The organism is Ktedonobacter racemifer DSM 44963 (genome assembly GCF_000178855.1).
Taxonomy (GTDB): domain Bacteria; phylum Chloroflexota; class Ktedonobacteria; order Ktedonobacterales; family Ktedonobacteraceae; genus Ktedonobacter; species Ktedonobacter racemifer.
Genome location: NZ_ADVG01000002.1, coordinates 1,787,638 through 1,902,980, shown reverse-complemented (window position 1 = coordinate 1,902,980; position 115,343 = coordinate 1,787,638). Strand labels below are relative to the sequence as shown.

Here is a 115,343-nt window from a genome sequence, read left to right as displayed (position 1 = left end):
GCGCTATTCTCTGCTCCCTGGCCTGGTAGGCAGGCCTGGGGGTCACGGGTTGGACCGCTATAACATGCAACTTCTTTGGTGCAACGGAGACTGGTGTGGGAGTTATAGTCGTTGAAGGCATGGGCGCACGTTCGACCTGCTTTACACCTCTACGAAGAGCCAGGCAGGCAAAAACGATCATCCAGGCTAAGAGTAGCCCAACAAGCGTCCAGGTCATCAACATATGCGTCGTGTCGTTCATCGATGCGATGGCGGTTGTTGCGTCCACTAATCCGTCCCCTTCTCCAGGCTGTTTTGTGGGAAAAACAGCAGCGAATCTTGTTATTGTGATAGCCGATATATATGAGCGAGCTGAACATGGCTGAAACTTTGTGCTTTAGGTCTTCGCATCCCCTTGTGGCTTTGGGATGGTTCTCCTGGACTGCTTCAAGGGTATGACGAAACGGAAGCGCCAAAAGTTTCAAGCTGTGCTGTTATGGTTCCTATTTTTATTTTACACAACACTCCTGTATTCTAAGCCATACATGCCACTTCGTCTAACCATATAGAACTCTTTCCCTAGCCTTTATCGGTAAAGAATGGCTATTTGTTCATTCTGGAGACAAAAAAAGCCTCTCTTCTCCCTTTTCTGCGTCTCCAGAACATGGTAATCTGAAAACAGAAGTTACTTTTGCTTGTTTCTGCATTTAATAGGCAAACTCTTGTTGTCTGTTAGGAAACATGTCACAATACACCTGCGTGCCTGCGTACTAATAGAGAATGTATATGCAATAAAGGGGACAAAAGGCTATGGGTCAAATTAACTGGCAACGCACACGTGATATTCTCATCTGTATTATCTGCGTTGGCCTTATCTTTAGCACGACCTGGGCACTCTTAGGCCAGTTTGTCGATGCGATTATTATTCTTTTACTTTCAATGGCAGTGGCCTTCTTATTAACGCCGCTGGTAAATTTCCTGGTGAAGTATCATGTCCCGAGGGTCGTCGCGACCTTGCTGGTTTATGTCGTTGTGCTTGGGGCTCTGGGCTACCTGAGCTACCTGCTTGCCGCGAGCCTGATTGCGCAATCTCTGGCATTTTCAGATACTATTCAGAGTTATGCGAAGGCGATACCCGATAATTACGCGAATTTCATTAAATATCTCAACGATATCAAAATCCCGCAGAAAAACATTGATGATACCATCGCAAGTGTACAAAGCAAGGCGAACGAGTTTGCGTTTACGCTGACGAATAACGCTCTTAGTTTTGTGACTGTGCTTGTCAATGCATTTATCAATATCTTTCTGATCGTAGTCTTGAGCTTCTACCTGACGGTTGACGGGAAACGCATTCGTGATAGCCTGGTGAGTCTCTCGCCTAAGCGTTTTCTGCCTAATGTGTTGCTCTTTGAAGATGCACTCTCGCGGGTCGTGGGCAACTATATTCGTGGACAGTTAACGCTGGCCCTTATCGTTGGTATCCTGGTTGGCGTCATTTGTGCCGTCAATCCTCCGCTGGGGAAGTATGCTCTGATCTGTGGTGTGCTGGCCTTTCTCTTTGAAACCATTCCCATGGTGGGGCCTGCCCTGGCGTCGATTACGCCACTGCTGCTCTCGTTGCTTCTGCCAGATCCTTTCCCGCGTACATTAATTGTTGCCGGGTGCTTTGTCGCGCTCCAGGTCATTGAGAGTAATATTCTGGGACCCCGTATTGTGGGTCACGCGGTGGGCCTGCATCCAGTGGCGGCTATTCTCTCGCTACTGATTGGTGCTCAGCTCTTTGGGGTCTTTGGAGCCTTGTTGGCAACACCTGTCGTTGCGGCGCTCTGGGTGGTAGTGGCGAGCATCTACCGCTCGGCCAGGGGTGAGAGCGCGGACCAGATTCTGGCTCGCAAACGCGCCCCCTGGACGATACGTCGCCCACATGGGCAGTTGTTACACAAACAGTCTGCCAAGCAGACACGTTCGCCTGGTAGTACTGAAAGACCTGAAGCCACCTCGGAGTCGCCTTCAGGTGAGATCTCCTACTCGGAATTGCTCTACGAGGTTGAGCAGGAGGAGGAGGAGAAGAAGAAGAAGAAGACAGCCGAGAGAGGGCCAGAGACGACGCCGCCCTCTTCTCGTTAACCCCATTTGCACTTTCTAGGTTTAACCCTTCGCGCCTGTGGCGCTCGCCTGGATAGAAGCGTGATGGACCCTGGCTGCCGCAGGCAACCAGGGTCCATCACGCTTCTATCCAGAAAGGCCCTTTTTAGAGGACCAGAGTCGGGCGATTACGAATTGCCAAAGACCTTGCGTAGCTCTTCTTCGCCCTCGCTGCTGAGCAGGGCATAGACTTCATCATTTTCTTGCAACTCAGTGTCTGCGGTGGGGAAGAGGGGCTCATTCCCGCGCATGATCATGGCTAGCGTGCTTTTGCGCGGCAGATGTACCTGGCTGAGCTTTTTTCCGGAAACTGGCGAGAGCGGAGGAACGTTGAGTGCCACGATCTCCAGTCCTGCTTTCTTCAGTGTCATCAGCGGAATGAAGTGTGGTCCCGGAAGCTCGCTCTCGATAAGTGAGAGAATGGCCTTGGTCGGGCTGATAGTGACATCGATGCCCAACTTCTGGAATAGCTCCTCGTGCTTGGGGTTGTTGAGGCGAGCGATGGTGCGGGTGACATTGAAGCGTTTCTTCGCCATCTGACAGATGACCAGGTTGTCTTCATCCTCACCAGTGACGGCGATGACGACATCCGCGCGTTGGGCCCCGGCCTCCTCCATTATGCGTGCCTCGCAGGCGTCACCTTTTATGACGGATTGCCCTAACTCCTCGCCAAGGGTTTGCACACGGTTCGATGATTTCTCAAGGAGTAGCACCTCGTGCCCTCTGCTAAGTAGGTTTCGGGTCAGGTAGTAGCCAACGTCGCCACCACCTCCAACGATGATATACATAGTCCTTCTGCCTCTATCTTTTTCTTCTGTTTATGCCACAGGCATTTCGCCCTATGACGGTTGGTATACCTGGAGAAACGAGCTTACTTGGTATTCATGAGCGCCTGGAACATCAGATCTGCGCCAACAATGGTTGGGCAGATTGCCTCGATGCCCAGTTCGTTGTATGTGCTCTGGCGGATGGGATCATAAATACGGCATACCACTTTACGTACGTGGAAAATCTCTTTGGCTATCTGGCTAGCCATGATGTTGCGATTGTCGCCGTTGGTAACAGCCGCAAAAGCATCAACCTCTGCCAGGCCAGCTCGGCGCAATACATCTTCATCTACACCACTTCCGATGATAGTCTCGCCATGAAAGTCGCTGTTGAGACGATGAAATGAGTCGCTATTGTTGTCGATAACTACGACATGGTGTCCTGCTTTGTCAAGCTGCGTGGCTAATGTCGCGCCAACGCGTCCACAGCCAAGGATGACAATTTTCACGGAATGCCTCCTGTCGGTCAGAGACCGCTTTTGGGATGTAGGTGATAACCAGTTTGTATTATAGCATGTGTAACTTTAGCTTTGGGCGCCCTGCTATAACAAGCCTACTCCCTCGTTCAACATGGTATGATAGGTAATACAGTTGGAGTTTTTGTGTTGGGAAAGTTGGTATGCTTACCATGTCATCTCTTGTTCAAAGGTATACCTTGCGCCCCCTTGCGTCCGCTGAAGGTTGGCAATGGGAACGCTTTGTGGCCGAACATACCTATGGTCATCTCCTGCAAAGTTGGAACTGGGGAGAGTTGAAAACGTCGCCGAACTGGCACCCTCTGCGCCTGGCGCTCTTTGATGAGCAGCAGCGGATCGTCGCGGCCGCGCAGGTCCTGCAACGCACGGTTTCACGTGTGCCTGCACGCCTGGGACACCTGGCATATATCCCTCGCGGTCCAGTGCTCGATTGGTCGCAGCCAGAACTATGCGAGACCTTTTTTACCCATTTGCATGCTTTCCTGCGCCAACAGGGGGCCATGGCGCTACGTGTAGAGTGTAACCTGGAGGCTGATTCGCCAGCAGGTGCCTGGGCTCAGAGCTATTTTGCGCGTACGGGAATGGAGCCTGTTCCCGCGGTGCAGCCTTTGCGCACGATTACCCTGGACGTGACGCCCTCAGAAGAGACGCTGTTGGCGCAAATGAAGGAGAAGTGGCGGTATAATGTGCGCCTGGCTCATAAGCGTGGTGTGACGGTGCGCGTCGCGCAAACACTGGAAGATGTCGATGCCTGGTATGCCTTAATGCAGATGACCAGTGAGCGTGACAGCTTTGGGATCCATACGTTGCGGTACTACCAGCGAGCCTGGCAATGCTTTCATCCAGATGAGCACCTGCGCCTCTTCCTGGCCGAGCATGAGGGGCAACTCCTGGCTGGCATCTTTGTCTCGCTATATGCGCGCGAAGGGATTTACATGTATGGCGCTTCAAGCAATGAAAAGCGTCAGCTCATGCCCAATTATCTCTTGCAGTGGGAGGCGATTCGCTGGGCCAGGGCCCACGGAGCCGTAAGCTATGATTTCTGGGGTATTCCTGACACAGACAATGAAGAAGAGGCAATGGCGGGTGTATACCGTTTCAAGCGCGGTTGGGGTGGACGTGTTGTGCAATTTGTGGGAGGCTACCAATATAATTATCATCCTCTGGCCATGAAGCTTGCCAGCCAATTTATCTCATAGTGCCGATCGCAAACCTGAGCGCGGAGCGCTAGCCACGACAGTGGCGTTGGTTTGCGTATAAGGAGCTAAGTGCAGATGTATTTTGTACCCATCAATGAGTCTGGGAGGGCCATGATTTCACTACCTTTTGCCCTGGAAACTGCCCTGGAGCGCCAAATTGCTGAAGATCCCGAGTGGCAGACCGGTGTGGAATGGGGGATACCGCGAACCGGTCATCTTGAGGGACCCGTTAAATTTCATATCACCGATGTACTTGCGAATATCGAGCGGCAACAACCTCCACCAGCCTCGCAGGAGCGTTGCGCTCTTCGTCTGATTGCATTGACCCATGATGCCTTTAAATATCGCGTGGATGAATCACGTCCTAAAATCGGTACCAATCACCATGCCTATATCGCGCGCAAGTTCTCTGAGCGTTATATCCATGATCCTGCCTTGCTAGATATTATCGAACTGCACGATGAGGCGTATAATAGCTGGCGCCTGGGCGTCCATAAAGGCCGGTGGCAGCACGCTGAGGAGCGGATCGATCTCCTATTGGGGCGAATTGGCTCCTCATTGCCCCTGTATGCTCGCTTCTTTCTCGCCGATAGCCATACCGAGTCCAAGAACCAGGATCCCGTGACCTGGTTTCGCGATGTGCTCCAGAGGCGTGGCTATACCTTCCCTTTCTGGCGGTAGTGGTGACCTACACACCACTGTCGCCTCTCTCCCCGCTAATGAAAAATTCGCTCTCCCTTCATACTTGTCATTGTTCTCCCTTATTTGTGTTGGGCTTACACTAGAAGTATAGATACTACTCAATAGGATGAGTCTATGCCTGGGCAGGCAGGCAGAAAGGGAGACAGATGGCACAAAGCAGAAAATGGGAGCGTGGAACCCACAGCCAGAAGAAAAGCGCTATCGCGCCTTCTTTGACTACCGCTGTAGAGCATCCTACATTTACAGATGAGGCCTCTCGCTTCCTCGTTGAGACCATGGATCAAGGGGCGCTCTGCTCCGATGAGCAGGGACGTATCTTGATGGTAAATGAGGCAGCCCTCACCATGTTAGGCATGACGCGCGAGCAATTGTTAGGGCAGACAACGATTGACCCATTGGGTAAGGCGCTTCGTGAGGATGGAACCCCCTGTCCTGCGGAGGCACAACCAGCGGCGCTGGCACTTCAACAGGGCAAGCCTGTGCGCGATATGATGCTTGGCTGCTTCAATGAGTATGAGCAGAGCTATCGCTGGCTCTTGATGAGTGCTATCCCACAAATTCGTCCCGGTGCGCAGAAACCCTCTCGTATTTTTACCCTGTTTAGTGATTTCACTCCCTATGCTTACGTGTTCGATACTCTGTTGCGGCAGGTTGGTTTGACCGAAGGCGATAGCAAAGAGCGTCTGCAAGAGTTTGAGGTTATTTTTGAAACCGTTTTCCGCTGCATCTCCATTTACGATCCGCAGGGACATATTAAGCGCTTGAGTTTTCCGCTCCAACGTGCCTTCCAACTCTCGGCTGAGGAAGCGGGCCAGCAGACGCTGCAATCCCTGAGTGAGCAGTTTCAGTTTGAGGATGAGGAGGGGCATGTTCTTGCGCTGGAGCAGTGGCCCATGATGTGTATGTTGCGAGGCGAGATACAAAAGAATCGCGTGGTCAGCATCCGCCCCAAGGATCAACCCGAGCCGCATCCTGTGCATATCACCATGTCTGGTCTGCCCATCCACGACATCCAGGGAGTTATCGTGGGCGGAGTCATGATTTGTATTGACGTCACGGATCAGCGGGGGGCTGAACGCTGCTCACAACGTGCCTTACATGCCTTGCTCACCATGGCCGAGGCGATGGTGACGGAGCCTCAAGACACGGGGACGCTCATCGCACAGACCACAAACGTGGTGCAGCCTCTGGAACGTTTCACCGAGGTTGAGCGTGGCCTGGCGCAACTCCCGCTTGGCTTGCTAGATTGTTCCTGCGTTGCTATCTTGCTCTTAAACGAGGAGACGCAACTGTTATCCCCCGCCATCGTCTTGAGTCCTGCCTCTGACCTGGAACTGCTCTGGCGTAATCGGCTTGAGGGAGCTTCGCTGCATGCCCTCCTGGGAGGTGACGAGCAAATACGGCGTTTTTACCAGGGCATACCTCTTGAACCAGCTACAACGCTCTTTTATGATCAGCCATCCTATAAACTGGTCGCGCCCATCTCCCGCTATCAGAAGCTGAAGGGCGTGCTACTTATTGATTATGGCGCTCAAGAGCCGCTCCTTTCTGGTGAAGATGACGCGCTGATTCTGGGTGTCGCGCGGCTGGCGGCGCTCCTTGTCGAACGTGAGCAGGCGCAGTATGAGCGCGATCACGCGGTCGCCGAATTACAAAAGAGCAACGTCAGGTTAGAGTTGACCAATCGCATGAAGAGCAATCTTGTCTCTATTGTGAGCCACGAATTTCGTACCTCTTTAACAGACATCCAAGGCTTTAGTGAGATCTTGCAGCGTAATGAGCTAAATCTCTCCGAGGTCAGAGAATACGCGACCGATATTCGCGAGGACGCGCAACGCCTGGTAAGCCTCATCAATGATATGCTCGACCTGGATCGCCTCGAGATGGATCATATACAGCTCCACCTTAACTGGCTTGATCTTAACGCGCTTATTAATGAGGCGGTTGCGCGAATGCGTCGCCGTACGCAGAAGCATACCTTCCGGCTCCAGCTCGCCAGGGCGCTCCCGATTCTCTGGGGAGATCGCGAGAAGCTCATGATCGTCCTGATCAACTTATTGGATAACGCGATCAAATACTCGCCTGATGGAGGCGCCATTACGGTCGTGAGCGAGCTAGAGGATCTCTGTGTGCATATCAGCGTGAGTGATCAAGGAGTTGGTATTCCTCCCGAGGAACTTGAGCATGTCTTTGAGCGCTACAAGCGTCTTCCCTTTGGTCCGGAAACGGTTGAGGGGCGTGGCCTGGGGCTTTCTATTGTGCGCGAGATTATCCTGCTCCATGGCGGAAAGGTCTGGGTGGAGAGCGCGCAAGGCAGAGGGTCGATCTTCCATTACACATTGCGAACCGCTTCAACGTAAGGGGAAGGCTTTGGGAGGATGCAGGGGCTAATCCAGAACGAAAGGAAGAGAGAAGGATGTCCAGGAGAGTGTTTTTGCGATGATGAACTCCGGGTGCTTATCGCCTCCCTCTGTAACGAAGGCGTTAAGTAGTCCGTATAGTAAGTAGCCAGGCGCAAGCGGCGCAGATGTATGTTTGTGATAAAAAAAGTAAGGTATGTATACGCTATAAAAACCTGTGTATCACAAAAAAAGAGATTTCAGTAATGATGAGTGGACATAGAGGTTGTTTCTTTAATACGCTGTTGTTTCTTGTCTGTGTCTTCGTACCATCCATTGCACTTTCCTGACACCAGAGATTAAACCCATTTCCTCCTCAAATTGCTTGTCTTCTACGGTTACATTTTCCTGGTCGCTGAGAAGTATAGAGTTCGGCGTTTTGCCGTGTTTCCTGGCTATTTTGAGCTTGTGGGCTTGCACCCGAACGCTTTTCCAGGTTCTATGAGGCAGCAAATTTTTTAAAATCTCCTCCGGTTCGGCTTCGGGATACATCTGACGCAAGACAGCATTCTCTTCTTCGGTCCAGCTTAATCGGACCCTTACACGCCCGGCGTTGGTTACCTCTTGAGGTAACTTTGCTTGCCCTCTTCTTGCTATCCCGATTCTGTCGGCTCGGTGGTTAATTCCTACCCATGTACGACCGGGGAGCGCCTTCAAGACCTCGATTGGATCAGTCGTATTAAACATTTCGCGCAAGGTAGCGTCGTCCTCTTCTGACCAGACTAGCCCTGCCTTATTAGAAATGCCTGTAGTCTGCGTTTCTGTTTCCATACGTACACGGCTTTGAACCCCTCTCACCTCTCTCAACACGCCTAGTTTAGAGGCGTGTTTTGTTACGCCGTTCCATGTTCTACCGGGTAGTAATTCTAGAATCTCCAACGGATCAGCAAGGGGATACTTTTCGCGTATAACGGCATTTTCCTGCTCTGTCCAGTCGATTCGGCCTTTTGTATGTCCCTCGCCGATAACCACAGGGTTTGTTACATTCTTTAACTCTCTGGTTACTCTCAGTTTGCTTGCTCGGATGAGGATGCTACGCCATGTCCGACCGGGGAGCCTCTTCAAAATTTCTGCCGCGTCTGTGGTCGGGTACAACTTCCGTATAAGAGCGTCTTCTTCCTCTGTCCACTTTGACCCATTGGCCTGAAATTTTCGTATATATCCTACATCTACAAAATTGCCTATGGCGCTTTTCCAATAAATCTCTAGCTTCATCCATGACGGGGCGACCGGAGTGAGCACGGCTTTTCGCACCAAAGCGCCAACAAAGCGCAATCGAACCTCGAAAGAGAGTTTATGCCAGTCTTGTTTGATATCTGGAAGAAGAGAATGTATTTGATACAGCGTTATTTCGTCGTCGTCTCCTTCTGTTAACGGGGCTGCTAGCTCAATCTCCCATTGGTGTATTTTCTGCTCTAACCCTGCGGCTTGATTGGCATAGTCGATTTTCATTTGTTTGGATTTTGGAATATCAGGATCACTCAGGGTAGCCATGATTTCTGCTCTCTGCCTCGTGGCGCGGTCGATCTGTTTGCGTAGTAGATTTTTCTTTTCTTCCTGTTGCTTCTCCCTGCTCTCTAGCCGCTCTTGCAATTTGTCAGCCCAATTGCCCAGGTTCTCTAAAACTTTGATACGCTCAAAGAGTTTATCAAGAAAAATCTGATCGTACTCCGGTCTTCTACTGAATACCTGTATGTGGGGGAAGTAATACCATCTGCCGCAAGGCTTCTATAACGAGATCTCGCTTTATCATCTTCCCCAACGTGGACATACATCAGATTGGAGCGATGGAAGCAACCAATTCTGATCGTTCCCCCCAAACACGAAAGTTGGGGAGATTTGATACTCACCCATCCAGGTTACGAGGAAAAATCCATTGCGGTGAGTGCGACATTCGCACTTCCTGCGGCATTGAGTGGGCCAGAGGAACAGGACCTTCGTGGCCAGATCATCGGCGATGTGCTCTATCCCTCTCCAAATCCAACTAATGATACATTTGCGAATAAAGACATCCCTATTGTCATACCCGTTCACTTGCATATCACACCAGAATCCATGCATCAAAAGGAAAGTGAGAAAGACGTCATTTGGGAAATGGGCATTCTGGCGGGAGTGCTGTTTGCCACCCCGCTTCTGGCTTTTCTTCTCGACCCTCTTCTGACATTCTGGTTCGTCACGCGCCGACGAAATTATTCAGCTATTCTCGTCGACACAGAAGGCAAAACGAACGGTTACAGTCCCGCAACCAGGAGTATGCTTAGCGGTGTGGGCTTGGTAGGCTTGGCAGGAGGGTTCGTGTACCTGATGCATAAGATAGGTAGCCCACCTTCAGTCACTGCAATAATGATTTGCCTGCTCTTACTCGGAGGGACTGGTGTTGTCCTCTTGCTCAAGCACGTTTTTACCGTAAAACGTCGTGTATAAATTGCTGATACGTATACTATCGTTTGAAATAGACCTTCTACCCGTGCCAGAAACAGTGTTTGCCGGGGCGGGCGCTGGTCAGGACTGGATACCTTTGGTATTTTCCCGACTTTCAGACGGTACCTTGCCAGCCGCTATTCCACCACTCCACCCCTGGTTGCAGGAACATTTTTCGCTTTGACTGGTACTCAGAAAGAACGAAAAATCGCTGTCTGTCCCACTACTCATTTACAAGAGATGTGTGTGACAGCCCTTCTGGTGCGGGTCGATCTCTTGAGAGAAGATCAATTCCTACAATTCGCGCTGATTCTCTCACATTCACCTCAAAATCGTTGCGGATTTCGCCTTATTTACTATTTCAGTTCACAGTTTTGGATTCTCATGTCTCCGATTGAGCATGATATTTGGGCAGCGTAGCCAATCGTACTCAGATAAATTTGTGTGCCGAAACATATTTTAGTTCACAGTTTGAGCTTGTTGCTGGCTTCCTGCACATTTTCGCCAAGATCCTGGCTCTACCTCTTGTTGATCCGTAAGCCACATCAGGGAAAACGAGCGTCCTGAAACTCTCCAGAAGTTAGCGCTTGCCTACGTACGGGCAACGCGTTTGCTTCTCCTCCTCACCTGAGCGCAAGGTGCAAGAAGGGGACTGCTGCTCGTAGTACGCGATTTTCGCGGTGATCGCCTCAAGGTGATGTTCTACCTCCTTCAGATGCTCCTCGACCCGGCTTTGGTGGTGTTTGAGCAGTTGCAGGCGTTCGGGCATGGTCTGCTCACCCTGGCGCAGAAGTTCGGTATAGTGTTGGATGTCGCGAATAGGCATCCCTGTCGCGCGTAGGCGCTTGATGAACTTAAACCAGAGCACATGTTCCTGGCCATACGAACGGTATCCATTTGCCTCATCACGCTCTACATGCTGGCTCATTAATCCAGCGCGCTCGTAATAGCGCAAGGTATGAGCGCTCAGCCCCGTTACCTGTGCCATTTGCTGAATGGTGAACTCTTTCTCCATGCTCTGCTGTTTTTCCATTGTATTGCCTTTCCTGCTATCTCTCCTGAGACTCCAAGAGGGAGGGATCTTCAGCATTTCCTGAACAAATCATACATCTTAGAGTGCGCTCTCAGTCAAGAGCTCATTCCTGGGATTCTACAATCGGTGAGTTTTGAGATACCTCATCATCCCCCTTGACTGAGAGCGCACTCTAAGGTGTAGACTGCGATCCATGGACAAAGACGAGGCAGAGGAAAAGATCTGTCAGGTTCTATCATCTCCCCCTGATTGGGAGCGTCATGTCGTTCCGCAAAGAACCGTCGCGGCTTGTCTCTCTTGCCGCGCTTACATGAAAGAAAGGAAGCCAACTCATGGCACGCATTACAACACCATTCGGGTTCCATTCCACGACCGCCGAGGTCTCCGAAGGCATCGACTTGTCCGGTAAACGGGTGATCATTACCGGGGCGGCTTCGGGTATCGGCACCGAAACGGCGCGGGCACTGGCCCATCTCGGTGCCGAAGTCACGCTTGCGGTCCGCAACGTGGAAGCTGGCGAACGAGCCGCAGCCGAGATCACGGCAAAGACCGGCAACCGCAATGTCTTCGTCGCTCCGCTCGAATTGACCGACCGTGCATCCATCGCTGTGTTCGTCGCCGCATGGGATAAACCGTTGCACATCCTGATCAACAATGCTGGTATTATGGCGTTGCCGGAGCTGCACCGCACCCCCGAAGGGTGGGAACTGCAATTCGCCACCAACCACCTCGGTCACTTCGCACTGGCACTTGGCCTGCACGATGCTCTGGCAGCCGCTGGCAACGCGCGCATCGTCTCGGTGAGTTCCGCGGCGCACCGGAGATCCCCCATTGTGTTCGACGACATCCACTTCGTGCACCGCGAGTACGAGGCGTGGTCGGCCTACGGGCAATCCAAGACGGCCAATGTGCTCTTCGCTGTCGAAGCGACCAGGCGGTGGGCTGCGGACGGAATCACGGCGAACGCCCTTATGCCGGGCGGTATTCGCACGAACTTGCTACGCTACCAGACAGGTCCAGCATATCAGAAACTCGTCGAAAGCTATCCGTGGAAAACCGTGGAGCAGGGAGCCTCAACCTCGGTCCTGCTTGCCACTTCGCCACTTTGGGAAGGCATTGGAGGTCGCTACTTTGAAGACAACAACGAAGCCGGCCCAAACGTGCCCCCGGCGGAAAACGGAGTCGCCGCGCATGCCCTCGATCCCGACGCCGCTGCTCGGCTCTGGGACGTGTCGCTCGACCTCTTGAACAAGTAACGGTAAAGGAGCCCTCCTTGTCCATGGGCAAGGAGGGCTGACCAGCCAAAACGAATCTGAGTCTTATTAAAATACAGCGAGGGAATTTATGCAATACGTCAAACTCGGGACGACCGGTCTCGATGTATCGCCCATCGCCATCGGTGCGATGACGTTCGGTGAACCGACGCGCGGCCATCCTGCCTGGTCGCTTGGCGAAGAGGAAAGCCGGAAGCTGATCAAACATGCACTCGACGTTGGGATCAATTTCTTTGATACGGCCAACATCTACTCCCAGGGCAGCAGCGAAGAAATCCTTGGACGGGCTTTGAAAGATTACGCGAATCGTGACGACGTGGTGATTGCAACGAAGCTGCGAAATCCTATGCGGTCAGGCCCCAATGGCAAAGGGTTGAGTCGCAAAGCCATCATGACCGAGGTTGAGCATAGCCTGAGCCGACTGGGGACCGATTATATTGACCTCTATCAAATCCATCGCAATGATCATACGACGCCTCTGGAAGAGACCCTTGAGGCGCTCCACGATCTGGTCAAAGCTGGCAAGGTCCGCTACCTCGGTGCCTCATCCATGCCCACGTGGGAATTCGCCAAGGCGCTCCACCTGCAACGTGAGCGTGGATGGGCTCGTTTTGTCAGCATGCAGGATCACTACAATCTCCTGGCTCGTGAAGAGGAGCGGGAGATGATTCCACTCTGTCTTGACGAGGGTGTCGGGACGATTGTGTGGAGTCCGCTGGCTCGTGGCCGGCTTGCCCGTGCCTGGGGTGAGGCAAAGTCAACCAGCCGTTCAAGCAATGACGGCTTCGCTGATATGTTGTACACGCCGTTCACCGAAGCAAGCGATAAGGCCATTATCGAGGCGGTCGGCAAGATTGCCGGGGATCGCGGAAGAAAACGCGCCCAGATCGCACTTGCATGGCTGAGAAGCAAACCGGTGGTGACGGCGCCGCTCGTCGGTGCAAGCTCCATTGAACAGATCGATGACGCAGTGGCGTCACTCGATATTGCGTTGACGCAGGAGGAAGTCCAACAACTGGAAGCACCATACACCCCACGGTATGACTTCCAAGGGATCTCCGACGATGCCGAGATCCAAGCTATCATGGCGAAATTACCCCAATTTACAACAGCAAGGTAAGGAGGAGGTGTAAATCCCACCATTTTATGGGTCTGGCACCATTCTGGTGCAAGATGGGGTGATCTTTTTGGTCTCACCACTGTTTCAAGCTCAGAGACCGGACGCGGGTTCGATCATTGAAAACCTTCTCACCAGAATTGATACTTCTGGCGAACCCCTCTGAGCAGCCCACTCAAGGGATGGGTTGCGAGCAGAGTGAGCCCCTCCTTAAGGAGACAAGACAACAAGGAGACAAGACAACGTTTCTTTTTCACTCTGCAAATCACGCTCCACAGCGCGCCTGCATCAGAACGTTTGAGCAAGAAAATTGATCTTTCTTGCGATTCCATTGGTGATACATCTTGTGCCTGGCTTTGTCGCCTGGCTTTTGAGAGTTTGCCAGCAGTATCAGAATTGCGCCAGACTCAATTGCTATCAGAGAAAGGGAAAAATAGATGAGTTCAATACATGCGATAGTTGTTGATCCTGGGGTTCAAGGGCGGCTTGCCATCAAAGAGGTCGAAGCGCCCCAGGCTGGCCCTTCGGAAGCGCTTGTTCAGGTTGAGGCCATTTCTTTGAATCGAGGAGAGGTGTTGCGTGCCATGGGGGCCGAAGCGGGCTGGCGACCCGGTTGGGATCTGGCCGGAACCATCATAAAGCAAGCTGCTAATGGGACAGGGCCGAAGGTCGGGAGCCGGGTTGTGGGAAGCGTTGGTGTGGGCGCATGGGCTGAGCAGGTGGCGGTTCAGACGTCCAGGCTGGCCGACATTCCCGCCAGTTTGACGTTTGCTCGGGCGGCAACCTTACCTACTGCTGGACTCACCGCGCTCCGTGCACTTGAGAAAGGAGGGTTTCTCCTGAACAAGCGCGTGTTGATTACTGGTTCCACCGGTGGGGTGGGACTCTTCGCGCATCAGCTCGCAAGGCTCAGCGGTGCTTATGTCGTCGGCACTGCGCGACATGCTCGTAACGAGGCGTTCGTCCGTGAGGCGGGAGCAGACGAGGTGATCGTGGGGGACGATCTCGAGCCCGCGCGTGCCTATGGCCCTTACCACTTGATTATCGATTCGGTCGGCGGGAAAACACTGGAGAGCGCACTCTCTCTCCTGGCAACAGGGGCAACCTGCGTTACGCTGGGCTGGTCGGCATCTCCATCGGTCACCATGGATGTCAGCAATTTCATCCTTACTGGGAGAACGACCCTCTACGGGCTGAATATGTATACAGAATTCGATAGTCGTGCGAGATCTGAAGATCTAGCCTGGCTCGCGCACATGGTAGCCAAGCAGCAATTGCAGACGCCAATCGAGGTTGAGGCTTCCTGGCACAACATTGGTGAGGTCGCGCAACGGTTGCTGCAAAGGCAATTCACCGGCAAAGCGGTTCTGCATCTGACGTAGATCATCGATCTCTGCGAGGCCCTCATCTTGAATGCGTCTCAATGCTGAGAACATTTCTTCCTACAGAATAATGCTCTCAGAGGGAGGCCCAGCTAGAGGAAGCACAAAAGCTGCGTGTCCAAGAAGTGTACTTGCTGACTGAAACGGCTCACGATTACTTCCCGCGTTTTGGTTTCCGTCCAATCGATTGTGCCGCTGTTGATCCTGCCCACGCTTCCCTCGAATGGACAAGCGCCTGCCCAGCCAGCGCACAGGCTCATATGGTGTTGCAAGTCAGTGACCCCATCGCTGAAGCGAGGGGCTTGCGTCTGGACTCCACCGCAACTCGGCATACCTTGAGAGGCGTGCCGCTTTGGCTTCGCTGTCCGACGTATCAGGGGCTACCGACAACAGCCCCGTTCTGGCCCAGTCTTGCCAAACCAGAAGCGTTCGCAGCACCAGATTCCTCGCTCCCACCAGATCCGCATGGAGCGTGTAATGGCAGTTCTGACAGACAAAGACGAGGCCCTTGCCTGGCCGATTGGCCCGCGCGGTGTGCCCGCACCTGGGGCAAGCCTGGCTGCTGTAATCGGCATCGACTTTGATGGCCACTGAGCCGGCGAGCATCGCCTTGTAGGCAATCATGGCCTGCAGTTGGGCAAAGGACCATTGGGAGCGCCGCCGGTTTTCCCTGCGCTGCTTGGGGGAGACCAGCTCGCTGCTTTTGCCTTGCTTTGTGCGCCGGTGCTTCTTTGGCTTGGTGCGCTCTCGAATGTCTGTTAGCTCTTCCAGCCCGATGAGGGACGCGGGGTGCCTATGGATGATGCGCTTGGAAATGCAGTGGTTGGTCTCAGCTTTCAACCGTCTCTCTCGCTGCTCAATCGCACGCACTTTGCGCATTGCGCCGCGAGTGCCTTTCTGCTGAAGTCGTTTTCTCAGGCGGGTGTAGTGGTCAGCTTGGGCAACCGCCTCTTTGCCCAAAAAGAAGAGAGGATCACCCGAGCCAGTAGTGGTCGAGGTCACCGCCAGGTACCGCCGTCCGACGTCCACCCCAACCACTTGGGGGAGGTCGCCTGGCTCGGGGTCGGGCAGTTCCAGGGAGAGCGCCACCAGCAAGTAGAAGCGCTTTTTCCGCTGGTCATACCACAACTGCGCCGTACCGATGGAGGTTCCCTGCTCGATGAGGGCCACATGGCGCTCGTAGCCGCTGTAGGGAAGGATCAGCCGACCGGAGAGGGTCAGGACCGAAACGCGCTGCTCGGTTTTGAAGCCGTAGTCCCGGCCCTGCTGATAGGTCACGGTGGGAGAGAGATAGCGGGGCGGCTGGTCGAGTCCTTTGTAGCGTTTCTTGGTCACCCCGGCCTTGCGGCTGGCGGCATGCTTTTTGTATTTGGTCCACAAGCCCTTGTAGGTCGCTCCTACCTGGCGAGGGACAGAACAGGCCATCTGCGCCGGCAAGGCGTAGAGCACCCGAAGCTCTTGATAGGTGCCCTCCTGCAAGCGCCTTTTGCTGCTCATTTTGCCATGTTCGAAGGCGTAGCGGCTGACATAATTCAGCGCGTCGCGATAGGCCAGCTGCAGGTTACGAAGCTGGGCGAGCTGCTCGCTGGTGGTGTGCAACTTGAGTTTGGCAATGATGGTTTGTTTCATAGTCTACTTTTCTTTTTGCGGGGCAGCGAACCGGAAAGGCTCCCCCTCCGTTGCCCCACTCCGACAAGGAACGCCTGCTTCCTCCCCGCGTTTGAAAACGGGGGCATCCGCAGGCGATGTCCGGTGAAAACGGCAACACCATGAGCCTCTGACGCAGATACCCTCTGTGAACCATATCTTGGCAGCAGACCATATGACGAAAAACACCCGAAAATCACACAGGGCTTCCCTGTATTTACAAAAACAGTGCGAAACACTCCGCCTCTGGAGCGGTTTCTCCATATGCTATATGGTGAATTCCTACGATTCGCGCTGATTCTCTCACGTTCGCCTCAAAAGTGTTGCGGATTTGACCTTATTTACTAATCAATTTGATATCCAGCGATTTCCCGGCCAGCGCCAATTGCTCAGTTACCGCTAGGTCCTCCTGGCTGGAATCCGGATCGCCGCTCGGATGGTTGGAGCAGATGAGAATTGCTAGGCGATTGCGGACATCGCAGGGCGAAATAACTCTGCTCCCCCGCAAGACACTGCTGTTGACCGTTCCGCGATACATTACGTGATTTTAGGCCATGGTTCTTGGTATCGATGACCAGAACGCGCATTTGTTCATGTTGTTTGGCTCCGTGTAAATCAAGGCACCTGCCGACCCCTTGATTTACACGGGGTCAACAAAAAGAAAAAGATGAGATACAGGCTTAACCTGTACCTCATCTTTTTTGTATGTGTTAGTAGATTTATCTTTGCTGTTGGTAGGGGGTCTGCATGTAGCTCGGTTGGCCGAAGTAGACCCGTGAACGTCGTTGACCAAACAGCAGGTAGAGTAACGGGCCAACGAAAGGAATCAGCCAAATGAGGAGCAACCAGCCCAGCATACCAAGAGCCGAATGGTCATCTTGCAGCACCATGACCGTTTCTATTACGTGGCCGACGAGAGGTATAAAAACTATAATGAGAAACAATAAGCTATTGAACAAACATCCGCGGTTGCCTGACATTTTTCTATATCCTCCATGCTATAAATCATTTTAGGTGTATAGCGGGTTACTGACACAGCTACTAACAATTTTGTATTCTAAGCATTGTGTATGCTTCGATGTGCGATTTTTTCTTGCCTATAGAGAATACGGATAGAGAAAGCGGGGCGTTGCAGATAGTCTTTCGCGGTCGATGTAGCCCCAAGAAAAAGTGGATACAGGACGGACTTGTATCCGCTCGCATGTCTTTGCTCCTCGGAAACATTATGCTTGTGCCTCAACGTTCTCTGTTTGGTGTTCCTGTTCCCTGTAGGCGTCGAGAACAGGTTTGACAATAGTGGTGTATTTCGCGTTGCCCCAGCGAAGATGTGAGCAGATTTCCCGCCTGGGAATGCCCTGAAGATAGGCGTCAATGACCTTGTTCCTCTCCTCCTCGGAAATAGGGGGAACAGCGGGGAGCAAGGATACAAGCTGGTTCTGCTGCTGGTCGGTCGCCGTGGCTACTTCGGTGAGTTGCGGTGTTCCTGGTATTCCCGTCTGTTCCTCGGAAACAGTGGTCTGATACAGGATCGCCCGCAATTCGTTCAGTAATTCTGGCGTAATCACAAGTGTTGGCTTTGACTTTTGAGGCTGCTGATCGTGGGTCTCATTCTGGTGCATGCTGAAGGAAACATTCTTGAGCCTGCCCACAAGCAGGAAACCGATAACAGCCACGGCGCGTAATCCGGTTAACATCCAGAGAGGAATAATCCCTGAGATGCTTTGAGAGGTAACGGGTAAGCCAGTCGCGTGAGCGAGCGCGTCAAAGTGGGTCAGTAGTCCGGCCACAGAGGCAAGCATCGCGGTTAAGGCAAAGTAGATTCCCGCTTTGATCTTGTATCGTTCGCGTGCAGCCTGGAAACCGTTGACAAAGACGATTCCCAAGCTGCTATCAATGGCGAGCGCTTGCGCCCAGGCCCAAGCAACTGACAGCGGGGTATGATCTTGCATGATACTGCCATCTGTTAGAAAGTTCGCGGAACTGACAACGACACCTGCAGCTAATAAAAGCTCGCTGGTCTTTGCCGCAAAGTTAAAGACGAATTTGATTGTTTCGTCATACCAGTGCAGGGAAGCAAAGGTTTTGATGGGAGTCTCATCCTGAGCGCTCATTCGGCATTCCTTTCTATCGGCAAGAAAACATGGCACATCCCGCCGTGTGCCTGGCGCCCGCTTCCGATGGCGTAGATTTCAGCGAATGCGATGGTAAAGCCAGGTAAGATGTGCTCAAGCTGAGCAATTGCTAAGCGTAGCGTGGCTTCATAAAATGCGAGTGGTGCGGTATAATAGAGCTCGTTAAGCTCTTGTAACTGCTGGGCGATGATTGCCTGATGTGGATTACTCATTATGCGACTCCTTCTGAAATCTGGTTGATTGAGCGCAAAATGAGGAGCGTTTCACGAAGATTATCTCTATGGTCAAAGTAGTGTAATGTTGCCCCTGCTAGGACACATTATCGAGACCGTGATGATTCTGGAAGATGAGCACTCTCCAACTGGAAAGCTGTTGTGGCTGCTGATCGTCTGGCTGCTGCCCTTTGTGGGTCAGTTCCTCTACCTGCTCTTTGGGCAGCGTCCGCCTTCTGGCAACTACGTGAGATTCGCTCAGCCCAGCTATTAGGTAGCGTTATCCCTAAAGGCTAGACAAGGTTCCTATCGTCTTAGCCAGATGACTATGATACGCAAAGGGAGCGGCAGTACTGCTGCTCCCTTTGCGTATTGCTTACACCAAAGATTGGCTCTTCTATTTTTGATGTATTGGCCTATGCATTGCTGCTGATTGGCTGGTATAGTTAAAAGAAAGCAGGTGTGCATAGTCTGTTTACAGGGGAGATTGGTGTCAACCAATGAAGGGAAAAGACGCATGGCCCATAAATTTGAGCAACCACAGGAGCATTCACCGTTGCCCCTGTTTACAGCTTCGGTATCGGCAATGATTCAGCTTGAGCGCTCGAATGGTGTACCACTCTATCGCCAGATTTACGAGCGCTTGCGTAATGCGATCCTGGGTGGTGAGCTTCCCGAGGGCACGCGCCTCCCTACCGAGCGCGCCCTGGCACGAGAGCTGCATGTCAATCGCACAACGGTTATGAATGCCTACAATGAACTGGCGAGTGAGGGCTTGATCGAGGGGCATGTTGGTCGGGGAACGCTGGTGAAGCGCACCTATTTGGCACGAGAATTGGATGATGAGCCATTTGAACAGCATATGCCCTCCTGGTTGTTTAGTCTCTCCGCCGAAGAGGAACTGGCCCTGGGACATGATGCGCGCCTGATGAGCGAGATTACCGCATTGGGAGATCAGCAAGAGGTCATCTCCCTGGCGGCAGCCACGCCTGCTGCGGGCTTGCTTCCGGCTGAACTGTTACGCGAAATAGTGCAGGATGATTTACTCACCGCGCGGCAGAGCGCGCTCGGGTATTGCCCGGTCGAAGGTTTACAGAGCCTGAGGCGTGGCATTGCTGAACGGATGCGTAAGCATGGTGTGCCCGTTGATTTTCAACATATCCTGGTGCTCTCAGGCTCAACGCAGGGGATTGGCCTTGTGGGACGTTTCTTGCTGCATCCGGGGGACGAGGTGGTGGTCGAGGTGCCTACCTACCTGGGCGCGATCCAGACCTTTCGCGCGCTTGGTGCCAGGGTCATTGGGGTCCCAATTGATAATGAGGGGATGCGCCTGGATCTCCTGGAAGCCATCTTAGCTCGTCGCAGTCCGCGTCTTATCTATACGCTGCCCACCTTTCAAAATCCTACGGGCGTAATTATGTCACCTGCGCGCAGACGACGCTTATTGGCATTAGCACGACGTTACCAGGTTCCTATTCTCGAAGATGACCCCTATGGCGAGATTTATTTTGAGGGTGAAGCGCCCCAGCCCTTAAAGGCCCTGGACACACGCGGAGACGTGCTCTACCTCAGTACCTATTCAAAGCTCCTGGCTCCTGGTTTGCGTGTGGCCTGGCTGGCCGCGCCAGAACCCCTTATCGAACGACTCTCACTCCATAAGCAAATTTTTGACCTCAACACGACGGCCCTGGGACAATGGCTGGTGTCAGAGATACTCCAGCGCCAGATGCTGGACCCTCACCTGGCCAGGGTGCGCCAGCAGTATCAACGGCAGCGCGATGTCATGTTTCAGGCTATTCAGGAGTACTGGCCGGCAGGAACACGCGTGACGTTGCCGCGAGGCGGCTTCCATCTCTGGTGTCGCCTCCCAGGAGATATGCGCGCGCGAACGCTTTTACGAGAGGCCGCCCAGGAGGGAGTCGCGTTTGTTTTGGGAGAGCCTTTTCATATTGATGGTGGTGGACGACAGTATATCCGCCTGAGCTACGCCGTAAGCGATGAAGTGCAGATCAGGGAGGGAATACGGCGTATAGGGCTGGCCATGCGCCGTATTCAGAGTCGACGTTCACCACGCGATGAACAGGAAGGACTGCACATTGAGCGTATGCCCATGGTGTAATCCAGAAGAATTGGATCTACGAAGCGGAAACGATAGCGTAGCGATCAGTCTTTCTATACATAGAGGTTTCCTTAAGTTTCTCTGCCAGGGCCAGGCGTGCCACGTAGTACGAGGCGCGTAAGCGCTGTTGATCGCTATATGCCTGGGGTGGGTGAATATGAGTGATATCGACATTATGGCGCCTGAAGGCCTCGACAAAAGCTGCCAGGTCATCAACCAGCTCGCGAAAATGGCAGATGGCAGCCTTTTTTTGTACAGGAGGAAGCGTAAGAATTGCCGCAACCAGCTTATCCAGCAGTTCTTCGAAGGCGACGCGTTGTAGTACCTCATACAATGGATCACCCATGCCCTGGCTAAGGGCTAGCAGTGGCACCCCTTGAGGTTCTCCCTCGTCGTTTGTTTGCAGGGGATAGGTAGGCTGGCGTCGTCGCCAGTGATCGGTAATTTCGTTCTTTATCGCGCGCTGGAGGTAGGCCTGGGGATGCTCAATGGTTGTACGAGGGAGCAGACGAGCCAGTTTTATGAGCACACCCTGAGTAATCTCATCGCATTCCCATTCCGCCAGGTTCTGGTTGGCGAGGCGGTGTGCTAGCCTACGAATACACGGTTCCAATTGTACAAGGATGACATCTACAGGAGCGTTTGGATCAAATGAGAAGAGAGCTTGCTCGTTTTGCATGCATCACCTCGTGAGAAGTTGCGAAACGCTTACTGTGTTTTTATCATCGCTATTAATATTATGATCAATATATTCGTAAAAATCAATATAAATATGTTATAATATTTTCTGTGGTCAGATGAAACTAAAGAACTTGTAAGCTTTCTGATGCGAGAAATTTGTGGTATATTACATATTGTCTTATTTTAAGAAGGGCTTCGTAGGAAAAGAAGTGTTTCGTGCATACAGCAAGGAAGAGAGTACTGCACATGACCGAGACATACGCAAGCCTGGACCTCTCCCCCTGGCGCCCTACGCCTACCACTATCTCGCCTGAGTGGCGAGATTTCATCACGATGGTAGTTCGCGAAGCAGAAGGGCAGCCAAAGCCACCTTATGCCTATGTATTTAACGTGCGCTATGATGCACGACGTGTTGGCGATCAGTTGCGTGACTGGGGTCTACCCGAGCCTGTGGTCATCGCTGGTTACCTGCGTTCCTATGATGAGACCTTGCTGAGCCACGTGACGCTTCCTGGTGCGGAGAAGGTATACGCCCATTTTAAGTCCTCCCTCCACTACACCCGCTACATCGAGGAAGAGCAGCTTGCCAATCTTCTGATTCCGCCCTATCCTGACCTGGGCGCGCTATTGATTGCCCTGGTTGTGCATTACCAGGCGCTCTGTAAATTAAAAGAGCATACAACACATCAACCTTTGGCTGGTAAGTTGCTGGATGATGTCCAGAGTGCTAAGAGGACGCTCATTCATATTACCAAGCGCCTGGGCCTGTGGGATTTTAAGCGCCATATTGAAGATATTGCTGAGGAGCTGATTCACCCAAAGACATTTTTAGAGGATAAGCAGCGCTACGAAAAAATTTTCGCGCGCGATATGGACAAAATTGAAAGCTTAAGATCAATCTTCGAACACTTTTGTCAGGAAGTCACTGATAGACCGGTGCATGTCGTGTGGACACCCTGTGGCGTTGCTGGGTTGAAGCGGCGAACTCAGGATACGCATACCACCGCGACTTCTCAGAAAGAACGGCTGTATGGTTTTGACCTTGTCAATTTTGATGTGATTGTACCTGTATTTTACGACTGTTATTTAGCTATGGGAGCTCTGTTCCAGTTGGGTACGTTGCAAGATCGCGTGAGTGATCAAATCGCCCATCCTAAACCCAATGGCTATTGTCATCTCTCCTTTGGCCTGTCGCTTGATCCCTCGGCTCAATCTTTACGGAAGCTATCATGGTTGGCACCAGATGGAGAAGTAACCTATAACTGTTTTTTTCAGATAGGCACGAAAGTAACTCAAGCTGGTGTTTATTATGGCTGCTTGAATGAGAAGATCTATGCCCTATATGATGAGTCACAAACTGCCCGTAGTGATGTGCCAAGCATGCATAGCATAAACTCGCGGTCAACCTGGTTTAGTGAAGAGGGCAAGATGTATGCCGCAATTAAAGATGGCATGGAAAAGGCAGGGAAGCTAGATGAAGACGATATAACGTCCAATCCTATTATTGTCTATGACAAGAGTCATAATCATCGCCCTGTACGTCTTCCCAAGGGCGCTACGGTTTTAGATTTCGCATATAAACTTGATCCCGACATTGGATCACGCGCGGTAGAGGGCTTCATAAATACACGTAAATCGGAATTGTACAACGAGTTGAATGCTGGCGACATTGTGGAGATCAGGACCGCGCGTGAAACGCAGGTGAAGGCGTACTGGTTGGATGATAAGTATGCAACCTCTGACAAGGCGCAGGCCCACATTCGATCGCTGCTAAAACAAGAGCTGCATAACTTTCGTAGTTATGAACTCATTCGTGAAGCGCTTGAGTTTTATCACTATCCACTTACACTTGAGGAGTTAGATGAGGAGCTGCGTCTGCTGGTGACGCGTCAGAAACTCGGCACACGCCAGGCTTACCTGGAGTTGCTTAACAGCAATGGTAAAGATCCGCACACACCCGAGTGGGCAGCGCAGCAGATTATCCAGCGACGTGCTGAGCACAACGAGACCCATACGTTAGAGGTTACTAAAGAGACGGCTGATCTCATCCCCCAGCCTCTCCTGGGTGACTCTTACTCTCATCCGCCGCGTTTATGTGGAACTTGCCAACCTATTTACTCTAAGCAAGCAATCGTCGCGTATAGAGGGAGAAATAGTCATGAGTTAGTCGCACATACCCTCAATTGCTCACATATGACACGGCTTAACGATGAGCAACGCGCGCGGTTAATTCCCTTGCAGTGGCAGTATCGTCCATCAGCCTTTAAAGTTGCTTTCTTCGTGCTGGCAGAGGATCGGCGTGGCCTGGTACTAGATATCGCTAAGAAACTGCGCAGACGCCATTGCTCCCTGCTCTCCATTAACGCGGACGCGATCTTGAAGTTTAAAAAGGCGGAAGCACGCTTTGTGACGGAACTCTATGAGTACCGCGAGGTGGCAGAGATCATCAGCGACCTGAAATCAATTAATGGTGTGACCTCGGTCGAAGTTGATGCGGCTCGTACTGTTCCCTACATTTATCAGCGTATACGTGAGCACCAGCAAGAGAAGCCTATTCAACTCCAGGATGAGCACTGGCGCGATAGGCTCTCCTCGCTTGGGCCTCGTTCCGCAACCCTGAGGAATGCCTATGATATCTCGCGCCCAGCCTCCTCGAAGATGTTCTTTGGGCGCGAGAGCGAACTGCGTTATCTGGCGCGGGAGCTTTGTGAAGGAAGCGAGGGGAAGGCGGTTGTGCTGTATGCCCCTCGTCGTTCTGGCAAATCATCGTTATGCAAAAATTTTCTTGGCCGTCATATTACTCCTCCTGCCTGGGGTGTCTTCTATTCCCTGCAAGGGGCGACACGCTTTAACGAGGAGCGTATCTTACGCGATATGGCGGGCGAGATTGGCGCCAGTTTCCAAGAGCATTTTAATCGTCCTGCGCCCGAGTGGGACGCTCTGGATCAGAGCGATGTACAAATTTGTTTTCGCCGTTTTATCCAACGCTGTTTAGAGCGCGCGCCTGGTTCACGCCTGGTGCTGGTATTGGATGAGTTTGGAGGGGCTTTGCAGGCATACGCAGACGGTGTATTGGAGCTGCGCTTCTTTACCTACTGGCGAGAATTATTGAGTGTTATCTCGCAGGTGAGTTTGCTCCTTGCTCTTCCTACCAGCTCCCACGCCCTGCTAGCCTCTGAAAAGTTTGTCAATGCCTTCAGTTTCGCGCAAAATTTGCCTATGCCTTTTCTAGATCAGGCAAGTGCAGAGCGATTACTGACGGAGCCACTACGAGAATTGCGGGTGCTTATCTCCTCTCGAACGGTGCATCAAGCTGTCCAATTAACAGGGGGCAATCCCTACTATATGGCCCTGATCGGGATGCAGTTTGTGCGCCTGCTTAACGCTCATGCGCAGAAGCAGCAGGTGACGGATGAAGATTTGCAGTTGGCGGTAGATCATATCATCGAGGCCGGTGGTGAGCAGAGCTTTTCATATTATCGACAAGAACTGCATGGTGAACTGGAGCCGCGTATTTTAGATGAGATGCTTGAAATTATGGCCTATTCGAAGCACACCATGATTTCATTGCGGCAACTGACGAAAAACTTCGGGATGGCTGAAAGAGAGATTCGTCCTGCCTTAGAGCGGATGCGCAACAGTTTGATACTCGATGAACACGTGGGAGGACGTAACACAAGTAATCCTGAATATACTTTTAAGATTGAACTGGTCAGGCTCTGGCTCATGCGTAATCGCTGGCTGCTACAGTCTTAGATAAGGAGGAAAGGAGTATGCTTATGTCGGATGTACACTCCTGGCGCACATTATTTAACCCTTTCAGCCCAGGTGATATGCCCGGAACCGGCCGTGTTTCTGGTCGTAGCACCGATATTAGAAATCTGATTGCTAACCAACAAAGCGCCATTATCTTGTCTGGATCTCCTCGGGTGGGCAAAACGGCTTTTGTCCGCTACCTTAAGGGCGTGTCTTCTGTAGGCTGGTCCTGGCGTGATGAAGTAAGCCTGCATGATCTACGCGAGCAGTTTGCGCTTGGCCAATTGTATTTTACCCAGATAGACCTGACGACCCTGGAGAACGCGCAAAGTGCGCAAGAGCTACTCACTGCCTTCGTGGCTGAATGTAAGAGAAGCCTCGATACTCCTTACGATGGAGAGAAATTGCCATCTCTCTCCCATGACATTAAGGGTTTGAGGTCGTTGCTGCGCTACTACGCGCGCGAGTTTCCAGAGGCGCGTTATTTTGTGATGCTTGATGCAGTGGAGCGCCTGGCGCGTCTAGATATGACCATCCCTGAGTTGGAGGGGAGCCTGGCTCAGACTCCGCAGGAGCGAGGAATCGCTTTGCTCAATCACTGTGGGGCTATTCGTGTCCTGGTTGATTTAATTGATGAGTTTGCGAATTTTGGCGTGATTTTCTCCATTCAGAGCCTGGCACGACCAAGACCCACAGACCAGTTTATCCATGTATCGGCCGATCTGGCACGTTTCACGACGACTGTCCTTCAATGCCTGACGCATACCGATGCCCTGGCTTTTTTGGGTCAGTGTCCAGAGGATTTTGGTGAGGAGTGGGCGGAGACTTTTTACCAGCTGGGTGGACAGGAAATATTTACGCCTGACGAGCAGCAATGGTTATATGAGCAAGCGGGGAGCCATCCTTATATGTTGTTGCAATATTGTTATCATACCTTTCATTTCAAACAATTGTATGCCACGCAGTCTCAGCAGTGGCTAGAACTGCCCATTGAAGGTCGGCAACAACTGGGTGAGCAGGTGAATAGTGCGGTTACAACCTTTCTAACTCTGCACTGGAAGCGTTTGCTAGAGGCTATCGAAAAGGGAAATAGCGAGACGAAGGCTCATTTCTTTGAATTCGTACGTGTATTTGAGGCTCATAACGCGGATGAAGAGATAGCTCCTGAACTCTGGAATAACCTGGGGGCAGAACTACGCTATATTCTCTCCAACGAAGGCTTGATTCGCTATGAACCTTTCCAACCCGTCTATTATCCAGGCGCGGTCTTGCGAGAGTACCTGCTAGAGAAAGCACGCATGCAGACTCCTCCCAGCAGTCGTGGCTTCTGGCTTACCATTGTACGCCCCTCTAAGACTCCTGAGCGCCTCTCGCTTTCCGAACTGGAGTATCACCTGATCAAAACGCTCAGACAACATCCTGTGCGCTGTAGCGAGGAAGAGTTGATGCATGGAGCCTGGGGAAAACTCATTGAGCGAGCAACCTTTACGCAGCGTATGCATCACTTGCGCAAGAAACTCAAGGATCATAGCGATAATGTTGAACTCATCAGTAATCACTATGGTGGGCTGTATTCGCTGAATCACGCAGATTGGTTGCATCTTGAATAAGATGTTGATGTGCTACTTCGCTGCTGACACAGGAATGCGATAAGTAATATCCTGTTTTGAATGATTGGAATCAATTGTCTTAAGTTGCTTTTCTCTTGGGTATCGAGTTGCTCTCGTGGACAGGAGACGGGATAAGTTATTCAAGTGCGTTTGTGCTATATAGAGATAATGTTCACCTAAGGCTGGAAGATTGTCTGAAAGCACACTTACGGCTGCCCCTACAATGGCCTTCTCAACAATGTAAAACTCCATGATCGGTTCGAGATCTCTTTTGCTTTCAGGTGGAATAATGTCTGAAACATAGGAAAGATATTTATTTAGAAAAAAGCTTATGATATTTTTGGTGGTGGTTTCTTCTTTTTCAAATGATAGTTTCTCTTCCAGATCCATAACCAGCATGGCAACGTCGCTGAGAGGGTCAATATAAGAGAGACAAGGATTAAAGTCGATACAATCAAGGATGCGTAAATGTTTTGCATCTTTGTTTGGAAGTACATCTGCTTTTTGTATTGTCTTGTGGTTATTAGGCAACAACCACAAATTATTTGTTTTGAGGTCGCCATGGCAACGCCGAACATATTTACAGCGCTGCTGAAATGTTTTTCGATATTTTTTTAGTGCATTATCCATAATAGTGAAGAATTCGTCTTTATTAAATTTTTTGGCAACGGGAAAATTTTCTGCTCTCAATGTGTCAATTAAGCACAACTTATTGCATTCCCATTTTTCTCGGAGCGCTTTAATATTGCTGTATTGCCTGGGATCTGACTTGCATGCTATATCAGAGGTATGGATGTTGCTGATTTTTGAGGCCAGGAAATCTAGATCCTCTTCACTGCCGAAGGCTCCTGCTTTTATCTGGTTATCAAGCCGTAAATCTTGTTCAATGAAGTGCATGATGAGTGCATGAGGAACTTTTGAGATGAGGTCTTTTGATGGCTTTGATGTACTAAGCGGTCCAAGCGTAATGCTCATGTCTTGTTCAAAAAAGTCGCCTATGATTGGAGCAACTCCTAGATAAATACCCCGTGCAAATTGAGTATTAAATGCTAGCCCGTTCAGTGTATAGTAGTTGTTTTTGGCAACATCTTTTGTATTATAAACGCAATTTTCAAAGGGAAGCCACCGTTTTATACAATAGTTTTCTTTTTTATCTGTTAATTGTAAAACCTGAGTGGCAGGTGAAATATGAAGAGAGTGAACAGAGTATGTTTCGGTTTTTGTAAAAGGGCCTTCCGCTAGAGTAGTTGTTGATGTGGTAGAGGAGGAAGGCTGTGACTCTGAAGAGTCTTCTGTAGAAGTGCTTGAGAGCGCATCTAGTGTGGATGTTTTTACTGCATTAACACTTATCATGATAATACCTACTATCTACATTTTTTATGCCAAAAGAGCATAAAAAAATAAAAAGAAGCCATAAAAATAGCCTAAGAATAGACTAGAGCCACATGGGGTGATGAAGAACTCCCTGTTCGAGCTCAATTTCTCAAGCTTCTCTGAGCTCTTAACTGTGCAGTGTAACGCTGCCATAATATCATGAGGACAATGCGCTGTAAATGAAATGCATTAAAAACTACAGATAGTCCTATGTGTCTAACAAGAAGCGTAAATATGTATTTGTGATTTTTCCTATGAAAAAGATTTTCTTAGCCTGTGCTCGTGTTTTTCGGCACTATGCAGATAGGCAAGGCTGGAGTAGTATCTATGTTCAAATAGCGCACACATGTATACCTGGATCATCGCTTTCTCAGTAAGATAGAACTCGGTGAGTGACTGAAGTTCCGTTTCTGCGCTGTGGAGATAATTCTGCCAGAACAGGTCAACTAGTTGTTCTGGCGTATCGTCGAGTAGGCGTCCATGTTGCCGGACTGCTGTGAGGTGGGCCTCTAGATCCATAGCGAGCATGGCGATATCACTCATTGGGTCGATGTGGGCAAATTCGTCTTTGAAGTCGATACAGTCGAGAGCTAAGAGGTGCTGGGTCTGGTGTGGTGGGGTATGGGTAAGCCAGAGATTGTTGACTTTAAGATCTCCATGACAGCGCCTGGTAAAGACCTGGCGCTGCTGAAAATGCGCACTATGGTTGTGGAAGTAGGTATCCATGGTATCGAGGATCATATGTTGAGGTGTTGCAAAGTCATGTTCTGGAAAAAGGTGCTGAAGCTGGGCAATGGCTTCCTGGAAAAAACTTTTATTTAAGTTCCACTTCTTTTGCAGGATGTTTAGTTGACCCAGGTGAGGGGGAGCATGCTCAAGGTTCTGGTGCATGTGGGCTATAGTGGTGGCCAGAAAGCGCATATCCTCCCTGGTGCCAAAGTTGCCCCTGTGAATCTGATGATCCAGGCGCCAGTTCTGAGGGAGACGCTTCATGACCAGGGCATAGAGCACGCCCTTCTCTAACTGGTCAGGCTGAGGATGCGTAAGTAGTTCCCCTAGTTCAATTGACTGCTGATCTTGAAAATGGTAGATGGGGGCAATCCCGAGGTAGACTCCGGGGGCATGACGCCGGTTAAAGGCGAATCCATTTAGCGTATAGGAGTTGCAGGTGTCGATGTCGCTAGTCACATAGATGTCGTTCTCGAAGGCATGCCAGAGCTTAAGACAGAGCGGTATTATCGCGTCCTGTGACTCAACAAAGAGGATGAGGGTAGCTTGTGAACGTAAGGTGTGCGTAATGGTATGGCGCCCCTGGACATGCCCCTGAATATCTTGAGGCAAAAGGTGATTGGCTGTAAAGTGAGGATGCATATTGGCTGATCCAAAGAAAGACTCCGCGTTTGGTGGGATGGCGAATTGTTCGCTTAAAGAGGTGGAACGCATAGATACCGAGCCCTTTCGTCTCCAACAAATATAGACTTTTAAAAATGGCTTCTAAATGTAGCTTGCGTGAACCTGGCTAAGGAACACCTCTGCTGATGGCTGGCGTATCAGCAACTACAACGAGCGCTTAGCAGATAGCTTTTCAGTATCTAATGTACCAGATATTTATTGTTAATGCAATAGATGCTTGAAATGTCAGGATAGTTTTTTATGTTTTTAAAGTATAAGAGATAATAAAGTTGATAATGTTTCTGCAAAAAACTTGTAAAGATAAACAAATAAGCGGATAGAGAAGAGACTTTACTGCGCTATATACGCCTATTCAGTTGCTTTTAAGGGGAGGCTGGATTGTTTACTCAACAATATTGTTTGACGAAAGGAAAAATCGCTGTGTTTTGGCCTTGACAAATGATTTCCAGGTTGTCTATACTTATGGGTAACAAGTTTAGAAACACAATCGCACATTTGTACAATCTATACACGCAGTTACATGAAGAACTGCACTCATCCAGAGAGGTGGAGGGATACGGCCCTGTGAAGCCCGGCAACCCGCTGCAATGTCGCACGAAGGGTGCCAATTCCGGCAAAGCTTTGCTTTGCAAGATGAGGGGAATAGCGAGGTAGCGAAGCCCCTGAAGAGGGGTTTTTTGTTACCCAAAAATAGGGCATAGAAAAAAAAGCTTATGAAGCTCTCTCAACACCGTGTGAAAACTGGTAGAAAAGACGAAGAAGAGGACGAGTAAATGTTATGGGTGGCTACAGCGAGTTGACGATGATGAGAAGGTCAGCGCCATTCCAGCATTGAATATGACCTCGGAGTCGCAGATTGAAAAGGTTGCGCACAAACTGTGCAGTACCGAGTAGATCGAGCCGTGTGGCTACGTTATCAGCCAGAGTGCCCCACAAATGTTATCGTGGATTCTATGGCACTCGTCGAGGTTGACGCTGTGAAGCGTTGACAAATCAGGGTGGTACCGCGAAGACGTTTACCCTCGCCCCTGGAGTGGGTGAGGGTGTTTTTTTATCCTTCACCCTTCGGGTATAGCATATGAATACAGTGTTTCTGCTGCATAAAGTCAGAACAAGTGTAGGGTTGTGGCATGGGTGCTCTCGCTTAAGCGATGGCGCAAGTGATAGCTGGCAACCAGAAGAAGGAGCGCATGAATGGTAGCACAGATAAACTATACCAAAGGGTTTTTGACTCCAATTCGTGAAGGACAGAGCACCGGCACCTATACCCTGGATCGTTTGCCATTACAGCGTGGGGGACTCCTGGGACCAGTCACCCTGGCATATGAGACCTGGGGGACGTTAAATGCCCTGGGAACCAATGCCATTCTCGTGACCCATGCCCTGACAGGGGATGCGCATGCTCATGATAGCGAGCATCCTGATGATGCCAAGATAGCGTGGTGGAATCCCTTGATCGGTCCGGGACGCCCCATTGATACTGATCGCTACTTCGTGATCTGCTCAAACGTACTGGGCGGCTGCAGTGGAAGTACTGGACCAGCCTCAGTTGATCCTCGTACTGAACATCCTTATGGTATGCGTTTCCCGATTATTACTATTCATGACATGGTGCGCGCGCAGCATACCCTGGTGGAGCACCTGGAGGTGCGCCAACTGGCTGCCGTGTATGGCGGTTCGATTGGCGGACAGCAAGCCCTGGCCTGGGCTGTGTTGTATCCAGAAATGGTGCAGCGTGTGGCCGTCATTGCGGCCTCTGGCAGCCTTACTGCTCAGGGAATCGCCTTTAACGAGGTGGCGCGCCAGGCAATTATGGCGGACCCACAATGGAACTGTGGCGACTATGCTCCTGGTCGCGGTCCCGCTACCGGCTTGAGCATCGCCCGTATGCTGGCGATGATTACCTACCAGAGCGAGGAATCAATGGAGCAGCGCTTTGGGCGGCATGCAGCTCGCAGAGAAGAGGTGGTATCACCGACAGCCCATCCCGATCTGGGTGGACGCTTCGATGTCGAGAACTACCTCTACCATCAGGGCGAGTCCCTGGTGCAGCGCTTTGATGCTAATAGCTATCTCTACCTGAGCCGAGCGATGGATCTCTTTGATATCAGTGAGGGCTTCTCCTCACTGGATGCAGCCCTGGCGCGTATTCGTAGCAAGGCGTTGTTTATTGGTATTAATTCTGATTTTCTCTTCCCGGCCAGGCATGTGCGGACGCTTGCTGAGAGAGTGCGCCAGCTTGGTGGGAATGCAACATATATTGAATTAGCTTCACCTCATGGACACGATGCCTTCTTGAAAGAGTGGGCACAAATGACTGTGGCATTACAGCAGCTTTAAACGTTTGGCTAACAGCTTCTAAGGAGTACGACTATCATGGCTTTGAATAGTGATCGTGAGTATGGTTTTGAGACACTGTCGCTTCATGCAGGTCAGGAGACCGCGGACAAAGCAACGAATGCCCGCGCGGTTCCTATTTATCAGACAAGCTCTTATGTCTTTGACAGCCCTGAACATGCCGCCAATCTCTTTGCCCTCAAACAGTTTGGTAATATCTATACCCGTATTATGAACCCCACTCAGGATGCCTTTGAGCGCCGTGTGGCGGCGTTGGAAGGCGGCGTGGGCGCGCTCGCAACCTCTTCGGGCCAGGCGGCTGAAACATTGGCGATTCTCAATATCGCGGGCGCTGGTGATGAAATTGTATCGTCCGCAAGTCTGTACGGTGGGACATACAACCTGCTGCACTATACCCTGCCCAAGCTGGGTATTACTACGCATTTTGTCGATAGCCGCAATCCTGAGAACTTCCGCGCGGCTATTAACGCTCGTACCAAGGCTATTTTCGCGGAGACCGTGGGAAATCCCCGCCTGGATACATTGGATATTAGCGCCGTGGCCGCGATTGCCCATGAGCATGGCCTGCCGCTGATTGTCGACAATACACTGGCAACGCCCTACCTGGTCCAGCCGATCAAGCATGGCGCGGATATTGTGATTCATTCAGCGACCAAGTTTATCAATGGACATGGTACCTCCATCGGCGGCATTATTGTCGATAGCGGTAAATTTGACTGGGCTGGGAGCGGACGCTTCCCTGGACTGGTTGAGCCTGATCCCTCTTATCATGGCCTGCGCTATGCGGAGGCGTTTGGACCCCTGGCTTATATCCTCAAGGCACGTGTACAGCTACTACGTGACCTGGGTGCGGCAACAACGCCGTTTAACTCCTGGCTCTTCCTGCAAGGTCTGGAGACGCTGGCCCTGCGCATGGAGCGCCATAGCCAGAACGCGCTGCGCATCGCGGAGTTCCTGCAGTCGCACCCTGCTGTAAGCTGGGTGAGCTATCCAGGCCTGCCAGATCATCCACAACATGAACTGGCGAAGAAATACTTCACTCACGGCTATGGGGCGATCCTTGGCTTCGGCATTAAAGGTGGTGTTGAAGCAGGCAAGCGCCTGATTCAGCATATCGAACTCTTCTCGCACCTGGCGAATGTGGGCGATTCCAAGTCACTGATTATTCATCCCGCTAGCACCACGCATGCGCAGTTGACGCCTGATGAGCAGATTTCAACGGGCGTCACGCCAGATTTCATTCGCCTCTCGATTGGTATTGAGACGGTTGAGGATCTGATTGGCGATCTGGACCAGGCGCTGAAAGCGGCTGTGAGCGGAGTTGAAGAATTGTCAAATGTATAGCAGATGAGGTTTCGTGAGCGGGAAGACTACTCCAGGGTTAAGGAGTTAGCCTCCCGCTCATGAAGGGCGGCAGGATGCCTTGTTTGAGGGGAACGGTAAAGAAAATGCAACACGCGGTTTGTGTTCTCAAGTTTGGTGGAACCTCTGTTGGCAATGGTGAGCGTATTCGGCAGGTAGCGAAGATTGTGGCGGATCATGTCGTCGAAGCGCGAAGTGGCAAGGATAGCCCCACGCCTGTTGTGGTGGTCTCGGCGATGTCAGGTGTGACCGATCAATTGCTCCGCCTGGCCCGCTATGCCTGTACTGGTACGAATGAGGAGTGCGCGCGCGAGCTAAAGCAGTTAAAGCAGAAGCATTTTGACGCTGCCGCCGAAGTGGTGGAGCTGCGCGAGCACCAGGCTCAACTCCTGGGCAACCTGCTTTCGACTCTTGAAGCTCTGGAGCAAGATGTGAAGGCGCTCCAACTCGTTGCCCAGCAGGGGCAAGATGTCACGCTGCGTACCGCGGCTGTTGCGGCCTATGGCGAACGTCTCTCCGTTTTGCTGGTTGCCGCGGCTGTGCGCGACCTGGGAACAGCCGCGCAGGCTATCCAGAAAGAGATTATCATCACCACACCTCCTCAGCTTAATGATGGCACTCAGCCCTTTGGAGTCGTTGTGGGTGCCGAGCCCTTGCCGAGAGAGACCGCTGAAAACGCGCATGCCCTGATTGATCCCCTGCTTGCAGAGGGGGTGACCCCTATTGCCTGCGGTTTTCTTGGTCGGACCCTCATAGGTTATGTTACAACGCTTGGGCGCAATGGCTCGGATTACTCGGCGACGGTTATCGGGGCGGCCCTTGATTGCCAGGAGGTCACGATCTATACCGATGTGGATGGCGTACTGACAACGGATCCCCGTTTGATCGCGAACGCGCGTTTACTGCCGCACTTGAGCTATGCTGAGGCGGCTCGCCTCTCCTGGTTTGGCGCCAAGGTGCTACACCCTCGCACCTTGATTCCGGTGGCCCCGCGTAACATTCCAGTGCGGGTACGCAACACGTTTCGCCCGCATCTGCGTGGCACGGTGGTTGGGCCAGTGGTGAATGGTGTCAATGGCTTAAGTGGGGCGCGAGCGATTACCGTCCGCCGCAACCTGGCGTTAATTACGATGGAAAGCACGAATCTGTTTGGCGCGCCAGAGAATGCGGGCCAGGTCTTTGAGCTCGCTGCACGCGTGGGGGCAGCGCCTATCGCTATTTGTTCATCCTCGGGTCACCACCTCTCGTTTGTCGTGGAGGAACAGGCAGCGGATTCTATTATCGCGGCTCTACAGCATGATATGGGTGATTGGCTGGTGCGTTGTCGGCGTGCCCTGGCTGCCTGCGCCTGTATCGGGTCAGGCTTTGTCTCAGATCCAATGAGTCCCGCTCATGCTGTCGCCGCGCTTGCACATGAGCGCATCCTGGTCATTGCTCAAGGTTCCTCTGAGCAGGGAATCACGCTTATTGTGGAGGAGAAGGCGAGTGTGCGCGCATTACGCAGCCTGCATCGTGAACTGATCGCACCCGTTATTCCGCTGGTGCGCCATGTGCAGCCCACCACGAAAGAGTCATCGCTTGCTACCTCGGCGTCTCGCGCTCTCTCATTGCAGGATCCTCAGACGGATCGAAAGAATATCGCGGGAGCTCAGCAAACTCTTCCTGCATCCAGCCTACATTAGCAGAAAAAGTATAACAAGATAAAAAAGATGTGTCAAGCGGTTTTATATTAGGAAGTAAGTATGGCTACACAGACTCACAAGCGTATCCCGGTCGCGGTTCTGGGAGCGACCGGAATGGTTGGACAGCGTTTTATTGATTTGCTTCAGGGGCATCCCTGGTTTGAACTGGTGGCCCTGGCTGCCTCCGAGCAGCACGGTGGGCGTGCCTATAGTGAAGCCACGCGCTGGCGCCTGCCCAATAGCGAGATGCCCACTGAGGTCGCGTCCCTGCCAGTGGTGGCCTGTCGTCCGGAGGCGTTACCAGGCGTCAAGGTTGTGTTCTCGGCCCTGCCGGGCGAGGTCGCAGGTGATATTGAGGAGGCCTTTGCCCGCGCGGGCGTGGCGGTCTTTAGTAATGCTAAGAACCATCGCATGGCTTCCGATGTACCTCTGCTCATCCCTGAGGTAAATGCGGATCATATCGCGGCCATCGCCTTCCAGCGCAAGGAGCGTGGCTGGCCTGGCTTTATTATTACCAATGCCAACTGCTCGGCGACCCCTCTGGCCATGGCTCTAAAGCCATTACAGGATGCCTTTGGTGTACGCAAGGTGCTCCTGACAACCTTGCAGGCCATCTCGGGTGCTGGCTATCCTGGCCTGCCCTCCTATGACATCCTCGATAACGTCATCCCCTATATTGGTGGTGAGGAGGAGAAATTGGAGAGCGAGACTCGGAAGATGCTTGGCTCCTGGCAGGAAGGCCAGGGCTTTGTCGATGCTCCTCTGGCCGTTAGCGCGCATTGTACGCGTGTCTCTACACGCGAGGGCCACCTGGAGTGCGCGAGCGTCGAACTGGAGCGCGAGGCAAGCCCTGAAGAGATTATCGCGGTCTGGGAAGGCTATCGCCCCCTGCCACAGCAGCTGGGTCTCCCAAGTGCTCCTGAGCAGGCGCTGATCTATCGGCGCGAGGTTGACCGTCCCCAGACAGTGCGTGATCGCGACGCTGGTAAGGGGATGAGCGCGGTCCTGGGTCGACTCCGTCCCTGCCCGATTTTTAGCTACAAATTCGTGGTGCTGGGACACAACACCATTCGTGGCGCGGCTGGCGGCTCCGTCTTAAACGCGGAACTTTGCTATGCACAGGGATTCCTGACTGATCTCTAAAACTCTTAATAGCTGTAGGGGCCATGTTTGCATGGCCTTGTGCTATCCTCCGCGAGAAAGTCCAAGCAAGCTTGGACCCTACAATGTACTTACGCGCCGTTTATAAAGCCAGCTAGCTAGCTGGCTCCTTTGCTCGCCGTACCTCCCCCGACTTTTCCACTCATTGTTGTCCCAGTATAGCTGCTCGTCCCGCTCCCGGTGCTCCCTGTTGTATGTGCCGCGACCATAACGGTGGTAAAGGCGTTGAAGCTCTCCGCACGCTCCGTTTCAAAGTGCGTAAACCAGGCCGGGATGGATGCTGGCTCCTGCCGCTGGAAGCAGCGTACCCACTGGCGCAGTAAGCCATAGCTGGTGGCATAGGGCAGGTAGCGGTCAAAGAGGCCAGGCTCTACGTTCATATGTGCCTTCGTGCTTATGGCAAGCAAGTGGTCACTAAAACTGTGGCTGGCCTGCGCGGCCTCGGCCCCTCGATCACTCAGGGGAGAGTAGTACAACATAATGAAGAATGATAGCGTGCTGACGGCAAGCAGACCCAGGGCGGGAAAAACAATTGGCCAGATGACCGAAGTTGAACCTACAAGCAAACTGGCGATAATGCCTACCAGGGAGAGCAAGAAGAGCACCATGCTCCCGCGCCCGAAGCTCTGGCGTATCTGCTGGCGTTCGGGGTCGAGGAAGCCGTGCGCCTGTAGCTCAGCCCGTAGCGGCGTGGTGAATGCGTTGGCCTGGCGTTTATACACTTTCGAGAGTTCACTGAGTGGTAGCTCGGTTCGTTCTATGCCGAAGAGCACGTTAAGGAGTCCCTGTTCCGAGGCGGAGAGTGCACCTGCGTAGGGCTGTTTCCTGAGCGCAAACATTTTATACTGTGTAGATTTGGGTGGGGGAACCTCGGCAAAACTGAGGACCCCTTTCTGCGCCAGGTCAAAAAGCGTGGCAAGCACCTGCTTCCAGCCTGGATTGGGATTGACCGCCAGTAGCATCCCACTGAGCGCGGGCGAGAGATCCCTGGGTGGCTCGGTAAGAGTAGGGCTACTCAACGAGGTGCGACGGCGATACCTCCAGCCCAAGAATCCGACTAGCACCGAGCCAAGCAGGGCGACCAGGCCGCCCAGTAGAAGCATGGGTGTCCAGAGAGCGTTTGTTGTCATGCTTTTTCCCTAATAAATGCTTTTTGAGTAGCATAGCGTGCATAGTCCTAAAGTGCAAGCGTGCTTTGAGGCGGAACGAAATGGTGTTATGGTGGCCGGGCATCAGCCCGGCCACCATAACACCATTTCTGCGTGTGAGTTGAAGTGTAAGACTATGAAGTTTTCATGGCCTTGACGAGTGCGGGAACCAGTTTATCGGCTTTGGGTGTGCCCAGGCCGGTGACGGGGTCCCAGCCCTTGATGGCGGGATAGCCTCGGACACGGGCGCCCTGATTGGTATTGTTGCCCAGGATGACATCATTGAAGAGGTGGTCATACTGATCAGATGCCGCCAGCTTATAGAGTGTCGGGTTGATAAAGCCCAGCGGGTGACCCGCAGCCTGGTTGGCGAGCGCCATGATCGCGGCCCAGAGGGGAGCGCTGGCGCTGGTGCCTCCAGCCATATTCCAGTTACCCTTGCGGTAGAAGGCCAGGCCACTATAGGGATCAGCATCGCCTGAGACATCGGGAACACCACGACGCCCTTGTAGCTGCTGCTGAATACTGGCTGACAAGCCCTGCTGAAAATCGGGGATCTTAAAGAAGAGGCTGAAGCCGCCTCCACTCCCACTCCAGGCTTGCTCGTTTGCTCCGGCTGTGTTGCCAGCTTTGCGGTTTACTGTCGTTCCTCCCACAGCGGTTACCCAGGGAGAGGAGGCGGCAAAACTGGTCGCGGGCACGTTGCCCATCTTCTTGTTATCATCCGCGTAGTCGGTCGCGCCCTGGTCGCCAGAGGAGTTAAAGTAGGTGATGCCCATCTTAGTGGTTCCCTTTTGTAAGAGGGTATCCCATTGTTGAAGCTCTTGCTGGCCTGCACTGTCCTTGAGCGTTAATTCGGAGGCGCCCCAGCTCTGGGAGACAATAGAACCAAGGTTGTGGTCCATCACATATTGCTCAAGCGCGCGGAACTCGGGCAGACCAAAGGTGCCCTCGGTCTCGGCTACCGGACTCACCAAAACAACGATTTTGGCTTCGGGAGCCATGGCATGGATAATCTGTACATCCAGGGTGGTCTCATCGCCCCAGCCATCTTTGTCACCGTGGGGATCCTTCTCGGGTATATTAAGAGGCGCAATGACCTTGAGATTGACGGGTGGGAGGCCAAACGCTTTGTCGAAAACATCCATGTCTGCCTTCAAAGTAGGGCTGCCGAAGGAGACGATATCAATAATCGTCTGCCCTTTTCCCGTGAAGCCCTGATCGATCAAGGATTGGATGCCGTAGACCTGGCGCATGCTATAGGGCGTCAGGCAGCTTGAGATGCGCTCAAGTGGTTTGGGACAGGTCGTACTCACGTTGGTGAAGCGATTTTTTCCCGTGGCGGAGGTATCGCCCTGCCCTGAATTCGATGTACCCGTGGTGCTTACGGGATACTCACAGGAGAGCAGCATGAAGCTTAAAAGCAGTAATATGCAGGCGCCTCGTAGTTTAGATAGTCGCATGACTCCTCCTATTTTGTGGTCGCGGCCAGATTGTGAAGCAGAGAAGAACCCTTTGGAGTACCCAGTCCTGTGACCGCGTCCCAGCCGGGGACCGCTTGAAAGCCCTTGACGTTTACCGTCTCTCCACCTTTGGTGCTCTGGTTGTTATTGTATCCAATTGTCACATCATGAAAGTTTTGTTGCTCTCCCGCCCCCTGGGCCAGGCTATAAAGCGTCGGGTTGATGAAGCCGAGGGGATGGCCCGCGAGCTGATTGGCGATGGCCATCAGTCCCGCCCATACAGGTGTGCTCGCGCTGGTTCCACCCGTTAGCGACCAGTTCCCGTTATAATAGAAGCTCATACCTGTGGAGGGATCGGCATTCGCAGAGACATCAGGCAACCCGCGCTGTCCCCCAGATTGCGCCTGTACGGATGAAGGCAGGGCTTTCTGATAGTCTGGCTGCGCGAAAAATTTGCTAAAGCCGCCCCCGCTTCCAGACCAGGCGTGCTCTATAGTTGCCCCTTGACTGCTGGCAAGGGTTGTTCCCCCCACAGCCGTTACCCAGGGAACGTCGGCGGGAAAGGTCACATTGCGTGCATTAACAAGCTTTGTTGAGTTCAGGTCCGCGAAATCGGTCGCGCCCTGATCGCCCGTCCCCACAAAGATCGTCCAGTGATCTTGTAGGGTTGCTTGTTTGTAAAAGTCCGCGTAGCTTTTGATGAGCTGCTGCCCAGCCTGGTCGGCAAGAGTAGCCTCAGATGCTGCCCAGCTCTGAGAAAATATCTGCCCCAGGTGATGGTTGACCGCGTACTCTTCGAGTTGCTTAAACTCGGGCAGTCCTTGCACGCCCTGCGTCTCACTCACCGGACTTGTCATCACGACGATATTGGCCTCGGGTGCCATAGCATGGATGAGCTGCACATCCAGGGTTGTTTCAGTTGCCCAACCCACCATGTCAGAGTCCTGTGTGTTGAACGGCACGGTTCCTAGTGGTGAGAGGATTTGCACACGGGATTGAGGTAGCCCAAATTGCCGGCTGAAAGCATCCAGGTCTTTTTGCAGCGTGGGACTGCCAAAGGAGACAATAACCACAACTGTCTGACCTTTTCCGGTGAATCCCTGTTTGGTAAGAGATTCTACATCATATGCCTGGCGAAGGGTATAGGGGGTATGGCATCCTTGATAGTTTGCAAGCTCTGCCGGACAGGTGGTGATGGCCTGGTCTGCAAAGCCTGGTACCGCTGATGGCTGAGAACTAGCTGTCGCGGTCCCTCCATCCATACTTTTTGAGAAACCAGTAGTTGTACATGCTGCTAATAAGAAGACGAGAAACAAGAACAGTATGTAGCGACGCACGCGGAAAATCATTGTTTTTGAGTACTCACTTCCTGAAAACCTTGCCACGTATAAAAAAATTGACCACCCCTCTTATTATATCCTACAACCTTTAGCTTGACCCGCCCTCAGCGCGCTTCCCTCTCTTGTGACTCTATCTGTCTTTCTATAAGCGTTTTTTTAGAGGATTTCCATGCATTTGCTAAGTTTTAGCTTATGGTTGAGAAGCTAGCAGGTATTAGGACTATATGCCTACATATACGAAGTCAACTTGACCCTTATGGAGATACTCGGGTAAAGTCAAAAAAGATGCTGAAGGGCTGGGATATTGGGTAATGAAAAAAACAGCGCGTTTTGAAGAGTGAAGGAAATATTGTATGTCGTCTACGGATCAGAAATCAGAGAAGTTTACGCAACAGCGCAACGATAACAGCTCATTCTTGTCAAACAGCGCAAGGAATGAACCGTATGTAGAGCAAGCCGCTTTCCCCGAGTGTCCCGCTTCAACGGATGAGTATTCAAGAGACTTCTTTGCACCCAGTGAGGCTCCCTATTTTCAGACCGGGTCTATGCCTACCCCACAAGCTAGCGGTGCCTTATTTGATACAGGTGTCAATCCTCGCGCGACGCGTCAGCTCTCTCTTGATGTGCAGAGCAGGACTGGCCAGTTTTCGGTCACCAAGAGCAATACCACGGCCCTGCGCGTCCCGGTCGTCATCGCGGGTTCTGGCAAGCCTTCAACTGGTATGCGACCCCCTAAGGGGAGGCGCATGGTAGTGCATATCGCAGTCACCGCGCTGTTAATTTGTATTATGGCAGGTACCCTATTGGCGGTCAGTGCGACCCAGGCTCCCGCGCAGATAGGTCCGAATGGCATTGCCAAATCCCTGAGTAATCTCTTTGATAATAAAGGCGACAATAGCGCCTCGTTGCCTGCGCAGGCGGCTACAGCTACAGCGGTAACGCAGGATGGCTTTGATCCGGGAAACAAAACATATGCGGGCGTGACCAATACAGGTCCAACGCTTGGAGATGGCACGAGTAATCACTTCTTCCAGGGTCAGTGTACCTATTGGGCGGCCTACCGCTTTCACCAATTGCATGGCGTCTGGGTGCCCTGGTATGGGAATGCCTGGGAGTGGGCTGGTCAGGCTCGCGCCTATGGTTGGAAGGTCTCTTCGATGCCAACTGTTGGCTCCATTATTGTCCTACAACCCGGCGTACAAGGGGCAGGTGGCTATGGCCACGTCGCAATTGTTGAGTCGATAAATGCCAATGGAACGGTGCATACCAGTAACTATAACTGGTACGCGGCCGGTGGCGGCTTTGGCATTCTCTCCTACTGGGATTTCTCCTATCCTGGCTCAGGTGTCTCTTTCGTCACCGTATAAGTAATCTCATATACATGTTTTTGCTCTAACTTCTCGCACCTATGGTGCTCGCCAGGGGAGAAGATGTGCAGTGTGCTGGCAGCCACAGGCTGCCAGCGCACTGCACATCTTCTATTCTGTTCTTAGAGCTCCTGCCAGTGCTCTAGTAGGCCGCGATAGTGGGTGACCATGCGTTGATGGTAATTGAGGTTGGTTTCCGGGTCTCGTGCCAGGGCCGCCTCATGTTGCTTGAGAAGGAAGCGAGCAGCAGCCAGGGAACGTGGGGCGACGCGCATACGCCGGACGTGTTCTGCCGGGATGGGTTTCCAGGTAGGATCTTCGCGCCAGTTGATATACGGGCAGTTGCGACAACGACTCGCGCAGCAATAGCCGCGACGGATCAAAAAATCGCGTGTCGCAATATATAAACCCTCCTCTGTAACGATCCAATCATCGGTATTATATGTGGTCATGGGCGCGTCTATCCTTGTCTATTATTCTGGTCGGTTGGTTACTCGCTTCATATACGTGGCACCATGCATCATTGTTTCGTATTGTAGCACTGATTCACAACCAGGATGCGCGAGGGTGGGCTAATGGGGCATGGTGAAGTACATTTTGTGCTGGCATAGCGATAGAAAAGAGGGAGCTAGTACACCCATCGTTTCTATCATCAGGTGTGCTAGCTCCCTTCTGTATAGATATTGTCTGAAGGGGATCAGGAGAGGCGCTCAATGATCATGGCGTTGGCCATCCCGCCACCCTCGCAGATCGTCTGGAGACCATAGCGACCCTGGCGGCGCTCTAACTCGTGCAGCAAGACGGTGGTCAGGCGCGCGCCTGAGGCTCCCAGGGGATGACCTACGGCAATCGCACCTCCATTGACATTGACCTTATCCAGGCTGGCCCCGGTCTCGCGTTGCCATGCCAGGACAACGCTGGCAAAGGCCTCATTAATTTCCACCAGGTCCATCTCATCCAGAGTCAGGCTGGCTTTCGCCAGCACTTTACGCGTGGCGGGAATGGGCGCGGTAAGCATGTAGATGGGATTGTCGCCCGCGAGGGAGAAGGCGACGAAGCGCGCGCGTGGCGTATAGCCCAGGCGCTCGGCCACACTACGTTCCATGATGAGGACGGCGGAGGCGCCATCGCTAATCTGGGAGGAGTTCCCCGCGGTGATACGTCCATTGGTCTGGAAGGCTGGCTGTAAGCTCGCCAGTTTCTCCAGGCTGGTATCGGCGCGAATGCCTTCATCCTTGCTAAAAAGAGCGGTTGTGCCATCGGCCTGGTGCACGGGTACCGGAACGATTTGTGAGGTGAAGTAGCCTTCGGCTGTGGCTCGTGCCGCTCTCCGGTGGCTTTCAAGACTATACGCATCTAACTCTGCGCGCGAAAGCTCCCATTTTTGTGCAATCAGGTCAGCACTAATGCCCTGGTGAACGAGCTTATTATCATAGCGCGCGTTCATTTGGGGGCCAAAGGGTGCTCCTGGTCCCTGGCTGGAGGACCCCATAGGTACCCTGGTCATGGATTCGACACCACCCGCGATGACGATATCATAGGCACCGCTTATGACGCCCTGGGCCGCGAAGTGAATGGCCTGCTGGCTGGAGCCACACTGTCTATCAACCGTAGTACCAGGAACACTCTCGGGAAAGCCTGCCGCCAGCGCCGCGTTACGTGCGACATTCAAGCTTTGCTCTCCAACCTGGCTAACGCAGCCAACAATGACATCCTCAATAAGTGAACTATCGAGCCGGGTGCGCTCGATGAGTGAGGCAAGCACATGTCCCAGCAAATCAACGGGGTGCCAATCCTTGAGCTGCCCATTGCGTCTTCCAATGGGAGTACGGATGGCTTCAACGATAACTGCATCTCGTGACGCCTGAATGGTCATGAACGCATCCTCCTGTGTGCTACATTGCACAGAACAAAATGGACCAGCCTTCGACGCTTTTGTGTATGGCAAGGGCGAGACTGGATGATGGTACGCTCTACGGGCAAAAATAAGATGCATAGAAGAGAGAGCAATGCTTCTCGGACTTCAAATATACAATAACACAAATGCGATCTACTTTGCTGGAGATGAGGGTCGGTTTGCTATACTGAGGTGACCGATAGATGGGGATTTATGTATATTTGCCGTGAGCATAGTGGGAGGAAGATATGCAACAGTTTTTTGAGCGAGCTGAACAGATTGTAGGAGACCGGGACCATGGCTCACGCTGGTTGGTGCGTGAAGCGGTGCTCCTGCTGCGCAATCTGGCTATGGAGCAGTCTGCAAACCCGCAGCAGCAGGTGGAGACGCTCTTTGCGGTGGGGCGCAGGCTGGCATTTGCGCGGCCCGCGATGTCGGCCTTGCCCAGCGCGGTCAGCCGTGTCCTATGCTCTACCCATGGGCCAGAGACTGACGTTGCGGTTATCGCGCAGAAGGCGACAGACTTTCTGGAAGCGTATGACGCGGCTATCAAGCAGATTGTAGAGCATGCACGACCAGTTCTCCATGGAAATGTACTGACGTGTAGCCTCTCGCATACATTGGTTGAGGCGTTGGCGGCATGTCGTGAGCGCGTCGAGCAGGTCTATGTGCTGGAGGGGCGTCCACGCTATGAAGGGCGAACGATGGCGCAGCAACTGGCTCTGGCGAACATTCAGGTGACCTTGCTAACCGACGCCCAGGCCGCGATTTTTCTCCCCCAATGCCAGTGTGTGGTGGTTGGCGCGGATAGTCTCCTGGCGGATGGCACCGTGTTGAATAAAGCTGGAACCGCCTTGCTGGCCTGGGCTGCTCAGGGGTACCAGGTGCCTTTGTACGTGTTATGTGAAACCCTGAAGATTTCGTCCCGGCGTTGGAGCGGTGACCCGGCGCAATTTGCGGAGAGAGCACATTTATTGGAGGAGAAAGAGGCCAGCGAGGTCTGGGATCAGCCTCCAATCGGGGTGACGGTGCGTAATTATTACTTCGATGTGACGCCTGCAAACCTGGTTCGTGCCTGGCTGACGGAGCGTGGTAGCTTAACCGTGCCAGAGATCGCCAGCATTGCTCACGAGACGCAGCAGGCCATCCACATGCTTGAGCAGAGATAGAGCTTGTGACGTACCTTTTTTTCAGCTACTCCTGTAGTCCTATCTATTTGGTAAAATAAGGAGATAGCTGTATTCTGATATACAGAACGCCACTTATTTTGGTATGTTATTTATCGCGCAATTATAGTATGCACTTTGTAGAGATGGGGATGTGGATGAAGGAGAGTGCTGTGGAGAACCCACAAAAGCCGCCGGAGAAAGCCGAGGCTATTCAGGAAGAACATCAACTCAAGCCAGAGAATGCGGAGACAATCTCGATCATTCGTAGTAATACACCACGACCGCTCAAGGTCGGGCCTGGCTTTATTATTTCAGAGCAGAGACTGCCCGCAGGGCTTCCTCTCTCGTCACTGTTTCCCGCCAGTGCGCCGGGAGCGCCTCCGCTTCCCGAAGAGATGGCTCCCCTGGATGAGCAGACTCCTCTTAGCCCACAACCCGCGCCTGGAGCACATGAGCAAACGGCATCGGTTATGGAAGATAACCAGGAGTTTGTCTGGCTCTTTGAGTATGCGTTGGAAATGGATGCAACGATGCTCAATAGTCCAGAGGGACTGAATGGGCAGGCCTTGCTCTACGGACCCGCGGTACTCAAGGGCTATCATATTCTCTTTGGTATGACTCCTGGCGATGGGAACAATGGGGAAGGCAATGGTCGGACCATCGCGACAGTCGTTCCGGGTTCTGGCAGAGAGAGCGAGGTCTGGGGCGTACTCTATCGTGTTCCACGGAGCCTGACCCTGCGTAGTAGCAGTGCGCCTTCGCCCTTGGACGCGGCCCATGGAGCCGTTCCGCCTCATCAACTCTTTCATCCAGTCAAAGCCACAGTCCATGAGACGTATCGTGGCCGCGATGTATCCTGTATTATCTACATTGCAACCGAGCGAGTGCGCCAGCAACTGCGTGTATTTTCGCCCTCGTCACACCCGGTCGGTGCGGCGTTTGTGCAGCGCGTCGCCGCCATTGCACAGCGTCAGAAGCTACCCGAAGCCTATCTCAATACCTATCTGCTACCACTTGCGGCGCCAGTGAGCATGCCAGAGCGTCCATCTGAGCGCTCGTTTCTGGGTGTGCCTCTCCCAGTGACAAAACTCCACTCACAGACCGTTCCCTTCTCTGCGGCATCGCCGAGTCTCTATTCCTCGGTCCCCCCCTCCTCGCAAGCCAGAATGCCCCAGCCTCCGCAGATGGCATCCTGGTTTGTGGGTTTTGCCTGGTATCTCTCGGCGCTCTTTCTAGGTGTGCTTTTCTGTGCCTTCTGTCGCGGTTTTAGCCCGGGAAGCGCGTTTCTTGTCGATAATGCGACCCTGTTAGGGGTTCCCTGGCTGGTGTTTGTATACGGCCTGTTGGGGGGCTGTATAAGCTGCCTTATTTCGCTTGGCCGATTGTCTCAGCGCTCGATGGCATTGCTCACTATGCGCCAGGATTCTATGGTCGTAATTATTACCTGGTTTGCGCGTCCATTTATTGGGGCTGTGTTGGGCCTCCTTGTATATCTGTTTCTGGATAGCGGTCTCTTCCAGTTTGAGGGGGTGCTGACGACGCATCCCGATATCGCGTTTTTGTGCGCGGCCCTGGCCGGTTTGTGTGAGTATAAGCTGTTTCACATCAGGCGTCTGCGGTAGCGCGATCCAAGGCGAATTCGCGTATAGCTCCCGATGGGTCGTGGAATGCTGGTCTTGTCGTACCTGTGTTTGTATGGCCTATTGGGGAGTACAATGAAACATGAAGAAGATAGTTTTGGCGAATATGGCTCTCACTCTATTTGGGCTTTAGTATACAAATAATGCACATGGAGGGAGCGGCATGCCCACGTATATTAGCCTGGTGAATTTGACTGAGCAAGGTTTTCAGGAGGCCAGAAGTGTCCCTGAGCGTCTCCATGCCTTCGAGACAGCTGTGCGGGAGGTCGGAGGGAGGCTTGTTGGTTTTTATCTAGCGATGGGACAGTATGATTATATCGTCATCACCGAGGCGCCAGACGATCAGACCACTACGCGCCTCATCTTAGGTACCATTGCTCAGGGTAGCATGCACACGCAGACCATGCGGGCTTTCCCTCGTGAGGAGTTTGAACAGATTGTGCGTGGCCTCTATTAAACGTGATTGACGGGAGATGCATGTGTTAGCAACACGTCTTCTGAGTCCGCGAGGAGAGGACAAAGAGGTGCCTCTCCTCTTATGCACTTGCTCTACTCGTGAAGGTCTGGACCCTGGAAGATGGCGCGTACCAGGCGTTCAGGATCATGGCGCGCCAGGGTGTCACCCTCGAAGTTGAGCTGCTCAGTGGTTATATTGGGTACTAGTTTGCTAAGCCGATTGTGATCGACGCTCACTGGCTCGCTTCGCTCCTCCAAATATTTGGCGCGCAGGTCTGGAGAAAAGGTTCCGGTATTGACGATAACCCGGTCGACGCGCGCTCCCAGGTAGCGATGAATTTCATTGACAAAATCTGAGGCCTTATAGCCATCTGTTTCTCCATGCTTGGTCATTAGGTTGCAAGCATAGACCTTCTCGGCTTCCGACTCACGAATGGCTTTGGCAATATCAGGCACCAGCAGATTGGGGAGGAGGCTGGTATAGAGGTCGCCCGGACCAATAATGATGGTGTCTGCCCGGCGAATGGCGCGAATGGCCTGGGGGCAGCCCGCCACGTTCTCAGGCATGAGGCGCAAGCGATGAATAGGAGAGAGGTCGGTGAGATTCTTCTTGCCTCGTGTGTCGATGACCGTCTCACTACAGATGGTGCTTCCATCTTCCAGGTCGGCGCAGAGCGTGGTCGGGTCGAGGGTAACTGGTACGACATTGCCCGCTGTCCCCAGTAACTCCTGGGTGTCTTCAATTGCGAGTAATAGGTTGCCGCCGTTGATATCTTGCAAGCCTTTGATAATCAGGTTTCCCAGGCTATGACCACTGACCCCTCCCTTGGCCTGTTCCTGCGTTCCCTCGTCATCTCGCTCAAAACGATGCATGAAGACTTCACGCCAGAGGGCACCATGACGCGCCAGCGCTACCAGGGACTGGCGGAGATCGCCCAGAGGAAGTTGCCGGTGAAACTCGTCCATAAGCATACGCGAACTGCCACCACTGTCGGACATGGTCACAATCGCGGTGATATTGAAAGGGTATTTTTTTAGGTGGGATAACATGGAGAAGGTGCCTGATCCTCCCCCAATCGTTACAACCCGCCGCCCTTCAAAACGATCTCCCAATTGATAATAGCCTTGCATCGCTCGTCTCCTGGGGCTGGTTCTTGCAGCATTCTCTTCTGGTTGCTGTGTATCGTCTGTATACATGGTTATACTATCCGGTTTCTATGCTGATTCCTCGCTTGCGGAGGAAGTGAGTTGCGTGTTTCTGTCTATGTGGGCCTCTATGTGTCAGTCTGTATACTTGCTCCTCAGTCTATCACGGCCCCTGACGTCCTGCAAGGAAGCAGCAGCCAGGTAAATGCAGAATCGGTGTAGATACTGTAAGTCCTACGTTCTTGTGTAAAAGTAAATATTAGATTATACTGTGTGTAACGGGAATCTCTCTATCACTTTGTGGGCGCGGTGTTAGAGATGTAAGATCTCCCGTTTGTATTTTATTACCCCCTTTTATTGTAGTCTTTCGTTAGAAAATACTTACTCCTTCGCATAGAAGTGTGTTATAATTTCACATATTTTTGTGTAGAAGAGAGGCGCTCATGACGAATCGCCTGGATAAGCAGTTAATATTGTATCGCGCTCATCTACAGTTAGAACAAGGGCAACACGAGAGTGTGTTTGAGATCTTGCAGGACTGTGTCTCCCAGGATGACAAGCAGCAACAGGAAGTTGCCTATCTCTCAGGTTGGGCCTATGTGCTGGGCAAGCAATGGGACGAGGCTGAGCGTATGCTCTCGCCAATGCTAGATGCCCAAACGCAAGAGTTCGGTCGTACTATTCAGTTAGAGCGAGAACGTATCGCGTTTTTCTTGCTTGTTCTGGGACTGGTAGCCAATCACCTGGCGTTCTATGAGGATGCCTCGCTGCACCTCTCCACGTGTTTAAAAGTATTGCATGTCCGGCGGATTCACCTGCCCAAGGTGCGGATGCAAGCGCGTTATTCGCTGGGAATGGCCGATCTCTTGAAGGGGCAACCCCAGGCCGCGCTCCAGAGCTTTACTGAGACGCTCAAGCTCTGCCAGCATTACCAGGAAACGGAAATGCCCGCTCGGGTGTATCATGGCCTTTGTGAAGCCTACCAGGCTATTAGCGCGCATGAGCAAGCCTATGAAGCCGGGCAAGCATCCCTGCTTCTCTATCAGCAACACTCTGATCATCAGCAGAGCGCCTCATTGCATCAAGCACTTGGACAGATCTGCTTCCATCTCGAAAAGTATCGTAAAGCGCGCGAGCACTATACTCAGGCGTTACAGACGGCGCAGGAGATGCAAGATCTCCTATTGCTAACCACTAATCATGCCCTGCTAGCTGAATTATGCCTGGCTGAGTGCAGATTAGAGGAGGCCAGGCACTATAGCCAGCTCGCTATGGCGCATGTCGAGCAACTGAGCAATCCTGCCATGCAGAGTAAGGTCTACGTGGCAATGGGAAGGGTGAGCTGCGAGGAAGCGATGCATATGGAGAGTGAGGCACAGAAGAGCCTGCTGGAGACCACAGTCACTTATTTTAAGCAGGCACTTGAGGGTTTGAAGCGCATCCAGGCGCATCAGGAGATGGCAAATCTCTACAGCTTACTGGCGCAAACGTTAGAGATGCTGGGGCGTGAAGAAGAGGCGTTATTGTGCTGGCGCTCGGGCTTTAAGGTCTTGCAGGAGTAGAGAAGCTCGAAACGTCATGCGCCGCGTCAGCGGCGCATGACGTTTCGAGCTTCTCTACTCAGCCTTCAGGCGTAGCAGCATGATGCTATGCCAGAGGTTCCATATGCCAAAGAGCAGAATGGCGAAGGTGGTCAGCGTGGCCTGTCCCGTCGAAGGCGCGCTGGCGACGCCAACCGCGCTTCCGCTCAGCAGTGCTGCGACCGCCAGGGCCATATAGCTAAACCAGAGCCAGTTGCCAGGCCAGAGGCGCTTACCTGCGCGGGCAATCATAGCACCAAAGAACATGGAACTGATGGCAATCAGGCCAATGCTAACGGTATTGGTCGTAATGGTAAAGATGGCATCAAACGTCCCTATGTTGACGGGGGCCTCTCCCGTTTGCATAAAACCATGGCTGGCGTTCAGGAGATAAATGGTCCCCAGGACGGTTCCAAGCACAAATAAAACGATTCCAGCCGTTCCCGTCCAGACCGCAATGATCGCGAAGCCCTTGCCTCGCCAGGCAAATTCAGGCATCGTGTTCTCTTCTGTTGTCTCTTCTTCAGGCTCAATTTCGTTGGCTTCGGTCTCTTCTTCAGCGAGCTCTTCTAGCTCTTCATTTTCTTCTAGCTCTATCTCGGCTTCGGCAATACTCTCTTCATCGGGCGAGCGGCCCAGGATTTCTTGCGCTACAATAATGCGATAGAGCGTATAAGGCATGGTGAAGAGAATGGCGAAGGCAATAGCGAGCAAGCCGCGATAAATAACAAAGAGTGGCGTGTGGTTGCCCAGCCAGAAGAGATAATCGTTGAGATGACCCATGGTACGAGTATCGCTAAAGCCAGTGGGGTTCAGCACCAGCACCTGGTAGAGCGGAATTGCTACCAGCAGGAGGAGCGAACTCACCAGGTAGTAGAATCCGTTAGTGCGTAGTCGTGCTAATAAGCTGCGCTTTCTCATCAGTGCCTAACCTTCTTCTTTCTTATGTCGCATCATAGAGTATCGCAGAAAAACTCAATCTTCACAAGAGTTACTTCTGATCCGAAATAAGGAGGCTTTTATGCCACGAGATCTTCCACTGGGCAATGGCCACTTGCTTGTCAACTTTGATAAAAGCTATAACCTGCGCGATATCTACTGGCCACATGTTGGTCAGGAGTTACATACCGCGGGCGATATTTCGCATACAGGTATCTGGGTGGATGGGCAGTTTGCCTGGCTTGACGCGCCAGAGTGGCGGCGAGAGCTTCTCTATGAGAAAGAGACGCTGATAACCCATGTCACGCTGGAGCATCCACGACTGCAGGTGCGCCTGGTGTGCGCGGACGTGGTAGATTTTGATCGCCCAATTTTGATTCGGCGGATTGAGGTCACAAACCTGGCTGGGCAGGCGCGGAATGTTCGACTCTTCTTCCACTACGATTGGCATATCTGGAACGACCGGGATGCCAATACGGTCTTTTACTACCCCCAACAGCAGGCGTTGATTGCCTACAAGCAGCAGGGCTATTTTCTGCAGAGTGGGCAGGTGGGCCAGGGGGAGCAGCGTGTGACGGGCGTGAGTAGCTGGGCCACAGGCGTCAAAGAGGTGAATGGCGCGGAGGGGACCTGGCGCGACGCTGAAGATGGGGAACTTGGGTGCCACCCTATCGCGCAGGGCTCCGTGGATGGCACCATTGCCCTCCACCTGCCAATCATCCAGGCAGGAAAGAGCGAGCTTGCCTATCACTGGCTCACGGTCGGCTCGAATCTACCTGCGGTTGTACAGCTCGATCAGCTCGTGCGTGAGCGTGGTGCTGAAGGCCTGCTTGAGCGCACACGTAACTACTGGTTGTGTTGGGTGAACAAGCAGGGACAGGCCTTCGCGGACCTGTCACCCGAGCTGGTTGATCTCTATAAACGTAGTTTGCTGGTGCTGCGCACGCAGATTGACGCGGGTGGCGCGATCATGGCGGCCAATGACGCGGATGTCCAGCATTACAATAACGATAGCTACTCCTACATGTGGCCACGGGATGGCGCCCTTGTCGCCAATGCCCTGAGTCATGCGGGCTATGGCGAGATTACGCGTAGCTTCTTTGACTTCTGTGCTGGCGTGCTGACGGAGGATGGCTACCTGTTGCACAAATATAATCCAGATCGCTCCTGGGGCAGTAGTTGGCAGGCCTGGGTCGATGACGAGGGAAAGCCCCAACTCCCCATTCAGGAGGATGAAACGGCCCTGGTGATCTATAGTCTCTGGCAGCACTACCTTTGTTTTCGCGATGTCGAGTTTGTAGCTCCACACTTCCGTTCCCTGATCGTTCCCGCAGCCGATTTTCTCATTTCCTATCGTGAGCAGACGACGGGCCTACCTGGTGCCTCCTTTGACCTGTGGGAGGAGCGGCGCGGCATCTTAGCTTTTACCAATGCCGCGGTATACGCTGGCTTGCAGGCGGCGGCCAACTTCTCTAGCTTCTTTGGCGAGAAGGACCTGGCGGCAAAGTACCAGGCGGCGGCCGAAGAGATTAAAGTAGCGACCATCCAGCATTTCTGGGATGAGCAGCGAGGGCATTTTGTGCGTATGCTTGTTGTCGAGCAAGATGGCACCATTCGCAAGGATGCCACGCTGGATAGCAGCCTGTGTGGCCTCTTCCTCTTTGGGATGCTGTCGGTGAATGATCCCCAGTTGCGCGCGACGATGCAGGCCCTGGAGCAGGTGCTCTGGGTGAAGACCGAGGTGGGTGGTATGGCGCGCTACGAGAACGATTACTACTATCAAGTCACGCACGATATGACCCAGGCGCAGGGAAATCCGTGGTTTATATGTACCCTCTGGCTTGCGCAGTATCGTATTGCCTGTGCGCAATCGCTCGATGCCTTGCACGAGGCGCTTCCACTCCTGGATTGGGTGCATAAGCATGCATTAGCCAGCGGCATCATGGCCGAGCAGGTCCATCCTTTTAACGGTGAGCCGCTGAGCGTCTCACCGTTGACCTGGAGCCAGGCCGAATTTGTCATGACCATTCGCTGGTACCTGGGAAAATATGCGCATCTACAGGGGAAATAAGATATACTGATGAGCATGCCGTGCTACAACGGTTCTGCCCACATATGCGTGTAAGAATGAAGTGGCAAGCCGCGCCACTTCATCGATGAGACATATGTGGAGACAATGTTTATCGTGTTTAGGGAGGAAAACCAGATGCCGCGCTGGCTATATTTCCTATTGCTCTTCGCTGTGATCGCGATAGGACTTGATCTTTTGCATATTGAACTTCCACCACTCCTGCTGTTTCTGATTGCTGCCCTGGGCATTGTGCCTCTGGCTGCGCTTATTGGACAGGCCGTTGAGGAGGTCGCTGAGCACACAGGTGAGCGCATTGGCGGACTGCTATTCGCGACCTTTGGCAACGCCACCGAGCTCATTATTAGTATTCTGGCCTTGCGCCAGGGCCTGGTCAACGTTGTCAGCGCCTCTATTATTGGGGCCATCCTGGGCAATGCGCTTCTGGTCCTGGGGATTTCCGTTTGTGTAGGAGGCTTTAAGCATGGGCGCCTGAAGTTTGAAACGCGCCCCGCAAGTCAGTACGCCTCGCTCTTCGCGCTCTGCATGGGAGGCTTGATTCTACCTACCCTGGCCGGTTTTCAGGCTAAAGCCGTCCATTATGACCCTGCGATGGAGCATAATCTCTCGGATTACGTGGCCGTGGTGCTGCTCGTGGGCTACCTGGCGTCGGTGCTCTTCAGTGTTTTCCACGTAGGCGACAAAGTGGAGGAGGGCGAAGAGGAATTGAACGTGACTGTAGGCGCACGTTCCATGGCCGCTATCTCGCGCTTGCTCACGTATCGGCACCACGTGATTCAGAGTGGAATCCAGGGGAAGACAGGTACACTGAAGAAGATCGATAGCGCCGTTGACGCTATTATGGAGCACGAGAAGGCGCGTAGTGCCGTGCCAGTCAAGGCGCAGGGCGAGCCAGAACAGGCTGGACAGCCTGCTACCACCCTTGATCCAGTTGCCACTAACCTGGCTCGTCCCGAGGCGAAAAAAGTGGAGACACAGGAGCATAAGCCGCCTCTGTGGCGTTCTCTGCTCTTGTTAGCCGCGGCCACAATTGGGGTGGCCCTCGTTTCTGAAATTCTTGTGGGCTCAATTGAGCCTGTAACGAAGACGTTGGGCTGGAATGATGCCTTTGTGGGACTGGTCTTCTTGCCTCTGATTGGTGCCTTGCCCGAGTACTTTAATACCATCTCTATGGCGCTGGATAAGCGCATTGGAATGGTCCTGGCTGCCTCGGCTGGCTCTTCGATCCAGATCGCCCTGCTGGTGGCTCCGATCCTGGTGCTGATCAGTCTCTTTATGCCACAGCGCCTGGACCTGGTGTTTAGCGTGGTTGAACTCTCAGTACTGGGCCTGACGACCTTCTTGTTCAGCGAAATTACCAGGGATGGTGAGCTTGTCTGGCTTGAGGGTTTGCTCTTGATCCTGCTTTTTGGCATGATGGCGGGGACTGTCTTTGTCTTCGGCGTCTAGAGTATGAAAAAGGGCAGTGGACGGGTCGCGACCCGTCCACTGCCCTTTTTCATACTCTAGAAAGGGATGGTGAGGACGTCGTGGCCCTCGCGGCCAGCCTGTACGAGCGGCGAGACGAAGAGTTCGACCGCGAAAGGCTGCTCATAGAGTGGATTGCGAAATTCGTCGGTGAAATGAACATAGAGGCGTTCACGGCGTCCGGCGACCGAGCTTTCAAAGGGCTGCATTGGAATCGTGACCTCAGCAGCGTAGCCCTTGCGTGGCACCTGGATATCGGCCTTTTGTACGACATAGGCCAGGCGCTGGACGAGGGTGGTGCGGATCTCGATATGTACCAGGTCGCCCGCCGCGAGAGCACTCAGTCCACTGAGGGGAGTATCGGTGGTCGCCTCGTCAGGAACATGCGGCTCATCGCGTCCCATGACGCTGATGCGCAACGTATAGCTCTGATCTGGTTGGACACGTAGCGGAATCTCGATGAGGGCCGCGGCTGCGATATCACGGCGCTGAACACCCAGGATAAAGTGTTGCAATTGCTGGAGTACCGGATGCTTGGCACTGGTCTCCTTGGCCTGTGTGCTCAGCGAACGAACGATGTGCGAGATTGCGGGCAGGAAGCGATCATTGACGCGCTCGCGCACACGCTGTACCAACTGGTGCTCCTTGATTTTCGCTGGCAGCGCGTTGGATGCTGGCAGGAATGATTTCAGATCGGCGACCAGGCCATTGTCGTTCTCCCATCTGGCTGGTTTCTCGGTCTCGGGTTGGGAGGTCGAGGCTTCTTCCCGATGTGGTTGTGCCGCTGGTATGGCCTTGGGTGTGGGTGGCAGGCTCAGGGCCATCGTAGGTTGGGCATCGATGGCCTGTGTATCAATATCGGCGGTCGCTCTGGGTTGTTGCGAGAGCGCTGGCATACTGATTGTTTTCTCGCTATTGATGGTTGCGATCTGCTGGGTCTTGATATCCTCAATGGCGCTTGCAGAGGCTGTTGCCGCCTCGGGCGTTGAGGTCGCCGTGTGTTCGCTGGTGTTGGTCTCCGGCTTTGGCGGGACAGCGGCCCCTGGCACGGTCTTCTCTGGCGACTGTGATTGTGCTTTGGAGTGAGACCGAACAATGATGGTGGCTTCGCTATCTCTCGGAATGATGAGCGTCTTCTCGCCCTCACTGGTGGCAGCAGAGGCTGCCTCAGAGTTAGTACCTGGCGCTGTGATAGCTTGCCTCTGCGTCGTCTGCGAGAGCGCTTGATTCTCCTGGACAATCTGGGCGCGCTTACGCGTCATACGGTTGGCGTTTTTCACCGGGCGCACGGGCTTGGTGCTCGAAGAGAGGTCGAGCAGGATCTCCGCGAATTCTTTGACGCTGCGAAAGCGTTTGGCTGGATCTGTGCTCAGGGCCTTGCTCACGACCTCGTCGATCTTACTGCCAATCTGGGGATTGATCTCACGTGGCGAGGTTGAGGCGCGTTTTTTGCGCTGTGTGGTCTCGTCTGGCGCCGTCCCGGTCAGTAGGAGGTAGAGGATCGCCCCCAGGCTATAGATATCCGTGCTGCGATCATATTTGCCCTGCTGTGTCTCGGGGGCGCTGAAGGGATTGCGGGTCGTGACCTGAGTCGAGTCATCCAGCGTCGAAGCATCTAGCAAGTTCCGAATGGCGGCCGGGAGCCAGGAGACCATCAAGGCTGGCAGGCCATCATAGGCGTTACCATCCACCAGGATCACGTGCGGATCGAAGTCGCCGAGAACAATATTTTGTTTATGCAGACGTTCGACCACTTTGCTCAGGCGATAACCCCAGCTAATGGCTGTATCTTCATCGGGAAGCCCCGCTTCGCTTTCCAGGAGGTCATGCAGCGTCTGGCGATGTCGGGCATCTTGTTTCTTCTCTCCGCCCGCGAAAGGCCAGTCCGCTACCAGGTAGAGGTGCTCCTGAAAGTAGCGCAGGTCTATGGCAGGGGTTAAATCTGGGATGCGTTTCTGGCGTAACAACTCACACTCTTGCTGAGCGGCTTCAAGAGCTTGTTGTTGTGCGGCTTCATCGAGCGCCGAGAGATCGATATCGCGGATGATGACTTGGTGATGCGACTGATTATCCTGGGCGAAGAGGAGTTGCACCTGACCATTGCGATGAATGAGGGAGGTGATACGATAGCGCTCAGCGATATCACTCTGATCTATAGGGGTCATGGTTCTGACGGTTTTATCTATGCGCTGGCCGCAGGAGCCACAAAAAGTTGCGTGTGGGGGCAGGACCGCGTTGCAGTTATTGCAGCGCACGGTCGTGGGCTGTTTCTGGTCAGATGGAGTTTGTGTTACGCTCATGTTCCTCTACTACGCCTTTTTTACTCTAGAGTTATCGTGTCTAAGAAAATTATAGCATACCAGGTATGTACCAGAAGCGTTATCAACGGCATGTCAGATGATATTTCGCGAAGAAGGCGCGCTATAATCGCCTGCTTGGCTCGGAAGTTGGCAAATATGCATGGCTATTGTGACACAACGAGAGTCTACACACTAGTGTGTAGCAAATCTGGATAGAACGGGGACTACACAGAGTGATATAGGATAAACAGGGGAGTACCCGCTCTCCCGAATTTGCTGCACAAGCTAAAGGGTAGACCCCATAGTTAAGTATACGTATGAGGCCGTAAAGTAGTTAAGCTTTTCCTCACTATTATTAAGCATAGACGTATGAGGAAGCGAAATGTTTCTCCCTAAAAAGGTGGATCTTCTGGTGGAAGTGACATGCAATTGAGAGAGAAGGCGGTTGGTGACCCGTTTTTCCCCTTGTCATGACTCCTATGTTTTGCTAGAATCCCAAATGGGATAACAGGCACTCTTCCTCCCATGTAACGAGAACCGTTACCTGGAACGACGCAAACGCTGTCAGTGCAAACCCTTGCAACAGGTATAGCCTCAAAGGGGTAGCAGATCCGGGTAATGGTGACACTATCTACCAGGAGCCTTTCGTGTAATGAGAGGTAAGAGGCTCACGTGGACGTGACCTCGTACAATGATGACCCCCAGGTGTAGGCCGTTTAGGGGTTTGCACTTGCCTGGCTAAGTAGAATACCCATTGGTATTCTACCTCTCGTTGTGGGTGATACAATACAACCTATAGAGTACCAAATGGGATGTAATCTTCTCCTCTTGTCCAAGAACTGAAATTACGATCCGATATTACCCGGAGGTTTTTTTATGGACTTTGCCGCCCTTATGTTCTGGATCCTGGCAACGATCCTGGTGGTGGCGGCGTTGCTGGTAGTCAGCCTTCGTAACATTGTACACAGCGCGATTGCGTTGTTTTTTGTGTTTGTGATGGCTGGTGGTATTTATATCCTGCTCAACGCCGAATTCATCGCTATTGTACAAATTCTGATCTATGCAGGCGCGGTAACCATTTTGATCCTCTTTGCGCTGATGTTGACGCGCATTGGGGGGCTACAGCGCACAAATCCAGCGAACAGGCTCTGGTGGATTGCAGCCATCATCAGCGCCTTTGTTGGCGGAAGCATTTTGTACGGCTTATTCAATAGTACGCTTGCGATTTCAAATACCAGCACTGGTGGGGGCCATCAACTACCTGCCCACATTAATAATGTTGTTGCGATTGGGCAATTGCTTTACAGCCCCACGTCCTATAGCTACATCCTGCCCTTCGAAATTGCCTCCGTGGTGCTGCTGGTAGCGATTGTGGGTGCGATTGTTATCGGTAGGGAGGATTAAGAGGCTATGCAGCATCTGACGCTAAACCACTTCCTGGTACTGGGTGCCATCCTTTTTTGTATTGGGCTGTATGGCGCGATTGCCAAGCGCAATGCTATCGCAGTATTGATGGGCATCGAGGTGATGCTCAACGCCGTTAATGTCACAATGGTTGGTTTTTCCTACTTCAACCAGGTGCAACCCTACGCGAATTATCTGACCGGTCAAATCTTCGCTATCTTCATTATTACTGTAGCTGCCGCTGAGGCCGCTGTCGCGCTGGCGATGGTCATTGCTATCTACCGCAAACGTGACACCGTCGATGTCGGCGAGATCAACATGCTGAAGTTTTAGTGCCGTCCGGGTCGCAAAAGAGAAAGGAGTTAGTGCGCCTCTCCTGTCCTGTAGGGTTGTGACTGTTCGCGCACGGTGTTAATTAGTATGGATTCGTTGTATACTTATTCCTGGGCGATCCTGTTTGCTCCGCTCCTGGCCTTTGTGGTCATCATCTTCGGCACGCGTGTTCTGGACCTACTGGGTCGACCACGTGTTGAGGTGGCCGCAGGCGGACATGGAGATCATGGGCATGCGGATGAGTCCCATGATGGGGAAGAGCATCGAAGTCAAGGTGGCCATGATGTCCATGGCGACGAGGACGACGAAGATCCCAAAGTTCCCCACCTTTCTGTCTGGGCCAAGGCAAGCGCCTATGCGGCAATGCTGATTATGGCCCTGGCCTGTGCTTATTCCTGGGTGCTGCTGTTTAACACAGCCATCCATCCTGAAGCTCTTCATAATGGCCTGACGGTCTTCCAGTATGACTGGGTGGCCTTCGGCAATTTAAAATACCAGGTGGCCTTCCAGTTGGATAACCTGGCGATTACGATGCTGGTCGTAGTGACCTCTATCACCCTGCTAGTACAGTTCTATTCTCAGGGCTATATGGAGAACTCGGCGGGCTATGCTCGCTTCTACTCCTACCTGTCACTATTTGCCTTTTCAATGCTGGTGATCGTCTTCTCCCGCAACTTCCTGGTCATCTTTACCGGGTGGGAACTGGTAGGTCTGAGCTCATATCTGCTCATCGGCTTCTGGATCAATAAACGTGCCAAGCCTGAGGAGCAGCGTCCCTCGCCCGCGAGCGCTTCGCTGCAAGCCTTTGTTACCAACCGCGTCGGCGACGTGGGTTTCATCATTGGTATCATGATTCTCTTCGCGCATGCTGGCTCCTTCGAGTTCTCTCAGATCCAGGCTTCAATCGCAAGCATGGATAAGAGCCTGCTGGCTGTGGCGATGATCCTGGTCTTCTGTGGTGCGATTGGTAAGTCGGCGCAATTCCCGCTGCATGTCTGGCTTCCCTCGGCGATGGAGGGCCCTACCCCTGTTAGCGCGCTGATCCACGCGGCAACCATGGTCGCCGCTGGTGTCTACATGGTCGCGCGTACCTTCCCGCTCTTCGCGGCCGCTGATCCTATTGCCTTCCATGTCGTGGCCTGGGTTGGTGCCTTTACGGCCTTCTTCGCGGCGACAATTGCCCTAGTCCAGTCGGACTTCAAGCGCGTGCTGGCTTTCTCGACTATTAGCCAGCTGGGCTATATGTTTGTTGGCCTGGGTGTGGCTGGTCCCGAGTATGGTGCCGGACCTGGTATGTTCCACCTGTTCACTCACGCCTTCTTCAAGGCCCTGCTCTTCCTGGGTGCTGGTAGTGTGCTGCATGGTCTGCACCACGCGATGCACCGCGAGGTTCAGGATACGCGCCTGATGGGTGGCCTGGCGACTCGTATGCCGATTACCGCGGCAACGTGGTTGGTCGCGACGCTGGCCATTTCAGGTTTCCCCTTCTTCTCCGGTTTCTTTAGTAAAGAGACTATTATTGGCCTGGCTTTTGAGCAACATGACTGGTTCTCCTATATCCTCACGCTGGCGACCGCTGGCCTGACCGCTTTCTACATGCTGCGCGCCTTCATCCTGGCCTTCGGTGGCCCGGATGGGAAGTTCTTTGGCCTGTGGGGCGGCACCTATCGCGGCGAGGGACACGTCCACGAGTCTCCGTTGACGATGACCATTCCGCTGCTGCTGCTGACGATTCCTTCTGTCGTAGCTGGTTACTGGACCGGGTTCTTCAAGTACCTGAATCCCGATGCCCCGAGCCTGGATATCCCGCACCTGTTGTCGCTTCCCGACACCTGGATTGGTGTGGCGGTCTCCCTGGTTGGTCTGGTGACGGCCCTGGCAATGTATGGCCGTACCGAGCCTGCGAAGATAGACGCCTTTGTGCAGAGAAGTGCCTTCCTGCGCACGGTGCATCGCGTGCTCTTTAACCGCTACTACATTGACGACCTGTACAACTGGTTTGTGCGCTATGCTGTCCTGGGTATCTCCTACCTGGCACAGGCCTTCGACACCTACGTGGTCGACGGCATTGTGAATGGGGCGGCTGACCTGGTAACGATCTTCGGTCGCGGCGCGCGCCGAGTCGAGACGGGCCGCGTTCAGGCGTACATGGTTGGCTTCTTCGGCGGCGTGGCAGTGCTCGCAGTGCTCGCCTTTGTCCTGATCACGTTTGCGAGAGGATAATAGAGGATCATGACGGCTTTACAACAAATTTTCGGCAGTGATCTTACCTGGATTATCCTGCTACCAATCCTTGGTTCGCTGGTGGTATATCTTGTGCCATCAAAGGCCGCTCGCTGGGCTGCCCTGGTGGTCGCAGTGGCTGTTTTTGCTCTGACACTGTCTACGTGGTATCGAATTCAAGCGAGTGGTCAGGGATTTGGCGATTTAACACACCTGCGGGATTCAGTCAATGTGCCCTGGATTCGTTTCCAGGCAGGTAAGATTCAGTTCAATGTGGATTACTTCCTAGGGATCGATGGCCTGAGCCTCCCCCTGGTCATTTTAAATGCTTTCTTAACCGTTCTGGCGGTTATCGGCGGCTGGAAGAAGACGCGCGTCAAGGATTACCTGGCGCTGATCCTCTTCCTGGAAGGTGGCGTCATGGGCGTCTTTATGGCCCTGGACCTCTTCCTGTTCTTCCTCTTCTGGGAGATTGAGCTGGCGCCGATGTTCTTGCTGATCGGTGTCTGGGGCAATGAGCAGCTGAAGCACGGGGTTCCCGGTCGCGTCTACTCGGCCTGGAAGTTCCTGCTGTATACCTTCTTCGGCAGTATCTTTATGCTGGCGGGTATCCTGCTGCTCTACTTCAACAATGTAGGCCTTCCTGGCGCGACGGCGACTGCCAATATGGCGTACTTCGCCGATCCCACGCACATGGTGAGGGGCACGATTGCCCTGCCGTTCCTGGGCGTGACCGCGAGCCTGCAACTGGTGGTCTTCCTGCTGATCTTCGTGGCCTTCGCCGTGAAGATCCCGATGTTCCCCTTCCATACCTGGCTTCCAGACGCGCACACCGATGCGCCGACCGAGGTCAGTGTGATCCTGGCTGGTATCCTACTGAAGATGGGTGCCTATGGTCTGATCCGCGTCTGCTTCACGCTCTTCCCCCAGGGTGTGCATGACTTCGCGGGCTGGCTGGCGGTGATCGCGATTATCAACATCATCTATGGTGCCCTGATCTGCCTGGTGCAGAGCGATATGAAGAAGCTGATCGCGTATTCGAGCGTCAGCCACATGGGTATTGTGCTGCTGGGCGTGGCCGCGGCGGCTGGCGCAGGCGATATCGCCTTCCGCCAGGCGGCGCTGACTGGCGCGACTATTCAGCTCTTTAGCCATGGTATCATCTCTGGTCTGCTCTTCTTCTGCGTCGGCGTGATCTACGACGTGGCGCATACACGTGATATCGCGGCCTTTGGTGGTGTGGCTAAGCGTATGCCGATTCTGGGCACGATCTTTGTCTTCGCCGCGATGGCATCGGCGGGTCTGCCTGGCCTGGCTGGCTTTGTCGCGGAATACATGGTCTTCACCAGTAGCTTCAAGATCTGGACCGTTGTGACGATTATCAGCGTCTTCACCATGATCTTCACCGCGGGCTACCTGCTGTGGATGATGAAGCGCGTCTTCTTTGGTCCATTTAACAAGAAATGGGATTGGCTGCCCGATGCAAGCCCCCGCGAGATGATTCCGCTCTTTGCGCTCGCTGGCTTGATTGTGATCATTGGTGTCTATCCCAAGCTGCTCATTGATGTGATTACACCCAGCCTGTCCCATATCATGCAGCTGGCTGTGGCAACGATAAAGTAAGGTCGCCTTGATCGTGGCTGGACTCTGCGGGGTCCGCCATGATCAAACGAGGAGTTCTTATGCAATTTCAACCTATTGATCTCTACCTGCTCTCACCTGAGCTTAGCCTGGTGGTGATGGCGCTGGTGGTGATGGCGGTCGACCTTTTTGTCAAAAGCCGCAGAGTCATCGCCGGGGTCTCACTGGTGGGCTTGCTGATCTCAGCGGGATTCACGATCTCTCTGGCCCTGACGCACACGGGAACGCAGAAGGCGTTCAGCAATATGCTGATCGTAGATACGTATGCGCTCTTTTTTAAGCTTATCTTCCTGGTGATCGCCGCGGTTATGGCGCTCACCTCCTATGAATATGTTGGCAAGTATGTGAAGGCGACCGGCGAGTTCTACGCGCTCCTGCTTTTCTCTACCGTCGGCATGATGTTCATGGCGAGCACGACTGAGCTGATTACGATCTATATCGCGCTTGAGCTGACCAGTATTCCGCTGTATGTCATGGCGGGTATGCTGCGCCATGATGAGCGCTCGGCTGAGGCGGCAGTGAAATATGTGCTGCTCGGTGCGATGTCTTCGGCTATCTTGCTCTACGGTTTCGCGCTGCTGTATGGCCTGACGGGTACAACCGACCTGGCTGGTATCGCGGCCTCCTTCTCCAAGATTGCTCAGGGCAATATGGTCGTCATCGTCGCCAATATCCTGATTCTGGCTGGCTTTGGTTTCAAGATCTCCGCGGTGCCGTTCCACATGTGGGCGCCAGATATCTACGAGGGCGCGCCAACGCCCGCTACGGCCTTCTTCTCGGTTGGCTCAAAGGCGGCTGGCTTCGCGGCCCTGATTCGCGTCTTCATGTTTGGTGGCCTCAACGTGGTTGATGTCTCAACGACGGTCATCGCGTTCTCTATCGTTGCCGTCCTGACCATGACGCTGGGTAACCTCGTCGCGGCGGTGCAGAGCAACGTCAAGCGCATGATGGCTTATTCGAGCATCGCGCAGGCGGGCTATATCCTAGTGGGCTTTATCGGTAGCTTCGCAACCAATCGCCCTGAGGGCAATAGCTCGGTCCTCTTCTTCATCCTGGTCTATGTGATCACTAACCTGGGCGCCTTCGCGGGCATCATTGCCCTGGCAAATCTGACGGGTGGTGAGCGCATCGAGGACTTCCGTGGCCTCTGGCAGCGTTCGCCCTCGCTGAGCCTGGGAACAGCCCTATGTTTGCTCTCGCTGGCGGGTATCCCGCCCATGGCTGGTTTCTGGAGTAAGGTCTTCCTTTTCTCCGCCGCCTGGAGCCTGGGCCAGTCCTGGCTGGTGATTGTGGCGCTGCTCAACAGCGTTGTCTCGCTGGTTTACTATGGCCGCATCATCAAGGTCATGTTCTTTGACAAGCCCGTCAAGGAAGACCGCCTGGTGCCAACCATGGGCCTGAGCACAGCCCTGCTCTTAACCACGGTGGCGCTGATCGTTATCACCTTCGTGGCGCAGGTCTTCCTCAATGTCGCCAGCCCAGCTGCGAGCATCCTGCTCGCTCGCTAGGTAGGTAGTATTGTAAACAGAAAACGAGGCACGTCCAAGACGTGCCTCGTTTTCTGTTTACAATATTACAGCACGACCAGTATTTGTGTTATACTATGCGGTAAGAAGAACGCACATTTACCATGTAACTACTCAACATCTGCGACGCTTCGCATATTAACAAATGTAACTACTCAGCGTCTGCGACGCTTCGCAGGGGTAATGGGATGTGGTGGAAAAAGACCGCAGGTCTTTTTCCACCACATCCCATTACCCCTGCGAGCCACGAAGTGGCGAGAAGTCTTGAGTAGATAGACAAACAAGAAAAACTGCTAGGGGAGCCTTTGTGGCTGAGAGACGGCTGAGACGCCGTCGACCCTTACAAGAACCTGATCTGGATAATACCAGCGGAGGGAAGCAGCAACCGGTATGCCGAGGCCAGAGCATTTCAGCATTTCTATATGGCCGCCATATCGCAAGACGCTAGCCGTGTTCCCTCCCTGGGAGCACGGTTTTTTTGTGTGGTGGATGGATGTGATAGGTGTGCTGGCAGCCTTCGGCTGCCAGCACACCTATCACATCCATCCACCACACAGGCAAGCGCCGCAGGCGCATAGAAGATGGTGAATATAGCCTATGGACGATGAAGCAGACCGACAGGCAGAGGAGCCGCTGAAGCTCCTGGTAAAAGGTGTGAGTAGGAGGTATGGCACGGGGAAGCAGCGGCTGGAGGTGTTGCGGCCCCTGGACCTGCAGGTCCAAAAAGGCGAGTTTGTGACGCTGATAGGACCGAGTGGCTGCGGTAAGAGCACCCTCTTCAATATCATTGCTGGATTGGAGGAGCCAGACCAGGGCCTGGTGGTGATAGATGGTGTCGAGGGTAAGCGTGCGGGGAAGTGCGGCTATATGCTCCAGCAGCCGCTGCTCCTGCCCTGGCGCACGGTCGAGGAGAACGTCATGCTGGGGCTGGACGTGCGGCGCGTGCCGCGCAAGCAGGCTCAGGAGGAGGCGCGAGCCTTGCTGGCTCACTTTGGTTTGAGTGAGTTCGCCCAGCACTACCCGGCGACACTCTCAGGAGGCATGAAGCAGCGCGTGGCTCTGTTACGCACGGTCCTGTTCAATCGCGATTTTCTTCTGTTGGATGAGCCGCTGGGCGCGCTGGATGCCCTGACACGCCTCTCCTTGCAGATGTGGCTGCTTGATCTCTGGCAGGAGGTGCATGCGAGCGTCCTGTTTATCACGCATGATGTGCGCGAGGCTATCCTCCTCTCGGATCGTATCTATGTGCTGAGCGCGCGCCCGGCTGGTGTTTTGCGCGTGGTGGACGTCAACCTGCCACGCCCGCGCAGGCAGGAGCAACTGACCGAGCCGGATGCGCTCAAGTTGGAGCGCGAACTGGTTGAACTACTACTCAAATTGCATTGCGGGATCCTCTGACGGATCGAGGAAATAGTCAGATAGCTCAGCAGTCGCTTCCCGCATCCAGCCTGGATTAGCAAGAAGAGTATAACAAGGCAAAGCTGAATATGTTAAGTGTTTTTGCATTAAGGAGCAGTGCGCATGAATGAGAGTCGTTGGCGGCGCTTTGCCGCCTATGGTCCGGCCTTTGTGCTGGTGGTGGCACTCTTGCTCCTGTGGGAAGTTGGTGTGCGAGCTGGTCGTATAGATGCCACGCTTGTGCCAGCGCCTAGCGCAATTCTGGCCGCACTGGAGAATAAGCGTGATGTATTACTCACGCATTCCATTCAGACGATGGTAGAGACGGTCCTGGGCCTGGCACTGGCCACGGTTCTGGGCGTGGCTATTGCAGTGGCTATCGATCTCTCTTCCTGGCTTAGGAGAGCGCTCTATCCCCTACTGGTGGCCTCGCAGACCATTCCCATGGTGGCCCTGGCGCCGCTATTGCTGGTCTGGTTTGGCTTCGATATCTTGCCCAAGGTAATCCTGGTGGTGCTGTACTGTTTCTTCCCGATCACGGTGGCCTGTGCCGATGGCCTGTTGAGCGTTGATCCCGACCTGGTACGGCTGATGCGCAGCATGCGGGCCTCGCGCTGGCAGATCCTCTGGCTGGTGCGTTTGCCGGGAGCGATGCCTTCATTCTTTTCAGGCCTGCGCATCGCCGCGACCTATAGCGTGACCGGGGCTATCATTGGCGAATACGTAGGCGCGGAGCAGGGGCTGGGTATCTTTATGCAGACCTCGGCTAACGCGCATGCTATCGTACTGGTTTTCGCGGCTATCGTCATCACAACCGTGCTGAGCCTGGCGCTCTTTGCTTTGGTGAGCCTGGTTGAGCATATCGTCTTACCCTGGCAGGAGTCGGAGCAGAGGCGCGCCTTTGGTGCAGCGAGTATGCCCGCAGGTTCCAAATACCGCTAAGTAGTGTGCTGTGTGTCGGCAGCCTGCAGCTGCTAACACACAGCACACTACCTAGCGAGCGCCACAGGCGCGAGAAGTCACATACCCACCCTGTAGATGGGGTTAGTTATATTTTCTAAAAGTTCTCAAGGAGTGAGTAATGAACACACGAACGCGTTTAGTGGCGGGCCTTGGCATCCCTGTGCTCGTCATTCTGGTGGTGGTAGGCGCCTTCTTCTGGCAGCAACATGCCAGTGGCGCGCCAGCGGGGTCGCAGCCCCTGAAGAAGATGACCCTGGCCCTGGATTGGACCCCTAATACGAACCACAGCGGCATCTACGCCGCGCTCCAGCAGGGCTGGTACAAAGACCAGGGGATTGACCTCAAGGTGCTGCCTTACTCGTCCAGCGTCTCGCCTGATACGCTGGTGAGCCAGGGCAAGGCGGATGTCGGTATTAGTTCGACTGAGTCAATTGTCGCCGATGCCGCCACGGGCCAGCCTGTGGTGTCGATTGCGGCTATCTTGCAGCATAATACCTCTGCCCTGGTGACCCTGGCAGATTCGGGTATCAAGCGTCCGCGTGACCTGGATGGCAAGACCTACGGAGGCTTTGGCGCACCCTATGAGGGCGCGGTTGTCAGTGCCATGATCCAGAAGGATGGTGGTCAGGGCAAGTTCCGCAATGTCACACTTGATGTGGACGCCATGGAGGCGCTGAAATCGCATAAGATCGATTTTGTCTGGATCTTTGAGGGGGTCGAGGGCATCCAGGCGAAGCACGAGGGACTGAAGCTCAATTACTTCTACATTACTGACTTTGGCATTCCAGACTACTATACGCCAAATCTCATTACAGGTTCAAAGCAGATGAAGAGCGAGCCGGACCTGCTGCGTAAGTTTATGACCGCGACCGCCAAAGGCTATGAATATGCGCGCCAGCATCCCAAAGAGACAGCGCAGATGCTTATTGATGGCGCGGGCAAGGAGAATTTTCCCGATACCTCCTTCGTCATGGATAGCCAAACCTTTAATAGCGCTCACTATGCCGATGCGGGGCGCCAGTGGGGCGTGCAGGATGACGCGGCCTGGCAGGGCTATCCCGGTTTTATGTTGAACGCGGGTGCTATCCAGGACGCCTCTGGTAAGCCCATTAAGAGCATGGATTTTAAGCAGCTTTATACCAACGAATTTCTACCTGGAAAGAGTTGACCTCTCGCGCCTGCGGCGCTCGCATATGATTGAAGTGGATGTCGTGCGGTGGACCCACAGGTCCACCGCACGACATCCACTTCAATCATGAGTAAGAGGGCATTGAGAAAAGCTATTCCTCGAAGCGGGAGTGCAGCCAGGCGGCGACGTTTTGCTGGTGTTCGAGGGCGTGAGAGAAGACGCCATTCATACGAAAGAAGGAGTGGATCAGACCCTTCAGGTAGATAAATTGGGTTGGCACTCCAGCCTCTTGCAGGCGTTGAGCGTACTTCTGTCCCTCATCGCGCAGGGGATCATACTCCGCGACGAGAACCAGCGCGGGCGGCAGGTGCCCTAGATTCTGGGCGCGCAAAGGGGCCGCGTAGGGCTGCTCGCCCTCTTCCGGTGTAGAAAGGTACTGATCCCAGAACCAGCGCATATCCTGCACGGTGAGGCCGTATCCCTCTTTAATAGTCGTGTAGGAGTCATGATCGCCAGTATAATAGTCGGTCACGGGATAGACCAGGGCCTGGGCCGCGAGTGAAGGATAGCCTCTATCGCGCGCCAGGAGCGTGAGGGCGGCGGCGATATTCCCTCCAGCGCTATCTCCTGCCACCGCGATACGTGAGGCGTCTATAGCTAGCTCCTGGGCGTTTGCGTTTACCCATAAGAGGGCGGCCTCGGCATCCTCAAGAGCGGCGGGATACTTGTGCTCGGGTGCCAGGCGATAGTCGACCGCGATCACCACGCAGGGGGTATGTTTCGCCAGTGAGCGGCAAATATTGTCATGAGTATCGAGATTGCCAAGCACCCAGCCGCCACCGTGGAAATAGAGCACGACCGGCAGCAGGGCATTATCGGGCGTGGGGCGATAGATGCGAACCGGTATCTCACCCGCTGGCCCGGGAATGGCGCGGTTATGCACCTGGGCCAGCGGAATCGTTTCGCCTCCACTCACAATGCCTGAGAACGTGTTCTGGCGGCGCATCTCATCGAGAGATGTAACAGGTTCTGCAACTGGCAGGGACGCCAAATAGGCGGCCACCTGGGGATCAAGCGTCATTGGCTCCTCCATGCGTATATTAACAAACATCGATGCGTAAATTCTTTCTGGTAAGCGGCGCTCACCCTGTTCCACACCGCTTATTCCTGGGTAGGGAGTGTGCCACTTATTCCTGGGTAGGGAGTGTGGTGGGCCTTGTCGGCCGCAGGCCGACAAGGCCCACCACACTCCCTACCCAGGCGAGCGCCGCAGGCGCGAGAAGTCTACTAACCTAATGAGAGATTTTTATAGATACGCTCTGGAATAGCCTTGATTATAAGCATGATGCCGCCCCAGAACCAGGGGAGATAGACAATATCCCTCTTCTGCTGCATGGCCTGGTAGACGCCCTCGCCCACTACGCTGGCCTTGGCAAAGAGCAAGCCTTTGCGCAGGTGCGCGGTCATAGGGGTATCGACAAAGCCGGGTTTAATCGTGACCACCGTCACACCAGATTTGGCCAGGCGATTGCGCAGGCCCTGTAAGAAGAGGTTGACCGCGCCCTTGGCGGTGCCATAGACGTAGTTGCTCTTGCGTCCGCGATCACCCGCGACAGATGAGATAGCCGCGATCACACCCTGGTGACGACGCTCGAAGTAGTTGGCGCTAATTGTAAGTAGTGAGACGACGCTGGTAAAGTTGGTATTGAGTTCTTTGAGGGTCTCTGCCACGCTCTCTTCGCAGTCCTTCTGACTGCCGAGCGTCCCGTGGGCGATGAGGAACATATCTAGCTCACCCATGGTTGCGAGTGCGGCGTCGAACATCTCCTGGTGACGATGAAGATCAGAGGCGTCAAACTCGAAGGTTTCGACACTTTTGGCGCCACGTACCTTGAGGTCATCCGCGATAACGGCCATTTTCTCAGGGCTGCGTGCGACCAGGAAGAGTTCAGCACCATCTTTGGCGAAACATTTTGCTGTCTCCTGGGCAATTGCTGAGGTCGCGCCTACAATAAGGATTTTTGCCATAACTTTTTTATAACTCCAGATTGGTAGTATGTATGCTTTATCTATTGCGCAGCGGGCTGTGTGACGCGACGCCAGAAGCTGGAAGAAAATTGTGGGTCCATATACTGCTCGAACTCTTTCCAGCGTGGGAAGTAGCGCTGGAAGTCTTCGGGATGCATACGCGCGTCCTTAGCAGGATAAATCAGGCCACCGGCGGCATTAACCATGGCATCCAGGCGGTCGAGGAGGCGCAGGGTCTGTGTGCCGTGATTGGCGAAGTCCAGGGCCAGGGTCAGGCCAGGGCGCGGGAAGGAGAGCATGCCAGGCGAGCGAACATCTCCAAAGGATTTGAGAACGGTCAGGAATGACCCCTCTCCGGAGCGATTGATCTCTTGCATGATCTCCTTCATGGCCTCATAGCCGCCCTCAAAGGGAATGACAAACTGGTACTGGAAGAAGCCACGCTTGCCATACATGCGGTTCCAGGCATGGATGGCGTCGAGGGGATAGAAGAATGGATCATAGTGCGTGAGCTTATGGACATACTTCTTGCGCTGCTTATTATAGATTGCCAGGTTGAAGGCACGAATCGTCAGGCGATTGAGCGTAATAGAAGGGAAATCGAAAGGAACGGCCAGGGGCAGGTGTTTTCCCTGAGTATTGCTGGGCATGGGCTGCGTCGTATCATGATTGCCGCGTGAGAAGAACCCTCGCCCCAACTCCTTCTCATTGCCGAGGCAGACCACCCAGGAGACTGTGTACTCAAAGCCTTTATCGGACTCCTCAGCTATCTGCCGATATTCATCCAGAGAGGAGAAGAGAATACTATCCATCTGAATGTATGGGTTCTGGATGGGTTTCAGGCGGAACTCGGCCCAGAGAATGACGCCCGTCAGGCCCAGACCGCCAATGGTGGCCTGGAAGAACTCGCTGTTCTGCTCGGGCGAGCAGATGAGACGTGTGCCATCGGAGCGTAGCAACTCAAACTGGGTGACATGGTAGCCGAAGGTGCCGCCTTTGTGGTGATTCTTGCCATGCACATCATTCGCGATTGCGCCACCAACTGAGACGAACTTGGTGCCAGGGGTCACAGGCAAGAACCAGCCACGAGGTACTGCCAGCTCCAGTACCTCGGCCAGAGAGACGCCCGCCTCACAGCGTAAGAGGCCTTGTTCCTCATCAAAGGAGATGAAGTGACGCAGATTGCTGACATCAAGCGAGATACCGCCCTCGTTAAGGCAGCTATCACCATAGCTGCGCCCATAGGCATAAGGCAGGATAGACTTCTCAAGTGTATCGAGTTGTGGAACCTCGTGACGCCAGTAGACTGGCAGCACGGCATTGGGCTTCACACGTGGGAAGCGGCCCCAGGATTGAGGTGTGCGCTGTATCGACATGTTATGAGTACCCTCGTATAGATATAAATCGAAGAAGTGGGGCGTGCAGAGGGGCGTTAGCCCCTCTGCGTCTCTCTCCCCTGCCGCCGCAGGCGGCGCACCTTGCAAATGAAGATGGTCAGTCTACTAGAACTTGTTCAACTATCATAACGATTTGTGCGAAAATGTGGCTACTAGTTAGCCGAAAGGTATAGCAAAGAGTATGCATATCGTTGTATTTGCCGCGGGAAGCTTGAGACCTGGAAGCGGTGTACAGGAGGCCCTGGCAAGTGCCGACCTGGTGATAGCCGCCGATAAAGGGGCACAGACCGCGTTTGACTATGGTCTGACACCGCGTGTAATTGTAGGAGATTTCGACTCGCTCACTCTTCCTGAACCAGAGCTACGCGCACGTGGGTGCGAGCTTGTGCGCGTCGCCGAAGAGAAGGACGAGACCGATACAGAACTGGCCTTGCAACTCGCGCTCGAGCATGGCGCGACGCGCATTACCCTACTTGGCGGCTGGGGAGGCGAACGGATGGAGCACGCCCTCGGAAATATTATGCTCCTGGCCAGCATGACAAGCGTACCTGTGCGCCTGGTCGATGGCCCTTCTGTATGTTGGGTGGTGCATGGCCCGGCGCGGACCCAGGTGCATGGCACGAGCAACGACCTGCTCTCGCTCTTCCCCCTGGTGGGCGATGTGACGGGTTTGACCACGACCAACTTACAGTACGCTCTGCGCGATGGTTGCCTGCGTTTTGGTTCGCCCAGGGGCATTAGCAATGTCTTGACGCATGACCTGGCCGAGGTGGAGGTTGGTAGTGGGGTCTTGCTCCTCGTGCATACGCGTAGGAGCGAGCTTCGGGAGTAATATTGAGGTCTGGCTGTCCCCTGGAGCATGGAATGCTCCAGGGGACAGCCAGACCTCAATTGTTTATGGCGGAGGTGCCTTGCTACTGACGGGTATAGGAGAAGTACATGATGGCGCCGACGACGACCAGGACGAGGCCTACGCCTCCCAGCAGGAAGGTAAAGATCATCAGGCCATTCGGGCCACCAGATCCGCTGGAATTGGCGGTCGCCGTCGTGGTGGCTGTAGGTGTGGTACCGGGCGTCGGGGTGGGGGTAGAAGGCGCTGCGGTCGGCTCGGCGGCGACGGTAAGGGCCTGGTTGGCCTTCATATAGTTTGTATCTTCATTCGGTGCGGTGACACTTACCTGGTAGCTTCCATCCTGGGTGCCCTGCGGGACGGTCAGCGTCGTGGTAAAGATGCCATCTGGACCCGCGGACTGCACGCTCTGGCTGGTGATAGGTGAGCCATTGCTAACAATAGAGACGTTAATATTCTGTACTGGTAGCCAGCCAGTGCCCTGGACTGTAATTTTGTCGCCAGGGGCCGCATTCTTAGGAGTGACCTTGATCGCAACCGGCTCCGCAACGGTAAAGTTGTTGCTCGAGATGGCCTGCTCGTCCTGAGTAGTCACACAGAGATAGTAGGGGGCCGAAGGAATATTGGCGGCATCTGGCCAGTTGGTGACAACATTAAAGCTGCCATCGGCGCCAATGGTTGTGCTATCAGGGACAAAGGCTTTCATGTTGTCGGTCACCTGATTAGGTTTACACTGATTGGGATCGCTGACGGGCGTTGCGAAGAGTTTGGCGGTGCCATTGGGCTTAAAGCCTGTTCCTGTAAGCGTCACCTTCGTGCCGGGATGGCCAATAAGAATTGAGCTTGTTGCACCTGGTTGCGCTATGGTAACTGTAGGGCCTGCGGCATGTGCTAGCGCAGGCTGTAGCGAGGCCGCCAGGCTAAGGGCGAACAGGCCACAGATCGCTAGCAGGCTGAGGCGTTGTAGAAATATCTTAAACACGATGAAGCTCTCCTGAATTATTGCATCGATATACATGATAGAACGTAGCGGATATAACGCATGTAACAAATGCAAGTATGGGTAGGATGGACCCCTTAGCGAGAGGCGAGCGAGCGCTGGCGGAGCGCTTCGTAAAGCGTGATGCTGCCCGCAACGGCCGCGTTGAGCGAATTAATATAGCCATGCATCGGTAGCTTAATCAGTACATCGCAGTGTTCGCGCACCAGGCGCCCCATGCCTTTGCCCTCGTTTCCCACAACCACGGCGAGCGCTCCCGTAAGGTTGGCTTGCGTATAGAGTGTGTCTCCTTCGCCCGCCAGGCCCACAATCCAGATATTTTGTTGTTTGAGATAGTCGATGGTGCGTGTGAGATTGGTTTCACGCGCGATCATAATATGCTCGGTTGCTCCGGCAGAGGTTTTGACGACGGTCGCGTTGACCTCTGCGGCACGATGCTCAGGAATAATGACCCCGTGCACTCCCGCCGCTTCGGCGGTGCGCAAGAGCGAACCCAGGTTATTGACATCCTGAATCGAGTCGAGCAAGAGTAGGAACGGTGGCTCGTTACGCTCTGCGGCACGCGCAAGAATGTCGTCGGTACTGGCATATTCGCGCTCGGCGACAACGGCCACGCAGCCCTGGTGTACCGCGCCTTTGCTCATCTGGTCCAGGCGCGCGCGTGGCACCGTCTCGACCGGAATCTGGCGTTTTTGGGCCTCCTGAATAATTGTGTTCAGGGTGCCTCCCTCGCGTTTACTTCCCTCTGCGAGCAGGATTCGCTTCACCTTGCGCACCGATTGCAGGGTCTCCATAATGGGATTACGACCCCATATATACTCTGACATAACTCCCTCTTCTCCACCGTTTCCTCCCACTATAACAGTCCGCGCGCAGTGGGGCAAGAAGTATAGGAGCATGGGAGTAGAGTAGGTGTCTGTGGGACGAAATGGCATGCGCCGCGTCAGCGGCGCATGCCATTTCGTCCCACAGACACCTACTCCACGAGACCACCATACCAGAGCTGGCGCATCTCTTCAGAGCTCTCTAGCAGAGTGGTGAGCGTGCCTTGCGCCGCAATCTCGCCCTCTTTGAGCACAATGATATGGTCGGCGCGCTGGAGCACGGCCCGCCGGTGCGAGATGACCAGGCACGTCGTCTGACCCTGTTGTAGTAGATCTGCCAGTCGTGCCCACATTGTTTGCTCCGTTACAACATCCAGGGCACTGGAGAGATCATCAAAGATCAGTAGCGCGGGCTCGCGTACAAACATACGTGCCGCCGAGGCGCGCTGGATCTGTCCACCCGAGAGCTTGACGCCACGTGTTCCCACCAGGGTTTCAATGCCCTGCTCAAGCGCGTTCAGGTCGCGCTCCATCACGGCCTGCTCAATGGCTTGCTGTAGACGCTCTGGCCCTGGTTCGAGTCCCAGCAGGATATTTTCGCGCAGGGTAGCGCTAAAAAGGCGTGGGACCTGGGGCGTATAGGCACTTCTGGGCGGTACAAAGAAGGTCGCAGGTTCGCTGACCAGGTCACCATTCCAGAAGATGTCTCCACTCTGACGTGGCAGGAGTCCGAGCAGTGTTTGCACAAGCGTTGTCTTGCCCGAGCCGATGCGCCCAGTAATCACGGTGAGTGTACCCCGGCGCAGGCTTAGATCAATATGGGTGATCCCGCGCCCTGTTTCGGGATAGTAGTAGCTCAGGCCGTGCACCTCAAGCGACTCCAGGTTACGCGCACTTGCAGACAGCATTGTAGGCTGGGGAATGGTCCTGGTGAGATACAGGGGGTGGTGCGCTACCAGGCTTTCAGCTGGTGCCCCCTGTAAGAGTGTATGCATGCGTGAGAACGAGACCCCGGTCTGGGTATAGTAGGCCAGAAAGGTGCCAAAGAGCTGCACAAACTCCGTCACAAAGGAGAGATAATAGATGAAGAGCGCCAGGTCGCCCACGCCCAGATCACGTGTATGCATGGACTGGGCCGCCAGAAGCAAGATGAGACCCGTGCCGATGCCTACGATGTTACTAAAGGTTGAGCTAAGAATCTGTGTCAGCACGCTATCCTTGAGCATGGCAACGCGCCTGCGTTCGTTGAGTATGTCGAAGTTGCGCAGAACGTGTGGCTCGGCTGCCGCGATCTGGATGGCCTGCACCGAGGAGAAGATCTCGCCGATGGCGCTGGTCACCTTTCCAGTTGTCTGGCGGCTGGCGACGCGATACTTGCTCAGGCGATTGCGCATAAGTTGGGTAATGGCCAGCACGCCCGCCAGGGGGAAGAAGACCAGCAGCGTAATTGTTGAGTTGATGCGCAGCAGGATGAACACGGCCACAAGCGCGAAGAGGATTTCGCCGATGCTGTCCAGGGTCCAGCTAATGGCGTTCTCGGCCTGGTCGGCGTCATCACGCAGGCGGCTGATGGCCTCACCGGGAGAGCCAGGGACCGCTCGTGCGCCGGGACGCTCTAAGATGCGTGCCAGCAGATTGCGCCGCAGAATATTAGACATCGAGAAGCGATGCAAGTTATCGACGAGTCCGCCAAAAAGAAAGAGCGCAGCCTGCCCAAGAGCGATAGCCACCAGGGTCGCGATCAGCAGCCAGAGTTCACGATTGAGGTGTCCCGAGCGTGCCAATGTATTAAAGAATTGTTGCGCGATTAGTCCTGGGAGCAGAGGCACCATGTGCAGGATGATCCAGATGAGCGCGTTGCCCAGATAGAGCCAGGGGCGGTAGCGCATCAGGCCCCATAGGTATTGATAGGTCTTCAATGGTGGGACATCAGGCGTACTATATTTTATATCAGATCTCATGCCAGCACCTCTTCTAGCCCGGTCTTGAGCAGATAGGAGAAACGAGAGTCGGGATCATTGGCCAGGTCTACGCGCGCTCCCTGTTCAAGGATGCATCCATTCTCAAGCACCATAATATTGTCGGCGCGTTGAATCGTGCCCAGACGATGCGCGATGATGATTGCAGTACGCCCTGCAAGCAGCTTGCTTGTGGCCTGCTCAATCAACTGCTCGGTGGCCGGATCCAGGCGGGACGAGGCCTCATCCAGGATCACGAGGCCAGGATCGGCGAGAAAGATACGTGTAAAGGCCAGGAGCTGGGCCTCGCCCGCGGAGAGACCCTCGCCATCGGAACCCAGCTCGGTATCCAAACCTTCTGGAAGCGAGCGCAGCCATGGACCCAGGCCCAGGCTCTCTAGCGTCTTCAGGATACGGCTATCTGGGATGCTGGTGTTGAAGAAGGTCAGATTATCGCGCACGCTGGCATGGAAGAGCTGCACGTCTTGCGTCACCATCCCGACACCCTGGCGCAGGTCCGCGAGACGTGTCGCGTGTATCGGAACATCTCCCAGGCGAATCTCGCCGCTCTGAGCCTCGTAGAGGCGTAGCAGCAGGCGGGCCGTCGTCGTTTTTCCGCTTCCTGTGCGTCCTAGCAGGCCGAGCACCTTGCCTGGAGCCAGGTCAAAAGAGAGGTCATGTAGCACCATATCCTGCTCGTTGTAGCTAAAGCTAACGCGTGCAAAGGAGACGGCGAGCGGGCCTGAAGGAAGCGAGAGGGGCGCAGGCGCGTCCGTGATCGTGGGCTGAGTGTGCAAGAGCAGGCGGATGCGCTCGATACCCGCGCCAGCCTTCTGTAGATTTTGGAGCTCGCGCCGGATCTGGTCGATGGGCTGGTTCAAAAGGTTGGTGCAGTAGAAGATAAAGTAGACAGCGCCAGGCGAGATCAACTTCTGGCTCCAGAGGTAGGCGCCAAGCGCGAAGGCAAGGGCATTTCCAACGCCGAAGATCGCGATGGTCGTCACAAAGGTCGAAAAACCCATGAGCGCGGCGCGCCTGTTGACCGGGTACCATGAGCGTAGCAGGGTATAGAAGCGCCATAGGACATAGCTGGTGGCGCCATTGGCGCGGATATCACTGGTGCCAGCGAGCTGTTCGCCCATGAAGCCATAAAACTCCGCGCTCTTCTGGCGATCCGCGGTCTCAGAGCGAATCGCGAAATTGCGGATACGCAGCAGGATATAGGTCGCCAGGATCGCGAACACGCCCATTACTAAGCCGACCAACCAGTGTTGTTGGAACAGGATCAGAATCAAGCCCAGGATCAGCAAGATGTTGCTGGCGACCAGCACAAACGAGCGCGAGAAGAAGGTGGAGAGCGCATCCACATCTCCATCGATGCGCTCAATCAGCTCGCCCGAGGTATGTGACTTGTGAAAAGCGAGATCCAGGCGCAGGCAGTGCGCGACCAGGTCGGCACGTAGGCGATTGGTTGCCGTCCAGGCCACATTCTCGCTGACGTATGTCTCCAGAATCGTTGCGCCCTGGTTAAGCAGGGCCAGGCCAACAAAGAGCAGACCAGCCAGCAGGAGGGTGGACTGGTCGCCGCCACCCAATGTGGTATCGATAAAGTAACGCAGAATATAGGGATTAACGAGTTGAAATACAAGAATAGAGAGCAGGAGCAAGGTAATAAGACTCATGCGTCGCCATTGTGGCCCGAGATAGGTACGCAAGAGCTGAGTATACGTAAGCGTCGCTGTGCGTTGTGAGTCCGGCACGAAGCTACATCCTTTCCTATAGACGCGTTTGAGTGTTGACGATAGGCCTCATATTCCCTGGAGTATATGCCTGTAACGTCAAAAGACAGAGGAAGACAGCACATAGAAGGGCGTCAGAGACACAGAGTGGCGATAGGACCTCTCAAGAGAGCGAGTGGCCCGGTGGCGCGTTCTTGCGGCCTCGTGACTTACTTAGAAGAGAAATGAGCAGCATCGCTTTGACGTCTAGAAGATGTAATGCGAGGCCCGAGGTGCGCCAGGAAGGTCGCTCTTTGGAGAGCCATGCCCCTTGGGGGTGTCATGCTGAACATGCTTTGTTGTTGTCATCAGCGCAGGCCTCTTTCTATTGGATTTCTTAGCTAAGCATACCATAGACTACGAGTTTATGGCAATAATAAAAGGAGAAGCTGCTGGCGGCCAAGAGCCGCCAGCAGCTTCTCCTTTTATTCCCTCTACCAGCTTGAGAGGCGGTCTTTCTGAGGAGTGGGCCAGAGTTCTGGATAAATTACATAAGTTGTACCATTTGAATATTTCAGCCAGACATTCTGGAAGGCCTGGCGTGGATAGACAATCTGGACGGCGGCGTCGCTGGCGGCGGCTGGATCATTGGTGATGACATCACCATTGGTCGTAAAGCCCTTGACGACGAGCAGGTGCCCACCTGAGGAAGGGATAGGCGTACCAGGTAGCTCGCCTTTCTTATAAGCGAGACTAACGACGATGGGTACACCAAACTTAATCCACTGCTCGATCTGGCTCATTGAGTACATGCGAGTAACAAAGGAGCGCAGGCCATAGCTACCGGAGTAACCCGTATTGAAAGGCCAGTTACCCGTGCCTTCGTACGTGAAGTCATAGGTATCGCGAGCCGCGTCGGGAACGGTTTGTGTCAATTTAGGGTAGTGGAGCAGATTGGACCAGTAGGCCATGACCATGCTGGTCGAGGTGGGGCTGCACCAGACCTCGCCGCCACCGCCATAGCCGAGGCCGTTGTATTCAGGCAGCATCTGCGAGCGCTGAGGTACATTCAGGCTCTTGCCCCAGACATGCTGATCGGGCGCGACCTGCGGTGTATGCGCTGGGTCTGAATCGTAGGAGGCGAAGGCCGTGACGCGCCGAATATCAGGTGTCACCGTGGGCGAGGTTGTAAACAGGGTCAGGCTGAGTTGATAGGCGGTCGCGGGCGTGTTTCCCGTAAAGAAGGTATCGGTCGCGATACTGCCACCATCATCGTACTGCCCATCGATGCTATGGCGCTTGATGGTGCTGAAATCACTGGCCCAGATCGGGAGATCATACCAGTGGGTCCAGGTGTCATTCTCTAGCACGCGAATATGGGTCTCAATCCAGGTGCCAGCGGGCGTCTCAGCATTCCAGGAGGCGACGGATGTGGTGAAGGGTTGTTTGGTCGTATGCACGGGTGAGAGAATTGTCCCGAAATAGAAGGAGCCAGCATTATAGTAGTTGTAATCGGGGCTATAGGCCCCGGGCGCGTAGGGGTCTTGTCCCGCGCACAGGCCAACCGAGGTCGCGAAGGATGCTGTCCCACCATCAATAGCGTCAGACGAGCAGGCCAGCTTCTTCTCTGAATCAAGCTTGAGGTGCCCAAATGGCGTCACCTGGACACCATTGAGGGACCAGGCCGCAAAGTCGTGATGCGAGTCCTGCTGCCAGAACTCATCATACTGCGCGGGCGTATCTACCCGCGTGGCTGCCTGGACCGATTGTCCAGCGAGCAGTGAGAGGCAGAGCAGGGCCAGCAGCGTGCTAAGGGAGAAGCGCAAGATACTGCCGCGCCTCTCCTGAGTGTGAAATAGCTTCATTGAGAACCTTTCTTCAAAAAATAGTAACCATATGTGAAGGGGTAAGTGAAAGATGTGTGTCTGGAAGAAAGGGCGAATTGTTATATTAACTTCACTTACCCTAAAGTGTAGGAAGAAAGATTGGTAAAGTCAAGTGTAAGAATTTATGCATGGATAAGAGAGTGGCATGGTATGCAAGTGAAGACCGCACACCATGCCACTCTCTCTGCTATTTTCTTACCAGTTAGTCAGACGATTGGCAGTGGGCATCTGCCAGTTCTCTGGCATGACGATATAGGCTGTGCCATGGGAGGAACGGAGCCATGCGTTCTGTAAAGCCTGCCGGTTATAGGTAATCTGTACTCTATCGTTGGACGCGCCCGCGGGATCGTTGGTGATCACGTCGCCATTGGCAGCAAAACCACGCACGACGATGATATGTCCATCGGTGCTGGGAATTGGCGCGTTAGGGAGTTGCCCATTCTGAAAACCTATGCTAATGATGACGGGCACGCCGACTTTAATCCACTGCTCGACCTGGCTCATGGAGTACATGCGCGTGATAAAGGCATGCAAACCATACGCCCCCGCGTGAGCCGTATTAAAAGGCCAGTTGCCCGTGCCCTGGTAGGTAAAGTCATAGGCTGCCTCTGCCGTGGCGGGAACGGTGAGAGTCAGCTCGGGCCGGTTGAGAATGCTAGACCAGTAGGCCATGACCATGCTGGTCGAGGTGGGGCTACACCAGACCTCGCCGCCGCCACCATAGCCCTGTCCCTGGTAACTGGCGAGCATCTGTGAGCGCTGTGGCACGCCCAGGTTGCGTCCCCACACGCTTTTGTCGGGCGAGATCTGGGGCGTGTGTTGTGGATCCGTCTCATATGAGGCGACGGCTGCTACACGGTACAGTACAGGAGTGGTATTGGGCGTGGTACTAAAGAGTGTGACCGCGAGCTGATAGGCGGTAGCAAGCTGCCCTTTGGTCCTGAAGGTGTCTGTATCGACAGTGCCAAAGGGATCATCCTGCCCATCAATACTGTGACGCTGGACCGTGCTCAAATCGCTGGCCCAGATAGGAAGCTTAAACCAGCGCGTCCAGGCCCCGTTAATCTGCACACGGACATGCGTCTGTATCCAGGTGCCCGCGGGCGTGGTTGCGTTCCAGGAAGCGACCAGGCTATTGATGGATCGGGCGGTCTGATGAATGGGCGAGATCAGCGCGCCATAGTAGAATTGCCCGCCATTATAGTAGTTCTGCTGGTTATACTGTCCCAGGCCAAAGGGGTCCTGCCCAACGCAGAGCTGCATGTTGCTATCATAGCTCACACTACCGCCATCGATATAGGCGGAGTAACAGTGTTGATTTCCCCCTCCAGGTGTTAGTAGAACTGTTCCATCGTTTACCAGAGCGGTGCTATTAAAGATCCAGGAGGAAAAGTCATGTGTGCCACTCAGTTGCCATAGTTCATGAAACTGACCTGTACTTGCTTGGTAGTTTGTCTGAGCCGAGGTCTCCATCGTCGCCTCTCCTTCTAAATGTAGAAGACAACAGTAGGCTGATGACAGGGCATTGAAAATCGGTACGTCTGCTTTTCGATCCTGCTAGCAAGAAAGGGGAGGGAAACAATAGGAATGATCGTTTCCTTTCATAAATTAGTGTAAAGTGCACTGCGCTTGAAAGTCAAGTAAAAGCGCTTGCTATCAAAAAAGTTGTATATATTGGATAAACATATGATAAACATGTTTAGAAGGCTGTATCTGGAAAGAGGCCAAAGAGCATCTCGCGAATGGGGGAGAAGCTGCGGCGGTGGTGGGGGGTCACGCCAAATTGTTTGAGCGCTTCGAGGTGCTCCGGCGTGCCATAGCCTTTATGTTGTTTAAAGCCATAGCGGGGAAACTCCTCGTGGAGTTGGTGCATCAAGCGATCTCGTGTCACCTTGGCGATGATCGAGGCGGCGGCAATGGAGAGGCAGCGTGAATCGCCCTTGGTGAGCGAGAGTTGTGGAAGTGGAATGTCACGGAGTCTGACGGCATCCAGGAGCAGGGCCTGAGCAGTGGGTGTCAGTTGTGTGAGTGCCACGCGCATAGACTGGAGCGTTGCCTGGAGGATATTGCGCTGATCGATCAGCTCAACTGAGCCAATACCAACGCCAACGGCTAGCGCGTGCTCCATAATCACATCATAGAGGCGCTCGCGTGTCGCCTCGTTTAGCTGTTTGGAGTCATTGACACCGGTGAAACGAGCAAGAACAGGCGTTGGATTGGACTCAAGAGGCAGAATGACGGCTGCGGCCACCACTGGGCCTGCCAGGCAGCCCCGTCCTGCCTCATCAAGCCCGGCAATAAAGCAATAGCCCTGTTCAAACAGGGCCATTTCTTCTGTGAGTGTTGGCGAAGATTTTTTAGTCTTCTGCATGAGCGGCTGCTGCGCGAGCCTCAGCCTTCGCGGCCTTCTCAGCGGCCTGCTTGCTGGTCATAGGACGGATCTCCTTCAGACGAGCAGCCTTGCCGGTTAGACCACGTAGGAAGTAGAGCTGCTTGCGGCGAACGCGAGCGTGGCGCAGAACCTCAATCTTCTCTACACGGGGAGAATGGAGAAGGAAGGTGCGCTCAACACCGACGCCATTTGTAATACGGCGGACGGTGAAGTTACGGTTGACGCTGCTGCCGCGCAGGCGCATGACGACGCCTTCGAACGGCTGAAGGCGTTCGCGGGTACCTTCAACAACTTTGACTTGCAGACGGACGGTATCGCCAGACTTTATTTCAGGAACATCTTTGCGTAACTGAGCACTTTCGACAGCGGCCAGTAGCGCCCGCCCTGCTGGCTTCGTTACGACTTTATTGTCGGCCATCCTAATACCTCCTGGTGCGCTCAGTGCTCATCGATTGTGAACAGCAAGATGGCAGAGCAATGGGCGCAAAAATTACTTCTCAGAGACTTTAGTTGTGTTGAGCTGCTTCATCAAGCGCGATTTGCGGCGAGAAGCATTGTTTTTGTGAATGACGCCTTTCTTGGCGGCGCGGTCTAGCTCGCTGATAGCGGCGCGAACGGCAGCCTCGCTGGCATCAAAGGCGACGTTATCGGTGGCGATGGCTGTGCGTGCCTTTGTGATGGTGGATTTCACCTTGGATTTGACGCTGCGGTTGTGTGCGCGGCGCTTCTGTTCCTGGCGCATGCGCTTTTCCGCAGATGCATTATTTGGCATGTTAAGTAAACTTCCTCCCCGAAAGATTGCCTCTTCAAACTACTTAGAAGAGTACCCCAAGGGTACGAAAAAGAGACTTGCACAAAAAAGATCCGACACTTGTGTCGGATTGGGTAAGTGCGCGTAGATTATATCAGAAGTGCCGAAGGTCTGTCAAACAAGCTCTTCCCAAGTTCCCAAGGCAGGGCTATTTGATTCTCTTCTGTTTCTTCCCTCGGCTCGCTACGCTCGCCTCGGTGGGAGGAGATGTGGGTGGCAAACGGCGGAGCCGTTTGCCACCCACATCTCCTCCCTCACGCCGTAGGCGCGAAGGGCGCGGTTAGGCGAGTGCCTGTTCGAGATCACGCAGAATATCCGAGATGTCCTCAATGCCTACCGAGAGGCGCAGGAGGGTATCGTTCAGGCCGCGGGCCTCGCGAATCTCTCTGGGGATTGAGCCATGCGTCATGCTAGCGGGATGGCAGACCAGTGACTCGATGCCCCCGAGGCTCTCGGCGAAGGTAAAGACGCGCAAGCGGCGTACAACGGTATCAACATCGCTCAGGCTTCCCTTGAACTGGAAGGAGACCATACCGCCAAAGCCACTCATCTGTCGCCTGGCCAGCGCATGGTCAGGATGCGAGGCGAGGCCGGGATAGTACACCTTCTCAACGCGCTTATGCTCGGTCAGGAAGTTGGCGACGGCGCGCGCGTTCTCTTCGTGCTGGCGCATACGTACCGCGAGTGTCTTGATGCCGCGCAGGGTCAGCCAGACGTCAAAGGGGCCAGGAACCGCTCCAGCGGCGTTCTGGTGGAACTTAATGGCCTCGTAGACGCTCTGGTCGTTCATGATCAAGGCCCCGCCGATGACATCGCTATGGCCATTGATATACTTGGTCGTGCTGTGCAGGACGATATCGGCCCCCAGATCGAGTGGACGCTGGAAGTAGGGGCTGGAGAAGGTATTGTCGACAACGAGCAGCACATTATGGCGGTGCGCGACCTCGGCGACCGCGCGGATGTCAACCAGGCTGAGCAGCGGATTGGTAGGCGTCTCTAGCCAGATGATTTTGGTGTTGGGACGAATTGCCTGCTCATACGCCTCGACACGATTGGCCGTAACATATGAGGTCTCAATGTTATAGCGGCTCATGATGCGATCAAAGATACGGTAGGTGCCGCCATAGAGATCGTCGCACGAGACAATGTGATCGCCCGCGCTCAGCAAGCTCAAGACGGCGCTTTCGGCGGCGAGTCCAGAGGCGAAGGCCAGGCCATAGCGCCCATTTTCGAGCGAGGCAAGGCAGGCTTCAAGCGCGGTGCGCGTTGGATTCCCAGTACGGGCGTATTCATAACCTTTATGTTCGCCCATGCCGCTCTGGGCATAGGTTGAAGTCTGATAGATTGGCGTCATAATCGCGCCGGTGGTTGGATCTGGCTCCTGCCCGGCGTGAATGGCCTTGGTAGCGAACTCCATCTTAAGTCCCTTTCGACTTCTTTCTTCATGAATAAGATATAGGCAATATGGACAAGACTATAGCACTATCCTCTTGCGAAGACAATGAGTACTATCCACGTAAATGGGTACAGCGTTAAAAGCAGGAGAAAATAGGAGTAAAGCGTACATTGTTGCCCCTCTTTTTTCTTCTCTATCTCTATTATTGAGAAGGCGCATAACTCACAAATTATTCCCGTTCAGCTAAAAGTACGGAGTTTAGGATAGGAAAAGTGTCCAGGGAGCATCGTAGAACGTATTAAGAAGAGAGTGTGGTGAACTAGCGAGGAAACGCGAGGCACAGTCATGGAGCATGCGGAGTTTAGAGATCAGCAGGATGAGAGTGAATTGACGATCAAAGGGCCGGAGCGTGCGCGTGTCGGAGTAGTGCTGGTCCATGGGCTGAACGGGAATCGCAGCGATATGGAAGAGCTTGAGCAACTCTTTCTAGCTCAGGGGATGCGCATCGAGAATATTCTCTTGCCGGGTCATGGCACACAGGTACAGGATATGTTGACGATTGGCTGGCATGACTGGGCCTCAGCCTTGCAACAGGCGGTACGAGCCTTTAAACTTCACTGCGACCAGGTCTTCCTGGTTGGCCACTCGCTGGGTGGCGCGCTATGCCTGCATATCGCCGCTCATGAAGAGGTATCCGGCGTGATCGCGATGTGCGCCCCGCTCTATATGCGTCCCTGGATGTTGCCCGCGATTCGCATGGTCAGGCAGTTGACTCCTTTCTTACCAACGTTGAGAGAGGATCTTCGCGATGCACAAGCCCGTAAGCACTATACCCGTAATGTCTATCGCTGGACCCCGATGGCCCCGGTTGAGAGCATGCTGCTCTACCTGCCCCGGTTGCGCGAAGAACTGCCGTGTATCACCATGCCAGCCCTGATTATCGCGGCCCAACGTGACCATGTAGTGCCGGTCCGCGATGGACACGAAATTTATCGCCTTCTGGGTTCACCTGAGAAGCAACTCGTGGTCCTCAAACGCTCATATCATCTCGTGATGAAAGACTATGACCGGCAAGAGGTAGAGGAGCGCTCGCTGGCCTTTATACAAAAGTACACTCACAAAGAAACTAAAACAGAAGATAGGCGCACTTATAGGGCCTGAATAGTCGCTGGCAGTCGTCATAGAGGAGAATATCGGTCGTAGCGAGCGTAGGTTGATCGTGTGGGGAGTGCAACCCTTTGCAGAACGCGCTAACAGGTAAGCTGTGCTAGTGACTTTCCAGAATAAGGCGCTTTCATGTTATACTGATAGATGCTAAGAGATGAGATGTGGAGCAGAAAAAACATTGACGCAGCATATAGATAGTCCGCCTGAAAAGCCACAAGACCACAAGACGCAGCCGACCCCACCACAAGCGATACGCTCGACACGTATCAGCATCGTAACGCTACTGGCACTGGTGAGCCTGCTCTTGATTATTCTAACAGCCCAGCTTTTTATCGCGCTCAACCAGCACGCGCAAATGGCGGCCCAGGAGGCCTCGGCTACGGCAACGGCCAGGGCCAACCAGTTGTTAACACCCAGCCCTACGCCTCAAAGCGATGACAATGGCCTCTTCCAGTTCTCGGGCAAGAATCCGACTGATACCTTGCAAGTGCCTGGGGGCCAGTATGTTGTCTATGAGGCCCAGGATGGCCTATACGCCGTGCAACTGGGTGGAGGCACGCCGCAGAAGCTTGATACTCCGGGTTATACCTATAGCCGCTCGATTCCGCCACGGGTGAATTCCCTTGGGCAGGTCATCTATGTTGGGAATGGTATCTGGCTCAGCGATATATTTGGCGGAACCTCCAGACAAATCGCGGCTGTGGACAGCAATCAGGTTGTCACATCGCTGGTGCTCAGCAGCGATGGTCTCTCAATCGCCTGGAGTACGGCTCCTAAAAGCGGTAGTGGGAATGTGAGCCTCTACACGGGAGCGTTAGACCATACAAAACTGGTCTATCAACAGGCAAATACGAATTGCCCCTGTTTTCGCGTGTTCTCATTTCTGCCAAATGGAAAGAACCAGGCAGCCAAGCAACTGCTCTTGACTGATGATCGCGGTGATCGTCGCTCTACGCAGTATGGCCTCTGGCTGTTAGATCTACCCAGTACGCAGGATAACTCGCTGGCGCAAAACCAAGATCCAAAAAGTTTGCTGACCGACGACGTCTCACAGATGCCCCTCTTGTTGACGCCTGCAAGCAACGCCTTGCTCTACTCAACCTATAGTGGTGTAGTGACTGCCCCGACAGATAATAGTGTGCCAGATGACATTGCTGGCCAGAATAATGCTAATAGCCTGGCGATTGTCAACCTGGACGCGTCGAAAGCCACGCTGGGAAATGCCCAGGTATTCTTGCCTGAGCAACATGGCTTAAACAATAATGCCGACTATCACTGGGTCCTCTCGCCGCAGGTTTCGCCGGATGGGCTTACGCTGGTCTACGTTATCTTTTCTAGCGATGAGCAGGCTCCCTTTGCGCGTCATAGTGCCTTGTATATGACGCAGATTAGTGGCAATGGGAAGCAGGTTCAGGTTGCCAAACCGGGCGTTCTGGCGATTACGTCCGCACGCTTTGTCGAGTTAGGGCCCTGGGTGAACGACCATATCCTGACAAGCTATGCTGATAATGCCATCTACGCGATGGATGTTACGACCGGTGCTATGAAAACCGTGATCAAAGGTAGTGGCTATATGCGCATTCTCTCGATTGTGCAACGCGGCCCTGAGTAGCAATAAAAGAAGCGTACGTAACATGCGTATATCAGCGATTGGGCGTCATACACGAAGCGCGCCGAGGCAGCTTGTGCTGCGTATTCTCTTCGCCATGTTTTGCCTGCTCTATGTTCTGGCAGTAATTGGGGTGGCCTTCGATGTGAAACCACCCTTCCCTATGGATTGGGCGGCGAGCTTCCTCCTCTATCTTGAAGGCGTACTCCTTCTACTAGCGGCTGCCTTCCTCTATGGCAGGCGGAGGGCCATCCAGGCTGGACTGCTTGTGATTATCTTCTCCTACCTGGCCGAGACCCTGGGTGTTACTACTGGCTTCCCCTTTGGTCGCTATGTGTATACATCTGTCTTACTGCCCCCGCTGCCCGGAGGTGTCCCTCTGCCCGTCATGTTTGCCTGGGTGCTGGTGATCTTTGGTGTCTATGGATGGGTACGCTCACTACGCCCTGGCTTTCGCCTCAGCCTCTTCGACATCCTGGCGGCGGGCCTGGCTGCTGTGCTACTGGATGGCGCGATAGAGCCTGTAGCTGCTCATATTGTTGATTACTGGCGCTGGGCGCCCGTCGGCAGCGTCTATTATGGTATTCCCCTGGTGAACTTTGTGAGCTGGTTTATGCTTGCCTGTCTGCTGGTCTGGCTCACGGATCGCCAGTTCGCGCCCGTCCAGGTCTTCCGAGTTGGGCCTCCCCGCCTGGCTCTGCGCCTTCCGCGCCTCCTCTTTGCTCTAAGCCTCCTGATGTTTGGCCTAATCGACCTGGCGCATGGCTACTATGGTGGCTGCGTCTGCGTGCTACTGTCGGGACTCATTCTCCTGGCCTACGCGCGACGGCGATAGCAGCCCGGTTATCCGTTTAGGCGCATCGTAAGCATCCTGGTAGATGGACTACCATAATTATGAGGAGAGAGCAGGCCCCAGGCAGCGCCAGGGCGAGAAAATGCCTGCCAGAATAGATAGATATGTCTGAACAGGGAAGAGAAATTATTGTCATCGGCGCAGGCATTGGTGGCCTCTCTGCCGCCATCCACCTGGCCGCAAAGGGACATCGTGTCCATGTGTTGGAGCGCCAGGCCCAGGTTGGTGGCAAGCTCAACCTGATTGAAAAGGAGGGCTTTGCCTTTGATACTGGCCCCTCGCTCATAACCATGCCCCACGTCCTGCGCGAACTCTTCGCGGTTGCCGGCAGACGTTTAGAAGACTACCTGGAGCTGATCCCTCTGGAGGTCACCTGTCGCTATTTCTATCGCGATGGCGTTGTCTTCAATGCCTGGCGTGACCGTGAACTCCTGGCCCAGGAGTTTGCCCGGCTCAATCCCGGGGATGGGGAGGCCTTTCGCCGTTTCTTTGAGCATGCGCGCTCGATCTACGAGGCCGCGGCTGACCCCTTTCTCTACCATAGCCTGGGGAGTCCGCTGAATATCGCGCGAACCTTCTGGCACTATGTCTTAAAGGGTCATGAATCGGGCGCGGGCGCTGATGAGCCGCTGAGCAGGCGCTGGCGGGCCGTCATGGCGGCTCTCTCGTCGCGTACGCTGGACCAGGAGGTGCGGCGCTTCTTCCAGGATGAGCATGCGCGCCAGTTCTTTGCGCGCTATGCGACCTATAATGGTTCCTCGCCCTACCAGGTGGCCGCGGTCTACAGCCTGATTCCCTATGTTGAGCTAGTAGATGGAGGTTGGTATCTGCGTGGGGGAATGTATAGTATCGCGCGGGCGCTGGAGAAACTAGCCCGCGAACTGGGTGTCACACTTGAGACCAATTGTGAAGTAAAGCGTATCCAGGTCTCAGAGCGCCGCAAACTCACGCGTTTGCGTCCAGAGGTGCGAGGCATCGTACTGGCTGACGGCCGGGTGCTTCACTGTGATGCCGTTGTCGCCAATAGCGATGTCGTGACCACGCATCGCCAGCTACTTTCCCCCGCTGTGCAGAAGCAGGCAACCCTGCGTAAACTTACAAAGCTTGAGCCATCCTGCTCCAGTTTCGTCCTGTTGCTGGGAACAGACAAGACCTATCCTGACCTGGAGCACCACAACATTTTCTTCTCCGATGACTACCAGGCTGAGTTCACCGACCTCTTCGAGAAGCGTGTGCCCATCCAGAATCCCACTATCTATATCTGTGCCACCACGCGCACTGATCCAACGCAGGCCCCTCCGGGATGCGAAAACCTGTTTATTCTCGTGAACGCGCCCTATCTGACTGAGGTTATAGATTGGCAGCGCGAGGCGCCAGCCTATCGCGAGCGCATTCTGGACATGCTTGCCAGCTACAAGCAGGTTGACCTGAGTGACCTGCGCGAACACATTGTCTGTGAAGAGATACTCACGCCTGAGGATTTCTGGCAGAAATACGGCTCAAACGCTGGCTCAATCTACGGTCTCTCCTCCAACGACCGCATGGCCCCCTTTACGCGTCCCGGCAACTGCTCTCCCGAGGTTGAGCGCCTCTACTTTGTGGGCGGGAGCACCCATCCCGGCGGTGGCATACCCCTGGTCATGCTCTCCGGCCGCATCGTCGCCGAACTAGTAGATGCATGTGTGAATGGATAGTGCAGAAGGAAGGGAGAAGAATGTGGAAGCCGAGCAGGGGGGTAAAGGGCATGGATAGATCATCCCGGCCACGCTCAACGGCGACAACTCTGGAACGTGGGCAGGACTTTTGTGACTCAGCCGGGTCACAGCGAGATTGCAAGCTCGACTTCCTAATATTTAGTTTAACGTGAGCGACAACAAGCAAAGGGCGATAAAAAGGGGAAGCATCTTGAGAGATGCTTCCCCTTGTCTCTTGTTGGTAGTAGCTGCTAGAAAAGGTTGCTGCGCTGGCGTGGGGCCAGCAGGACGGCGATGATCAGGCCCCCGACGATGCTGGCAATCAGTCCGTAGACCAGGGTTAGTTGCCCCTGGGCAAAGGCGATATTCAACACGATGTTGAGGACTGCGAATATCAGCCACTGCTGGAACGCGCCCTGGCCAAAGCCACCAAGGGATTTGCGGTTGATAAAGTAGAATCCACCCAGGGCCCCAAAAATGCCGAAGACGGCGTAGGTCATGCCTGCGGTTAAGGCTCCCAGGAAGTATTGGTTTACCAGGATACCGATAAGGCCGGATGCCAGGTAGATGACGATGTAGCGCCACTTGCCAAAGAGCACCTCGACGGCTCGCCCGACAAAGAAGAGCGAGATGAGGTTGATGATGAGTTGTATTGGACTGACCGTGAGGAAAATGGCGGCCACGTACGCGAGAGGATTTGCCCCGCTAAGGGTGACAACGCCTGTAAAAACAAGGAGAAAGGCAATGATGCTGAGCGCGACAATGATATTTGTTACCAGGCCGGGCATCTGGTTGATCATGAAGCGCGCGCGGATCATGCGGCGTTGCATCCCATTCGGACGTGACCAGGTGGGTATGGACTCCCTGCTGGCTCCATTCGCCGTATTTGTAGGAAGGATCGTGGGTTGAGCAGGCTGCTTGGCTGGCTCAGGTGGCGTCAGCGGCTCAACTGTTGGGAAGCAGTGCTCGAAGCGTCCACCATAGGAGAGGCGTGCCGCGCGTGCGCGTGCCAGGTTGGCGTCATATGTCTGTCCTATGGCGCGTAGCAAGTGTGAGCGTAGTGCGTGCGCATAGGCTATGCCAGGGTCCTCGCTGATGACGGCATCGACACTCTGAAGTGCACGCTCGAAGCGCCGGTCCAGGAGATCGAGCAAGGCCTGGGCCAGGCGGGATTCCTGTCCACCGGCGGGCTGTAGCTCCTGCACGCGGCGGCAGGCCATCTGTACCACGCCATAGCTTCCCAGCCCCAGGTTGGCTTCCGCCAGGCCCAGGTGAATCACCGGGTTATCAGACTCGAGCTGAGCGCCGTGTGCATAGGCGATGGCGGCCTCACGTGGGCTGCCCTGAGCCAGGGCTTGCTTACCCTGTTCCAGGTATGTCTGTATATCCATTTGTGCTTCCACAAGAATCCTCCAAAAAGAACCAGCAAAGGTAGGCGAGAAAGCGTTTCCCGTTACACTTTGGTCCCTACTAGATATAGGGAAATAACTGTAAGTATCAGTGTACCTAAGATTGTCAACAGGGCCAAGGGCCAGCGCTTTGTCAGGCTGTGGCGGTCGACGACGGTATAGGGTGATGAACTGCGATAGAGCGGGCTATAGCACAATCCCAGAAGGCAGCCGCTTATTAAGCCGCCAAAGTGAGCATAGTTATCGACATTTGCGATCATAAAGCCCACGCCGAGATTGATCCCAATAATAACAATGAGATAAAGAATCGAGAAGAGACCACCAAAGGGAAAGGCACGTCGATGGGTAATCACAAAGATACTAAAGACACCCACCAGGCCAAAGATCGCTCCCGAGGCTCCCAGGCTAACCTCCTCTGGCGCGAAATAGAAACTCGCCAGAATACTAATGATACCAGTGATGATATAGAGAAACAGGTAGCGCGTATGACCAAGCAAGCGCTCAAGGAAGATACCTAGCATCAGCAGGTTCAACATGTTAAGCCCCAGGTGCAGGAGGTTCGCATGAAGAAACATGGGCGTCAAGAAGCGCCAATACTCATGTTGCTGCACTATGGCTGGATTATATTTGGCCCCATAATCGATCAGGACCTGTGTGAGCGAGGCATCGTCTGCCGGCTGAATCGAGATCGCATTGGCCCAGACATGCGTAAGGATCGCCAGCCAACTATGAGCACCAGCTGCAAGAGCCGCTTTGTAGGCGGTGAGCATCCAGAGGAGGCTCATGCCCAGAACAAGCAGCCAGGTCACCCAGGCCATCCTATCGAGGCCACGGCGAGACTGGTAGCTGGAAAGGGCTACCTGGTAGCTCAAGCGGTCACGCGCTGTCGGCGTGGCTACTGGCTGCTGCTGTTGTGGACTGATCTTCAAGCATCCCTCGTGTCTATGGCTGCATCTCTACTCTATATATATCGTAACGTTTGGGCTTATTATTAGATACGAACGGGCACCTCAATAGTCGCAACCTGGGTGACGAAAGCAATGAAGGCAGGACCTCTTTACCCGGATAACTTACTTCTTATCTGAAACCCTGAGCGCGAAGCGCTGGTCACGCGAGTGACGCGCGCCCCCGAATGGGGGTTGGGTTTCGGAATAAGATCTTACTTGATAAAACCGCTGGTGTGGGCAAAGGTGGTCACACCATTCAACACAAATTGGATGGCCAGGGCGGCTAGCAGGATACCCAGAATGCGGGAGAAGACCATAATGCCGGTACGTCCAACACGCTGAATGATCCAGGAACTGCTGCGCATGGCAACCCAGGCCAGGACCAGGGCACTGGCAATCGCCAGAAAGACTGATAGGAGCAACATTGGCTGCATCGAGGCCTGCCCTACATAGAGAATCGTCGTGGCAATGGTTCCAGGACCAGCGATCAGGGGAATAGCAAGAGGGAAGACGCTGATATCCTCGCGGGTCATGGCCTCTTCCTCTTCTTCCTTGGTCTCGCGTGCGCCCGAGGGACGACCAAAGAGCATATCAATAGCGACCATAAAGAGCAGGACGCCACCCGCGATATTAAACGCATAGAGCGAGATTCCCAGGCGGTCCAGCAGAAAGCGACCAACAATAGCGAAGAAGGCAATAATTGCGGCACTGATCAAGGTGGCACGGGCGATAACTACCTTGCGCTGGGCCTGTGAGAGGTGGGAGGTGAGACCAACAAAGACGGGAGCCAGACCAACGGGATCGATAATCGTCAAAAAAGTCACGAAAGCACTAATCGTAAAAGTAATGAGCGTAGGCACAGAAAACCTCTAGACCTTCGTATTGCGAGTTAAGATTGGAAAAAGAGTGCATAAAATAGGGTGGAAGACTACCTTAGTCGAGCTTATTTCTGCGCTTGAATTATATCATATATATAAATTATGTAAACACTACGCTGAGGAGCGTGGTCTCTCGCGCCTGCAGCGCTCGCTTGGATAGTGGATGTGGAGCATGCTCCACATCCACTATCCAAAAAACCTTGCATATCAGGTGCACTACCTGGCTGCTGCATAGCGACGTGAACGGTGGCTACGTTTATGCCAGAGTGGATAGGTGACCAGGTGCCAGAGCACAATCAGCAAGAGCGCGCCCAGCAGGGCTTTTAAGAGGGGAATATCGTGGAAGACATAGTCTATGGGAAGGCTAAAGTGAAACACCTCAGTCGCCAGCCATGTCCCGACCAGGCCCGCAACGAAAGCGCCAAAAATGCCATAGGGGAGACGCCAGCCAACGATAAATTCCGCGATCAGGCCAATGAGCAGGGCCACACCCCAGACAATCAGCGTCCCAATCGTGATCTCGATATGATATCCTAGCACATCACCCGTCATAATGACGGAATCCGCAAGGGGCAGCAGCAAAATTCCCATATTTTATAGAACCTCCTCCAGGTTTTGCAAGGGCGACATCTCCTAAAGAGTTTGCCAAGAATGATATATATCAGCGCCGGGCGCGTCGAGAATGTGATGAAACTGAAGAGATAAACCCTCTCGTCTCTAGTACGGGTGAGTATGGCAAAAAGATACGCCAAAAGCCGCAGATGAATGATGTATCCACAAAATTCGATGTGAACAAAAAAGAGTCGAACGTTTACATCCAGCAAATTGTAGGGGCAGAGTTTGCTCGGCCTTCTCTCGTGAGCCAAAAGGTAGAGATTAATGGTGGACGCATGAAGAAGATGGTGAAATTGTAGACGCAGACGGCATCCTGTGCGTATATAAGGGTAGGAGAATTTTTTGTCCAGGGGCAATTCTGATAGGTAGTAGAAGATTTTGCCCCGAGTGTGATCGATAACTCGCGTTTAAATACGTTCAGTTCGTGCGTTATAATGAAAAAGAACTACTGAAGATTTTTATGGGAGGCCATTATGCGGGGGGCAATGAAGACTGCGCTCATCTTGGGCTTGGTAATACTTGGCGTAATTATCGTGGGCATTGGTGTGGCAGCCTATTTCGGGAGGCTGTTAGAGACGCTCTACATCATCTTGATGGTGCTGGCAGCGTTCCTGGTGTTCGCGACGTTCATGCAGATCTACTCGGTCTTCTCACTCATTGGGACGATCAAAACAATACGTGATGAGGCCAAACCGCTCGTCTCTTCTCTACAGGAGACCGTTAGCATTGTACAGGACACAGCCAAAACTGCCGGACATACGGCCTCGGTCGTTGGGACTGTCTCGAATCTGGCCAGCGATCTGATTGTCGCACCTGGTGTGCGCGCGGCCGCGGGTGCAGTTGCCGCAGGCGAGATGGTCAAAGTGTTCTTTGGTAAAGGGAGCAAGCGGAGTAAATACGAAGAGCGCCTGAACCAGCAGCGGGAGGCTATGCAGGCGAGCGCGGGAGGTGACTAATGTTCCTGGTTCTCGGAGTCAATCCCACCCTGGAGATGGGTGGGCGCATCGCGGCCATCATCATCTGCCTGTTTGTCTTTGTATTCATTATCGTCTCAGTGGCCTTAAATTTTGTCATGGCCTGGGGCCTGAGTCTGTTGCGCGAGAAGGTGAACGTGGTACAGAAGGTGCGCCCGCAGGTGGAGAACGTCAACCAGGCGACCACGCGTGCCAAGCAGGGCTTGCCGCCTGACGAGAATGAGAACACACTTGCGCGTACGGTAGCAAAGGTTCCCGCGGGCGTGCAGAAGGTCGACACAAAGACGGTACAGCTCGCCGATAAAGCGGCGAAGGGCCTGATCGAGGCGCGTGCGCGTACCGTGCAGGCACAGACTATCTTGAAGGCCTTCTTCCTTCCCGGTCTGATGCGACGCGAGGCGCTTGCCCAGAAGGAGGCTCGTGTCGATGCGGCCGGCCTGGAGTTTAAGAGTCCCGGCTATCGTATGTTGATGGAAGAGCAGGCACCTGAAGTTCCAATCGAGGCAAGCAGCGGCGAGGGAACACGTCAACGTATGGAGGCACAACAACTACGTAATGTCACTACTCGTTGAGTACCTGCGGCAGTTTGGTCGCTTTCAGCGCAACGCGCGCCTGTACCTGATTAGCAACGCCTTGAGTGGTATGACGCTCGGCATTATCCAGGTTCTCTATAACCTCTACCTGGTCTCACTCGGCTATAAAACTGATTTTGTGGGACTGGTATTGTTTATGACAACGGTGGGAGCAGGCCTGGCCATCTTCCCCGCTGGCCTCTGCATTGATCACTTTGGAAGTAAGGCCATCTTGATCTGGGCCAGCGTCGCGGTGGGTGTGGCGGGGGCGGGACAGTTTCTGTTGCGCCAACCGCCATTCTTGCTGTGTAGTGGCTTTCTCGCGGGTGTAGCGGGCGCCTTTATCCTCGTCGTCAACGCTCCCTTCCTGACACAGAATAGTTCAAGCTCCGAGCGTTCCCTGCTCTTCAGCTTTACGATTGTTGTGACCCTGATTACGACCGTGCTGGGTGAGCTGCTGGGAGGTATACTCCCGATCTGGCTGCGCGCCAGTACCTGGCTGATGGGAGCCTGGCCCGCGTGGATAGAGGCCATCCTGGCGCACCAGCCAGAGGCACGCGCCTATCAACTCTCACTCCTCTTCGCTGGCCTCATTGCCATCCCAAGCTTTATCCCCCTTTTCCTGCTGAGCAATGATCGCCCGACTCGTGTGGTTGAGCAAAAAGACGCTATAACGCGTCTGAATCCCCCTGAAAAGAGGCGTAAGCTATCAATGGTCAGCCGGGCGAAGCAAACGCTCCAGCGCTGGCGTGAGAGCGGTATACGAGGCTTGTTACATAGTCCCCTGGTTGTACTGGTGCTGGTGCAGACGCTGATTGGTTTTGGAGCAGGCCTTTTTATCCCCTATTTCAATCTCTATTTTGTCCATTTCCTGGGTGCCTCGCCCGCGCTCTTTGGCACCATCGATGGTGGAGCGAATGCACTCAACGCCGTGCTTATCCTGGTCGCGCCTCTCCTGGTTTTGCGCATTGGCCGCGTCAATACTGTGGTTGCCACACGCCTCGCCAGCCTCCCCGTCTTACTCGTGATCAGCCTTGTGATATTTCTCCCCTTGATCGCGCCGCTCTACTTGCTGCGTCAGGGCTTGATGGACATGGCCAATGGCGTCTTCCAGGCCTTCTCAATGGAGGCCGTTCCCCATAGGCGGCGTGGAGTCGCCAACAGCATCTATCAGGCGGCCTTCTATATCGCGAATGCCCTGGCGACGCCTATTGGGGGCTTCTTAATCGCACGCAGTGGCTACCGCCTGGTATTTCTTATAGCAATAGTACTCTATACTGTCTCTATCCTCATGCTCTGGGGACGCTTCGGGCGCGGGGTTGGTGAGCGTCTGGTGGTCGATGTACGCGAGCAGGATAGGCGAGAAGAAGTACTGATCAAGTAAACAAAAAGAGCACCGGTCAGGTGCCCTTTTTGTTTACCTTATTATTTTTTTGCGAAGACGCGAATGAAGATGATTGACAATTCGTAGAGGAAGGACATCGCCACACCTAGAATGATTGGGCTATAGACATCGGCGCCGGGTGTAATAAAACAGGCAGCGATCCACATGCCCACATGGGCGGTCGAGCGCTTCTTCTTCAGCATACCCGAGTCAACGATGCCTACCAGGGCCAGGAAGGTCAGCACGAGCGGGATCTCGAAAACGATACCAAAGGCCAGCATAAAGTACGTGATGAAGGTAAAGTAACTATTTGCTGTAACCAGTTCGGTAAACATGCCCGACGAGAACTGGACCAGGAACTCCAGGGGATAACGGATGGTGATGTACCCCAACGTAAGGCCAATGGCGAAGAGCACAATTCCGATGGCGATGAAAGGTACCGCGTGCTTCTTCTCATTCTTATAGAGTCCAGGCGCGATAAAGGCCCAGGTTTGGTAGAGAATAACCGGTATTGAGAGCAGGATTCCTACTGCGAGCGAAATGAGCAGCGTGATGGTAAAGCCTTCGGCGATACCAGTCACGACGATCTTGCCACTGGTAAGCGCATCAGACGACTTTGGCAGCGGCGAAGAGAGAAAGCTCATAATCTGCACACGGAAGACGAAGGCGATGATTGAAAAGATCACGACGGAGATCAGGCACTTGAAGATGCGCTTACGTAGCTCCTCCAGGTGCTCGATCAGGGTCATGGCCGATTCCGCCAGCTCATCCTCCACATCTTCCGTGGCTTCGCTCACGTATGTGGATAGTTTACGTTCCTGCTGGTCTAGATTGCTAGTTGCCATGTATACTCCCAGGCAGGTTTTTTAGCGGACGACATTCGTTGATTTAAACCTCAGCATCGACCGAGTGGCTCGCGGCCTCCTGGGCGTTCAAAGCAGCTTTACGTGCGGCGATCTCACGCTCAAGCGCCTCGATGTCCATGGCATCAACGCCCTTCGACTCGACGGGTTTGACCTCTTCCTTCTCTTCTTTGGGAGCGCCAATTTCGCTCATGCCCTGCTTGAACTGCTGAATGCTCTTACCGATGGCGGAGCCCATCTCGGGGAGACGCTTGGGACCGAAGACCAGCAGGGCGACGACGACAACGATAACTAGGGTAAGTGGGTGTACTCCAAATGGCATGATGGTAGTTCCTTTCTGAATGAACGCGGTAACGCGAAAGATAAAATGGATTCTGCTCTTATGTCCAGGCTCAAATCCTATGGAAGATTTGAGCGCACAGTAACAAGTTTAAGGTCTTATCTGCAATAACGCTGTGACAGGCATCAGACCAGCCTGTGGAGGCTAGTAGGCCGCTCGTGGTCGCGTCGTCGCATCGTGACCGAAGAACCTCGTGTCAAGCTGCTGAACACCTTCCAGGGCCAGCCCTACAAGGCCCGCACTGGCGGTGCTAAAGGTTACGGCGCGCAGGATCTGGCGACGCGTCATAAGGCGCGCCTGGCGCGTTGGTAAGAGCGCCGGTTCTTGTACCTTCTCCTGGTGTAGTGCATGTACCAGGCGTTGCTCAAGACCCGAGGGCCTGGGCGCTGTTGGACCATAGTGGCGTAGCAGCAGTGTTTCTGCGGTATCGTTATGCATAGCTACTCCGATGTGTCGCAGGTTGAGCGTTGAGCGAGAGATGATAGGGCTTATGCGCTTGCGTAGACGATCCTATGTTCTCTCTGTCAGTGGAGGCGGTGCTGGTCGTGATTGGCTCTGAATCGCCAGGTGTCTCCACAAGTTTCTCATCGCTTTCATAGGCGTAGAGCTGTTGGAACTGTTTGCGGGCGCGGGCGAGGCGCTGGCGTACGGCTGGCTCTTTTAGTTCAAGCAGATCGGCGATCTGGGCGGTGGTCAGGCCGCCAACGATAGAGAGCAGCAGGCAGACCCGTAGAGGCTCTGCCAGGCGCGCCAGGACGCGCTGTACAGCGTCGCGCTCGGCGATGATGTCAGCCGGATCATCAGATGCGTGCGTTCCCAGTCCTGAAGGCTGAAGAGGCGCGGCCTGCTCGCTGATTGTTTCGCTACTCGCCGTCTCCGCCTGGCGCCCTTCGAGCATACGCGAGAAGGGGACAAAGCTTAATATCTTGCGGCGGCGATGGTGCATGCGAACCGTATTCAGCGCAATACGCAGGAGCCAGGCCTTAGGTTGGAAGTGATCTCCACTCGCGCGACGAGCGGCATCTATCCCACGCAGAGCCTGGTGAAAGGTGTCCTGGGTCAGGTCCTGGCTCTCCTCCCAATCATTGGTCATGCCATAGATGGTATGAAAGACCAGGGCGCTGTACTCATGAATAAGCGCTTCTATAGCCTTGGCGGTAGGCGTCGTATCCACACAGATAACTCTCTCAACAAATGGACGATAGCAAAGAAACGTTTCTTACCGGGAGCCGTGTATCTGAACTATTGCCAGGTTTACACGTCTCTCTATTACTCAGATGCACGAGGACATGAAAGTGTGACAACGAATTTTTCTTTTTTGAAAAATAGTATGTCTTAGTCTTACTAAAGAAATAGTAGCAAATATATGGGATCTCGCAAAGGGGGAGTGTGTGGAAGGTATACAGGTTATCTGAAGATGGTTTTGAGGGAAGTTACAGGGTGGCCTAGGCCACCCTGTCATGAGTCCGTAGGAAGAAAAAAATTACCGCAGGTGCTCTTCGATATAATCCTCGGCCTCTTGCACGGTCGTGATTTTCTCGGCGTCCTCATCGGAGATCTGAACTTTGAACTCCTCCTCAAGGGACATGATGAGTTCGACAAGGTCCAGCGAATCGGCGTTGAGGTCTTCAACGAAAGACGCGCTAGAAACGACCTCGCTCTCGTCGACACCAAGCTGGTCGACAATGATTTTTTTCAGCCTATCCTGAATAGTTGGCATTATTTCACCTCGCTTTCCGCTTTTGGGGTGGGCTGTTGTTGAGCCCGATTAAATATAGTACCCAGGACACCATTAATGAAGCGGCTCGAGGTGTCACTGCCGAAGAGCTTGGCAAGTTCCACAGCCTCATTGATAGCAGCCTTGGCTGGTACAGTATTATTAAACAGAATCTCGTAGATTGCAAGTCTCAGGATATTTTTATCGACACGAGCCATCTGTTGCAGTGGCCATTCGCGAGCGGCACTCTGGATATGCGCGTCGATATCAGCCAGGTGCTTGCAGACACCCTCGGCCAGCTCTTGCGCGTATTCTACCACTTTGGCATGGAGATTACGCTCTTCAGCGTGCCGCTGCAAGATCTCAAGGGGATCATGATGGACCATGTCATATTCATAGAGTGTTTGCAGTGCGACCATGCGCGCTTGCCTGCGTATCCCTGGCATAGTATCCTCAAAAATTGTCAAACTAATGACGTGTTATGCAATGTCATAAATGTAGATGTTGACTTCTTGCACCTGCATCCCGACCATATCTTCGAGCGCAGAGGCAACTTCATCCTGTACGGCAGAGCCGATTGAGACGATATCGACATCTGCATCAACGATCAGGTATAAATCGGCCGAGACGGTGTTCTCCCTCACAGTTAACCCGACCCCCTGAGGAGGAATGTCGTGTTTGAGGAGGCGAGACCACTGGTTACGCATCGCCACTGTGGGTGATGTATTGGCCATACCGATTACACCTGGAATCTGCAACGCGCTATGCGTTACGATAGTCGAAAGTACCTGTTTGGCCACGCGAACGGAGCCAATGCTTTGATAGGCGCTTGCCATCTTAACCTCTCTTCTCTGTGAGTGCCACACCAGATGAAATGGGTAAGTAAGATCGCAACCTTCCAGTGTTAAGGAGCGAGCGACTTATTTGACAAATGACTACGGTATATCTGTCGCTATCGTAGTTGAGCATTCAGGCGCTATTGCAAATTATCTAAATCCAAAGATAGGCCCTTTTGCGAGCTATGTCAAGTATATATCCCAAATGGTGTGCCCGTCCATAGTAGGAGGACTTCAATACTGGTTTTGGACAGGCCTCCGACTCTTCAGACGGAGGGCCTGTCTATATGCTCACACATGCAAGCTGCTACGCCAAAACATCCTGTTCGCGTAGTTGGGCTGCGACCTTCGCGACCTCGCTGGCGTTGCCAACGTTCATAATCGTGACGCCCTTCGCGATGCGCTTGACCATGCCCGCAAGGGCCTGGCCCGGACCAATCTCGATAAAGGTGTTGACGCCAGCCTCCACCAGGTACTGGATGGTCTTGACCCACTGTACGGAGGATGCCACCTGCTGGGCAAGCTCCTGGCGCAAACGCGAGGGGTCGGTGAGCGGCGTGCCATCGATATTGGCGATAATGGGAAGCGCGGTCTCACGAAGCTCAAGCTCTGCCAGCGTTTTCGCCAGACCTTGCGTGGCTGGCTCCATCACGGGTGAGTGGAAGGCGCCACTGACCGCGAGAGGAATCACGCGCTTGGCGCCGCGTGCCTTCGCCAGTTCTCCCGCCAGCTCAAGCGCCCGCTTCTCACCAGAGATTACGATCTGGCCGGGAGCATTATAATTGGCGATAATGACGCGTCCCTGACCGGGATGGGTCGTGGCCCCCGCTAGCTCCGCGAGTGCCTGCTCAGTTGCTTCCTGGCAGACCTGGCGCAGTGGCTCTTCGTCCATGGCAATGACGGCGGACATGCCCCCGGGGCAGACCGTGCCTTCATGCTCCATCAGGCGACCGCGTTCGCGCACGGCCAGGATGGTTTCTTTGAGATCGAGTGCGCCCGCGACAGGCAGCGCGCTCCATTCGCCCACACTATGGCCCGCGACAAAGGCGGGTGTGAGGGGCGTGGACCAGGAAGAAGGCTCGCCAGGGGAGAGGGCTTCTTGGAGTGCGGCAAGATACGCGAGGCTGACGGTCACAATAGCGGGCTGAGCGTTAATAGTATCACGCAGGGTGGTTTCTGGGCCGTTGAAGCAGAGATCGCTTAGTGAGAACCCGAGGGCGTCATCGGCGGCGGCAAAGACTCTCTGGGCCGCGGGAGAGGACGCGAAGATATCGGCTCCCATGCCAACAGCCTGACTTCCCTGCCCTGGAAAAAGAAAGGCGACTCTGGTCGTCATGCTTATCACTCTCAAAAAAAAGAAGCGGCGTATGTAAGAGACTTCACGAAGAAGCGTTACATTGCCGCTTGCTTGTCATTACTTGCTGGCCTTAGGAAGAAACACCTGGCGGCCACGGTAGGTGCCACAATTGGGGCAGGCATGGTGCGAAAGACGTGGTGTTTTGCACTGAGGGCAGGCCACCAGTTGTGGTAATTTCAGGTGATGATGTGCCCGGCGCTCACCCTGACGAGCGCGTGAGGTACGCTGTTTTGGAAGTGCTCCCATGGTAATTGTTCTCCTCTTCCACCCGTTGAAAATCTGGGTGACATGTGGTTATGAATTGTCCTGCTGCAAAAGTGTCTTGAGGACGCTGAAACGTGCGTCTGGCTCTGGTTGGCATTCACAAGGACCCTCATTGAGATCCTTCCCGCATTGCGCACACAGCCCGGCGCAATCTTCGCGGCAGAGGGTCACAATGGGTATCGCGAGCAGGACCTGCTGGCGAATCGCCTCGGTAAGGTCAACCAGGTGGTGATCGTCGATAGGGAAGGCATCTTCCGCGTCTACAGGTTCGACAGGAATACCAGTTACCACATCGACGGTTGGATAAAACCGCTCTTCAAAGTCTACATGCTGCGGCTGCTCGAAATGCTTGAGGCAGCGTGTGCACTCTAGTTCAACGGTAAGGTCTACCCAGCCGTCCACCAGAATTCCCTGGTTGATGTGACGTATACGAGCGTGACCTGCGATAGGACCGATGACCTTGAGATCTTCGTCAAGCTGAATATCATCTTCGCTAAAGTCGGACTCAAGGCTGGTACCGACGAGCGATTTCAAAAGTTGCGCCACATTAAAGATCATTCCTTGTTCCCTTTCCACTAGAAAGTTGAACCCTTGTGTGAGACATCATCAGGATATCTCCTCTCAGTAAAAATGCATACTGAAAATAGCGATATGGCGCAAAGTGAAAAGTTCTTGCTCTTTGCTGGCGCTTGCTCATTATAGACAAGCCTTGAAAGGGTGTCAAGACCCGTATGCGGCCATAGGTAAGAGAGGCACCGCGAGGATGCCGCATGGATAGTGCGTTCACCTTAAGCGCGCCGTAGAGCGAAAAAGAGGTTGGCGTACGAATAGGACCCGTTTGACGCCTGCCCTCCAGCGCGACAGGTGACATGCTAAGGCTGGTTAATGCCAATGGTATCGGCTGCCAGAGAGGAGCGCCGTGGACGTGGCTGTAGTGGTATATTGGCTGGCAGTGATTCGCCAGGGGAGTCTTCCACCAGTTCCCCTGCGCCCTCATCTTCGAGAAATGCTTCTTCCTCGTTGATGTATGCTGTGGCGTCGTGCTCTTCCAGGCTCTTGTCCCCTGTGGTGGCGATTTGCCCATGTTCCTCCAGGCTCTCGATGCCACGCTCAACGCTTAAGACGGTGCGGCTGACCCTGGTCTCCACTTGCACAAGCTGTTCATGCAGGGTGCGTAGCGTCTCGATGACATAGGCGTCGGCGTCGCCCTTCAACTGCTGGGCCTTTTGTTCGGCCTGGTTCAGCATCTCCTGCGAGCGCTGTTCCGCGACCTTCAGCAGCCCCTCGCGGTTGATGACGCGCTCGGTCTCCTCACGCGCGCGGTTGAGCAAAGCGTTGGCGTCGGCCTGGGCCTGAGCGAGGACACGTTCTTTATCCTGAATGACGCGACGCGCCTGCTTGACCTCTTCAGGGATCGAGGTGCGCATCTGCTCAATAATATTGAAGATGTCGGTCTCTTTTATGACGACCTGGTTAGTCAGAGGCACGCGCTTGCTTGATGCGATGAGATTATCCAGGCGATCAACGAGGTACAGAATGTCCAAGAACTTCCTCCTTCCCTCTCCTGGTGCGTACGCCGAGATGTTATAAGCGGTACGTGTATGGATGCCAGGGGGGTAGTCTCTGAGCGAGCGCTATTGGCCGAATCTATGGCGTAGCGCGCGTGCTACCGCGGCGGGAAGCATATCATCGACATTGCCTCCCAGGCGAGCAACTTCCTTGAGCCGGGATGAGCTGATAAACAGGTGATCCAGGCTGGTGAGCAGGCAGATGGTCTCGATTTCAGGTGCGAGCTTGCGGTTCATCAGGCTTTGTTCGAACTCAGCGCCAAAGTCGTTAGGAGAGCGTAAGCCTTTAATGAGCGCACAGCCACCAAGAGAGCGTACATATTCTACTACGAGTATCGAGAAGGTTTCGACGCGCACATTGGTCAGGCCTTCGGCGGCAATGACTTCCTGCCAGAGTGAGAGGCGTTCGTCAACGGTGAAGAGCACATTTTTGTCGGGAAATGCGTAGATCGCGATGACCAGTTCATCGAAGAGGCGCGCCGCTCGGCGCGCGATATCGAGATGTCCATTGGTGACTGGATCAAAAGTTCCCGGATAGACTGCTATGCGTGGACGTTGTGCTTCATTGCTCACGTCTCTGACCCCCCTTAAAATAGTATGTAAAAACTCAGAGTATGCGACCCTCTGGAAAGCAGGGTCTTCTGTTCATTAAACCATAGTAGGGTCATTTCGGCAATAGCGCGCAAAGTGATGAACAGGGTTTCTCAAAAGTCCTGAAGCAACCAAGCAAGAGCCTCCTCTGGATGAGAGGCAAAACGACGAAGCTGGCGAGCGACGGTGGAAACCCGGTGCAGGTGCATGAGAGAAAGAACCACGTTATTGAGCACGGCCAGCATTTCCATCACCGGAATGAAGCGGACTCGGCAACGGTCCTCCCCAAGGGTGGCATCTCGATGCCAGTGGAGATGATTCTCCACCTTCCAGTGTGCTCGAAGGTAGTGCAGAAGACGTTCTGGAGGACAATGCCTCAGAGAAAGCGTTGTTAACCCGTAGCGAACCTCGCAACTGTGCTTCCCTTTGATCGTTCGTTCGCGCTGTAAGCGAAAGACCTGTCCAATCTCGCCCCAATCCTTGAAGAACAAGCCATTGAGATCGGGACTGCTCATAATCGAGCGACGTTCCAGACGACCATGGCCCTTGTCAAGCTGAGTATACGATTGCCAGGTGCTCTGATCTGCTTGCGGGTCTTCAAAAAACAGTTCGAGGTCCGCGCGAGCAACAGGTGTATTGTCCTTGATGATGAGAATCACCTCCCCTCCAGCTCGTGCGCACCAGCCGAGTCATCTCGTGATAGCTTTGCGCCGCATCAACGGTGATCACTCGCCCTTTACATGTCACCTCGGTCAGAAACGGTTTGAGCGCGCCAACCTCATTCGTCTTAGAGCCAATGGGGATCTGCTGGAGGACCACACCCGTTTCTGCTTCATAAATATGCAGAAGATGTTGTTGGGGATGCTCTCCTCCATATGCCTGCTCCCCAGTGCTTTTGAGCGCTTTGCCATCAATGGCCAGATGGACGTGCTGGTCGTCTGGCTCTCCTTCTCGCTGGTGGCTCATCTGGCGCACAAACCACGCGGCCAGATGAGCATTGACCTGTTGACTGTCTAAGCGTGCCAGGACGTAGCTGTAGGTATTGGCACAAGGCATCCGTTTCCAGGAAAGGTTCACATTCGCGCGGATGACCTTTTCCTGATCCTTTGCCCATTCACTTGCTGCTAGCAGGCTGCTCATCCCCGCCAATTTTGCCAGGACGACCACCAGCAGCACCCCCGCGAGGTCATATTGCCTTCCTCGTGCTTTTCTTCCGTCTCTCAGATGGTGACAAACCTGATACAGGGATTGCATCTGTCTCGACGAGCAGACGGGCTCCCCCTTGTTTTCTTCCAGCAATGTTGTATAGTCCATGCTGAGTCACTCCTTGAATGCTGTGTTTTTTGATGTCATGCATTCTACTGGATTGACTCTTCTTTTTCACCCCTCACCAGACTTTTGAGAAACCCTGAAGTGATGAAGAGAGCCAGGCAGGGTATAGGATGGGATGTGGAAATGCCGCAGGCATTTCCACATCCCATCCTATACCCTGCGAGCCACATAGTGGCGAGAAGCCATGAGACATAAAACAGGAAGCACTCCCATCTAATAGAGAGTGCTTCCTGAAGAGAACGGGGATACCACGTATTTAGATGCGCTTGTAGCGAGCGTAGAGCATTTCACCAAAGCCGATGGCGCCCAGGCCCAGCAGCAAGTGGATGGTGCGGATGATGTCATGAGCGGGGCCAATGAGAATGCGGGTCTGAGTAACACCTAAAGCGATGACAATCAGGCCATAGACGGCCGCGCCAATCGCGAGTCCTGCATTGCCAGGCTTGGTGGTGGCCAGGGTACCGGCGATGATCCAGAGACAGATGACGGCGATAATACCAATGCCCTGGTGCACATCGGTGCTCACGATATAGTTGCCAGCCCAGTAGAAGATGCCCAGAATAAGCGCGACCAGAACGGCGAGGCGCAGGACCATGATAGAGATACGTGCTGCCATGTTACGAAAACTCCTTACAGTGTTGTAGTTGTAATTGTAATTGAAAATGGTGAATGTAGGCCTGGATGGGCCTAGTCGTGGGACGAGGAGGGAACCTCGACGGCATCGGCCCGGGCTGGCTGCGCAGGCTGTGTAACTCGTGCAATTGTGGGGAAGGCTACAAGCGTCGCCAGCACCACAAGTATACCACCCACGATAAAGGGCGTGCCCGCGCTACCTATCTTATAAATAGCACCGGCGATCAAGGGGCCAATGATGCGAGCCAGGCCCGCGAAGCCCTGAGACAGTCCGAGCAGTTCACCCTGGGTTTCGCCGGGACTGGCGAAGGAGAGTAGCGTCGAGACGGTGGGACTCACCGCGCCATCGCCGATGCTGAGAACACCCAGCGTGACCATGAGCCAGGAGAGCTGAGTGCTAAAGGCCAGGGCGATAAGCCCAAGCGCCATAAGTACCAGCCCGGCCAGCATGACACCTCGCTCACGCCAGCGCTTGACAAGCTGGCTGACCAGCCCTCCCTGCATGATGACGATGATGACGCCGATGTAGGTAAAGACAAAGGCGTTCTGTGTTGCTCCCCAGTGAAAGTAATGCTGAGTGAAGAGCGGAAAGATATTCTCCATCCCCGTAAAGGCGACGGTGTAGAGCAGGTTGATCAGGATCAGCGAGAGCACCACAGGGTTATGAGCCAGGTTGCCCCACCCGGAGAAGAAGGCGCCAATCCCGCTCTTACCGGCCTTTTTGTTCTGCCCCTGCTCCTGGCCTGCCAGGCGTTTGCGGCTCTCAGGCAGAAGCACAATCACGAGCGCGGCATTGAGGAGGGCGACTGTGGCGGCGATCCAGAACGGTAGTCCAGGATATGCGCCAGCGAGCAGGCCACCCAGGGCGGGACCGATGACAAAGCCCAGCCCAATCGCGGCGCCGATCATACCCATGCCTTGCGCGCGTTTCTCCGGCGGCGTGACATCGGCAACGAAGGCCTGAGCCGAGCCGATATTTGAGGCTCCCAGGCCGCCAACGAAGCGCGCCACCAGCAACATAGGCAGCGAACCCGCCAGGGCCGTGAGCACCAGGGAGAGCGCCTCAATGACGAGGGAGATAACAATGATCGGTTTGCGCCCATAGCGATCTGAAAGAGTGCCGAGAATGGGTGTAAAGAGGAACTGGGCCAGGGCATAGAGACTGGTGAGCATGCCAATCATAAAGGCGTCGGCCCCAAAATGCTCTGCCCAGAAGGGCAGGAGGGGAATTACCAGGCCAAACCCTGTAATATCGATCAGGACAGTCAGCGTCATCAGCAGGAGTGCCGTGCGTTGCTGTTTATCCATAACTGTGCTCCTCAAAGTGTGTGTCCTGTTCCGTATTTTTAGCAGACCTCACTGGCTGCGTCTAAGTAGGTAGAAATACCTGACCTGCCTCAGACGATGCAGCAGAAGCGATAGTTGCTGTACCCTCGCGTCGTGAGCTACTTTCTACCAGCAAAGGCCGTCAATTATGACGTGAAATCTACGTTAAGTCAAAATTGACCTGATGGGCTAAAAATATGCCCCAGTTGTTTCCAGCCATCTCTCTCGCCTATGAGGGTACAGAAGTGGAAGTTGCCTGGGGGAGATGTGCGTAGATGGGCTATTGTGCGTCAAGCCAACTGATTTCAGCGTCAAGCAATGTCAATTTGTGGTCCTGGACAAAGAGGTGAGCGTCATCAGGATGACTCAACGTTTGCATTTGTGTGACTGGTCATAGCATAACGTATTTCCAGTATTCTCTGCAAAGCCCTACCCAAAGTGGGCAGGGCTTTTATGGTCTTTGCCATATTGACCAGTTGGTATTTAATGTGTCAGTTGTCACAATTGGTAAAGCTGTTAAAAGTTTATTTTATGCAGCTTGCGGAATAACAGGTGATGTTAAGTCAGTTCTGACTTATTATAAAGAAATCCGGATGTGCTTCTCAATGATGAGGTGTATGTTATGACAGGTTTCGGGTGGATGCCCGAAACCTGTCATAACATACCTTACTCTATGAAGATGTTTATGTAGAGATAGATATCTATCTAGAAGAAGGATAGTATGAGATAATAGAGATTGCATCGGCAGAAGAGGAGGGAAAGGAGGCCCAGGAGATGCGCAAATGGTTCAAGCAGAAGAGGGTGCTACTCGCTTTAGGCACAGTGGCGGCCCTGATTGCCACTGCGGCCATTGATGGAATCATTGGCAACCGGGCGGATGAAATCTTTCAGCTCACGCTCAATGGCTTGAGTGGAGCTTTCCAGCACGACGCGTTACCATGGACCATCGTGGCGGTTGTCGTGGTCCTGGGAGTGTTGGGCATGGGCTTCGGCTGGTTGCAGATCTCTGTGCTCCAGGTTGCATTGAAGCGCGCCAATAAGATGATTGCTCTCGATGGGTCCCTGCTGCGTTTGCTGGCAAGCTGGCAGCCAGAACAGCGTGGGACACGCCAGGTTGAGCGCCTGCTCAAAGATGTCCTGCTGGATGCCACAAACGAGTTTGATGGAACAGTGAGCAGGGCTGCGATCCTTGTGCCTGATGTAAAAGGTGAGTTCCTGCGCTACTGGGTGGGTTTCGATATGCCGCAGGAGAGCCAGGAAGACATAGAGTTTTATATTGGTAAAGATGAATCGAAGCGCGAGCGTGATAGTGGTGTAGCGGGCGAGGCCTTTGTTAGCGGCCGTCTCCTGGTTGGGCATATGAAGCGCATTGATAATTTCTGGGTCTGCGACCTGGAGGCGTATAAGAAGCCTCGAGGGCGACGACCATTCCCTCCCTATCGCTCGCTTGTGAGTGTTCCCATAATGGGCAGCGATCCCGAGAAGCCCAACAGCACGCGCTGCCTGGGCGTTCTCTGTTTTGATAGCTACACTGAGGACGCCTTTGATTCACAGGATGTAAAAGAGGTACTGCTGATGCTGGCGAGCCGCGTGGCCGCGGTCATCTTGATCAGCGAGAAACTGGTGGCCTAGCTGAGCAACGTATTGCCTCTATACGTTATATAGGCAATTTTTTATTAATAAAAGCTTGAAAATAGGTCCTTTTGGCGTTACAATTAAACAAATTGGCACTATAAAAGCATGTTTTTTGACATTGTAGTCAAGATATCGTTTGTTTACCTGGTGGCCTGTATATCGCGCGAAGTATCTACTTGACAGAACCACTGAAGAAGAATAGTCAGCAGGATCACAAAACATCGAGAGGGCGAAGTGTCTATGACGGCAGAGGAACGGGAACAGGCGCTCTGGGTAGCGTCACAACGCTATATCAATGGTGACATAGATATAGACGAATTCGAAGCGATTGAGCATATGCAGGCCGAGAGATTACGTGAGGCGATGCTCTCGCTCTCGTGGCAGCGCGTGCGCGGCTCTTTAAAACGCAGACTTTTTGGACTCTGGGGCGACTCCAGGTCAGCATAACCTACTCTTAACAAACGGGGTCAGGGTGTCTCGTCGCTATGATTTCTAGACACCCTGACCCCGTTTGTTTTTAGGGGTGCTAATGTGCCATGAAGTCTTGCCAGAAGAGGTGCATCCGCTCGCGGAGCGCCGTGTGCTCTGGCTTGCGCAGGTAGGGATCGCCTGCCCAGACGCTGGCGGCGATCCTGCGTGTGAGTTCGATCATGCGTGTATCGCTAAGATCGGCGATGCGCATCTCTGGCATTCCGCTCTGGCGCACGCCAATGAAGTCGCCGGGACCGCGCAGGCGTAGATCCTCCTCAGCGAGCTTGAAGCCATCATCAATCTCCTCAAAGACTCCCAGGCGCTCCTGTGATTGCGCGCCCGCGTCTTCGCTCAGCACATAGCAGTAAGATTGGTGTTTGCCGCGCCCAACGCGACCACGGAACTGGTGGAGTTGCGAGAGGCCAAAGCGGTCGGCATCTTCAATGACCATGACTGTGGCATTGGGAACATCGATACCCACTTCAATGACCGAGGTCGCGACCAGAATATCAAGCTTATGGTCGCGGAAGCGGTGCATGACCTGGTCTTTCTCAGCGGGCTTCATCGCGCCATGCAGGAGGCCGAGGCGTAGAGTTGGAAAGACCTCGCGTTGCAGGCGCTCATACTCAGTTGTCGCGGCCTTGACCTGGAGCGACTCGGACTCCTCGATCAAGGGGCAGATGATAAAGGCCTGGTGACCCTCCTCCACCTGCTGGCGAATAGTATCATAAGACTCAGCTCGGCGTGCGCCTGTGCGCCAACGTGAGATGATCTTCTGGCGCCCTGGAGGCAATTGATCGATAACAGAGACATCCAGGTCTCCGTAGAGCGTCAGGGAGAGGGTCCGCGGAATGGGCGTGGCCGTCATGACGAGCATGTGCGGATGATACCCCTTCTTGCGCAGGGCATCGCGCTGCTCAACGCCAAAGCGATGTTGCTCGTCCACAATGACCAGTCCCAGCTTATAAAACTTGACATCATCCTGGATCAGGGCGTGGGTGCCGATAGCCACGGCGGCCTCGCCGCTCTCCAGCATGGCGCGTCCACGGGCGCGCTCGCTGGCCCGCTGGCTGCCAGTGAGGAGGACGGTGCGAATCCCGAAGGGTTCAAGCATCTTGCTGATACTGCGCGCATGTTGCTCCGCCAGCAGCTCGGTGGGGGCCATGATCGCGCCCTGGCTGCCATTGAGGACCGCCATAAAGAGGCCCGCGGCGGCGACAGCGGTCTTACCGGCTCCGACATCACCTTGCAGCAGGCGGCACATCGGTTTGCTCTTCGCCATATCGATGAATATCTCGTTGATCACGCGGCACTGCGCATCGGTGTAGTGAAAGGGAAGCGTCGCCTCTAGAGGCGCGTCGGTCGCCGTCACCGACCAGAGCGTCGAGCCAATGCCGATATTGCTTATAGTAGTGCCGCTGGTGGGAGGCGTGTCCTGGCTCTCATCAGCCGGGGGCCCGATAAAGATCTTATCGGGATAGATGGTTAAGGCGTTGCCCTGGGGGGCCTCAAATTGCCAGCGCTCGCGGCGCTCCTGCATGCCGAGCTGGATCATAAAGAGTTCGTCAAAGGCGAGGCGACGATAGGCGCGCTGGCGCTCTTCTTCATTATCTGGATAGTGGATTTTTGCCACGGCCTCGGACAGCGGTATCAGCTGGCCCATATCGCGGATCGGCGTGGGAAGGTGATCGGGAACCATCTGGGCATAGCGATCAACTACCCACTTGGTAAAGCGACGCAGCACCTTGGCCGAGAGGCCCGCGGTCAACGCATAGGTCGGCACGAGGCGGCCAGTGTTGAGCAGATCGTTCTGTTCGGGCAGCTCATGGCTCTGTACATTAAACTCGACCTTGTTGCCAAAGCGCTGTTTCTTGCCCGTTATCACGATATAGCAGCCCTGCGCGCGCTCCAACTGTTTCTGTAGATATGGCTGGTTAAACCAGGTGGCGTAGAGCTTGCCGCTGTCGTCCGAGATAGTGGCGATGGTGCGGGACTGATTGCCCCTGGTGCGCTTGACTGTGACCTCCCAGATCAGGCCCATAGTAGTCGAGACCTCATTGAAGGGGACATCGACGATGGGCGTGATCTTGCTATAATCGCGGTGCTCACGCGGGAAATAGAAGAGCAGGTCGTGCACGGTGTGAATTCCCAGGTGATGCAGGTGTTTCAAGGTCGTGGGACCCACACCGGGTACCGCGTTGACATCCGCGCTGAGGAGCGTAAGCGAGGTATGCCCCTGGCTCATACCCGCTTCGAGGCGAATAGTGTTTGGTGGTGGTGGTGGCGGCGGCTCGACCGGGCGCTTTACGTGAGGCACATCAGGTTCCTCCGGGGGGGGAGCAGGTGGGCGGCGCGTAGCAGGCGTGGATGATGGCGCAGTCGGCTGTTTCTGCTGGCGTGGCGCTGGTGCAGCCTGTGTTGTGTTAGCATTCTGAGGGAGCGTTGTTGCCTGCTTTCCCTGGAGAACGACTGGTGCGGCGCTTTGGGGCGTAGTGGAGGCGGGTGCTCCATCAAGCTCGTTTAGATCAGCCAGGACCAGGACCAGGCGACTGGCACGCTGGTCTGGTGTAAGCTGGCGATACCCCTCCAGGTGCGTTCGCAGGCGTAGCACGATAGCGGGGTCAAGGCCGATATTCTGTAGCAGTGGGCGCGTTTCGTCCACCCAGCGGGCAATAAAGGTTTCTAGCCCTCCACCAAGGATGGCTTTATCCTGGTACTGGGTGCGTTTTTCATGTTGTAAGATTTTGCGCGCACGCTCAATATGGGGCGCGAGAGCATTTATTTGTGTTTGTGCCATAAAGAAAATGTATAAGATAGTGTGCTGTAGGCGCGCCACGCTGGCGACCAGACAATAGATTTTTTAGCGGTAAGCGCTATTTAGATAGACTGATAGGCCGTGTCATGTCGTTGTCGATCTCACCCCCATGATAGAGGTTTTATGGAACAGATGTCAAGCTCTCATGAGAGCGCGACAATGCTTCTCAAGGACTACCCATTCTTTGCCCTGCCTGCTCACAAGCTCACCGGAGGTAGGAAAGATGGACATGGCGCAGGGGCATTTGCCCCTGCGCCATGTCCATCTTTCTTACTTTATCTGGCGGCACGTCGAGCCTGGGTTGTACTCGAAACGGTTGTTGGGGCGGTCCCTAGTTGCTCTTCATCGGGCCAGATACCTCGCTGGGGGGACCACCCAAGGCGGGTGCGCGCAGCTTCGTTGCTACAGCGGCAGGAGTGTGGTTCAGGCAGCTCTGGCTGGCGTACCGGGTGTGGCACATGCAGCAGGTTTGCCAGGCGGTCGAGGTAATCCCCATATTGAATGGGTTCATCAACGATATTGAAGGTAGAGCCAGCCGGGGCTGATTCCAGCGCTGTCACGATCGCAGAGGCCATGTCATTGACATGCACAAGTGAGAGGTAGCTCTGTCCCCTGCCGGGAACCGTCAGGCGACTAGCTCGCAGCCCTTCAAGCTGGTTCTCCTGATCGGTCCCTGGACCCACAAATTGTCCCGCGCGCAAAATGCACCAGTGGAGCTGGCTGGGATGGAACGAACTGACCATCTCTTCCATTTTGATCACAGGGGCGCAGATAGTCGCACGCGCAGGTGAGCTATCCAGGGGCACATTCTCGTGCAGCCAGAAGTCGCCTCCATCGGGGTAGGCCATGACAGTACTCAACTGGATATAACGCCTGGCTTTAGCCGCGAGCGTGGCGCTTAACAAGGATTGTGTCCCTTCTGTCCGCAGGCGTGTTGTGGCCCTCCAGGCGTCGGGATCAGGATGATTGGGATCGCGTGGAATGGCGGTTGCTGTGTGTACAACCGCATGACAGCCAGAGATATGTGAAGGCAGGTGTTCAACAGTGGCGGGAGCCAGGAGGTCGCCTATAACGGCCTCGACGCCAGCAGCTTCCAGTGCGCGAGCCTTCTCAAGCGTACGCGCCAGGGTACGCACAGTATGTCCCCGCTGCTGCAATTGAGGGAGGAGCGCACGTCCAAGGACCCCGGTGGTTCCGACGACGAAGATCTTCATGGGAAACTCCTTCATATGTGGATGAGTGAGACGTCATACCTCCAATACTTTCAATGTACCATAGAGGGAAGCGGTAGAGGCTGGTGAAATACAGATCAACTTGTTAAATATTTGCTTTTAATTGCCAAAAATAAGCAAATAGATATTGACTTTTGCTGAGATAGATGTTAATATTGCCATATAATTGGTGTTTTATTGCAAATAGTTGAAGTTTTTTGTTTGGTAGTGAGCGAATGTTGTGGGGCAGAATACAGAGTCTTAAAAAATTTGAAGGAGCTTGAGAATGTTTACCGCACTAAGGAAGCGTAATTTTGCGTTATTATGGTTGGGGCAAATTGTCTCGTTATCGGGTGACTGGCTGGTGCTTCTGGCGCTACCATTCTACATCTATCAGTTAACAGGCTCGGTATTACAGACGGGCATAATGTATATGATTGAGATGTTGCCGCGTATTCTCCTGGGGTCACTAGCTGGTGTTTTTGTTGATCGCTGGGATCGACGTTGGACGATGATTATTGCCGACCTTTCGCGTGCAGCGGTGCTCCTATTGATCTTGCTGGTTCATACACAGAACCTGATATGGGTCATCTATGTTGCGGTCGCGTGCCAGGCGATCATCTCCCAATTTTTTACACCCGCCTCGATGGCGCTTATTCCTACGCTTGTGGGTGAGAAAGACTTGATAGGGGCCAACTCGCTTTCGTCTTTTAGTGAAGCCCTGACGCGCCTGATTGGGCCGCCTTTGGGAGGTATACTGTATGCCTGGCTGAGCACAACAGGGGTGGTCGTGGTGGATAGCGCGACCTATCTCTTTTCAGCTCTGATGATATCCTTAGTTGCTGTCCCTGCTCGTACTACAGTACCACAGCCTCAGGCAGTGGTCTCGGTTGGAGAGGCGACAAAGAACGTCTTGCGTGAGTGGAGGAGTGGCCTGGGGATAGTTAAACGTGATGATGTCATCCTGGGCGTTTTCTTGACGATGGGTGTGCTCATGATAGGGCAAGGTGTGCTCAATGTCATGCTGGTGCCGCTGACAGAAAAGGTATTGCATGGCGGATCAGTCACGCTGGGCTGGATTATTACCGCCCAGGGTGTGGGTTCTTTATTGGGCGCATTGCTGGTGGGTCAGGTGAGTAAAGTGGTTCGCCCAGTTGTGCTGGCAGTGTTGGCACTGGTAGCCACGGGAAGTGCCATCTTGATCATCACCCACTATCCTCATCTACTAATCTCTCTGCTCCTGATTGGTATAGTGGGTGTCTTTATCGTTGGCTTAATGGTAACGACACAGACGCTGCTGCAAATCAGGGTTGAGGATAGTTATCGCGGTCGTGTCTTTGGCGCATTCGAGACGCTTCTCTCCATCGCTATGTTTGCAGGCCTGATTCTCGCCACTGGTGCGGGCGACCGCTTGAGTACAGTTACTCTACTAGACATCTCAGGCATTCTTACACTCCTGGCTGGCGTCGTCGCCCTCCTGACGATGAGCAATGCGCGCCTGAAGGATGATGCTCAGGAAGAGCCGAGCCCAAGCACGCCAGCGATAGAGGTTGCCCCTGACTAATAGGAATATTCAGGAAGAGAGCGGCAGGCTGTCGTCCATGACGACAGCCTGCCGCTCTCTTCCTGAATGAAGATCATGCTGTCTTGTCGCTCTCGGCCTCGGTGGGGGCGGTAAAATGGATTTCTAAGGCCTTGTTTGCGAAGCGAGCGGAGGTCGCCTCGTGGTGCGTGAGGATGGCGGGGAGGGTGAGATCGCGCTTGAAGTTTCCGATCTCGATAATCATCTCATCGCCTTTCTTGGTCATGATGACCTTGCTCATTTCCACATGAGGCAGGGGGAGGCGCAGGATATAGCCTTGCTCTTTGCGCACGATCTCCTGTACTGCTCCCTGGTGATAGACGGCGGTGGGGTCCTGCTCACCAAAGACCACCTGGGCTAGCTTCTCAAGCTCGTCCACGCCTAGAATCTCTTGTGCATAATAGGGTGCCTCCCAGACGGGAAGTGGCGCGAAGGTCGTATGGATCTGCTGGCGGAGCTTCTCCTGTGTGTTATACATCTCGCGTAGAAAGGCATCCTGGTAGTCGCCGGGCTGAATGACGCGGTTGCAGACCACACTATCGATAGGGTAACCGAAGAGGGAGAGGTAGGTCTCGGCGCGTAGAGCCTCTTTGATCACCATGCGCTCAGGATTCACCACGGGACGGTACGAGGTGATTGTGGGGTCACTAAGCACTTCACGCAACGCCTTGACGCGCTCACTCAATTTCTGTACGGCATCAAGCAACTCGGTCGTTGGGATGAGCGATTTCAGGAAAGGCCGGGCCAGGTTAAGGGTTCCACGCATACCAGAAAGGCGCCCAACATACCACTGAAAGGTATCGGGCATGCTGAGGAGGCGCACAGTCTCACCGGTGGGCGCGGCATCAATCACCACCACGTCAAAGTTCCCCCGCTCAGCATTGCGGTAGATATTGACGAGGCTTACGATCTCGTCCATGCCTGGAATCAGGGCCAGTTCCTCTGCCATGACATCGTCGACCCCTTGCTTGCGCAGCGTGCGTGTCATGGTCTCCTGGACTTTGCCCCACCCACGGCGCATCTCATCAAGGACATTGACCTCCTGCGCCCACAGGTTGGGCGCGATCTCGCCTGGCTCAGAAGTCAAGGGTACCCCTAAGCAGTCTGCCAGGCTATGAGCCAGGTCTGTACTGACAACCAGCGTGCGTTTGCCGAGTGCTGCGGAACGCGCGGCGGTCGCAGCGGAGATGGTTGTTTTGCCCACCCCGCCTTTTCCAAGATAAAGTATAATACGCATAAGCTTCCTTATTGTATATTTGAGCTAAACAAGCTATATAGTATTTTTTGAACTGAACAACATCGCCTTACCCATATGTACGTATACCTCCTCTCTTAGGTTTGATCAATTGAGTCTGGGG

At 53.9% G+C, this 115,343-nt stretch carries 99 protein-coding genes, 2 riboswitches and 1 other annotated feature (1 of these 102 running past the window's edge); of the genes, 42 read left to right on the top strand and 57 right to left on the bottom strand.

Annotated features, from left to right (window positions below):
* Window positions 1-268 carry the 5' portion of a hypothetical protein gene (locus KRAC_RS24520; protein ID WP_007911786.1) on the bottom strand. Its footprint begins 44 nt before the window's first position, so the window shows 268 of its 312 coding nt (coding positions 1-268); it begins with the start codon at window positions 266-268; its stop codon lies off the left edge, out of view.
* A gap of 521 nt (window positions 269-789) precedes the next feature.
* Here KRAC_RS24520 and KRAC_RS24515 point away from each other — a divergent pair.
* The gene (locus KRAC_RS24515; RefSeq protein ID WP_007911784.1) at window positions 790-2,109 is read left to right on the top strand and encodes an AI-2E family transporter; all 1,320 of its coding nucleotides are present in this window, start codon (window positions 790-792) and stop codon (window positions 2,107-2,109) included.
* A gap of 146 nt (window positions 2,110-2,255) precedes the next feature.
* On the opposite strand, the gene KRAC_RS24510 is transcribed toward KRAC_RS24515, so the two are convergent.
* Together KRAC_RS24510 and KRAC_RS24505 are read right to left on the bottom strand one after the other, a co-directional pair.
* On the bottom strand, window positions 2,256-2,915 hold the full coding sequence (locus KRAC_RS24510; protein ID WP_007911781.1) for a potassium channel family protein: 660 nt from the start codon (window positions 2,913-2,915) through the stop codon (window positions 2,256-2,258).
* Between the two features lie 83 nt (window positions 2,916-2,998).
* Window positions 2,999-3,403 carry a potassium channel family protein gene (locus KRAC_RS24505; RefSeq protein WP_007911780.1) on the bottom strand — a complete coding sequence of 135 codons (405 nt, stop codon included), beginning with the start codon at window positions 3,401-3,403 and terminating at the stop codon, window positions 2,999-3,001.
* 179 nt (window positions 3,404-3,582) lie between these two features.
* On the opposite strand from KRAC_RS24505, the gene KRAC_RS24500 reads away from it, so the two are divergent.
* From KRAC_RS24500 to KRAC_RS24490, 3 genes are all read left to right on the top strand, one after another.
* Entirely contained in the window at window positions 3,583-4,629 is a 1,047-nt protein-coding gene (locus KRAC_RS24500) for a lipid II:glycine glycyltransferase FemX (RefSeq protein ID WP_211221314.1), read from the top strand.
* 75 nt (window positions 4,630-4,704) lie between these two features.
* Window positions 4,705-5,310 (top strand): hypothetical protein, encoded by a 606-nt coding sequence (locus KRAC_RS24495; RefSeq protein ID WP_007911776.1) that lies wholly within the window; start codon window positions 4,705-4,707, stop codon window positions 5,308-5,310.
* A gap of 167 nt (window positions 5,311-5,477) precedes the next feature.
* A complete protein-coding gene (locus KRAC_RS24490; RefSeq protein WP_007911775.1) occupies window positions 5,478-7,691 on the top strand; it encodes a PAS domain-containing sensor histidine kinase in 2,214 nt (737 codons plus the stop codon).
* A 273-nt stretch (window positions 7,692-7,964) separates the two neighbouring features.
* Here the strand turns inward: KRAC_RS24490 and KRAC_RS24485 are convergent, their stop codons facing one another.
* Entirely contained in the window at window positions 7,965-9,224 is a 1,260-nt protein-coding gene (locus tag KRAC_RS24485; protein ID WP_007911774.1) for an SANT/Myb domain-containing protein, read from the bottom strand.
* Between the two features lie 345 nt (window positions 9,225-9,569).
* On the opposite strand from KRAC_RS24485, the gene KRAC_RS24480 reads away from it, so the two are divergent.
* On the top strand, window positions 9,570-10,154 hold the full coding sequence (locus KRAC_RS24480; protein WP_169460940.1) for a hypothetical protein: 585 nt from the start codon (window positions 9,570-9,572) through the stop codon (window positions 10,152-10,154).
* Between the two features lie 577 nt (window positions 10,155-10,731).
* Here the strand turns inward: KRAC_RS24480 and KRAC_RS24475 are convergent.
* Window positions 10,732-11,184, bottom strand: a complete 453-nt coding sequence (locus tag KRAC_RS24475) for a MerR family transcriptional regulator (protein WP_007911771.1) — start codon at window positions 11,182-11,184, stop codon at window positions 10,732-10,734.
* Window positions 11,185-11,516: 332 nt separating this feature from the next.
* Here KRAC_RS24475 and KRAC_RS24470 point away from each other — a divergent pair, with 332 nt between their 5' ends.
* The 3 genes from KRAC_RS24470 to KRAC_RS24460 all read left to right on the top strand — a co-directional run bounded on the left by KRAC_RS24470 (window position 11,517) and on the right by KRAC_RS24460 (window position 14,957).
* Window positions 11,517-12,440 carry an SDR family NAD(P)-dependent oxidoreductase gene (locus KRAC_RS24470; RefSeq protein ID WP_007911770.1) on the top strand — a complete coding sequence of 308 codons (924 nt, stop codon included), beginning with the start codon at window positions 11,517-11,519 and terminating at the stop codon, window positions 12,438-12,440.
* Between the two features lie 88 nt (window positions 12,441-12,528).
* Window positions 12,529-13,578 (top strand): aldo/keto reductase, encoded by a 1,050-nt coding sequence (locus KRAC_RS24465; RefSeq protein ID WP_007911768.1) that lies wholly within the window; start codon window positions 12,529-12,531, stop codon window positions 13,576-13,578.
* A 434-nt stretch (window positions 13,579-14,012) separates the two neighbouring features.
* On the top strand, window positions 14,013-14,957 hold the full coding sequence (locus KRAC_RS24460) for a zinc-binding dehydrogenase (RefSeq protein ID WP_007911766.1): 945 nt from the start codon (window positions 14,013-14,015) through the stop codon (window positions 14,955-14,957).
* Window positions 14,958-15,230: 273 nt separating this feature from the next.
* On the opposite strand, the gene KRAC_RS24455 is transcribed toward KRAC_RS24460, so the two are convergent.
* The 5 genes from KRAC_RS24455 to KRAC_RS24440 all read right to left on the bottom strand — a co-directional run bounded on the left by KRAC_RS24455 (window position 15,231) and on the right by KRAC_RS24440 (window position 18,948).
* Entirely contained in the window at window positions 15,231-16,586 is a 1,356-nt protein-coding gene (locus KRAC_RS24455) for an RNA-guided endonuclease InsQ/TnpB family protein (RefSeq protein ID WP_007911764.1), read from the bottom strand.
* 355 nt (window positions 16,587-16,941) lie between these two features.
* Window positions 16,942-17,142: a JAB domain-containing protein gene (locus KRAC_RS79665; RefSeq protein ID WP_040444089.1), complete on the bottom strand. Its 201-nt coding sequence runs from the start codon at window positions 17,140-17,142 to the stop codon at window positions 16,942-16,944.
* Window positions 17,143-17,323: 181 nt separating this feature from the next.
* A complete protein-coding gene (locus KRAC_RS69235; protein ID WP_157507012.1) occupies window positions 17,324-17,494 on the bottom strand; it encodes a PLD nuclease N-terminal domain-containing protein in 171 nt (56 codons plus the stop codon).
* A 333-nt stretch (window positions 17,495-17,827) separates the two neighbouring features.
* Window positions 17,828-18,715: a hypothetical protein gene (locus KRAC_RS24445; RefSeq protein ID WP_007911757.1), complete on the bottom strand. Its 888-nt coding sequence runs from the start codon at window positions 18,713-18,715 to the stop codon at window positions 17,828-17,830.
* On the bottom strand, window positions 18,712-18,948 hold the full coding sequence (locus KRAC_RS24440) for a hypothetical protein (protein WP_007911755.1): 237 nt from the start codon (window positions 18,946-18,948) through the stop codon (window positions 18,712-18,714). The genes KRAC_RS24445 and KRAC_RS24440 overlap by 4 nt, the downstream gene beginning before the upstream one ends.
* Before the next feature lie 121 nt (window positions 18,949-19,069).
* On the opposite strand from KRAC_RS24440, the gene KRAC_RS24435 reads away from it, so the two are divergent.
* Window positions 19,070-19,222: a PLDc N-terminal domain-containing protein gene (locus tag KRAC_RS24435; protein WP_169460939.1), complete on the top strand. Its 153-nt coding sequence runs from the start codon at window positions 19,070-19,072 to the stop codon at window positions 19,220-19,222.
* A gap of 243 nt (window positions 19,223-19,465) precedes the next feature.
* Window positions 19,466-21,067 (top strand): MocR-like pyridoxine biosynthesis transcription factor PdxR, encoded by a 1,602-nt coding sequence (gene pdxR, locus KRAC_RS24430; protein ID WP_007911753.1) that lies wholly within the window; start codon window positions 19,466-19,468, stop codon window positions 21,065-21,067.
* Between the two features lie 16 nt (window positions 21,068-21,083).
* Here the strand turns inward: pdxR and KRAC_RS24425 are convergent, their stop codons facing one another.
* Entirely contained in the window at window positions 21,084-21,746 is a 663-nt protein-coding gene (locus KRAC_RS24425; protein ID WP_007911752.1) for an RNA polymerase sigma factor, read from the bottom strand.
* Between the two features lie 248 nt (window positions 21,747-21,994).
* Between KRAC_RS24425 and KRAC_RS24420 the strand changes: the two genes are divergently transcribed.
* Complete coding sequence (locus KRAC_RS24420; protein WP_007911751.1) at window positions 21,995-25,504, top strand: ATP-binding protein; 3,510 nt, start codon at window positions 21,995-21,997, stop codon at window positions 25,502-25,504.
* Window positions 25,505-25,527: 23 nt separating this feature from the next.
* Entirely contained in the window at window positions 25,528-27,114 is a 1,587-nt protein-coding gene (locus tag KRAC_RS24415; RefSeq protein WP_040444088.1) for a helix-turn-helix domain-containing protein, read from the top strand.
* Window positions 27,115-27,126: 12 nt separating this feature from the next.
* Here the strand turns inward: KRAC_RS24415 and KRAC_RS24410 are convergent, their stop codons facing one another.
* Window positions 27,127-28,467, bottom strand: a complete 1,341-nt coding sequence (locus KRAC_RS24410; protein ID WP_007911747.1) for a hypothetical protein — start codon at window positions 28,465-28,467, stop codon at window positions 27,127-27,129.
* A 273-nt stretch (window positions 28,468-28,740) separates the two neighbouring features.
* Window positions 28,741-29,931 carry a hypothetical protein gene (locus KRAC_RS24405; RefSeq protein ID WP_007911746.1) on the bottom strand — a complete coding sequence of 397 codons (1,191 nt, stop codon included), beginning with the start codon at window positions 29,929-29,931 and terminating at the stop codon, window positions 28,741-28,743.
* A 501-nt stretch (window positions 29,932-30,432) separates the two neighbouring features.
* Window positions 30,433-30,541: riboswitch (SAM riboswitch) on the top strand.
* A gap of 107 nt (window positions 30,542-30,648) precedes the next feature.
* Window positions 30,649-30,934 (top strand) — a binding site (T-box leader).
* Between the two features lie 161 nt (window positions 30,935-31,095).
* Here KRAC_RS24405 and metX point away from each other — a divergent pair.
* The 4 genes from metX (at window position 31,096) to asd (ending at window position 36,446) form a co-directional block, all read left to right on the top strand.
* On the top strand, window positions 31,096-32,241 hold the full coding sequence (gene metX / locus KRAC_RS24395; RefSeq protein WP_007911744.1) for a homoserine O-acetyltransferase MetX: 1,146 nt from the start codon (window positions 31,096-31,098) through the stop codon (window positions 32,239-32,241).
* A 36-nt stretch (window positions 32,242-32,277) separates the two neighbouring features.
* Window positions 32,278-33,603: a homocysteine synthase gene (locus KRAC_RS24390; RefSeq protein ID WP_007911742.1), complete on the top strand. Its 1,326-nt coding sequence runs from the start codon at window positions 32,278-32,280 to the stop codon at window positions 33,601-33,603.
* Window positions 33,604-33,707: 104 nt separating this feature from the next.
* Window positions 33,708-35,303, top strand: coding sequence for an aspartate kinase (locus KRAC_RS24385; protein WP_007911740.1), 1,596 nt, complete (start codon window positions 33,708-33,710; stop codon window positions 35,301-35,303).
* A gap of 60 nt (window positions 35,304-35,363) precedes the next feature.
* Window positions 35,364-36,446 carry an aspartate-semialdehyde dehydrogenase gene (asd, locus tag KRAC_RS24380; protein WP_007911738.1) on the top strand — a complete coding sequence of 361 codons (1,083 nt, stop codon included), beginning with the start codon at window positions 35,364-35,366 and terminating at the stop codon, window positions 36,444-36,446.
* A 116-nt stretch (window positions 36,447-36,562) separates the two neighbouring features.
* Here the strand turns inward: asd and KRAC_RS24375 are convergent, their stop codons facing one another.
* From KRAC_RS24375 to KRAC_RS24365, 3 genes are all read right to left on the bottom strand, one after another.
* Window positions 36,563-37,594, bottom strand: coding sequence for a DUF2207 family protein (locus KRAC_RS24375; protein WP_007911736.1), 1,032 nt, complete (start codon window positions 37,592-37,594; stop codon window positions 36,563-36,565).
* Between the two features lie 152 nt (window positions 37,595-37,746).
* Window positions 37,747-39,075 (bottom strand): S53 family peptidase, encoded by a 1,329-nt coding sequence (locus KRAC_RS24370; RefSeq protein WP_007911734.1) that lies wholly within the window; start codon window positions 39,073-39,075, stop codon window positions 37,747-37,749.
* Window positions 39,076-39,083: 8 nt separating this feature from the next.
* On the bottom strand, window positions 39,084-40,337 hold the full coding sequence (locus KRAC_RS24365) for a S53 family peptidase (protein WP_169460938.1): 1,254 nt from the start codon (window positions 40,335-40,337) through the stop codon (window positions 39,084-39,086).
* 431 nt (window positions 40,338-40,768) lie between these two features.
* On the opposite strand from KRAC_RS24365, the gene KRAC_RS62380 reads away from it, so the two are divergent.
* Window positions 40,769-41,782 carry a CHAP domain-containing protein gene (locus tag KRAC_RS62380; protein WP_007911730.1) on the top strand — a complete coding sequence of 338 codons (1,014 nt, stop codon included), beginning with the start codon at window positions 40,769-40,771 and terminating at the stop codon, window positions 41,780-41,782.
* 122 nt (window positions 41,783-41,904) lie between these two features.
* On the opposite strand, the gene KRAC_RS70260 is transcribed toward KRAC_RS62380, so the two are convergent.
* Together KRAC_RS70260 and KRAC_RS24350 are read right to left on the bottom strand one after the other, a co-directional pair.
* Window positions 41,905-42,234, bottom strand: a complete 330-nt coding sequence (locus tag KRAC_RS70260; RefSeq protein ID WP_007911728.1) for a DUF5522 domain-containing protein — start codon at window positions 42,232-42,234, stop codon at window positions 41,905-41,907.
* A 245-nt stretch (window positions 42,235-42,479) separates the two neighbouring features.
* On the bottom strand, window positions 42,480-43,658 hold the full coding sequence (locus tag KRAC_RS24350; protein ID WP_007911726.1) for a thiolase family protein: 1,179 nt from the start codon (window positions 43,656-43,658) through the stop codon (window positions 42,480-42,482).
* A gap of 269 nt (window positions 43,659-43,927) precedes the next feature.
* Between KRAC_RS24350 and KRAC_RS24345 the strand changes: the two genes are divergently transcribed.
* From KRAC_RS24345 to KRAC_RS24335, 3 genes are all read left to right on the top strand, one after another.
* Complete coding sequence (locus tag KRAC_RS24345) at window positions 43,928-44,848, top strand: eIF2B alpha/beta/delta subunit family protein (protein WP_007911724.1); 921 nt, start codon at window positions 43,928-43,930, stop codon at window positions 44,846-44,848.
* A 170-nt stretch (window positions 44,849-45,018) separates the two neighbouring features.
* A complete protein-coding gene (locus KRAC_RS24340; protein WP_007911716.1) occupies window positions 45,019-46,470 on the top strand; it encodes a gamma-glutamylcyclotransferase family protein in 1,452 nt (483 codons plus the stop codon).
* A gap of 181 nt (window positions 46,471-46,651) precedes the next feature.
* Complete coding sequence (locus KRAC_RS24335; RefSeq protein WP_007911714.1) at window positions 46,652-46,945, top strand: GYD domain-containing protein; 294 nt, start codon at window positions 46,652-46,654, stop codon at window positions 46,943-46,945.
* A 92-nt stretch (window positions 46,946-47,037) separates the two neighbouring features.
* Here KRAC_RS24335 and KRAC_RS24330 read toward each other — a convergent pair whose 3' ends face one another.
* Window positions 47,038-48,075 (bottom strand): gluconeogenesis factor YvcK family protein, encoded by a 1,038-nt coding sequence (locus tag KRAC_RS24330; protein ID WP_007911707.1) that lies wholly within the window; start codon window positions 48,073-48,075, stop codon window positions 47,038-47,040.
* A gap of 458 nt (window positions 48,076-48,533) precedes the next feature.
* Here KRAC_RS24330 and KRAC_RS24325 point away from each other — a divergent pair, with 458 nt between their 5' ends.
* Complete coding sequence (locus KRAC_RS24325; protein ID WP_007911706.1) at window positions 48,534-49,652, top strand: tetratricopeptide repeat protein; 1,119 nt, start codon at window positions 48,534-48,536, stop codon at window positions 49,650-49,652.
* 54 nt (window positions 49,653-49,706) lie between these two features.
* Here the strand turns inward: KRAC_RS24325 and KRAC_RS24320 are convergent, their stop codons facing one another.
* Window positions 49,707-50,591 (bottom strand): hypothetical protein, encoded by an 885-nt coding sequence (locus tag KRAC_RS24320; RefSeq protein WP_007911704.1) that lies wholly within the window; start codon window positions 50,589-50,591, stop codon window positions 49,707-49,709.
* Between the two features lie 100 nt (window positions 50,592-50,691).
* On the opposite strand from KRAC_RS24320, the gene KRAC_RS24315 reads away from it, so the two are divergent.
* Window positions 50,692-52,680: a glycoside hydrolase family 15 protein gene (locus KRAC_RS24315; protein ID WP_007911702.1), complete on the top strand. Its 1,989-nt coding sequence runs from the start codon at window positions 50,692-50,694 to the stop codon at window positions 52,678-52,680.
* Window positions 52,681-52,815: 135 nt separating this feature from the next.
* On the top strand, window positions 52,816-54,147 hold the full coding sequence (locus KRAC_RS62375; protein ID WP_007911700.1) for a calcium:cation antiporter: 1,332 nt from the start codon (window positions 52,816-52,818) through the stop codon (window positions 54,145-54,147).
* A 56-nt stretch (window positions 54,148-54,203) separates the two neighbouring features.
* Here KRAC_RS62375 and KRAC_RS24300 read toward each other — a convergent pair whose 3' ends face one another.
* On the bottom strand, window positions 54,204-56,465 hold the full coding sequence (locus KRAC_RS24300) for a protein kinase domain-containing protein (protein WP_007911698.1): 2,262 nt from the start codon (window positions 56,463-56,465) through the stop codon (window positions 54,204-54,206).
* Window positions 56,466-57,341: 876 nt separating this feature from the next.
* On the opposite strand from KRAC_RS24300, the gene KRAC_RS24295 reads away from it, so the two are divergent.
* The 8 genes from KRAC_RS24295 to KRAC_RS24260 all read left to right on the top strand — a co-directional run bounded on the left by KRAC_RS24295 (window position 57,342) and on the right by KRAC_RS24260 (window position 67,121).
* Complete coding sequence (locus KRAC_RS24295; RefSeq protein WP_007911696.1) at window positions 57,342-57,869, top strand: NADH-quinone oxidoreductase subunit J; 528 nt, start codon at window positions 57,342-57,344, stop codon at window positions 57,867-57,869.
* Between the two features lie 6 nt (window positions 57,870-57,875).
* Window positions 57,876-58,202: an NADH-quinone oxidoreductase subunit NuoK gene (gene nuoK / locus KRAC_RS24290; RefSeq protein WP_007911694.1), complete on the top strand. Its 327-nt coding sequence runs from the start codon at window positions 57,876-57,878 to the stop codon at window positions 58,200-58,202.
* Window positions 58,203-58,289: 87 nt separating this feature from the next.
* Complete coding sequence (gene nuoL / locus KRAC_RS24285) at window positions 58,290-60,425, top strand: NADH-quinone oxidoreductase subunit L (protein WP_007911693.1); 2,136 nt, start codon at window positions 58,290-58,292, stop codon at window positions 60,423-60,425.
* 9 nt (window positions 60,426-60,434) lie between these two features.
* Window positions 60,435-62,048, top strand: a complete 1,614-nt coding sequence (locus tag KRAC_RS24280; RefSeq protein WP_007911691.1) for a complex I subunit 4 family protein — start codon at window positions 60,435-60,437, stop codon at window positions 62,046-62,048.
* Between the two features lie 59 nt (window positions 62,049-62,107).
* Window positions 62,108-63,574, top strand: a complete 1,467-nt coding sequence (locus KRAC_RS24275) for an NADH-quinone oxidoreductase subunit N (protein ID WP_007911689.1) — start codon at window positions 62,108-62,110, stop codon at window positions 63,572-63,574.
* Window positions 63,575-63,877: 303 nt separating this feature from the next.
* A riboswitch (TPP riboswitch) is annotated at window positions 63,878-63,986 on the top strand.
* Window positions 63,987-64,189: 203 nt separating this feature from the next.
* A complete protein-coding gene (locus KRAC_RS24270) occupies window positions 64,190-64,990 on the top strand; it encodes an ABC transporter ATP-binding protein (RefSeq protein ID WP_007911687.1) in 801 nt (266 codons plus the stop codon).
* Between the two features lie 123 nt (window positions 64,991-65,113).
* A complete protein-coding gene (locus KRAC_RS24265; protein ID WP_007911685.1) occupies window positions 65,114-65,932 on the top strand; it encodes an ABC transporter permease in 819 nt (272 codons plus the stop codon).
* Window positions 65,933-66,071: 139 nt separating this feature from the next.
* On the top strand, window positions 66,072-67,121 hold the full coding sequence (locus KRAC_RS24260) for an ABC transporter substrate-binding protein (RefSeq protein ID WP_007911683.1): 1,050 nt from the start codon (window positions 66,072-66,074) through the stop codon (window positions 67,119-67,121).
* Window positions 67,122-67,233: 112 nt separating this feature from the next.
* Here the strand turns inward: KRAC_RS24260 and KRAC_RS24255 are convergent, their stop codons facing one another.
* The 3 genes from KRAC_RS24255 to KRAC_RS24245 form a co-directional block, all read right to left on the bottom strand.
* Window positions 67,234-68,193: an alpha/beta hydrolase gene (locus KRAC_RS24255; RefSeq protein ID WP_157507006.1), complete on the bottom strand. Its 960-nt coding sequence runs from the start codon at window positions 68,191-68,193 to the stop codon at window positions 67,234-67,236.
* Window positions 68,194-68,369: 176 nt separating this feature from the next.
* A complete protein-coding gene (locus tag KRAC_RS24250) occupies window positions 68,370-69,110 on the bottom strand; it encodes an SDR family oxidoreductase (RefSeq protein ID WP_007911681.1) in 741 nt (246 codons plus the stop codon).
* 41 nt (window positions 69,111-69,151) lie between these two features.
* Window positions 69,152-70,486 (bottom strand): FAD-binding oxidoreductase, encoded by a 1,335-nt coding sequence (locus KRAC_RS24245; protein WP_007911680.1) that lies wholly within the window; start codon window positions 70,484-70,486, stop codon window positions 69,152-69,154.
* A 202-nt stretch (window positions 70,487-70,688) separates the two neighbouring features.
* Here KRAC_RS24245 and KRAC_RS24240 point away from each other — a divergent pair, with 202 nt between their 5' ends.
* A complete protein-coding gene (locus KRAC_RS24240; RefSeq protein WP_007911679.1) occupies window positions 70,689-71,339 on the top strand; it encodes a thiamine diphosphokinase in 651 nt (216 codons plus the stop codon).
* 82 nt (window positions 71,340-71,421) lie between these two features.
* On the opposite strand, the gene KRAC_RS24235 is transcribed toward KRAC_RS24240, so the two are convergent.
* The 10 genes from KRAC_RS24235 to KRAC_RS24190 form a co-directional block, all read right to left on the bottom strand.
* Window positions 71,422-72,339: a hypothetical protein gene (locus KRAC_RS24235; protein ID WP_007911678.1), complete on the bottom strand. Its 918-nt coding sequence runs from the start codon at window positions 72,337-72,339 to the stop codon at window positions 71,422-71,424.
* 95 nt (window positions 72,340-72,434) lie between these two features.
* A complete protein-coding gene (gene rlmB / locus KRAC_RS24230) occupies window positions 72,435-73,184 on the bottom strand; it encodes a 23S rRNA (guanosine(2251)-2'-O)-methyltransferase RlmB (RefSeq protein WP_007911677.1) in 750 nt (249 codons plus the stop codon).
* A 149-nt stretch (window positions 73,185-73,333) separates the two neighbouring features.
* Entirely contained in the window at window positions 73,334-75,142 is a 1,809-nt protein-coding gene (locus KRAC_RS24225; RefSeq protein WP_007911676.1) for an ABC transporter ATP-binding protein, read from the bottom strand.
* A complete protein-coding gene (locus KRAC_RS24220) occupies window positions 75,139-76,899 on the bottom strand; it encodes an ABC transporter ATP-binding protein (protein ID WP_007911675.1) in 1,761 nt (586 codons plus the stop codon). The genes KRAC_RS24225 and KRAC_RS24220 overlap by 4 nt, the downstream gene beginning before the upstream one ends.
* A 452-nt stretch (window positions 76,900-77,351) precedes the next feature.
* A complete protein-coding gene (locus KRAC_RS24215; protein ID WP_007911674.1) occupies window positions 77,352-78,722 on the bottom strand; it encodes a C39 family peptidase in 1,371 nt (456 codons plus the stop codon).
* A gap of 216 nt (window positions 78,723-78,938) precedes the next feature.
* Complete coding sequence (locus KRAC_RS24210; protein WP_007911673.1) at window positions 78,939-80,216, bottom strand: C39 family peptidase; 1,278 nt, start codon at window positions 80,214-80,216, stop codon at window positions 78,939-78,941.
* Between the two features lie 226 nt (window positions 80,217-80,442).
* Window positions 80,443-81,114 (bottom strand): ribonuclease HII, encoded by a 672-nt coding sequence (locus tag KRAC_RS24205; protein WP_007911672.1) that lies wholly within the window; start codon window positions 81,112-81,114, stop codon window positions 80,443-80,445.
* Window positions 81,101-81,553 (bottom strand): 50S ribosomal protein L19, encoded by a 453-nt coding sequence (gene rplS, locus KRAC_RS24200; RefSeq protein ID WP_007911671.1) that lies wholly within the window; start codon window positions 81,551-81,553, stop codon window positions 81,101-81,103. The genes KRAC_RS24205 and rplS overlap by 14 nt, the downstream gene beginning before the upstream one ends.
* Window positions 81,554-81,625: 72 nt before the next feature.
* Window positions 81,626-81,907 carry a 30S ribosomal protein S20 gene (gene rpsT, locus KRAC_RS24195; protein ID WP_007911670.1) on the bottom strand — a complete coding sequence of 94 codons (282 nt, stop codon included), beginning with the start codon at window positions 81,905-81,907 and terminating at the stop codon, window positions 81,626-81,628.
* Window positions 81,908-82,226: 319 nt separating this feature from the next.
* Window positions 82,227-83,396, bottom strand: a complete 1,170-nt coding sequence (locus KRAC_RS24190; RefSeq protein WP_274532135.1) for a cystathionine gamma-synthase — start codon at window positions 83,394-83,396, stop codon at window positions 82,227-82,229.
* Between the two features lie 291 nt (window positions 83,397-83,687).
* Here KRAC_RS24190 and KRAC_RS24185 point away from each other — a divergent pair, with 291 nt between their 5' ends.
* From KRAC_RS24185 to KRAC_RS24170, 4 genes are all read left to right on the top strand, one after another.
* Window positions 83,688-84,503 carry an alpha/beta hydrolase gene (locus tag KRAC_RS24185; RefSeq protein ID WP_007911665.1) on the top strand — a complete coding sequence of 272 codons (816 nt, stop codon included), beginning with the start codon at window positions 83,688-83,690 and terminating at the stop codon, window positions 84,501-84,503.
* Window positions 84,504-84,687: 184 nt separating this feature from the next.
* Window positions 84,688-86,121 carry a hypothetical protein gene (locus KRAC_RS24180; RefSeq protein ID WP_040444084.1) on the top strand — a complete coding sequence of 478 codons (1,434 nt, stop codon included), beginning with the start codon at window positions 84,688-84,690 and terminating at the stop codon, window positions 86,119-86,121.
* 22 nt (window positions 86,122-86,143) lie between these two features.
* A complete protein-coding gene (locus KRAC_RS24175; protein ID WP_040444082.1) occupies window positions 86,144-86,953 on the top strand; it encodes a carotenoid biosynthesis protein in 810 nt (269 codons plus the stop codon).
* A 122-nt stretch (window positions 86,954-87,075) separates the two neighbouring features.
* Entirely contained in the window at window positions 87,076-88,665 is a 1,590-nt protein-coding gene (locus tag KRAC_RS24170) for a phytoene desaturase family protein (RefSeq protein ID WP_007911659.1), read from the top strand.
* Window positions 88,666-88,916: 251 nt separating this feature from the next.
* On the opposite strand, the gene KRAC_RS24165 is transcribed toward KRAC_RS24170, so the two are convergent.
* The 4 genes from KRAC_RS24165 to KRAC_RS24150 form a co-directional block, all read right to left on the bottom strand.
* Window positions 88,917-90,056: a rhomboid family intramembrane serine protease gene (locus tag KRAC_RS24165; RefSeq protein WP_040444081.1), complete on the bottom strand. Its 1,140-nt coding sequence runs from the start codon at window positions 90,054-90,056 to the stop codon at window positions 88,917-88,919.
* A gap of 62 nt (window positions 90,057-90,118) precedes the next feature.
* Complete coding sequence (locus KRAC_RS62370; RefSeq protein WP_007911655.1) at window positions 90,119-91,003, bottom strand: rhomboid family intramembrane serine protease; 885 nt, start codon at window positions 91,001-91,003, stop codon at window positions 90,119-90,121.
* A 230-nt stretch (window positions 91,004-91,233) separates the two neighbouring features.
* Complete coding sequence (locus KRAC_RS24155) at window positions 91,234-91,881, bottom strand: MarC family protein (RefSeq protein WP_007911654.1); 648 nt, start codon at window positions 91,879-91,881, stop codon at window positions 91,234-91,236.
* Between the two features lie 234 nt (window positions 91,882-92,115).
* Window positions 92,116-92,490: a hypothetical protein gene (locus KRAC_RS24150; protein ID WP_007911652.1), complete on the bottom strand. Its 375-nt coding sequence runs from the start codon at window positions 92,488-92,490 to the stop codon at window positions 92,116-92,118.
* A 497-nt stretch (window positions 92,491-92,987) separates the two neighbouring features.
* On the opposite strand from KRAC_RS24150, the gene KRAC_RS24145 reads away from it, so the two are divergent.
* Genes KRAC_RS24145 through KRAC_RS24135 form a run of 3 tightly spaced genes read left to right on the top strand, consistent with a single transcriptional unit; the run spans window position 92,988 to window position 95,444 of the window.
* On the top strand, window positions 92,988-93,470 hold the full coding sequence (locus KRAC_RS24145; protein WP_007911650.1) for a hypothetical protein: 483 nt from the start codon (window positions 92,988-92,990) through the stop codon (window positions 93,468-93,470).
* Complete coding sequence (locus tag KRAC_RS24140; RefSeq protein WP_007911646.1) at window positions 93,470-94,060, top strand: hypothetical protein; 591 nt, start codon at window positions 93,470-93,472, stop codon at window positions 94,058-94,060. Before KRAC_RS24145 ends, KRAC_RS24140 begins: the two co-directional genes overlap by 1 nt.
* Window positions 94,044-95,444: an MFS transporter gene (locus KRAC_RS24135; protein ID WP_007911644.1), complete on the top strand. Its 1,401-nt coding sequence runs from the start codon at window positions 94,044-94,046 to the stop codon at window positions 95,442-95,444. The genes KRAC_RS24140 and KRAC_RS24135 overlap by 17 nt, the downstream gene beginning before the upstream one ends.
* A gap of 41 nt (window positions 95,445-95,485) precedes the next feature.
* Here KRAC_RS24135 and tatC read toward each other — a convergent pair whose 3' ends face one another.
* The 16 genes from tatC to KRAC_RS24055 all read right to left on the bottom strand — a co-directional run bounded on the left by tatC (window position 95,486) and on the right by KRAC_RS24055 (window position 106,289).
* On the bottom strand, window positions 95,486-96,289 hold the full coding sequence (gene tatC / locus KRAC_RS24130; protein WP_007911643.1) for a twin-arginine translocase subunit TatC: 804 nt from the start codon (window positions 96,287-96,289) through the stop codon (window positions 95,486-95,488).
* Window positions 96,290-96,332: 43 nt separating this feature from the next.
* Window positions 96,333-96,629: a twin-arginine translocase TatA/TatE family subunit gene (tatA, locus tag KRAC_RS66440; protein WP_007911641.1), complete on the bottom strand. Its 297-nt coding sequence runs from the start codon at window positions 96,627-96,629 to the stop codon at window positions 96,333-96,335.
* Between the two features lie 162 nt (window positions 96,630-96,791).
* Entirely contained in the window at window positions 96,792-97,085 is a 294-nt protein-coding gene (locus tag KRAC_RS24120) for a hypothetical protein (protein ID WP_007911640.1), read from the bottom strand.
* A complete protein-coding gene (locus KRAC_RS24115; RefSeq protein WP_007911639.1) occupies window positions 97,078-97,821 on the bottom strand; it encodes an RNA polymerase sigma factor in 744 nt (247 codons plus the stop codon). Before KRAC_RS24115 ends, KRAC_RS24120 begins: the two co-directional genes overlap by 8 nt.
* A gap of 309 nt (window positions 97,822-98,130) precedes the next feature.
* Window positions 98,131-98,367 (bottom strand): acyl carrier protein, encoded by a 237-nt coding sequence (gene acpP, locus KRAC_RS24110; RefSeq protein ID WP_007911638.1) that lies wholly within the window; start codon window positions 98,365-98,367, stop codon window positions 98,131-98,133.
* On the bottom strand, window positions 98,367-98,810 hold the full coding sequence (gene nusB, locus KRAC_RS24105; protein ID WP_007911637.1) for a transcription antitermination factor NusB: 444 nt from the start codon (window positions 98,808-98,810) through the stop codon (window positions 98,367-98,369). The genes acpP and nusB overlap by 1 nt, the downstream gene beginning before the upstream one ends.
* Window positions 98,811-98,843: 33 nt before the next feature.
* A complete protein-coding gene (locus tag KRAC_RS24100) occupies window positions 98,844-99,200 on the bottom strand; it encodes an Asp23/Gls24 family envelope stress response protein (RefSeq protein ID WP_007911636.1) in 357 nt (118 codons plus the stop codon).
* Between the two features lie 307 nt (window positions 99,201-99,507).
* Complete coding sequence (gene fabD / locus KRAC_RS24095; RefSeq protein WP_007911635.1) at window positions 99,508-100,536, bottom strand: ACP S-malonyltransferase; 1,029 nt, start codon at window positions 100,534-100,536, stop codon at window positions 99,508-99,510.
* Window positions 100,537-100,614: 78 nt separating this feature from the next.
* Window positions 100,615-100,803 (bottom strand): 50S ribosomal protein L32, encoded by a 189-nt coding sequence (rpmF, locus tag KRAC_RS24090; protein WP_007911634.1) that lies wholly within the window; start codon window positions 100,801-100,803, stop codon window positions 100,615-100,617.
* 48 nt (window positions 100,804-100,851) lie between these two features.
* Entirely contained in the window at window positions 100,852-101,379 is a 528-nt protein-coding gene (locus KRAC_RS24085) for a YceD family protein (RefSeq protein ID WP_007911633.1), read from the bottom strand.
* A 314-nt stretch (window positions 101,380-101,693) separates the two neighbouring features.
* Window positions 101,694-102,365 (bottom strand): SPFH domain-containing protein, encoded by a 672-nt coding sequence (locus KRAC_RS62365; RefSeq protein WP_007911632.1) that lies wholly within the window; start codon window positions 102,363-102,365, stop codon window positions 101,694-101,696.
* A 90-nt stretch (window positions 102,366-102,455) separates the two neighbouring features.
* Window positions 102,456-102,962 carry a pantetheine-phosphate adenylyltransferase gene (gene coaD / locus KRAC_RS24075; protein ID WP_007911631.1) on the bottom strand — a complete coding sequence of 169 codons (507 nt, stop codon included), beginning with the start codon at window positions 102,960-102,962 and terminating at the stop codon, window positions 102,456-102,458.
* A 131-nt stretch (window positions 102,963-103,093) separates the two neighbouring features.
* Window positions 103,094-103,639 (bottom strand): ISAs1 family transposase, encoded by a 546-nt coding sequence (locus tag KRAC_RS78425; RefSeq protein ID WP_052568076.1) that lies wholly within the window; start codon window positions 103,637-103,639, stop codon window positions 103,094-103,096.
* Window positions 103,578-104,294 (bottom strand): ISAs1 family transposase, encoded by a 717-nt coding sequence (locus KRAC_RS78420; RefSeq protein WP_040443781.1) that lies wholly within the window; start codon window positions 104,292-104,294, stop codon window positions 103,578-103,580. Before KRAC_RS78420 ends, KRAC_RS78425 begins: the two co-directional genes overlap by 62 nt.
* A gap of 274 nt (window positions 104,295-104,568) precedes the next feature.
* Window positions 104,569-104,928 carry a hypothetical protein gene (locus KRAC_RS24060; protein ID WP_007911628.1) on the bottom strand — a complete coding sequence of 120 codons (360 nt, stop codon included), beginning with the start codon at window positions 104,926-104,928 and terminating at the stop codon, window positions 104,569-104,571.
* Window positions 104,929-104,999: 71 nt separating this feature from the next.
* Window positions 105,000-106,289 carry an MFS transporter gene (locus KRAC_RS24055; protein WP_274532134.1) on the bottom strand — a complete coding sequence of 430 codons (1,290 nt, stop codon included), beginning with the start codon at window positions 106,287-106,289 and terminating at the stop codon, window positions 105,000-105,002.
* 756 nt (window positions 106,290-107,045) lie between these two features.
* Here KRAC_RS24055 and KRAC_RS24050 point away from each other — a divergent pair.
* Both KRAC_RS24050 and KRAC_RS24045 read left to right on the top strand, forming a co-directional pair.
* Window positions 107,046-107,903, top strand: coding sequence for a GAF domain-containing protein (locus KRAC_RS24050; RefSeq protein WP_007911626.1), 858 nt, complete (start codon window positions 107,046-107,048; stop codon window positions 107,901-107,903).
* Between the two features lie 243 nt (window positions 107,904-108,146).
* A complete protein-coding gene (locus KRAC_RS24045; protein ID WP_007911625.1) occupies window positions 108,147-108,353 on the top strand; it encodes a hypothetical protein in 207 nt (68 codons plus the stop codon).
* Window positions 108,354-108,432: 79 nt separating this feature from the next.
* Here the strand turns inward: KRAC_RS24045 and recG are convergent, their stop codons facing one another.
* Entirely contained in the window at window positions 108,433-111,174 is a 2,742-nt protein-coding gene (gene recG / locus KRAC_RS24040) for an ATP-dependent DNA helicase RecG (RefSeq protein WP_007911616.1), read from the bottom strand.
* A gap of 293 nt (window positions 111,175-111,467) precedes the next feature.
* Entirely contained in the window at window positions 111,468-112,406 is a 939-nt protein-coding gene (locus KRAC_RS24035) for an NAD-dependent epimerase/dehydratase family protein (RefSeq protein WP_007911614.1), read from the bottom strand.
* A 283-nt stretch (window positions 112,407-112,689) separates the two neighbouring features.
* Between KRAC_RS24035 and KRAC_RS24030 the strand changes: the two genes are divergently transcribed.
* Complete coding sequence (locus tag KRAC_RS24030; RefSeq protein ID WP_007911612.1) at window positions 112,690-113,967, top strand: MFS transporter; 1,278 nt, start codon at window positions 112,690-112,692, stop codon at window positions 113,965-113,967.
* Between the two features lie 73 nt (window positions 113,968-114,040).
* On the opposite strand, the gene KRAC_RS24025 is transcribed toward KRAC_RS24030, so the two are convergent.
* The gene (locus KRAC_RS24025; RefSeq protein ID WP_007911609.1) at window positions 114,041-115,222 is read right to left on the bottom strand and encodes an ArsA family ATPase; all 1,182 of its coding nucleotides are present in this window, start codon (window positions 115,220-115,222) and stop codon (window positions 114,041-114,043) included.
* Window positions 115,223-115,343: the final 121 nt, after the last annotated feature.

What these genes read in the sequence shown, in the direction of transcription:
- KRAC_RS24185 (WP_007911665.1), top strand. Translation starts at nt 83,688, where the DNA reads ATGGAGCATGCGGAGTTTAGAGATCAGCAGGATGAGAGTGAATTGACG.
- KRAC_RS24165 (WP_040444081.1), bottom strand. Translation starts at nt 90,056, where the DNA reads ATGGATATACAGACATACCTGGAACAGGGTAAGCAAGCCCTGGCTCAG.
- pdxR (WP_007911753.1), top strand. Translation starts at nt 19,466, where the DNA reads ATGGCCCATAAATTTGAGCAACCACAGGAGCATTCACCGTTGCCCCTG.
- rpsT (WP_007911670.1), bottom strand. Translation starts at nt 81,907, where the DNA reads ATGCCAAATAATGCATCTGCGGAAAAGCGCATGCGCCAGGAACAGAAG.
- KRAC_RS24365 (WP_169460938.1), bottom strand. Translation starts at nt 40,337, where the DNA reads ATGGATGGAGGGACCGCGACAGCTAGTTCTCAGCCATCAGCGGTACCA.
- KRAC_RS79665 (WP_040444089.1), bottom strand. Translation starts at nt 17,142, where the DNA reads ATGTATCGCGGAACGGTCAACAGCAGTGTCTTGCGGGGGAGCAGAGTT.
- KRAC_RS24315 (WP_007911702.1), top strand. Translation starts at nt 50,692, where the DNA reads ATGCCACGAGATCTTCCACTGGGCAATGGCCACTTGCTTGTCAACTTT.
- KRAC_RS24455 (WP_007911764.1), bottom strand. Translation starts at nt 16,586, where the DNA reads ATGAAACAAACCATCATTGCCAAACTCAAGTTGCACACCACCAGCGAG.
- KRAC_RS24170 (WP_007911659.1), top strand. Translation starts at nt 87,076, where the DNA reads ATGTCTGAACAGGGAAGAGAAATTATTGTCATCGGCGCAGGCATTGGT.
- KRAC_RS62380 (WP_007911730.1), top strand. Translation starts at nt 40,769, where the DNA reads ATGTCGTCTACGGATCAGAAATCAGAGAAGTTTACGCAACAGCGCAAC.
- KRAC_RS24120 (WP_007911640.1), bottom strand. Translation starts at nt 97,085, where the DNA reads ATGCATAACGATACCGCAGAAACACTGCTGCTACGCCACTATGGTCCA.
- metX (WP_007911744.1), top strand. Translation starts at nt 31,096, where the DNA reads ATGGTAGCACAGATAAACTATACCAAAGGGTTTTTGACTCCAATTCGT.
- KRAC_RS24415 (WP_040444088.1), top strand. Translation starts at nt 25,528, where the DNA reads ATGTCGGATGTACACTCCTGGCGCACATTATTTAACCCTTTCAGCCCA.
- KRAC_RS24060 (WP_007911628.1), bottom strand. Translation starts at nt 104,928, where the DNA reads ATGGCAGCACGTATCTCTATCATGGTCCTGCGCCTCGCCGTTCTGGTC.
- KRAC_RS24485 (WP_007911774.1), bottom strand. Translation starts at nt 9,224, where the DNA reads ATGGCTACCCTGAGTGATCCTGATATTCCAAAATCCAAACAAATGAAA.
- KRAC_RS24280 (WP_007911691.1), top strand. Translation starts at nt 60,435, where the DNA reads ATGACGGCTTTACAACAAATTTTCGGCAGTGATCTTACCTGGATTATC.
- KRAC_RS24420 (WP_007911751.1), top strand. Translation starts at nt 21,995, where the DNA reads ATGACCGAGACATACGCAAGCCTGGACCTCTCCCCCTGGCGCCCTACG.
- fabD (WP_007911635.1), bottom strand. Translation starts at nt 100,536, where the DNA reads ATGACGACCAGAGTCGCCTTTCTTTTTCCAGGGCAGGGAAGTCAGGCT.
- KRAC_RS24320 (WP_007911704.1), bottom strand. Translation starts at nt 50,591, where the DNA reads ATGAGAAAGCGCAGCTTATTAGCACGACTACGCACTAACGGATTCTAC.
- KRAC_RS24030 (WP_007911612.1), top strand. Translation starts at nt 112,690, where the DNA reads ATGTTTACCGCACTAAGGAAGCGTAATTTTGCGTTATTATGGTTGGGG.
- KRAC_RS24205 (WP_007911672.1), bottom strand. Translation starts at nt 81,114, where the DNA reads ATGCAGAAGACTAAAAAATCTTCGCCAACACTCACAGAAGAAATGGCC.
- KRAC_RS24500 (WP_211221314.1), top strand. Translation starts at nt 3,583, where the DNA reads ATGTCATCTCTTGTTCAAAGGTATACCTTGCGCCCCCTTGCGTCCGCT.
- KRAC_RS24510 (WP_007911781.1), bottom strand. Translation starts at nt 2,915, where the DNA reads ATGTATATCATCGTTGGAGGTGGTGGCGACGTTGGCTACTACCTGACC.
- KRAC_RS24475 (WP_007911771.1), bottom strand. Translation starts at nt 11,184, where the DNA reads ATGGAAAAACAGCAGAGCATGGAGAAAGAGTTCACCATTCAGCAAATG.
- KRAC_RS24300 (WP_007911698.1), bottom strand. Translation starts at nt 56,465, where the DNA reads ATGAGCGTAACACAAACTCCATCTGACCAGAAACAGCCCACGACCGTG.
- KRAC_RS24100 (WP_007911636.1), bottom strand. Translation starts at nt 99,200, where the DNA reads ATGGCAAGCGCCTATCAAAGCATTGGCTCCGTTCGCGTGGCCAAACAG.
- KRAC_RS24050 (WP_007911626.1), top strand. Translation starts at nt 107,046, where the DNA reads ATGCGCAAATGGTTCAAGCAGAAGAGGGTGCTACTCGCTTTAGGCACA.
- KRAC_RS24135 (WP_007911644.1), top strand. Translation starts at nt 94,044, where the DNA reads ATGTCACTACTCGTTGAGTACCTGCGGCAGTTTGGTCGCTTTCAGCGC.
- KRAC_RS24370 (WP_007911734.1), bottom strand. Translation starts at nt 39,075, where the DNA reads ATGCGACTATCTAAACTACGAGGCGCCTGCATATTACTGCTTTTAAGC.
- rlmB (WP_007911677.1), bottom strand. Translation starts at nt 73,184, where the DNA reads ATGTCAGAGTATATATGGGGTCGTAATCCCATTATGGAGACCCTGCAA.
- KRAC_RS24490 (WP_007911775.1), top strand. Translation starts at nt 5,478, where the DNA reads ATGGCACAAAGCAGAAAATGGGAGCGTGGAACCCACAGCCAGAAGAAA.
- rpmF (WP_007911634.1), bottom strand. Translation starts at nt 100,803, where the DNA reads ATGGGAGCACTTCCAAAACAGCGTACCTCACGCGCTCGTCAGGGTGAG.
- KRAC_RS70260 (WP_007911728.1), bottom strand. Translation starts at nt 42,234, where the DNA reads ATGACCACATATAATACCGATGATTGGATCGTTACAGAGGAGGGTTTA.
- KRAC_RS24410 (WP_007911747.1), bottom strand. Translation starts at nt 28,467, where the DNA reads ATGATAAGTGTTAATGCAGTAAAAACATCCACACTAGATGCGCTCTCA.
- KRAC_RS24295 (WP_007911696.1), top strand. Translation starts at nt 57,342, where the DNA reads ATGGACTTTGCCGCCCTTATGTTCTGGATCCTGGCAACGATCCTGGTG.
- KRAC_RS24145 (WP_007911650.1), top strand. Translation starts at nt 92,988, where the DNA reads ATGCGGGGGGCAATGAAGACTGCGCTCATCTTGGGCTTGGTAATACTT.
- KRAC_RS24405 (WP_007911746.1), bottom strand. Translation starts at nt 29,931, where the DNA reads ATGCGTTCCACCTCTTTAAGCGAACAATTCGCCATCCCACCAAACGCG.
- KRAC_RS24335 (WP_007911714.1), top strand. Translation starts at nt 46,652, where the DNA reads ATGCCCACGTATATTAGCCTGGTGAATTTGACTGAGCAAGGTTTTCAG.
- KRAC_RS24215 (WP_007911674.1), bottom strand. Translation starts at nt 78,722, where the DNA reads ATGAAGCTATTTCACACTCAGGAGAGGCGCGGCAGTATCTTGCGCTTC.
- KRAC_RS24140 (WP_007911646.1), top strand. Translation starts at nt 93,470, where the DNA reads ATGTTCCTGGTTCTCGGAGTCAATCCCACCCTGGAGATGGGTGGGCGC.
- KRAC_RS24330 (WP_007911707.1), bottom strand. Translation starts at nt 48,075, where the DNA reads ATGCAAGGCTATTATCAATTGGGAGATCGTTTTGAAGGGCGGCGGGTT.
- tatC (WP_007911643.1), bottom strand. Translation starts at nt 96,289, where the DNA reads ATGGCAACTAGCAATCTAGACCAGCAGGAACGTAAACTATCCACATAC.
- KRAC_RS24375 (WP_007911736.1), bottom strand. Translation starts at nt 37,594, where the DNA reads ATGACAACAAACGCTCTCTGGACACCCATGCTTCTACTGGGCGGCCTG.
- KRAC_RS24210 (WP_007911673.1), bottom strand. Translation starts at nt 80,216, where the DNA reads ATGGAGACCTCGGCTCAGACAAACTACCAAGCAAGTACAGGTCAGTTT.
- KRAC_RS24325 (WP_007911706.1), top strand. Translation starts at nt 48,534, where the DNA reads ATGACGAATCGCCTGGATAAGCAGTTAATATTGTATCGCGCTCATCTA.
- KRAC_RS24085 (WP_007911633.1), bottom strand. Translation starts at nt 101,379, where the DNA reads ATGATCTTTAATGTGGCGCAACTTTTGAAATCGCTCGTCGGTACCAGC.
- KRAC_RS24270 (WP_007911687.1), top strand. Translation starts at nt 64,190, where the DNA reads ATGGACGATGAAGCAGACCGACAGGCAGAGGAGCCGCTGAAGCTCCTG.
- KRAC_RS24435 (WP_169460939.1), top strand. Translation starts at nt 19,070, where the DNA reads ATGATTCTGGAAGATGAGCACTCTCCAACTGGAAAGCTGTTGTGGCTG.
- KRAC_RS24345 (WP_007911724.1), top strand. Translation starts at nt 43,928, where the DNA reads ATGCAACAGTTTTTTGAGCGAGCTGAACAGATTGTAGGAGACCGGGAC.
- nuoL (WP_007911693.1), top strand. Translation starts at nt 58,290, where the DNA reads ATGGATTCGTTGTATACTTATTCCTGGGCGATCCTGTTTGCTCCGCTC.
- KRAC_RS24275 (WP_007911689.1), top strand. Translation starts at nt 62,108, where the DNA reads ATGCAATTTCAACCTATTGATCTCTACCTGCTCTCACCTGAGCTTAGC.
- KRAC_RS69235 (WP_157507012.1), bottom strand. Translation starts at nt 17,494, where the DNA reads ATGGTGCTGCAAGATGACCATTCGGCTCTTGGTATGCTGGGCTGGTTG.
- nusB (WP_007911637.1), bottom strand. Translation starts at nt 98,810, where the DNA reads ATGCCAGGGATACGCAGGCAAGCGCGCATGGTCGCACTGCAAACACTC.
- KRAC_RS62375 (WP_007911700.1), top strand. Translation starts at nt 52,816, where the DNA reads ATGCCGCGCTGGCTATATTTCCTATTGCTCTTCGCTGTGATCGCGATA.
- KRAC_RS24515 (WP_007911784.1), top strand. Translation starts at nt 790, where the DNA reads ATGGGTCAAATTAACTGGCAACGCACACGTGATATTCTCATCTGTATT.
- KRAC_RS24440 (WP_007911755.1), bottom strand. Translation starts at nt 18,948, where the DNA reads ATGAGTAATCCACATCAGGCAATCATCGCCCAGCAGTTACAAGAGCTT.
- KRAC_RS24495 (WP_007911776.1), top strand. Translation starts at nt 4,705, where the DNA reads ATGTATTTTGTACCCATCAATGAGTCTGGGAGGGCCATGATTTCACTA.
- KRAC_RS24025 (WP_007911609.1), bottom strand. Translation starts at nt 115,222, where the DNA reads ATGCGTATTATACTTTATCTTGGAAAAGGCGGGGTGGGCAAAACAACC.
- KRAC_RS24035 (WP_007911614.1), bottom strand. Translation starts at nt 112,406, where the DNA reads ATGAAGATCTTCGTCGTCGGAACCACCGGGGTCCTTGGACGTGCGCTC.
- nuoK (WP_007911694.1), top strand. Translation starts at nt 57,876, where the DNA reads ATGCAGCATCTGACGCTAAACCACTTCCTGGTACTGGGTGCCATCCTT.
- rplS (WP_007911671.1), bottom strand. Translation starts at nt 81,553, where the DNA reads ATGGCCGACAATAAAGTCGTAACGAAGCCAGCAGGGCGGGCGCTACTG.
- KRAC_RS24445 (WP_007911757.1), bottom strand. Translation starts at nt 18,715, where the DNA reads ATGAGCGCTCAGGATGAGACTCCCATCAAAACCTTTGCTTCCCTGCAC.
- KRAC_RS24425 (WP_007911752.1), bottom strand. Translation starts at nt 21,746, where the DNA reads ATGCAAAACGAGCAAGCTCTCTTCTCATTTGATCCAAACGCTCCTGTA.
- acpP (WP_007911638.1), bottom strand. Translation starts at nt 98,367, where the DNA reads ATGCCAACTATTCAGGATAGGCTGAAAAAAATCATTGTCGACCAGCTT.
- KRAC_RS24470 (WP_007911770.1), top strand. Translation starts at nt 11,517, where the DNA reads ATGGCACGCATTACAACACCATTCGGGTTCCATTCCACGACCGCCGAG.
- KRAC_RS24150 (WP_007911652.1), bottom strand. Translation starts at nt 92,490, where the DNA reads ATGGGAATTTTGCTGCTGCCCCTTGCGGATTCCGTCATTATGACGGGT.
- asd (WP_007911738.1), top strand. Translation starts at nt 35,364, where the DNA reads ATGGCTACACAGACTCACAAGCGTATCCCGGTCGCGGTTCTGGGAGCG.
- KRAC_RS24045 (WP_007911625.1), top strand. Translation starts at nt 108,147, where the DNA reads ATGACGGCAGAGGAACGGGAACAGGCGCTCTGGGTAGCGTCACAACGC.
- KRAC_RS24250 (WP_007911681.1), bottom strand. Translation starts at nt 69,110, where the DNA reads ATGGCAAAAATCCTTATTGTAGGCGCGACCTCAGCAATTGCCCAGGAG.
- KRAC_RS24460 (WP_007911766.1), top strand. Translation starts at nt 14,013, where the DNA reads ATGAGTTCAATACATGCGATAGTTGTTGATCCTGGGGTTCAAGGGCGG.
- KRAC_RS24390 (WP_007911742.1), top strand. Translation starts at nt 32,278, where the DNA reads ATGGCTTTGAATAGTGATCGTGAGTATGGTTTTGAGACACTGTCGCTT.
- tatA (WP_007911641.1), bottom strand. Translation starts at nt 96,629, where the DNA reads ATGCCATTTGGAGTACACCCACTTACCCTAGTTATCGTTGTCGTCGTC.
- KRAC_RS24385 (WP_007911740.1), top strand. Translation starts at nt 33,708, where the DNA reads ATGCAACACGCGGTTTGTGTTCTCAAGTTTGGTGGAACCTCTGTTGGC.
- KRAC_RS24260 (WP_007911683.1), top strand. Translation starts at nt 66,072, where the DNA reads ATGAACACACGAACGCGTTTAGTGGCGGGCCTTGGCATCCCTGTGCTC.
- KRAC_RS24265 (WP_007911685.1), top strand. Translation starts at nt 65,114, where the DNA reads ATGAATGAGAGTCGTTGGCGGCGCTTTGCCGCCTATGGTCCGGCCTTT.
- KRAC_RS24350 (WP_007911726.1), bottom strand. Translation starts at nt 43,658, where the DNA reads ATGACCATTCAGGCGTCACGAGATGCAGTTATCGTTGAAGCCATCCGT.
- KRAC_RS24465 (WP_007911768.1), top strand. Translation starts at nt 12,529, where the DNA reads ATGCAATACGTCAAACTCGGGACGACCGGTCTCGATGTATCGCCCATC.
- KRAC_RS24240 (WP_007911679.1), top strand. Translation starts at nt 70,689, where the DNA reads ATGCATATCGTTGTATTTGCCGCGGGAAGCTTGAGACCTGGAAGCGGT.
- KRAC_RS24245 (WP_007911680.1), bottom strand. Translation starts at nt 70,486, where the DNA reads ATGTCGATACAGCGCACACCTCAATCCTGGGGCCGCTTCCCACGTGTG.
- recG (WP_007911616.1), bottom strand. Translation starts at nt 111,174, where the DNA reads ATGGCACAAACACAAATAAATGCTCTCGCGCCCCATATTGAGCGTGCG.
- KRAC_RS24225 (WP_007911676.1), bottom strand. Translation starts at nt 75,142, where the DNA reads ATGAGATCTGATATAAAATATAGTACGCCTGATGTCCCACCATTGAAG.
- KRAC_RS24175 (WP_040444082.1), top strand. Translation starts at nt 86,144, where the DNA reads ATGCGTATATCAGCGATTGGGCGTCATACACGAAGCGCGCCGAGGCAG.
- KRAC_RS78420 (WP_040443781.1), bottom strand. Translation starts at nt 104,294, where the DNA reads ATGGACTATACAACATTGCTGGAAGAAAACAAGGGGGAGCCCGTCTGC.
- KRAC_RS24255 (WP_157507006.1), bottom strand. Translation starts at nt 68,193, where the DNA reads ATGTTTGTTAATATACGCATGGAGGAGCCAATGACGCTTGATCCCCAG.